Raw genomic sequence first — 114,470 nt, 5'->3', positions numbered from 1 at the left:
AATCGTCCCAACCATCGAGCTTCGGACCGATCTCGGTGCAGACGACATTCAAGGCGTGCGTCATATGCAGCACTGGCCTCGACTGGAGATAGGCGCGGCGGACCAGATCCTTGACCTTTTGCGAGCTGTCGGCCGCCTTTCCGGTCGAGTTCAGCCCGAACCGCTTAGCCCAGCGATCCACATCATTTGTGATAGTCTGACGAGGCGAGCGCGTGTTGCGTGCCCACAATTCCGGACGGCAAGGCTCGAACTTCGCGCCCGGGTGGATGACAAACGCTTCGTCGCGCCGGCCTGCGCGGGTTAGCCGCGCCGAGTCTTCCAGCACCGCGAAGAAGCCATTGATCATCTGCGTACCGATCAAGCTGTACGCCGTGCTCCTTCGTCGCAGCCGCCGCAGCCCCCGATCGAGCGTGCCTTCGAAGTCGCGCTTGGCGGGCGGCTTGAAGTTCGGATCGGCGAATTTCTCGCGAACATAGCGCAGACCGCGGGCCTGGCGCCCGTTCCAGACGACATAGTTCCAAAGTGCCGCCGTGAATGGCGCTCCGAGCCCGACAAGTTGCCCCGCACCGCGCTCGGGATAGGCCATCGCGCCCAAGAACACGCGCGCGGCATCGAACGCATTTTCGGGAAATTGGATCTCGGGTTCGAAGTCGAGGCCGGCAGGTCCCGTCATCTCATTGCTCCGAATTGTGCGGCCCGATGTTTGAATCGAAATAAGTAAGCCGCTGATCAAAGGCGTTGCCGCGCAGTGCGCCGCTTAGGTCGGCCTCCAGGGGCACTTCCAGTGCACGGACGCGTTCATTCGAAGCGGCTGTCGCCCTCGCGGTCGCGTTCGTCCCAATAGATGATGCTCTGCTGAAGTCGCTCCTCGGCTTCCCGCGCCCAGCTGCGAACGCGTCGGTCGAAATGGGTCTTCAACGCTCCCACCATCGGCAGGCGACGGACGAAGCGTGACGAGAAGGACCCTGTACTCACGCCGTTGAAGAAACGGTCCTCGAAAGTTCGCAGGACCGGCACCGGATCGGGCGCGAGATCGATCAGCAGGCGCGCAAGGTCAGACCAGCCGAGTATGCCGTCCGCGGCCTGACTGGTGTAGGGAATCAGGCTAGCGAGCTGAACGCTGCGCGGCTGGGGCTCCTCGGCGACCCAGTTTCGCACGACCTCGGCGTCGAGCACCGGGCGGCCCTGCTCGGGCTGATTGTCGCGATCGCCGAGAATTCCCCCGAACAGCGCATCAACCAGACCGCGCCGACCACGGCGTTTGTCGATGTCGGCGAGGATTTCGTCTAGAACGACGCGCGGATGCTCAGCGAGCAAGGTGCGGCCGAGTTCGGTGAAATCCTCGTCCATCCAGTCGGAACCGCGCAGCTCGCGCAATGCCCGTGCGATTGCAACCGCGGTCGCGGCACCCTGCTCGGTCTTGAAAACGAGTTTTGCGAGCACGGCCAGCTCGCGGTCCCCGCGCCGGCGGGACTGGCGGTAGACGCGCTTGTCGTGGAGCAGCAGACGCGCGACCTCAGTTAGCTCGGGTGCGAGTTCGCGCTTTTTCTGCTTGTCGCCATAGATGCGCATGTGAAGGATCTGGAGCGCGGGCAGTGCCCCTTCGGGATGCGCCATTAACCTGCGCAGGAGCCGCGCCAGATCCTCCCCCGAGATCGTATCGGTGGCGCCCCCGAACATGAGTGCTCCCAAGTGTTCGGGACTAGCGCCACCGTCGAGCGCGCCGATGAAGCGTTCGACGTCGCGTGCATCCAGTGGCCGCGCCGAGTGGAAATAGACGATCTGTGGGCGCAGCTCGGGGTCGATGGCGGCGGCGTCGAGTACGCCATCGCTCCAGGGACGATCGCGCTTGCCGCCGGCGCGCACGATGCCGATCAGCAAACCGGGATCTCGGGTTTTGGCCGGCAGCTCCACATAGAGACGATAGGCCCGGTCCCACAGCGCGCGCAGATCGGGTACCGCGTGCGCAAGCCCCTCGCCGAACGCCATCACGCTGCTCTCGCTGGTGATTGAAAGAGCGCGCGCCAGATAGTCGTCGAGAGGGACGCCGCTGCGCACCAGCGACACGCCGACCCGGCGTGCCAGTCGCTGGACGTTGCGCGTATAATGATTTTCGCGCGCGCGCGGATGCCAATGCCGCCACGGTTCGCCGAGCACGAAGGCGTCGAAGAGTTCATTGATTCCATGTGGGCGGAGCTCGCGCTCGAGCGAGCGCAATCCCTCGTCGTTCACGCCTTCGCCAAAGTGGAGGGTTTCGCTGACCTGACGCCAGCCCGCATCCCAATAACCGGTCGGGCGCACACGCCGCATCGAAGCGACGGCGAGATCTCCCATGCCGGCCGAGACATGCGCACGAAGCTGTTCAGCGACGATCTGGCGCGCGCGCTCCGCGAGGGGATCGTCCGAACTAGCGATGCGCTCGATCCTCGCCGAGGCTTCCTCGTACCAATGGCGATAGTCTTCACCACGCGGTCGCCATTCGTCCTGGCGAGGCTGCGAGCCGAATGACGGATCGAACGACGAGGTGATGTGCCAGGCATCGAGCATGTGATCGAGCGCTTCGAGCGCGAGGGAGCGCTGCTCGGAATCGCCCTCATCGAGCAATTGATCGACGACATCCAATCGTGCGCGCGTGCGAGCATGCGTCCAGGACAACGCTGGCCAGAAGCGCTGAAGAAAATAGTCGCGCAGGTTGCGTTGCTCAGCTCCGTTGGTCTCGCCGAGCACCAGCGGTACGAGGCTACGCATCGCGCGGGGGAATAGTGTTTCGTCGTAGGCGAGATGCACCAGCAGCTCGGCAAAATCGTCTCGGTCGCGGTGAGAAGCCGTAAGAGCCGACCTGTCGTCGCCGGCAAGGGTTCGCTCGATGAGTTCGAGCGCCGCCAGGGGTGCTGCGGGTGCCAGGCCGAAGAAAGCGCGCCGCTGTTCGTCGCGCCATGTACGCGGATCGTCGAGCCATTGGCCCGGCGCGAGCAGCCGGGCGGCGATCGCTTGCGCGCGCGGAACACGATCCAGCCGCCCCAGCCTGCGCGCGAACGACGCGAACAGCCGTTCAGGACCGGACGCGAACGTAACAAGCAGATGATCGGCGTCACTCACGGCCAAGGTCGCAGCGGCTAGCTGGTCGGCGATCAGATCCGGCTTCACCGCTCGCTGGACACCGCGCTGTTGGGCAATGCCCCAGCTAAGCATTGTCTCGACATGGCGATAAAAGGTCTGCGGCGGCATGCCTGCGACCGCGGCGAGCACCGGATGCTCGACGGGCACGTCGGAGGGATCGGCATGAAAGGCGTAGACCAAAGCCGCGGCATCGGCCGCCCGGCGCGCTTCGGGGTCGCCGCCGCGCTCGGCCTGGAACAACCTGTCGAGCAGCTCCGTGTCGCTGATCTTCGACAAGTCGATACCCTTGTCCGCGCCACGCGCGATCGCGAGCGCAACGCGGGCATTGCCTTCGGAGAAGCGCGCAAGGTGCTCGATCTCGGCCTCGCGCAACGAGGGTACGCGCTGCTTCAGCAAGGCTCGCAGAAGATCTTCACTGTTGGCGCCGAGCCGCACGACCAGGCTGTCGCTCGGTTCTTCCTCGCCCACGTCATAATCGATGGTAAGCAGGCTGACCCGACTCTCGCCACGCCGGACGATCTCGGACAGCTGGGCGTGCGCACGCGCAGTGCAATTATCGACGATGAGCACCGCCTGCGTGGCCGCCAGCACCAATTGCTCAGCGACAAGCGGCGCGCCGGTGGCAAGTTCAAGGCCGGCATCAGCATACACCGCGAGCGATGGCGATAGCGCGGGCCCGCCTGGCACACGCGGGTCGAACAAGGCCTCGGCGAGCCTGGTCTTTCCCATCCCCGAGATACCGACAAGGCGCACGCAGCTTCCGCCGGTCGCCAACGCGCCGCGGATCGCACCAATCGCGCTACGGATATCGCCTTCATCTCCGGCAACGGTCGCACGCACGCTCTCGTCAAGCAGGTAAGGCGCACCGGCGCTGGCCTCGGCCGACCAAGCGCCATACGGGCGCCAGCCGCGCAAAGGACGGCCTGCCGATTGGAGCAGCCACAAGGCCACGCCAGGATGTTGGTTGACCCAGCGAGCGATTCGATCGGGACCGATGAAATCGAGCGTCACGCGCTCACCGCCAGGCAGATCGGCGAGGGCATCCTTCATACGTGCAAGGCGCTCAGTCTGGCCTTTGGTGCCGACATCGTCGGTGGTGAAAAGCACATAGGCACCGCGATCGTTCGCGAGTTCGGTGAAGATCGGTCGCAGCACGCCTTTGGGCCGCATTTCGTCGGCCACCTGGGCGGGGCGCAACACCTGCGCCTTGCACTGAAAGACAATGTCGCGCGCCGGCAACCAGCCGCCAGGCTCGGGTCCGTCCCGCCAGCGCAGCAGCGCATCGACGCCGCCATCGGCTGCGGTCTGGTTACCGCCCAGATCGATGCCCGACAGCGCAATGCCACGTGCCGAAGCCTCGGCCTCGAGCAGCTTGCCGAGCAACGTGCGCAGCTGTTCGTCGCCAAGGCCAGCGACGAGCGCTTTGGGAACTTCGAACGGGCCAATACTAACGCCTTCACGACGAGCGGTTTCCCCGATCTGTCCAGCGACCAATTCGCGCGGTAGTGCAAAGCCTTGGAACCGCTCGAATAATGGCGCGAGTGCCGTCGCTACCGCCGAGGGCAGATCGCCTTCGAGCGCCCCCAACGTAAGCTCGACGTCGATCTCGGCGCTGTCGCTTAACGCCAGCGCGTCGGCGGGGACTGCGCCGCGCAAGCGCGGGTCTGCCCACGCGTGAAGCGTCCGGCCGGCAAGCCCGCGCCAAGCACCGCGCAGACGGACCACGGCGTCCCGGTCGGCACCGGCGAAGCGCGCCAGCGAGGCGGCCTGGCGCAGCAGGCTTGTGAGCTGGTGGATCGGCAGACTTAGATCGAAGACCAGTCCGGGGCTAAGCGAGCCGGGAGCATCCTCGCGATAGCCCTGGCGGACAAAGCCGCGCCCAGCGGGGTCGAGCCGCCAAAAGTCGCCGATAGTGACATCGCTTGCGTCACCGGCCCAATATTCGAGTGCGCCCTCGACGACGCGCAGCTTGCCACCGCCGGCCGCGAACGGTTGCCAAACCGTATGACGGGGCTCGGCTTCCAACCAGTCGCGCAGCGCCTTGGCGGGACTTGGTGTGATACCGGGCAGCTCGAAGACGAACTCGAAACTTCCGCGCAGCGCCCGGGCGGGGTGCTCGGGCGGCAGACCGGCAACCAGCGAGTCCCAGCGGCCCCGCGATACGCGGATGAAACCTGACAGAGCGTCGCTCGCATCGGCCTGCGCGAACAGGCCCAATGCCCCGAGAATCGCAACGATACGCTCGAAGCGCAGGCGGATGTCGCCCTGCTCGAAGGCATTGACAGTAGGTACGCTGACCCCCGCGAGCGACGCGAGCGCGCGCTGTGAAAGGCCCTCCGCTTTGCGCCGTCGGATCGCCTCGTCCACGGTCGCGCGCCAATCGATGCTCAGCCCGGTCATGCGAGGATTTTCGTCGCCAGCCGCGTCACAAGATCGCGATAGCGCAAGCGGAAGTCAGTGGGCTCGATCCGCTCGGGAAGCGCCGGCGTCTTCGCTTTGGCGAAGCGCTGGCCCAACTGATCGAGTGCGCGCCGCACAGCTGCTGGCGGCAGGCCGATTTCAGCGCCGAAGGCCTCCACGATGCCGCGATCAAGCGTGTCGATCGGCCGCTTTCGCCCGCCGATTTCAAGACCGGTTTCGGGATCAAAATCGTAAAGCAACGTGCTGACCAAGTCGTAGGCCGGGCTTAGCCGCAGCCCTTCAGGCCGCTCGAGCAAAGAGAAATTCTTCAGATGCGCGTCGGCATTGCCAATCACAAAATTGAACACGACGAGACGAAAGAAGCGATCGAGGTCAATTCGGGCGCGCGCCGAATGCGCAGCCACGACGCCGGCAGCCTCTTCGTAGCTGCCATTGTACTTGCCATTGAAATCGCGGCCGTGCGGTCGGCCGAGGATTTGCGCAAAATCCTCGAGCCTGAGCTGGTTTTCGCCGACGCGGTCGAAACGCTCGACGAGCAACGCGATGCCATCGATGCCGGCGACAGCCCCGATCGACGCTTCCGTGATTTCTGCTGACCCGAGCACCTCCCGCGCGAGGCCGAGCGATAGGGCCTCGTTCTGAACGAGAGTCGGCCGGTCGATCGCGTTGAGTTTGGCGATGTGCGTCGCAGGGTCAGCCAATTGATGCGACGGCACGAAACCGCCGCTATCAGCGCGATGCGCGAGCAGCTTTCTCTGTACGCCAGACAGTGTGCGGCCGGGAGTGGTAACTGCCGCCTCGAGGGCATCTCCATCGGTGCCAGGCTCGGGCAATCCGCCTGGCGGTCGGACCCCAACCGCACCGATGCAGTCGGCGCCGAAGCGTAGCAGCAGACCCAAGTCATCCTGGTCGGACGCGCGCGCGGCGCGTGCCTGACGCGCACGTAGCCAGCCCTCGGGAGCCAGATGCTCAAAAAATGGGAATAGCCCGGTTGGCCAGTAGTGATCACGTTTGCTGACAGGCAGACTGCACGCGATGGTCTCGTTCCAGCCGTCATGATATTCAAAGCGCGTGCCAGCCCCCACTTCGCGGAGCGTCCCCGCGAACTGGCGCTTGTAGGTCACATGGGCTACGCGCTCGGCGATCTCACACCTCGTTCAATATAATCGTCAACCTGAAGATAGTATCGCCCTTTTGTTAAAGCAACATTGAACACCGATCCGGTTTTCTCGCCCCATACGCCGTACATTTGTGGCAATTCCGCGGTATCCCGGCCGTCGCCGGCGAAAAAGTGAGAGGGTGGCGCGCCCTGGCGCGGCGAAAGTTGGAGTTCGGGAGAGAAGCTCCCGGCGCTTCGCCGCGGAGCCGGTCCATGCCCATCACCTCCAAGACGCGCCGTCCGAAACCCGAGCGCCCGTGCATCTACGATGAAATCACCCAAGCGATTATCGCCGACCTCGAGGCCGGCCGTTTCCCATGGGCGCAGCCCTGGGGATCCTCGGGCGTCGCAGCGCGACTCGGGCTGCCGCGCAACGCCGCGAGCGCGCGCGCCTATTCCGGGATCAACATCCTCATCCTCTGGGGCGCGGCGGTCGCCCGCGGCTTCTCGTGCCAGAGCTGGCTCACCTTCCGCCAGGCGCTCGCCCTTGGCGGTAACGTCCGCAAGGGCGAGCGCGGCACGACGGTGGTCTATGCAGATCGCTTCGAGCCGAAGCATGACGCAGTGTCGACGCCCAACGGCGAGCCCCAGACAATCCATTTCCTCAAGCGCTTCACCGTCTTCTCGACCGATCAGTGCGAGGGCCTGCCCGAGCGCCCGGCGACCGTGCCTTCGCCGCTGCCCGAAGGATTGATCGCGCCGACGGTGCAGGCGCTGATCTCAGCCAGCGGCGCCGACCTCCGGATGGGGGGCGACCAGGCCTTTTACTCCCCCACCATCGATTTTGTGCAGGTGCCGCGGCCCGAGGCCTTCTTCCATCCGATCGACTGGCACCGAACCGCGCTCCACGAGCTCGGGCACTGGACCGGCCATAGATCGCGCCTCAATCGGGATCAGCAAGGCCGGTTCGGCACATCCGGCTACGCGCGCGAGGAACTCGTCGCCGAACTCTGCGCGGCCTTCTGCTGCGCGACGCTCGGCATCCGACCGACCGTCCGTCACGCTGATTATCTCGGCGGATGGCTCGACGTGTTGCGCGAAGACTCGCGCGCCATCGTCCGTGCGGCGTCGGCGGCCTCGAAGGCAGCCGATATCCTCCTCGGCTTCGTCCCCGACGCGATGGCGTTCGTGGCACCGGCGGGACTCCCGGCGAGAGCGCGATATGCGTCGGCGCTTGGAGAGGAAGAGGAAGGCGAGATTTTCGTGACGGGTTGAGGGTCGGGAGAGTGGCTCCCGGCACCCGTCACGAAAGGCAATGCTCGTGACCAAGACTCAAATGAAGGTTGTCCTCGGAAGCGTTCGGGACATCCCGTTCGACAAACTGGTTCCCTCCAAATCGAACGTCCGGCGCGTCAAGCCAGGCGTCTCGATCGAGGACCTTGCCGAGGACATCGCCCGCCGCGGCCTCGTGTCGGCGCTCGCGGTTCGTGCGCTGCGCGACGACGCCGGCGTCGACACCGGCAGTTTCGAGGTTCCGGCCGGCGGGCGCCGCTTCCAGGCACTGCAGCGGCTGGTCAAAGCGAAGCGCTTGGCCAGGACCGCGCCGGTGCCGTGCATCGTCAAGGACGGGGATAGCGGCATCTCGGCCGAAGATGACAGCCTTGCCGAGAACGTCCACCGCGTCGCGCTCCACCCGCTCGACCAGTTCCGCGCGTTCAAAGTGCTGGCCGACCAGGGCCAGGGCGACGAGGAGATCGCCGCCAATTGGTTCGTGACCCCGGCGGTGGTCCGCCAGCGGCTGCGCCTCGCCGCCGTCAGTCCGACGCTGCTCGACGGTTATGCCGAGGATATGCTTACCCTCGACCAGCTGATGGCGTTCACCGTGACGACCGATCACGATCGCCAACTGCAGGTGTTCGAGCGGATCCAGTCGGGCTGGAACAAGGAGCCCTATTACATCCGCAGCCTGCTGACCCAGGGCGCGATCGACGCGCGCGACCGGCGCGTTCGCTATCTCGGCATCGCCGCCTATGAGGCCGCCGGCGGAACCGTCCTGCGCGACCTCTTCACCGAAGACGGTGACGGCTGGCTCGACGACGCGCTGCTGCTCGACCGGCTCGCGCTCGAAAAACTGCAGGGCGAGGCAGCGCCGGTCGCTGCCGAGGGATGGCGCTGGGTCGAGATCGCGCTCGACTTCCCTTACGGCCACCAGACCGGACTGCGGCGGCTGATTGCGCTTGGCTCAGGCCTCGCCACCGACGAGGAAGCGCAGCGCGAAGCGTTGCAGGCCGAACTCGAGCAGCTCGAAGCGGACTATGCCGACGATCCCGACGACCTGCCCGAGGCGGTCGATCGGCGGCTGAGCGAAATCGAAGCCGCGCTCGACCGGCTCGATTCCATCCCCGCCCGCTTCGACGACGACGATCGCGCGCGCGCCGGTGTCTTCGTCAGTCTCGGCGGCGACGGACGGATGCGCGTGGAGCGCGGCTTCGTCCGACCCGAGGACGAGGAGGCAGCAGGCCCGCCCTTGGAAGCCGGTGACGGTGGCGGCGACGGCGCGGGCCGCAGCGAAGGCCAGGAGTCGCGCGGCGATCCGGGAGAAGACGACAGTTCCGAGGATGATGCGCCCAAGCCGCTTCCCGAACGACTGGTCGCCGAGCTGACCGCGCACCGGACCCTGGCGCTCCGCGATGCCGTCGCGCAGGTCCCCGAGGTCGCGCTCACCCTGCTCCTGCACAAACTCGTCCGCGACCTGTTCGGATCGGGCGTCGGTGTCGGCGGCTGCCTCGACGTTGCGGCGCGGCCCACTTACTTGCCGGTCCAGGCAGCCGACCTCAATGACAGCGCGTCGGCGCAGGCGATCGCGGCGCGGCACGCGCATTGGGGCGATCGGCTTCCGGTCGATGACGACGATGCGCTTTGGACACTGCTCGCGACGATGGCCGACGAGGAGCGCGCGGCGCTGCTCGCGCATTGCGTCGGCAGTGCGGTCAATGCGCGGTGGGAGAAGGTCGACCGCTATGGCGGCGGCAGCCTGTCGTCGCTGGGACTGGCCAACCGGATCGCACAAGCTGATCGCCTGGCGCAGGCGGTGGCGCTCGACTTGGCCGAAACTGGATGGCGTCCCACGGTCGCAAACTACCTTTCGCAAGTCACCAAGCCGCAGATCATCGCCGCGGTGCGCGAGGGCGTCGGCGAGATGGCGGCTCAGCTCATCGACCACCTTAAGAAGCCCGATATGGCCCGCGAGGCCGAACGGCTGCTGGCCGAGAGCAACTGGGTGCCCGGACCGCTCCGGACGCCCGACGCATCACCCGCCGAACCGCCACTGCCAGACTTCCTCGTCGATGCCGACGAGGATGGCTCCGCGCCGCTTGCGATCGCCGCCGAGTAAATGGGGGGCGGCGCCCGTGGTCGGGCGCCGCATCCTCCTCGAAACTGTCGAAAGGAGCCGGATCATGGCGATCCCGGACCACGCTCGCACCAATTTCGCTACCCTGCTGCGCGCCGCCGCGGCCGGCGATCTCGCACTCGTTGAGTGCCTCGACGCCGGCACGCGCGAACTGCGGTATGTGATCGCGGCGATCGGGCGCGACGACGAGGACTTTGTGATGACCCCGTTCGGTCATCTCGCCCCGGCCAACCCGTTCGGGACCTATCTCCCGCCGGCGCCCGACGGCGGCTTCGTCGAACCAGAGTGAGGGGGAGGCCGTGAGGAGTCGGCCGCGGCGGGTCGAGAGAGAGCGCCCCGGCGGCCGACCCGCTCTGCTCTCGTTCGAAAGGTCGTCCCATGTCATCGAACCACTCGGCGTGCCCAACCGCCGCCACCACGAGCGCGCGCGCCGCCGCCGTTGTCGCAGCGGCCGAACGCCTGCTCGTGCCGCTCGCCCAGGGCGTCGCGATCGAGCGCGCCGTCTTGCGCGACGCGATGACTGAAGCGTTCGGCGCCTCCGATGCCGAAGGGGCGTGGGACTGGAAACTGGCCTATGATGCCTGCGAAGTCGCGCAGGTGCTGTTTCTGCGCCGGCATGGCGCGGCGATCGCCAGGCGCGCACCCGCCATGCAGCTTGCGATGCTGAGCAAGGTCGCCAGTCTGATTCCCACCCACACGCGGCGCTCCGAGGAGAGCCAGGCGTTCCAGCAATTCTCGACCCCTCTGCCGCTCGCCTTCGTCGCCGCGCGCGCGGCGAGCCTGGGCTCGAGCGACGTCGTGCTCGAGCCGTCCGCCGGCACCGGTCTGCTGGCGATCTTCGCCGAGACCGCCGGGGCGGCGCTCGCGCTGAACGAGCTCGCTGACGGTCGCGCCGACCTGCTCGGCCTTCTGTTCGACGACACCTGCGTCACGCAACTCGACGCAGCACACATCCACGACCGTCTCGACGAACAGCTGCGCCCGAGTGTCGTCCTGATGAACCCACCCTTTTCGGTGGCGGCGCACGTCGATGGCACGATGCGCGACGCGGCCAATCGGCATATCGCCTCGGCGCTGGCGCGGCTCGCCGAGGGCGGGCGCCTCGTCGCGATCACCGGCGCCGGGTTTGCGGCCGACGACCCGGCCTGGGCCAACGCCTTCGCGCAACTGGCCGAACGCGGGCGCGTCGTCTTCTCGGCTGCGCTCCATGGGTCAGCCTATGCGCGCCACGGAACGACGGTGGCGACGCGCCTCACCGTCATCGATCGCGCAACCCCCGGCGCGGACATCTCGCCGGCGGCTCATCTGACGATGGCCGCCGATGCTGCCGCCCTGCTGGCGCTCGTCGAGGCGCATGTCCCGCCCCGCGCGGCATGCATTCCCCGGCGGTCCGGCTCATCGCGGGCAGTGGTCCGATCGACCGCGCGAAGTGGCAGCGCGCCGATCAGGCCGTTCGCACTCGCGCCGGTCGCAGCGGACGCGATTGAGCTCGAGTACGAGATCATCGAAGCCGAGCCCGACGCTGCAACCAGGATCAGCGACGCGCTCTACGAACCGTTCACGCTCCAGACCGTGCGTCTGTCAGGTGCCGCGCCACACCCGACCCCGCTCGTACAATCGGCGGCGATGGCCAGCGTGCGCGCGCCCAGGCCGTCCTACCGTCCTCACCTCCCCGCCGGTCTCGTCGTCGCCGGGCTCCTGTCAGACGCCCAGCTCGAGACGCTCGTTCTCGCCGGCGAGGCGCATTCCGCCGAACTCGCTGGCGCGTGGCAGGTCGACGAGACTTTCGCCACGATCGCGGCAGCAGCCGAGGACGCCGATGGTGCCGTCCGCTTCCGCCGCGGTTTCATGCTCGGCGACGGCACCGGCGCGGGAAAGGGTCGTCAGGTCGCCGCCGTGATCCTCGACAACTGGCTCAAGGGGCGCCGGCGCGCGCTCTGGATCTCGAAGTCTGACACACTCATCGAAGACGCCCAGCGTGATTGGGCGGCACTCGGGCAGGAGCGCCTGCTGATCCAGCCACTGTCGCGATTCCGCCAGGGCAAGCCGATCACGCTTCCGGAAGGCATCCTATTTGCGACCTATGCCACGCTACGCTCCGACGCGCGTGACGAGAAGGTTTCGCGTGTCACGCAGATCGTCGACTGGTTGGGCAGCGGTTTCGACGGAGTGATCGTGTTCGACGAGAGCCACGCCATGCAGAACGCCGCCGGTGTCCGGAGCGAGCGCGGCGATACCAAGCCGTCGCAGCAGGGCCGCGCGGGCCTCTCACTGCAGCACGCGCTGCCGCAGGCGCGGGTGCTGTACGTCTCGGCGACCGGCGCCACGACCGTTCACAACCTTGCCTATGCCCAGCGTCTCGGCCTGTGGGGCGGCGAGGACTTTCCTTTCGTCACCCGCGCCGAGTTCGTGGCCGCGATCGAAACCGGCGGCGTGGCGGCGATGGAAGTGCTGGCGCGCGACCTGCGCGCCCTCGGCCTCTATACCGCACGGTCGCTGTCCTACGACGGTATCGAATATGAAATCGTCGAGCACGCGCTGACGCCCGAGCAGACGCGCATCTACGACGCGTATGCCGGTGCGTTCCAGATCATCCATCACAACCTCGACGCCGCACTGGAAGCCGCAGGCGTCACCTCGGCAAGCGCCGAAGGATCGGCGACGCTCAACGCTCAGGCCAAGTCGGCGGCTCGCTCGGCGTTCGAAAGCTCCAAGCAGCGCTTCTTCGGCCATCTGCTGACCTCGATGAAGACGCCTACGCTGATCGCGCGGATCGACGAGGACCTGGCCGCGGGACATGCGTGCGTCGTTCAGATTGTCTCGACCGGCGAGGCGCTGATGACGCGCCGCATCGCCGCGATCCCGGCCGAAGATTGGTGCGACGTCCAGATCGACATCACCCCGCGCGAATATGTCCTCGACTATCTCGCGCACGCGTTTCCCGTGCAGCTCTACGAGCCGTTCACCGATGGCGACGGCAACCTCGCCTCGCGACCCGTCTATCAGGACGGCCATCCGCTGCTCTGCCGGGACGCGGTCGACCGTCGCGACCGGCTGATCGAACGCCTCGCCGCGCTCCCGCCGGTCGCCGGCGCGCTCGACCAGATCGTCCAGCGCTTCGGGACCGACGAGGTCGCCGAGGTGACCGGGCGAACCCGCCGCATCGTCCGCAGACGCGGCAGCACCGACATCGATCGGCTCGCGGTCGAGACCCGCCCGGCTGGCTCCAACCTGGCCGAGACCGCCGCTTTCCAGGACGACGCCAAGCGCATCCTGATCTTCTCCGAGGCAGGCGGGACTGGCCGCAGTTACCACGCCGACTTGAGCGCCAGGAACACGCGGCTGCGTGTCCATTATCTGCTCGAAGCGGGCTGGAAGGCCGATGCGGCGATCCAGGGCCTCGGGCGCACCAACCGCACACACCAGGCGCAGCCGCCGGTGTTCCGGCCGATCGCCACCAACGTGCGCGGCGAAAAGCGCTTCCTGTCGACCATCGCCAGGCGGCTCGACACGCTGGGTGCAATTACCCGCGGCCAGCGGCAGACCGGCGGGCAGGGCCTGTTCCGCGCTTCGGACAATCTCGAAAGCGATTATGCCCGCGCAGCTCTCCGCCAGCTCTACATGTTGCTGATCGCCGGCAAGGTCGAGAGTTGCTCGCTCGGGCGGTTCGAGGACGCGACCGGGCTGGCGCTCCTGACCCGCGACGGCGCGGTAAAGGAAGACCTGCCACCGATTACCCAGTTCCTGAACCGGGTCCTGGCGCTCCCGATCGCTTTGCAGAACCTGTTGTTCGACGTGTTCGACGGACTCCTGAACGCGCGGGTCGAAAACGCTGTCGCCGCTGGCACCTACGATATCGGCCTCGAGACGCTGCGCGCGGAATCGATGACGATCATCGACCGGCGCGCGGTCTACACCCATCCCGGCACAGGTGCAGAGACGTTCGCGCTCGAGATCAACCGACTCGATCGGATCGAGCCATATCCGCTTGACGACGCGCTCGATCTCGCCGGTGCGAAGAACGGACGCCTGCTGGTCAACGCCCAATCGGGGCACGCGGCCGTCCAGGTCGGTGCGGCGAGCGTGACGTTGGACGACGGAACGGTCGAGAAGCGCGTGCGGCTCGTACGGCCGACCGATCGCCGGAACATGGCGGCAAGCGCGCTAGACGGTTCGCTTTGGCAAGACGTGGATGGCGCCGCCTTCGCCGCCGCCTGGACTACCGAGGTCGCGGCCTTGCCGCCGTTCGTCGAGAGCCGCTTCTGGATCGTGACCGGGCTCTTGCTGCCGATCTGGCGGCGCCTCCCGCAGGACGGTTGCCGCGTCTATCGGCTGCAGACCGACGATGGCGCGCGCATCATCGGGCGGCGCGTCAGTGCCGACTGGGTGGCGCAGGCGCTCGGCGAGCCCGCGCCCGCAATCGCGACCGCCGATGCCTGGGAAACGGTATTCGACCGCAACGGGGTGCTGCAGCTCGAACAGGGAATGACCATCCGGCGGTCGCTCGTGATGGGCAGCCAGCGCGTCGAACTGACGGGCTTCGGCGACGCGATGGTCGAGCGGCTGAAGGCCGACGGTCTCATCACCGAAATCATCGCGTGGAAACTTCGCGCGTTCGTGCCGGTCGGGGCAGACGGCCCAGCGACGCTTGCGCGCGTCCTTGCGCACTACCCGATCGTCCGTGTAGTCGACCGTGTCGCGGCCTGACGTCATGCGGAGCGCCGCCGCCGAGCTCGCCCACCGTCTCGCGCGCAACGCCGAGGCGGCGTGCCGCCATTATCTCCCGAGCGGGCGCCGCGAAGGCCGATATTGGCTCGTGGGCGACGTCGCGGATTCGCCTGGGCGCTCGCTGTTCGTCCGGCTATCGGGTGCCGATCACGGCAAGGGCGCCGCCGGCAAATGGTCGGACGCCGCGACCGGCGAGCATGGTGACCTGCTCGATCTGATCGCTGCAAGCCGCCGCTGTACAAGCCTGCGCGAGACCCTCGCCGAAGCCCGCACGTTCCTGTCGTTGCCGCAGCCCGAGCCGGGCGACCTGACGTTGCGTGATCCCGCGCCACGGGGTTCACCCGAAGCCGCCCGACGGCTCTGGGCAATCGCAAAGCCGATCCGCGGCACCCTCGCCGAGGCGTACCTCCATGATCGGGGACTGGCCGACGTGGCCAATTACGGATCGCTGCGCTTCCATCCCCGCTGCTGGTATCGACCGAACCAGGACGACGCCCCGGGCACGCGCGAAGCATGGCCGGCGCTGGTCGCCGCGACCCGGGATCATGCCGGCACCTTGACCGGCATCCAGCGCACCTGGCTCGACCCAGCCGGCTCCGGCAAGGCGCCGATCGCCACGCCACGCCGTGCGATGGGCGACCTGCTCGGCAACGGCGTATGGTTTGGACGCCCCGATGCGGTGATGATCGCAGGCGAGGGCATCGAAACGATCCTCTCGCTCCGCCAGATCCTCCCGACGATGCCGATGGTCGCTGCCCTTTCGGCCAACCACCTCGCCGCGCTCGCGCTGTTCGCAGGGTTGCGTCGACTCTATCTGGCGCGTGACGACGATCAGGCCGGGCACGCGGCGGTGGCGACCCTGAGGTCACGAGCACACGCGATCGGGATCGAGGCGCCGACCATCGTGGCCGTCCTCGGCGACTTCAACGACGATCTGCGCCAGCTTGGCCGTGACGCACTCGCCGAGGGTGTGCGGGGCCAGCTCGCACCGGAGGACACAGCGCGTTTTCTCTGCGTGAAGGGTCGCGACCCGGGCTGACCGTCCACGACCGGCTGGAGATGATCATCGCCGTCATGCCGCCTGCCCTGGCGCGGCGCCTTCGGCCTTCCCAAGAGGGCGATCGAACCGGAACCGGTTCGGGCCAACAACGGCTGCGGCCGACTCTTTTCCGCCGTCGGCTGACGCCGCCTTTGCATCGCGAAGCAAAAGAGCCGGCCTTCGCCGTCCTCCGCTGCCGCTCCGGCCGCGCTCGAATAGCGGCGCGGTGCAAGCCCGACCCGGTCCCGCTCGTCGTCGCCCGTGAAGGCCGCGAGAGGCGCGGCCCCAGTCAGGAGGCGACGATGACGACTGATCCTACCGAACCGGCCGAGACCAGCGCGACCGGCGAACTGCTCCACGAGCTTCAGCTCTATGGCTACCGCCCCTTCCAGGACGAGCCCGATCCCCGCCCGCTCCCCGAGAGCCGTCTCGTCACCGGCGGCCTAGCCGACCTGTTCGATGCGCTGGTCGTGATGCTTCAGGACACCCGACTCGAACCCGATCTCGAAGCTGTGCTCTGGGGCCAGGTCAATCTCTTCCAGCGCGCCGCCGACCGCATCGAACGCGAACTCGACGACAACGAGCAGGCGCAACAGCGCATGCAGCGCGAGCAGGACGGTTCGGAGGTCCGCTCGGTTGAACTCGAACGCGCCATCGCCGAGGGCATCCATTGCCTGGAGCGCCGCGACGCCTTCGAGCTGATGCGCGACACAGCGAGCGATCTCTATCGCACCCATGTCGGCTCGCCATGGTTCGCCCGCCACGGGTCGCAGGTCAGCCGACGCACGATGACCGCGGCCATGATCGACAGCCGCGACTTTCTCGCCGCGCGACGCAGGGCCGAGACCGAAACCTTGCTCCCGCCTGGGCCCAAGGTGGCCTTCACCGGCGGTCTCGAGTGCAACGATGTCGATGGCATCTGGTCGGCGCTCGACCGGGTGAACGCCAAGCATCCCGGCATGGTGCTGCTCCACGGCGGATCGACCCGGGGCGCCGAGCGCATTGCCAGCTGCTGGGCCGACAATCGCAAGGTGATCCAGATCGCATTCAAGCCGGACTGGACGAAGCACCGCAAAGCCGCGCCCTTCAAGCGCAACGACGCGATGCTCGACATACTGCCGATCGGGGTCATCGTGTTTCCGGGCACCGGCATCCAGGACAATCTCGCCGACAAATCCCGCAAGCTCGGCATTCCGCTATTCGACTTCCGCAAGGGCGGCGCGTGAGCGCCGCCCCACCTGCCGACCGAGTGCCTGTGCTCCAAGCGTGCTCGTCTAGCGAAACCAGGCCCGGTCCAGCGGGTTGCGCAGTCGCGCGCGCGCCGCGCGGACCAGCCGCTGGACCCTGAGCCGATAGCTCTCGCCTTCCGTGCGCCACCCGGAAGCCGGTACGGACGCCTCGAACAACGCGCGGGCGATTTCGTGCTGAGTGGCGCCGTCATCGAGCGCATCGGCCGTCCGCAGTTCATCGATCCACCGGGCTGCACGCCCTTCACGCGGTGGTGTCGGTCGCGGTCGCAACCCCAATGCGCCGCGCACCAGCAGATCGAGCGGGGGGAGCTTCGGCCGCACCGCGGCCAGTCCTTGCAGCTCGAACCGCAGCAGGGTCGGGCCACCCAGCAATGTGCCGTCGTGGACGTCGATCCGGATCGCGTGGCCGGCGACGACGAGGCGCCAATGCTCGGCATCATCCTCATCGAACCCGATTGCGGCACTGACGGCGAGCCGTCGTATATCGAGCAGTTCCTGTGCGACGGCTGCTTCGCTCAACACGTGCGCCCGCAACACCTGGGGATCGTGTCGCGCCAGCCATATCGGCCTCGCCTCGGTGGCAGCCAGCGTCGGCGGCGCAAGTGCGACGAGTCCGAACGCGTGCGCGGCACGAGCCTGCGCGACCAACCCACTGCCGCGGGTTCTCGCCCAGCTGTGCCGATATGCCGGAGTCCGCCGCAGCCACTCCCATGCGAACATCGGCCGCTCGGCCGCCAGCAAAAATCATAATGCGCGCCGCGCCGCCAGGCAGCGTGCGGCGCGCTGGCCCTCACCATGCCGCGCCCCCCTAAACTGCTGGGCTGGAAGGTAGCGCACGGCGACCGGCGCTGCGATCTACCCTTAAGGGGCTAGTCGAGCGCCAGATCCTCGTAGCCGATCACGCCATCGCGCAGCGCCGCTGCAACCAGCTGCGTCCGTCGCGCGAGCCCATAACGGCGCCGTGCGGCGTTCAAATATTTCGTCACCGTCTCCTCGCTGAGCGAGAGCCGGCGCGCGATGCCGCGATCGGTCAGTCCGGCCGCCATCAGTGCGACACAGGCGCGCTGCCGCGGCGACAGCCGCGTCGGCCTCGTCGGTGTCGCTGCCGCGCGCAAGTGGTCGAAGATCATCCGGGCGACGAGATCCGCCGCCCACAAACTTTCCCGCGGAAGGACGGCGCCCGCACGGACCGCGAAGGAGCAGGAGGCGGCCCGGGCGCCGGGCAAGTGAAGCGGCACGGTGAAGCCTGCTCCCAGCCCATAGTGCCGGCTTTCGCTCAGCAACGCCGACTGTTCTGGTCGCAGCGCAATAAGCGTGTTCAGCGCCGACCAGCAGAAACCCGAAACTTGGGTCTGGCAGGCTTGCTGGACAGGATCGATGCGGTCGAGCCGGCGCGTAACGAACACCTTCTGCCAGCTCGCCGGATAATTGGATATCAATGCAAGCGAGCGCTGCGTGTCGGAAAGATCGCCGTGTTCTGCGAGCGCGAGATAGTCGAAGCCGAGCGCCGCGGCGGCAGCGATCAGCAGGCGTCCAGCATCGTCGGTTCCGCCGATCCCGGCCAGGCTTTGCCGTAAGCCGGCGACGACATCCGGCACCGCCGTTGACTGGCTGATTTTCGATGGAACGTCGACGGACTCACGCCGCTGCAAATGGTCGATCCAATCTCGCGCAAACTCTTCGCGAGATTTTCTGAATATATTTTGTTTATTTCCAATGAAGTGGCTATAATTTCCGCATGAAGCGGACATTGATCGTCCGTCAGGTCCATCGTCTGGGGGTGCCGCCGTGAGAAGCTGTCGCTCCCTGGCTTGAACGCAAGGGCGACAGGCGCGGCCGTCTTGATACGCGGTGGCGATCCCTGTTCGCGACGAAGACATGACGACGCTCGCCGCCGTCCCGGGAATCCTGTGCGCCTTCCAAAGCGCCGCCACGCTTGCCGAGCTTGCGCTGGTGCTGACCGATGTGTCGGCGCGGTTGCGTTTTCGCTATTTCGCGATGGTCCAGCATGTCGATTTCGGCGGGAAGGCCGCGCGCGGGTTCCGCCTGCATAACTACCCCGACCAATGGCAGGAGTTCTTCGATCGCCGCGGTTTGGGTCCGACCGATCCGGTGCATCGCGCCAGCCACACGACGCTGACCGCCTTTCGCTGGCACGATGTCGGCGCCATGATTCCGCTGAACGCGCAGGACCGCGAAGTGCTGGCGCTGGCGACCGCCCAGGGTCTGGGCGACGGAATCACCGTGCCCGCGCATGTGCCGGGGGAGCTGCTCGGCTCGACCAGCTTTGCATCGGCGGCGAACGACGACATCGACCCGCAGGCCATTCCGGTCGCCCAGCTTGCCGGCCAGTTCGCCTTTGAGTCCAGCCGGCGATTGATGGCGGTCCGCCCGTGCCACGCTAGCCAGAAGCTGACGACGCGCCAGCTCGAATGCATCATGTATGTCGGCCGCGGCAAGACCGACGGCGAGATCGCGCAGATCCTGGGCCTCAGCCACAACACCGTCGTCGAGCACCTGCGCAACGCCCGCGAGCGCTATAATGCGGCGGCCCGCTCCGTCCTGCCGGTGCGCGCGCTTTACGATGGCGCGCTCAGTTTCGCCGACGTGCTGGTGAGCTGACACCCCCATTTCTTGTTATGGGCGTGAGCGCGAACGCCTGACACATGGACGGCCTCTCTTTTTTCGGAGGCTTTTCATGATGTTGATTGTCGATGACCGAAATCGCGCCGCTGAACGCGCCGTGATCCGGTCGATGTTCGAGGCGCGGAAGCAAGTCTTTGTCGATCTGTTGCGCTGGGACGTGCCGGTCCTCGCCGGGCGCTTCGAGGTCGACCAGTTCGACGACGGCCATGCGACGTATCTCATCCTGACCGATACCGAGCGCCGCCATCTGGCATCGACTCGGCTGCTGCCGACTGAGCGGCCTGGTATTCTCAACACGCTCTATCCGCAGCTCTGCGATGAGCCGCCTCCCGAAGGCCCCGACGTATTCGAGATCACGCGCTTTTGCCTGTCGCGCGGGCAGCGCGCCGTCGATCGTCGCCTCGCACGCGATCGGCTCGTCACCGGACTCGTCCGGTTCGCGCGCGACCACGGCATCCGCACCTACACCGGCGTCGCCGAGATCGGGTGGCTGCAACAAATCCTCGCCTTCGGCTGGGAGTGCAGGCCGCTCGGGCTGCCTCTGGTGATTGACGGACGCATGCTCGGCGCGCTGCAAATCGACATCGATGCCGACAGCCTCACCAAGCTCGCTGCCGCCGGCATCCATGCCGACGTCGCTCCCGCAATCGCTGCCTGAGAGGAAACACCATGGCGACCCAATGTGCATCTGCCGCCGCGCAGCCGAACTACATGCTCACCGACGATCTGATGGCGCACGGCTACACGATCCTCCGCAACGCCCTTTCGCGGGGGGATATTGCGGCAGTGGAGGGCGACCTCGAGCCACACTTCGCCGCCACGCCGTTCTGTTCCGGCGATTTCTATGGCGCGAGGACCAAGCGTTTCGGCCGCTTGCTCGCCCGCTCGAGTCACATGGCCGCGCTCGTTCAGCACCCCGCCGTACTCGCGGCGGCGGACGAGGCGCTCGGCCCGTGGTGCGACTGCCTCCAGCTCAACCTTGCGCAGGCAACCGAAATTCATCCCGGTGCGCTCGCTCAATTTCCGCACCGTGACCAGGATATGTGGCGCGGCGTCACCGGCGAGGTTGAATATTTGCTCAACGTGATGTGGCCGCTGACCCCGTTCCGGCGCGACAATGGAGCAACCTTGATCTGGCCCGACAGCCACGGCGTGGCCGCGTTGGCGCCCGAGACCGAAGGCACGCCGATTGTCGCGGAGTGCGATCCCGGTGATGCGATCCTGTTCCTTGGTTCGACCCTGCACGGCGCGGGCGCCAACAACAGCGATGCGCCGCGACGAGGCCTGATCGTCAGCTACTGCCTGGGCTGGCTCAAACCCTATGAGAACCAGTGGCTCGCCTATCCGCCTCCCGTCGCCCGTCGCTTTTCGCCCGAGCTGGCCGCGCTCGTCGGCTATCGTCAGCACCGTCCCAACCTCGGCAACTACGAAGGCCGGTGCCCGTCAGTGCTTCTTGAGGACGCGGTGCCCGATCGGTTCGGCGCGGTGGACGCGCTCAGGCCCGACCAGGCCGAACAGCTGGAAGCCTTCGTCCACGACCAACGACACGGCGCTTACAGGCCATGAGTACGGCCGGCACCATGGCGCGTGTCTATCAAGCGCTGAAAGCGCGCGTCATGGCCGGCGAGTTCGCGCCTGGCGAACGCATCGATCCGGCGCGGCTGTCGATTGACCTGGCGGCGAGCGCGACACCGATCCGGGATGCGCTTTATCGGCTCGCCGGCGAGCGACTGGTGGAAAGCTGGCAGCATGAGGGCTTTCGCCAGCCCTTTGTGTCCGAAGCTACGCTGCGCGACCTTTATGGCTGGAGCGAGGACTTGCTGCGGATAATTCTGCGCTTCGCAGAGCGCAGCGCGATGGCGCCGGCCGAGCGGCCGGTGATAGAGGGCGGCCTGCCGGATGCAATCAGCGGCGCCTTCGCATGGCTGGCGCAATTGTCCGCAAATCATGAGCATGCCGCCGCGATCGCATCGCTCAACGATCGCCTGCATCATGTGCGGATCATCGAACAGCGCATTTTGGCGGAAGCCGAGGACGAGATCGAGCTGCTCTGGCCGCTCGTCGACCGTCGCCAATGGGCCGACGTCCGGCGCTGGAGCGCAAGCTTCCATGTCGTGCGCCAACGGCACGTTCCCGAGATCGCCGCAGCATTTCGGCGACGCGAAACCTAGCGCCAACAATCGCTCGATCGTGGCCGTATAAAGTGGCGATAGCGATCACCCGGCTTAGCCTTGGTCCGCCGCCCATTTCCGGGCGGCTACAGGAGACAGGCCATGGAACGCGATGACAATGACACGGTCGATCTGGGTGCGGCGAGCGAGCTCACGCGCGGCGGCGACTATCAGGCGACCGAGTCGGGCGGCAAGCTGCCCTTCCTGAGCGGTATCGCCGACGACGACTGAGACCGGGTGAAGGGACGCGCGGCGTTGCCGCGCGTCCTCATCCTGCGCAATGACATCGCTTGATCCAACCCTCTATTTCGCCCGGCTTACGAGCGGAACGATCGCGCTCGATGTGCGGCGCGACCGTTATCTCCGCCTGAGCGCGCCAATCGCCGAAGCGGTCGAGCAAGCCCTGTCTGGCCAGGAATCTGCCGAGACGCGTGCGCGGCTTGCCGGGGCGGGTCTGCTTGGCGTCGGCGCGTCGCCCGTGCAATTTTCCAGAATCCTTCCGTGCCGTGCGACCCATGCCGCTCTCAGCGAGCTCGGCAACGACGAGCCCTCGCTCCGCGTTCGGATCGCTTGCGTCGCGGCGCTGGCGCGCATGCGCACGCTCCTGCGCATCGCCGGCTTTGCATCGGCGCTGGCGCGCGCCCAGCGCGCCGTGAACGCGCCCCTCCAGCATGATCTAATGCGTGCCATTGCACTAGCGCGCGCGTTTGAGCACGCCCGGGCCTGGCTGCCATTCGAGCGCCGCTGTCTGCCCGATGGCCTTGCCTTGCACGCACTGCTGGCGCGCTCAGGGCTTCGCGCGACGCTGGCGCTCGGGGTGCGCGATAAGCCGTTTGCCGCGCATTGCTGGGTGCAGGCGGGCGACTGGCTGCTCACTGACACAATCGACGAAGTCGATGAACTGACCCCGATTCTGGTCATTTGACATGCGCTTTCTCGTCTTGGACCGGCCAAACGATGACACGCTGCCAGCGGGACTGGAACGAGCCTTCGCCCTAGATGGCGCGATCGGCTACGCGGACGCTGACACGCCTGTCCTGCATGCGCCCGCCGCGCCGTTGATAATCTTCGGCCAGCTGTTTCGCGCCAATGAGCGCAAGCACGAATTCACGTCGGGGGAAGCCGATGCGATCGTGACCTCGCGCGGTGCATGGCTGATGAGGCACTGTTGGGGCCGCTATGTTGCTGTTTGGCGCGAGCCGGCAACCGGCCGCCTCTGCGCAGCCCGCGATCCCAGCGGTGCGATCCTGGCACTGTACCGTTCCGAGAGCAGCGGTACCGCAATCGCCTCTGAGCCCAGCACGCTCGCTGACGCAGGCATGCCGATGCGCATCGACACGACCGGTCTTGCGCATCGCCTCTGGTACCCCGGCATCGCCAGCCACCAGACCGCACTCGATGGCCTTGTCGAGATTTTGCCCGGCGAAACGGCCGTCTTTGGACCTGCGCCGGTGCATCACTCCATCTGGACACCGGCCGCGGCAATCGCAAGCGCCGGGCTTCCAACGCACGACAACCTTCGCGAGACCGTTTTTCAGACGACCAATTTGCTGGTCGACAACCGCCCCGTGCTCGTCGAACTGTCTGGCGGACTCGATTCGAGCATCCTAGCTGCAGCGCTCACGGAGAGCCGCGCCGATTGGCGTGCCGCGACGATTGTGACGCCCGGCAAGGACGGTGACGAACGGCACTATGCCCGGCTTGTCGCTACAGCCCATGCTGCGCGGCTTGAGGAGCGGCACGTCGCGCCGGACGCCGTCGATCTGCTCATGCCGCCGGCCCGCTTGACGCTGCGTCCGACCGGCTACGGCATGCTGGCCGCCCTTGACCGCACCATGCTGACGGAAGCCGAGCGCGATGACCGGATTCTTTTGAGCGGCACGGGCGGCGACAATGTCTTTGGTTCGCTGCGATCCGCTGCGCCTGTGGTCGATGCAGCAATAGCAAGCGGCGCGAGCTGTTGGCATACCCTGCGCGACGTCAGCCGTCTGACCGGGGCGTCGCTTTCAAAGGTCGCGCTCAGCGCCGCGCGCTATGCACTGCGGCATCGCCTGCACCCTATCCGCTGGCGCGCGGACGGCAGCCTGCTCATGCCCGGCACGCGGCCGCCGCTTGCGCCGCATCCTTGGCTCACGAAGGCACGTTTGCAGCCCGGGCAACGAGCGCACATTGCCCTTCTCCTGCGCGGACATGATGTGATCGCCGATATCGAGCGGGCGCGACGCCGGACGATGATTTTTCCGTTTCTCGCGCAACCAGTGATCGAGCTCTGCCTGCGCATACCGAGCTGGGAATGGGTCGCCGGCGGTCGCGACCGCGCCTTTGCCCGCGACGCGTTTCGGGGTCATCTGCCAGCGCCGGTCTATAGCCGCAGAACCAAGGGGCGGCTGGCATCGCTGCTGGCTCCGGCATTTGACGACCAACGCGCCCAATTGCGCGCCCTGCTATGCGAGGGCGTGCTCGCCGAGCTAGGGCTACTCGATCGACCTGCCTTGGAAGCTGCGTGCCGGTACGAGGCCGGCTCGGACGGGCGCATCTACACCCGAATTCTCGAGCTTGCCGACGCCGAGCTCTGGGCGCGCGCAGTCCGGAGCGCCCCTTGAAACCTCCTCGTGGGCGCGCCACGCCGCGAGCGCTTCATGATCTTTGCGCGGGGTTGCCGGTTCGCTGATGAGCCAGAATGAAAACCAGTTGAGCGTTCGGCACATCGCCGCGGCACGCTGCCGCGGCAGGAACTTGACATGGCCTGCGTCCGGAAACACGAAAGTGTCGACGGTAACGGCGCTGCGCGACAGCCGCGCGATCAGCTCGATCGACCAACGCGCCTCGGATTCGGGCAACTGAAGAAGCAGCGGCGTTCGCGTCGCGCCAAATGACCGGGCGGGTGACATGTGGCGCCAGGCGCGGTGATCATCCGGGGCGGTGATATCCCAGCGTGCACGCAACTGAGCAGCCGTGTCGCGGCCGCTCAGTCCGCCAAACCAGAACAGTGCAGGCTCGATCTGTCCGGACGCGATCGCCGCCGCGCGCAGGAATCCCGGGCGACGCCACATCCACATCGTCACCTCGCTGCCGAAACTCAATCCCTGCATGCCGATCCGCTGACGATCGACAAGGTTCTCCGCCACCAAACGGGCGACGATCGCGTCGATGCCGGCCTGGGCGTCGCGGTAATCGTCCGCCGCTTTGCCACTTTTTGCCGATTGCTTGACGATGCACAGCGACGCGATGCCCCGCGCGGCCAGCAGCTGAAAGGCAAGCTCATCGCCTACTCCGCCGCGCAGAAATCCTTCGCACACATAGTAATTCACAACGAGCGGCCACGGCTGTCTTGGCCGCTTGTCGGTGGGACGGAACAGAACGCCCGAGAAGCGGTCCCCCCCTCGCGCCGTCCACTTCAATCGTTCGACGCTTGCAGGGAGTAACCCGGCCAGGCGTGCGTTAGGGTCAAACAATGTGATGACCGCACCGGTCGCGAGATCGATCCGCACCAAGTGTGGCGGATCCGCCGCATCGGCGGAGACGCAAATCGCGGCGCTCGCGACGACCGCGCACGGCGTACGGGGGTGCCGGCTCCCGCTCATCTGTCCGGCGGTCTCAAGGATCAGCTGCCGATGATTGTCTTCGAGCCGGTAGAGCTTCTGCTCGCCTATGCCGGCACGAACCATCACCAGCTGGTCACGCGTGCCCGGGATTGGCGCTGTCCAGATCGGCCGCAGCATCGTACAGTCGATCCGCCCACACAAGGCCGCAGCGCGCGCATCGTCGATCTGCTGCGACCCTGACTCAGAGCCGACCTCTGCCGGGCGGCCCAGTGTGCCGGTGGCGGGGTCAAGCACATAGTCGGTCTGGCCAAACGCCGAGGCCGCGCGGTCGAACCAGTCGCCTGTCATTCTTACGCTTTCCGGACCCGCGCCTCGATCGAAACCACCGATCGCCCCGACGCTCAGATCGATCGCCGACGTGAGCCGCACCCCCGTGTCGCGCAGCTGCGCTTCGGCAGTCGCGGTGCTCCTCGCTGTCGGCGCGACCGTGACCCTTATCGCGTTGCCCGGCGCGCCTTCGACGCGCATGACGTCGCCGGGGAGGTCGGTGAGCTTCGTGATCGCCCCGGACAGCGCTGCCTGCCAGAGCTGCGAGCGGCTGGCGATGCGAGCCCGGAAGTAAAACGCCTGGCTGTCGCGCTGCCAGACCGGTTTTTCGTTCTCAAGCACGCCGGCGCCGTTCGACGTTGCCGTCCCGCCATCGGCGAGCCGCTGCGGCGGCGCGCTGCCGTCCGCCGCAACGACCATCCAGTCCAGCGACACCCGATTACGCGCGATCGATGGCCGCTCGATGCGGAACGCGATCCACTTTCCATCAGGCGACGCCGAGACGCCCGACAAGTCGACTGTTTCGACGAGATCGGCCACCGAGAGCGGCGCGGTGGCGGCAAGCAAGGCGGCCGCGAGCGCGCTCACCAGCCGATCGTCAGCTGAACTGCGAGCAGGCGCCCCACGGCGCTCGCTTGTTCGGGATCATAGCCGAGCGTCGAATCGAACGAGCGATTGGTGACGTAGGGCGGGTCGGCATCGAACAGGTTGAGCGCGCTCAGCGCCAGCCGCGCAGCGTGCAGCGGCCCGGGCGTTGGAAAGCGATAGCCGATCGAGGCATCGACGGTCGTCCAGGAGCGCACCGTCTCGACCGGCGTAACGGTCTGGTTGCGATAGCCGCCGACGCGGTTGACGAACAGCGTCGCATCAACAGTGGACGAGCTCCAGCCGGTGCGGGCGCGCCAGCGCGACCGCACGGGATTGCCGATCGTCGACACGATGTTGGCCGCGGGCGATGTCGCGGTGATCTGCTGGTCGATCGCGAACAGCCGCGTCCCGGAAAGGCCGAGCATCGCCGTTCCAGTCCCTAACGGTCGCGACAGTTCGACATCGACATCCAGCCCCCGCACCGTCGTCGACGAAAGGTTGCGAAGCAGTGCGTCGATGATGACCGTGACCTGGCCGGGCGTGACGCCGAGCGGGTTGAAGAACAACGGATCCGCGAAATAGCCCGCAACGGCCGAAGGCGCGGGATTCTCGTCGATCAACGCCCCATAAACGTCGCGCCGGGTGAGATAGTTGGCGAAGTCTGCCGTCGCCGACGCGATCCGGTCCCGATAGCCGATGTTGAAATAGGTGACATTGGCCTTGAGGCCGTCGATCGGCCAATCGGCGAGGTCGGCGCCGGTCGTCCAAGTGGTGGCCTTCTCTGGGCCGATGCCGGTGGAATAGCCGAACAATCCCAGCGCGATCGACTTGCCCGTTGGCGACTGTGGATCGTCCAGCTCGAGCGTTTGATAAAGATTGCCCGAGGGCCCGACGAGATCGCCGAATCCAGGCGCACGGAACGATCGGCCGAATGAGCCCCGTAGCGTCATGCCCTTGAGCGGCCGCCAGGCGATCCCGACCTTGGGATTGGTGGTCGCCCCGAAATCACTATATCGCTCGTGGCGCGCCGCGATCGTGACGTCGAGCGACCCGGGAAACGCCGGTGCTGCCGCCAGCAGCGGAACCAGCAACTCGCCATAGACGGCGTCGATGCCGCGCGACGCCGGCAATCCCATCAGATTGGCGGTCGTCGGACCCGGACCGCGGAAATCGGTGGTAGTGACCGTGCTGAGCCGTTCGTCGCGGTGTTCGGCGCCCACCGCCAGCCTGATGCTTCCGGCGGGAAGCGCGAATAGCGGACCGTCGGCGCGGAGCGCTCCCGACCACACCACGGATCGCGTGCGCGTCAGCCGGCTTCCGCGGATGCGATCGATCGTCGCCGGATTGGTGTCGCTGCCGTCGCCAAAGACATTGTACGCCGTCGCAGGGTCGGGATCGGCCAGCGCTGCCGTCAAGCGGAAGCTGTTGACGAGATTGAGCGCGTCCTGATGCTCGACCTGCCGGCCATAGCTGCCCGACAGATCCACCCGCCATGGCCCGAACCGCGCGGCCAGACCGGCGGTGCCGGTGGCACCGTCGACACTGCCGATCCGCCGCTCGAGCCCGAAATCGGCCTTGAAGTCATAGCGCACGGTGACGGGCTCGCGCGTGCCGATAGGGTCGACATAAAAGGCGTTGGTAACCGGCACGCGGACCGGCACTTCGGGTGCCAGCGACCGCGTGAAGTCGAACTCGCGCCGCGCATAGAATCCACGAACATAGCCGCTCAACCAGTCGGTTACCTTCTGATCGGCCGCGACATAGACGGCATGGCTGCGCTGCGCCGCGAGCAGATCGGTCTCCTTGCGCACGTCGCGCCGGCTGATCTGGCCGGGTATCAGCTGCCCTCGCGTCAGCGAGCGTCCGTCCTGCCCCGCCGGAATGCCGAAGATTGCCCCATTGGCGGCGATCAGCGTGCCGGGCGTCGTAAAGAGTGAACGGAAATCGCCGCCGCCAAATGGCCGAAGGTCGTCGGTCGCATAGCGGCGCTGCGCGCCCGGCAGACTGCCGCGCTCGCTATACTGATAAGCAGCCGTCGCGCTGCCGCCGCCCCAGGTGACGCCCGCGAGCTGGCCAAGCTGATACTCGCCAAAGTCCCCATCGGCCGTTCCCGCTCGCGCCAAGCTTTCAAATCCAGAGAAGTTCTTGCGAAAGCGGAAATTGACCACGCCGGCGACCGCGTCGCTTCCGTAAAGCGCCGACGATCCGTCGGTCAGTATCTCGATGCGCTCGATCGCGAGCTGCGGGATTAGCGAGATGTCGGCGAACGTACCGTTGACGCCGCCAAGTGCAGGTCGATTGCCATCGAACAGCACCAGGGTCGACGAGGCGCCGAGACCGCGCAAATTGATGCTCGATCCAAGCGCGGCATTTTCGCCTGCTGCGTTTCGCGAAGTCGTCCCGGCGACGCTCTCGTTGAATCCGCCCCCGAAATTGCTGGGGATCGTCTCGAAGAGACTCTGCACCGTCCCGCGACCACTGCGCTCGATCGCCGTGCGGTCAACGACGGTGACCGGAGAACCCACCGGGGCGGCGCCGCGGATGCGCGTGCCGGTCACGACGATCTCTGTCGCGTTTCCCTCCTCGCCCGCGCCGGACGCTAGCTGAATGACGAAGCCGCCATCGACGAGCTCGGCTCGAAGTCCCGAACTCCTCAGCAACCGGGTCAGTGCGGCGCGGGCATCAAGCTCGCCGGCGACGCGCTTCGAGCGCTTGCCGGCGATGATCGCATCGTCGGCCAGGACATCCCGGCCCGATGCGCGAGAAAATGCCCGGAGCGCTGCGCCAAGCTCCTGCGCTTCGATTTCGTAGCGCTGTCGCTCGGCGGGCGCCTGCGCCGCTGCCGGAGCGGCGATCAGCGCCACCGCCGCGGTACACGCCAGATAATATGGATAGCCCTTCATCGCCGCCCCTCTCCCCGGCCGTCGTCATGACGGTCCGCGGGCCCCCATGACGGCGGCGTCGGGAGGGGCCGGAAATAGTTACGGCGGCGCGAGCAGGAGGCGGCCGCCCTCGTCGTTGCTCCCTAGGCCAAGGGCCGCAGCGAGGCGGCGGGCCAGGACGCGGTGGTCGCTCAGGTCGAAGCGACCGGTGACGCGCCGCGCGCCAAGCGCCTGCGACGCAACCGCCAGCGGAACGCCGCCGCCGTCGTTCGCAATGCGGATCACGTCGTCGAGCGCCAGTCCATCCGCCTCGATGACCGTCACGCGTTCGCGCTGGGGGGCAGGCGAGACGGTCATGGTCGCGACGTCGATGCTCTGCAGTGCCGCGACAGTCTGTGTGGGTGAGGTCTGTCCGCCGTCGCGGGGTTCGACCGCGACTGATCCGCGTCGCGCGGTGACCCGTCCGCCAGCCGCGACCGCATCGACATCGAATACGCCCTCCGTGGCCGTCGCGCGCACCTTGCCGGCCACGACCACGAGCGGCCGGGCCGGATCGCGGGCGACCAGGAACCGTGCCGAGCCGTCCCGTAGCGTCACCTGCCGCCGCTCGGTCGAGAAGCGTGGCTCCGCCCTAGCCTGGGCGCTGAGGATCACCAGCGTGCCATCCTCAAGCCGGATCGGTCGCGTCAGCTGCGCCTCCGCCGAAGAGGTCAGCGACGGGCCGCCGAGCCGATTGGAGAACGGCGACCCGACCAGTGCGACGACGGCGACCGCGCCGACCGCCGCGGCGGTCGCCAGCGCGGGCCACAGCCGCCGGGATTCGCGCGGCGCCGGTCGGGTTGAGCGGAACTTTCCCTCCGCCATCAGCGTGTCGAGCGCACTGATCTGCGCATACTCCGCGCGATTGGCTGCATCGGCTGCGAGCCACGCCTCGAACTCGGCACGCGTTTCGGGCGAGCGATCGCGCTTGAGCCGGTCGTCCCAGTCGAGCGCTTGCCGACGCGCGCGCGGGATCATCAAAGGTCGCCGACCCGGCGCCGCACATGGTGCATCGCGGTGGCGACCTGCTTTTTCACACCTTCTTCGCTCATGCCGTAAGCTTCCGCTATCTCGGCATACGTCATGCCTTCGATCCGGCTCATGAGGAAGATGTTGCGCGTCTTGGGCTTCAATTGATTGAGCGCCGCGTGCAGGTGGGCGAGCGTATCACGCGCCTCCAGGTGCGGCAGCGGATCGACCGACGGGGAATGATGCTCCTCGTAACTCTCGTGCGCTCGCGCCTGGCGACGCGCCGCGACGCGGCGGAATTCGAGCACGAGATTGGCCGCGGTACGGCCGAGAAACGATCCCGGATGCTCCGGGCGATGACCGAGGATGCGACGGAAGCTTTCCTGCACGAGATCGAGCACGTCGTCGCGCGCTACGCGCCGCTCGAAGTAGCGCGCCAAGTGCGGCGCCTCGTCGCGGTAGAGCGCCTCGACCGTCCGCCACTGTTCGCGCATCGCCGCGCGATCGGCGTCGGTCAGCACCGTCTCGTCGCCGATCGCGCCGAACGGCTCGGTTGCCGCTCGCACCGCGCGCTGCGCCGTCACGGCTCCGTCCTCACGCCACGCACCACCGCGCATCTCCCTCATCCAGCACCGCTGACGGCGGGTGCCGGGCGTTGAGAACATGCTTGACCATGCGCCGCCGCCTTTAGCTCGCTAGGAGCCTGGACATATGCGTCGGCCGCCCGGACGCGGCGATGTGCCGGCGGGAAGAACGAATGCAAGCAGGGTTCTCACGCCCTGGCCCCGCGGCCCCAAGCCCGGTGCAGGCACGAGTCTAACGCTTTCGAGTCGCGCCGCAAGACCTTGTCCGGCGCGACTTTTACAGGTGCGGCCGGTGTGATATCAAAGCAACGAGCGTCATGGTGGTGGTGGCGACGCTCCGGCTTTTTCTTGTCCGGAGCTCAACATGATCCTCGCTTTGTGTCTCGCGCTCGTCGCCCTGGTCGGCCTCCTCTGGCTGCTCATCACGTGCTCCACTTACGCGCTGCCACTTGGCCTCGGCCTTTTCGGCGCTGTCCTCGCCTATCGGACCGGTGCCGGGTGGCTCGGCGCCGCAATTGTCGCGACGATTACGGCGGTCTTCGCAGTGAATGCGGGCCGTATGCTGCTCTGTTCGCGCTCGCTATCGGTCCGGATCGTCACGGTCGCGCTGTTCAGTATTCCGGCTGGCGTCGCTGGCTATCACGCGATCTTCGGCGTGACCGCAGTTGGCGCCATGACCGACGGATGGCGGACGGCGCTCTCGAGCATCGCGTCCGTCGTGATCGCGTGTACAACGGCTGCGCGACTGGCTACCACGGCGCGATCCGCGCGGGGCTGACGCGGTACCGGGCCCCGGCGGTTGATGGGCGCGCGCTCGACGAGCGGTGGTTTGCCCGTCTGCGTCGGAGACTGGTCGAGCGGCTAGCCCGATTGGCAATGCCTGTGGCGCTGTAGCGATTGGTGACGAAGCGGCGCGGCAAGGCGCGCCGACTCACTTTGCGGCCGAGGCTGGGACACGGGCGTTGGCCTTTGGTGCGGCACTCCTCCGGCGCTCGCGGCCGTCCCTTGGTTGCGCCGAGGCTTCTCATTCTGCGCCGCCCGTCCCCGTCCTCTTGCCGCCATCCTTGGGCCACGCCGAGGATCTTTCCTTGGGGCATTGTCCGCTCCGCGCCCGACGCGATCCCTCCATGGGCTGGTGTCTGGCCGGGTCCGGGCTACGCCCTCGATCGGCTGGCCGCAACGGTGCGCTTCCAGACTTTCTTCCGCCGGCGCTCTGGCGAGCGCCTTTGCATCGCGAGGCAAGAAAGTCCCCGCTTACCGTCTTCCGCTGCGCTTCAGCCTTGTCAGGTGCGGCGCCGCTCGCCCCGGCCGGTCGACAAGCCATCGGGACCGCGATGGGCGCGGAACCGAGCAATTGAGGAAAGGTACTTCGACATGGCCAACATCGGCACCTTCAAGCAGACCGGCAACGAATTCGCCGGCGAGATCGTCACCCTCTCGGTGCAGGCAAAGAACGTCCGCATCGTCCCCCAGGACAAGAGCGGCAACGACAAGGCCCCCACCCACCGCGTCTTCGTCGGCCGCGCCGAGATCGGCGCCGCCTGGTCCGAAACCGCGCAGTCCACCGGTCGCGACTACCTCGCCGTCAAGCTCGACGATCCGAGCTTCACCGCGCCGATCTACGCCAACCTCTTCGAGGACGACGAAGGCGGCACCTACAGCCTGATCTGGTCGCGCCCCAACGGCCGCCGGGACTGAGCCCGCCGATCGACGCCCCGCCCGGCTCGCGCCGGGCGGGGCTCATCACGATGAGGAGACCGATGATGTCCCGCTGTCCTTACGTCCCGATCTTCGTCTTCGGATCCAATCTCGCCGGTCGCCACGGCAAGGGCGCGGCGCTGTGGGCGCGCCGGCATCGTGGAGCAAACTACGGCCAGGGGATCGGTCGCCAGGGCAACCCCTACGCGATTCCCACCAAGGACCACGACCTGCACGTGCTGCCGCTGCAGGTTATCCAGGTCCATGTCGCGGCGTTCCTGGATTACGCGCACCAGCATCCCGACCTTGCGTTCGAACTGACGCCCATCGGCTGCGGCAAGGCCGGATACCGCCCGGACCAGATCGCGCCGATGTTCGCCGATGCTCCCGTCAACGTCGATTTGCCGGTCGCCTTTTCGGCGCATCCAAGACGGCCGGCGTAGCGCTTCGAGGCAGTTTGACAGACGCCGCGGGTGATCGCGATCGGATCGGCCCGGCTATGTCAGGACGGTCGTGATCGCCCGCAGCGTATCGACGAAGCTGCGTAGCAGCTGTCGCCCCTGCATCGCCGCAGGGTCACCATCGACCACCTCCGCACGCGCCTTGCCGCTTGCAACTTTTCCCGAGCCGAGATGGGCGTCGGCCAAGCGCAGGTCGTAAATGCCAAACAGCGGTGCCATCGTCGTGCTCGCCTCGGCTGCGGTCCGATGGTGTTCGATCAGCTTTTCCAGCACCTTCATCGATCCCGGCTTCTTGTCGGACTTGGGAAGCCCGATCGCGCTCATCACGGCGTCGACGTCGATGCGTTCCGCAAACAGCCGGGTCAGTTCCTTGGCAAGGTCAAGCAAGCCGTCCGGTTCCGCCGCCACGAACCGGTGCGCCCGCTTGAGGAGCGCCGGGACGGTGTCGTGATCGCGCAGCAGCGGCGCCCCGTGCCGCGCCGCGAATGCCACATTGAGCTTTGTCAGGGCGTCCGGAAGTTCCTGCTCGGGCGCGACCGTCGCAGCCGGGTTGACCTCCATTTGCGCAGCGAACAACTCCTTCGAAACGCCGCCGTCGGGGGTCACGTTTTGGGCGCTCCACAGGCGCTGTTCCCACGGCGCGAGACCACCGATGTCCTTGGCGAAGACGGTGATCAGACCAAGGTCGTTTACACCAAAATGAACCCCGAAGTTCGTCGCGCCCAGCGATCCCGTCTCCTGCGAGAACCAGTGCAGTCTGGCGCTTCGGTGGCGCAGCAGCGTCGCGACGACGGCCGGCTCGAAATAAAGCCAGCTCATGGCGCCTGAGAGTTGCGCTGCGGTGGCGCGCGTCCCGTCGTTCTTCAGCGCGAAAGTCGTCGTGTACGGATCGTCGTCGCCGCGTACGCGCGTACTGAGCGTACCGGCCTCGACCCATTCGGTCCGCCACAGCGCGCCGCGCGTCCAAAAATGCTCGTCGGGATCGGGATAGTCCGCTTCGGTGATAATCCCTTCGCGCCGATCGCGTCCGCTCGCTTGCTGGTAGTGATCCTTCGACCAGGTGAACTTGGGCTTCGTCGCCGTGACCTGCACGCGTTCGTGATAGCTCGAGCAGTAGAGCGCCATGTCGCGGGCGGCGAGGTAATCGCCGAGGAACTCGGGTCTTATCTCGACAAGCCGCGGCTTGCCGGTCTCGTCATGCTTCAAGCGGACGACCTCGACCCAGCCTTCCTCGGGCCGAAACCAGCTATCGCCTTCGCGGACCAATCCGAGCGCCGTCACCAGATCAGGATGGAGGTGCCAGATCGAGCGGTCGTCCTGTTCGACGTGCTGGTCAATCACTAGGTTGACGCCGAGCGGCTTGCTCCAATCGCGAAACACATCGGACGATTTGTAACCCCAGCTCTCGACGCCGGCGCGGTGGGCGTCGACGCCCAGACCGTTCGACCAGCCCATCGCCTCGGCCGCCGTCCGGTGCCCACGCTCGACCGCCGCCGTCGCGATGCCGGACCATGTTTCGAGCCGGACGATATTGGTCTCCGGCGGCTCGAGCGTCGTCTCGGTGATCTCACGCAGCGGAATCCAAGCGCGCTGCTTCAGCGGCTGGATGTCGCCCAGTTCGAAATAGGCTTGGGATATCGGCATCTACGCGCATTCGCACAGGGTCGCGGGTTCGCGCCAGACCAGTAGCGATTGCCGGTCCCCTTATTGGGGGTGGGGAGCATCCACACTTGGCTGAGCGCCGAACGATCCTGCGGCTTCCGCCCGGAGACAAACCGCACCCCGCTCTCTCGAAGGCTGCCCTGGCCGAGTCCGCGCCGCTTTCCGTCAACCCGTAAAGGGTTCGCTTACGCTGGCGCGTGCGACCGCTGCGCGGTGACGTGCAGCGCGGCCCCGGCCTGCCGGGCGCCTGTCGAGCGGGGATGCGCCTCGCTCCGAAGACAGGAGCCAACGAGATGTCGCTTCAACAGGCCCAACGCCGCGCGTGGAACCTCGCCCGGACCCTCATGGTCGAAATCCTGATCATCCAGTTCGACGATCGTCGCTTCGGGGTGCTCGAAGCCGCCGAATTCGACGGCGATCCGCAGGCCATCATCACCACCTACGATCCATTCGCGGCCTGAGCGCACAGGATCCACCGGCGGTGCCACTACCCGCCGCCGGCTGGGACCGTTCGCGCCAGGGCCCGGATGGCACGCCCACGGGGATCGATTTTCGCGCGCGCTGTTTTCGAGCCGCCCCACGCCACGCCTGCTTTGCCAATCAAGCCAGCGCTGCGGCGGCGCGCGCCAGCGCCGCCGCCCAAACGCTGGAGACCGCTCATGCCCGATGCCACACTGTCCCTGCCACCGCGCTACCTGCGAACCCCCGAGGCGGCGCGCTTCCTGAGCCTTTCCGGTCGCACGCTCGAGAAGCACCGCTGCTACGGCACGGGCCCCCGTTATTCGAAGATCGGCGGGCGCGTCGTCTACCGGGTCGAAGACCTTCAGGCGTGGGCCGAACGCGGCGCCAAGCGTTCGACGAGCGAAGAGACCGGCGATGTCGTGCTGCCAGCCAAACGGCATGCCGCCATCGCGCCCTATTACCAGGATCGGTCGCGGTGACCGCGGTTGCGCCCGCTGGCGCGCCGCTGGCGCCGTCCAACATCGATGGTCAGACGCGCGTCGACCTGATCCATCGGCCCGGCGAGATCGAGCATTGGGTTCGCTTCGGCAACGCGGTCGCCGAGACAATCATCGATCGCCGCCGCCGCGCGCTCTGGTTCAGCCCCGGCACCATTCTCGCGTTCGTGCGCTGGCGGTCGAACACGTTCGGCACGGTCCTCTCCCGCATCGACATCCTGACGGCGGCGATGCCGGGCCAACCCTTGTCGACAGTGCCGGGCGTGACCCCCGGCGGCATCCCGCTGCTGCGCCTCGCCGGCTGGCCGTCGGTCGCCGAGACGCTCGCGGCGATCGACGCGATCGACACCATCGGCCTCGACCCCGCCGACATCTGCCCGGACCACTGGCGGCAGGTTCATCACCATCTCACCGCACGCTCGACGCCGCGCACCTATACACTCGCGCGGCATCGCGCCTGGCGCCTTCGGCAAGCGACGGCGTCATGCTGAGCCGGACGGTCGTAGCGCTCGCCGGCATCGCCTTGCTTGCCGGGCCCGCGCTCGCGCCACCGCTGCCGCGTCTCGTATGGAACGCGACGCCCAGCGCACCGGTCGGACTTTACCGGGTCGAACCAACCACGCTGCCGCGTCGCGGTGCGTTGGTCCTGGTGCTGCCGCCACCGCGGCTGGCACGGCTGTTCGCCGCCCGCGGCTATTTGCCCGAGCACGTACCGCTGCTGAAGCGGATCGCTGCGCAGCCTGGGCAGCGGCTCTGCCGGTTCGGTAACCGCGTCACGGTCGACGGCCGCGTCGTTGCCCTCGCGCTCGCGCACGACCGGCGCGGCCGTCCGCTGCCGTGCTGGCACGGCTGCCGGTCGCTCGGGTCCGATGAGTTGTTCGTACTCAGCCCCGGCGTCCGCGACGCCCTCGACGGACGTTATTTCGGGCCGCTGCCGCGCGCTGCGATGATCGGCGTCGCGACGCCGCTCTGGACCCGGAACGACCGGTGAAGCGCGTTCCGTCACGTCGTCAGTGCGTACTGGTCGTCGCGCTCATCCTACTCTCCGCTCGTCCCCTCGCTGCCGCCGCGACCGCGCCGGACGAGCAGTCCGACCGGCTTCGCACCGTCGCCGCCGCGGTCGACGAGGCGTCACGCCACTTCGGCATACCCGTCGAGTGGATTTGGGCGATCGTGCGCGCGGAGAGCGGGGGCGATGCCCGCGCGGTGTCGTCGGCGGGCGCGATGGGGCTGATGCAGATCATGCCCGCGACCTACGCCGACCTCCGGCGGCGTCACGGCCTCGGTGCCGATCCGTTCGCAGTGCGTGACAATGTCCTCGCCGGCACTGCTTATCTGCGCGCGTTGCACGACCGTTTCGGCGCCTACGGCATGCTTGCCGCCTACAACGCCGGCCCCGGCCGATGGGAAGACCATCTGGCAACCGGTCGGCCGCTGCCTGGCGAGACCCAGCGCTATCTCGCTCGCCTGTCGCCCGTGATCGCGCCCGGCGCGGCTGGGGTGCCGGTGCAACCGCTCGGGACCCCGCGACTGTCCCCGTTCGCCGCACCGATCTTCGTCGCGCGGACTACGGTCGCGCTGCCGATCATCGCTTCGACAACGCGCGCTCGGACGACGGCCGAAGCGCAGCCGACGGTCGGCGCAGCTGCACCGCCGGACGTAAACGCATCGCCGAATCCCAGCGGCAAGACTGCGCCGCGGGTCGACCTCATCCGGTCCGTTTCACCACGTTCCGATACGCTTTTCGTCGAGTCATCGTCGGGAGGGGCGTCGCGATGATCGGGCCTGCTCGCTCGGACCGGTGCGACCGCGACATCGCCTGTTGCCGTCGGGAGGATGGCGGCAATTTGGAACCGACCGTGGAGGGCAGGATAAAGGCCGCAAGGTGCGGACGGTCGGGTCGGAGGAAAAAGAACGCTGGTACAAGTGCTTGGAGCAAGGTGCCGCTCAGCGCCGCAACGTGCGCCTCCCGCAGGAGTGGCGGCTTTCCTGGGGTTTCAGCACCTTTTTGGCGTCGATGAGCGACGATCGCCGTTTCCAGGTCCGCCCGGGTCGCATCCGATCAGCCAAGGCAAAAGGCGCGAAAACCTTCCTCGCGACCGCGCTCAAGTCGGCGCAGAAGGCGGGCGGCCTGGAAGCAGGCGGACGCAGCGCTCGCTCGACCTTCGGCCGTGGACGCGCATCGAGCGTTGCGGCGCACCGTCTGCTCGGCGATCGCTCGCGCGGCGCGATCGTCAAGGCGCGGGTGGTCCGCATGCGCGGGAGCGTGGGAGCATTGCGCGCCCATGTCGCCTATCTGCAGCGCGACGGGGTCACGCGCGACGGCGAGCCCGGGCGATTGTTCGGGGCTACCGATGAGGTTGTCGACGGGCGCGCCTTCGCCGAGCGCTGCGCGGAGGACCGACACCATTTCCGGTTCATCGTTTCGCCCGATGACGCGGCCGAACTCGACAGCCTGAAGGACTTCACCCGCACGCTGTTGGACGATGCGGCGCGCGACCTTGGTACGCGGCTCGACTGGGTGGCGGTCGATCACTGGAACACGGCCCATCCGCACGTCCACATCCTGGTTCGCGGCCGGGACGAGGATGGCGAGAATCTGGTGATCGGTCGTGACTATATTTCACGCGGCTTGCGCGCGCGAGCCGGCGCGCTCGTAACGCAGGAGCTGGGGCCGAAGTCCGAGCTCGAGATACGCCGCGCTCTCGACGCCGAGGTTGGCGCCGAGCGGTGGACGCGGCTCGACCGGCTGCTCGGCCGCGAGGCGGCGCGCGCCGACGGGATCATCGACCTGCGGCCCGGCGGCTCGCCCGACCCCTTACGCTTCCACCGCATCGGTCGGATGCACACGCTCGAACGGCTCGGGTTGGCGGCATCCGTCGGCGCGGGTCGCTGGGCGCTCGCTGCCGAGGCAGAGGCGCGGCTGCGCGACCTCTCGATCCGCGGCGACGTCATCAGACGCATGCACCGGGCGATGGGCGAGGGCAGCGCACCGGCCGACTGGGTGCTCGACGCGAGCGCTGCAGGCCAGCCGGTGATCGGGCGCCTCGCTGCGCACGGCCTCGACAACGAACTGGCTGGGACGGCGTTCGCGATCATCGACGGTGCCGACGGCCGCGTGCACCACGTGGCCTTGCCTTCGGTCGCCGCGCTCGGCGAGCCCGTCGATGGCGCGATCGTCGAGCTGCGCCAGTTCGCCGATGCCCGCAGCGCTCAGCGGACCGCGCTGGCGGTGCGCTCCGACTGGACGCTCGACCAGCAGGTCACGGCCGAAGGCGCCACCTGGCTGGACCGACAACTCGTCGCGCGAACCCCGGTCGCCTTGGCCGATCGCGGGTTCGGCGCCGAGGTGAACACAGCGCTCGCCGAGCGCGCCGACCAGCTCTCGAAACTCGGTCTTGCCCGTCGCAACGGCAGCAGCTGGTCGTTCGCGCCCGGGATGCTCGACGACCTCAGGCGGCGCGACCTGGCGCGCGAGGGGCGACGGCTCGCCGGTCAGACCGGGCTTGCCTTCGAAACCGTCGAGGCTGGTGATGCGGTCAGTGGCGTGTTTCGCCGACGTCTCAACCTGGCCTCGGGCCGCTTCGCGATGATCGACAATGGTCTGGGGTTTCAGCTCGTCCCCTGGTCACCGGGCCTTGAGCGGCACCGGGGCGGGCAGGTCGACGGCATCGCCGGCCCCGGCGGGATCGACTGGTCGCGCAGCCGTGACCGCGGCATTTCGATCTGATCCCGTCCGATTTGCGCGCCGCGCTGCGATTGCGCTCGTGCGTCCCTTGAATATCGGCCGCCCCCGCCACCGATAGTTGCTTTCGGCAAGGAGGCCGTAGGTGTCTGGAACGAAGATCTTCTGGGGGCAGGTCACGCTCGTGCTGCTGGTCGCGCTCGCCTTTCTATGGGGTGCGACGGAGTGGACCGCATGGCGGCTCGGGTTCCAGTCGCAGCTCGGACCGCCCTTATGGATCTGGCATGGTGTCCCGGTCTACGCGCCATTCGCGCTCTTCGTCTGGTGGTTCCAGTACGAGGCCTATGCCCCGCACGTCTTTGCGGAAGGCGGCGCGATCGCGGCGGCCGGCGGGATCGTCTCGGTCGGCGTGGCGATCTTCCTGTCGATCCTGCGCGCGCGCGAGGCGCGCCACGTCACGACCTATGGATCGGCGGAATGGGCCGAACGCCGCGACGTGCGGGGCGCCGGGCTGCTCGACGGCAAGGGGGTCGTGCTCGGGCGCTTTGGACAGGACTATCTGCGCCACGATGGCCCCGAGCATGTGTTGTGCTTTGCGCCGACCCGCTCGGGCAAGGGCGTCGGTCTGGTCATCCCGACGTTGCTGACCTGGCCGGGCTCCACCGTCGTCCACGACATCAAGGGCGAGAACTGGACGCTCACCGCGGGCTATCGCGCGCGCTTCGGACGCGTGCTGCGATTCGACCCGACCGATCGCGCGAGTGCGGCCTACAATCCGCTACTCGAGGTCCGGCGCGGCGACCTCGAAGTCCGTGACGTCCAGAACATCGCCGACATCCTGGTCGATCCCGAAGGCGGGCTCGAGAAGCGCAACCATTGGGAAAAGACCAGCCACTCGTTGCTGGTGGGCGCGATCCTCCATGTCCTGTACGCCGAGCACGACAAGACGCTCGCCGGGGTCGCGACTTTTCTCTCCGACCCGTCGCGGTCGATCGCCCGCACGCTCGATGCGATGCTCAGCACCCCGCACCTGGGCGAGCGGGCGCATCCGGTCGTGGCCGCCGCTGCGCGCGAGTTGCTCAACAAAAGCGAGAACGAGCGCTCGGGCGTGCTCTCGACCGCGATGAGCTTCCTCTCGCTCTACCGCGATCCGGTGGTCGCCGCGGTGACCGGCCATTGCGACTGGCGCATCGCCGATCTCATCGAGCATCCGGTGCCGGTCTCGCTCTACCTGGCCGTGCCCCCTTCCGATATTCAGCGCACCAAGCCGCTGGTCCGGTTGATCCTCAACCAGATCGGCCGACGACTGACCGAGCGTCTCGGCGGTGCACAGCGTCAACGACTGCTGCTGATGCTCGACGAGTTTCCAGCGCTTGGCCGCCTCGACTTCTTCGAAAGCCAGCTGGCTTTCATGGCCGGCTACGGCATCCGCGCTTTCCTCATCGCTCAGTCGCTCAACCAGATCGAAAAGGCGTACGGACCTAATAACGCCATCCTCGACAATTGCCACGTCCGGGTCGCGTTCGCGACCAACGACGAGCGCACGGCGCGACGGATCTCCGACGCACTCGGCACCGCGACCGAGCTGCGCGCGATGAAGAACTATGCCGGCCACCGCCTTTCGCCCTGGCTCGGTCATCTCATGGTCTCGCGCCAGGAAACCGCGCGACCGCTCCTGACGCCCGGTGAAGTCATGCAGCTGCCGGTCGACGACGCGATCGTGATGGTCGCCGGCGCCAAGCCGGTACGCGCGACCAAAGCGCGCTACTTCACCGACCCCGCGCTTGCCGGCCGGGTGGCAGCGCCGCCCGCGCCGGTGCGCGGAGCTGCAGTGGCGGATGACTGGTCGGGATGCGCGGCCATCGCGCCGTCGACCGCCTTGCGCGAACGGACCTCATCGCCCGATGCAGCCAACGGCGGTATCCGCCGCGAACCCGAACTCGGCGATCACGAGGAGGTCGCGCAGCCGCCGCCGGTCGTCGCGAACGAGTTTGATCCCGGTGCCGACGACGCCGACGACGAGGCGGCACAGGCCCAGCGCTTCAACCAACTCGCACAGACCGTCGCGCGAACCGCGAGCCTCGACCCCGACGATGGCGTGGAGCTCTACTGATGCCCGCGCGCAAGGCCCAGCTCACCATCTACCTCGAACCGGCGACGCTGGGCGCGCTCGAGGCATTCGCCAGAAAGAGCGGCAGTCCCAAATCTTTGGTCGCCGAAGCAGCGGTGGCGTCGTTCCTGACCGGCGACGACGCCGATCGTCGCGATGCGGCCACGATCAAACGGCTCGACCGGATCATTCGCTTGCTCGACCGGCTCGAGCGCAACGACACAATCGCGCTCGAGACCCACGCACTGTTCATCCGCTTCTGGCTGACCGCAACGCCCGCGCTTCCCGAGCAGGGCACGCCCGCCGCCCGTGCCAAGGGGCAGGAGCGCTACGAGCGCTTCATCGAGGCGCTCGGGCGCAGGGTCGCGAGCGGGACACGGGTCGGCGACGAGATCGCGCTCGACCTCGGCTTGTCCGACGCGGCCGACGATCTCCGCCCGCACGACTGATCGGGTCGACCGAGCGGGCACACGCCAGGGGCCGACTCGAAAAGGCCCGTTGACGAGCTGATCAGCGGACAAAACCTGCGACACGCACGATCGGCTTACGAGTGCTCCCGCCCTTCTTTCTGCCGTTGCACGCTACCACCCTACTACGCCCGTGAAACGGTTGCGGGCCTCGCAAATCCCGGTTCATGGGTTCGCCTGTCATCGAGCGGCTCGCTTCGAGCAACGCCTGAAAAGACGAGGTTCCAATGCCCGCAAACCCTGCGATTCTGCGATCGGAGACGCACGCCCGCGCCACACGCATGCTGCGCACGGCGCTCGGGCCGGCGATCGCCGGTTTCCTCGACGATCCCGCGGTCGTCGAGGTCATGCTCAATCCGGACGGGCGGCTGTGGGTCGATCGGCTGACCGACGGGGTTGCCGACACCGGCGCGTGCCTGTCGCCGGCCGATGGCGAGCGGATCGTCCGCCTCGTTGCGCATCACGTCGGCGCCGAGGTCCATGCCGGCGCCCCGCGCGTCTCGGCCGAACTTCCCGAAACCGGCGAACGCTTCGAAGGCCTGCTCCCACCGATCGTCGCCGCGCCATCCTTCGCTATCCGCAAGCCAGCGGTCGCGGTCTTCAGCCTCGCCGACTATGTCGCCGCCGGGATCATGACCGGCGTCCAGTCCGACATGCTGGCTTGTGCTGTCCGCGAGCGCCGCAACATCCTCGTCGCCGGCGGCACATCGACCGGCAAGACGACACTGGTCAACGCGCTCCTGGCCGAGGTTGCCTTGAGCGGCGACCGGGTGGTGCTGATCGAGGACACCCGCGAACTGCAATGCGCCGCGCCCAACCTCGTGTCGCTCCGCACCCGCGACGGCGCGGCAAGCCTCGCCGACCTCGTCCGCTCGGCGCTGCGCCTGCGTCCCGACCGCATTCCGATCGGCGAGGTGCGCGGCGCCGAGGCGCTCGATCTGATTAAGGCCTGGGGCACCGGCCATCCCGGCGGCATCGGCACGCTCCATGCCGGCAGCGCGCTCGGCGCGATGCGCCGTCTCGAGCAGCTCATCCAGGAAGCCGTGGTCACCGTGCCGCGCGCGCTCATCGCCGAGACCATCGACCTCGTCGCCGTCCTTTCCGGCCGCGGGCCCGCCCGCCGGCTGTCGGCGCTCGCCCGCGTCGCCGGGCTCGGCGCCGACGGCGACTACCTGCTCATCCCCGAAGGAGAATGATCATGACCACAAGGTTGACCCGTCTGGCGGCATCGGCATCGGCGCTCGCCCTGACGCTCGCCGCGTCGCCGGCCTGGGCCGGTGGCTCGAACATGCCATGGGAGCAGCCGCTCCAGCAGATCCTGGAGTCGATCCAGGGGCCGGTTGCCAAGATTGTCGCGGTGATCATCATCATCGCGACCGGCCTGACGCTCGCATTCGGCGACACCTCTGGCGGCTTCCGGCGGTTGATCCAGATCGTGTTCGGCCTCTCGATCGCCTTCGCCGCATCGAGCTTCTTCCTCTCCTTTTTCTCGTTCGGCGGCGGAGCCCTCGTCTGATGGGCGCCGACGAGCCAGCGATCGGCTTCTACGCGCCGGTGCGCCGGTCACTGGCCGAGCCCATCCTGCTGGGCGGCGCGCCGCGCACGCTCGCGATCGTCAACGGCACGCTCGCCGCCGCTTTGGGGCTCGGTCTCAGGCTGTGGCTGGTCGGCATGTTGTTTTGGCTTCTCGGTCACCTGCTCGCCGTGCTCGCCGCGCGCCACGACCCGGCCTTCGTCGACGTCGTGCGCCGTCACCTTCGCTACCCCGCGCTGATGGACGTCTGACGATGCTCAATCTCACCGAATACCGCCGACGCGCCTCCCGCCTCGCCGACCTCCTCCCCTGGGTCGCGATGGTGGCGCCGGGGGTCGTGCTGAACAAGGACGGCGCGTTCCAGCGCACCGCATCCTTCCGAGGTCCGGACCTCGACAGCGCGACCCCCGCAGAATTGGTCGCGATCACCGCGCGGCTGAACGGAGCGCTCCGGCGCTTGGGCTCGGGCTGGGCGATCTTCGTCGAAGCGCAGCGGCTTGCCGCCGCTGCCTATCCGCCCGGCGTCTTTCCCGATGCGGTGTCGGACATCGTCGATGCCGAACGCCGCGCGCAGTTCGAGGAAGCCGGCAGCCATTTCGAAAGCGCGTATTTCCTTACTTTGTTGTGGTTGCCGCCCGCCGACGAGGCGGGCCGCGCCACCGGCTTCCTCTATGAACGTCGCGCAGCGGACGCAGGCGACGGCCGCGCAGCGCTCGCCGGGTTCGTCGATCGGTCCGACCGTCTGTTGCGGCTGATCGAAGGTTTTATGCCCGAGGCGCGCTGGCTCGACGACGCGGAAACCCTGTCGTATCTCCATTCCACAGTCTCGACCCGCCGCCAGCGTGTCCGCGTCCCCGAGACGCCGATGTATCTCGACGCGATCCTTGCCGACGAACCGCTGGTCGGCGGCTTCGAACCGCGGCTGGGAAACGTACACCTGCGGACGTTGTCGGTACTGGGCTTCCCTTCGCAAACCTGGCCTGGCCTGCTCGACGACCTGAACGCGCTCGCCTTTCCCTATCGCTGGGCGACGCGGGCCATTCTGCTCGACAAGACCGATGCCGCCAAGGTGCTCACCCGCATCCGCCGGCAATGGTTCGCCAAGCGCAAGTCGGTCGCCGCGATCCTTAAAGAAGTGATGACCAACGAGGCCTCGGTGCTGCTCGATTCCGATGCCGCCAACAAGGCCGCCGACGCTGACTTGGCGCTTCAGGAACTGGGCTCCGATCTGGTCGGCACCGCCTTCGTGACCGCGACCGTTACCGTTTGGGATGCCGACCCCCGTGTCGCCGACGAGCGACTGCGGCAGGTCGAAAAGGTCATTCAGGGCCGCGATTTCACCTGCATCGCCGAGCGCGCCAACGCTGTCGAGGCCTGGCTCGGCTCGCTCCCCGGCCAGGTTTACGCCAACGTCCGTCAGCCGCCGATCTCGACGCTGAACCTGGCGCACATGATGCCCTTCTCGGCGGTCTGGGCGGGCCCGCGCCAGGATGAGCATTTCGGCGCGCCGCCTTTGTTCATGGCCAAGACCGAAGGGTCGACGCCGTTCCGCTTCGCGCTCCACGTCGGCGATGTTGGGCATTGCCTCGTCGTTGGACCGACCGGCGCGGGTAAGTCGGTGCTGCTCGCGCTGATGGCGCTGCAATTCCGGCGCTACGAGAATACGCAGGTCTTTGCGTTCGATTTTGGCGGCTCGATCCGCGCTGCGACGCTTGGCTGCGGTGGCGACTGGCACGATCTCGGCGGCGGCATTGCGGAAGCCGCAGATGCGGTTGCGCTTCAGCCGCTCGCGGGAATCAACAGTGCCGCCGAACGCGCCTGGGCGGTCGATTGGCTGGCCGCGTTGCTGGCGCACGAAGGCGTCGTGGTCGATCCGCAGGTCAAGGATCATCTGTGGACCGCACTGCTGAGTCTCGGGTCGGCGCCAGTCGCCGAACGCACCCTGACCGGTCTGGCGGTCCTCCTGCAGAGCCAGGCGCTCAAACAGGCGCTTGCACCCTTCACCGTCGGCGGGCCCTGGGGCCGCCTGCTCGACGCGGAGGCGGAGCGGATCGGCGTGGCCGACTGGCTCGCGTTCGAAACCGAGGGACTGATCGGCACGCCGGCCGCGCCCGCGGTGCTGGCCTACCTCTTCCACCGCATCGAAGCGCGCCTCGATGGCCGGCCGACCCTGATCATCATCGACGAGGGCTGGCTCGCGCTCGACGACGAAGGATTCGCCGGACAGCTGCGCGAATGGTTGAAGACGCTGCGCAAGAAGAACGCGAGCGTGATCTTCGCAACCCAGAGCCTTGCCGACATCGATGGCTCGGCGATCGCGCCCGCCATTATTGAAAGCTGCCCGACGAGGCTGTTCCTGCCCAACGAGCGTGCGCTCGAACCCCAAATTTCGGCGATCTACCGCCGCTTTGGCCTGAACGATCGCCAGATCGAGATCCTGAGCCGCGCGACCCCGAAGCGCGACTATTACTGCCAGTCGCGGCGCGGAAACCGGCTGTTCGAACTGGGTCTCGGCGATGTCGCCCTGGCCTTCACCGCCGCCTCGTCGCGCACCGACCAGACGCTGATCTCGAATCTCGTCGATACCTACGGCCGCGACAGTTTCGCTGCAGCCTGGCTCGAGGCGCGTGGCCTTGGCTGGGCCGTCTCTCTCATCGATTGAAGAAAGGAGTTTTCGTCATGAAGAATGCTGTTGCTCGTCTGCTCGTGTCCGGTGCTGCGCTCTGCTCGCTGGCAATCGCATCGACCCCTGCGTCTGCTCAAGGCCTCACCGTCTTCGATCCGACCAATTATGCGCAGAACATCCTGCAGGCGTCGCGCGCGCTCACGCAAATCAACCAGCAGATCCAGTCGCTCCAGAACGAGGCGCTGGGGTTGGTCAACCAAGCGAAGAACCTGGCGTCCTTGCCCTATTCGTCGTTGCAGCGGCTCCAAGACTCGGTTCGCCAGACGCAAGCCCTGCTCGAGCAGGCGCGCGGGATCGCGCACCGCGTCGGCGACATCGATCAGGCTTTCCGCACGACCTATGCGCCGGCGTCGGCCAGCACGAGCAAGACCGAGCTCGTCGACGGTGCCCGCGCCCGCTGGCGTCAATCGGTCGATGCGCTCCAGGACGCCCTGCGCGTGCAGGCCGGTGTCGTCGGCAACATCGAGACCAACCGCCAGGAGATGGCCGCCTTGGTCGGGTCGAGCCAGTCGGCGCAGGGTGCGCTCCAGGCAGCGCAGGCCGGCAACCAGATCCTCGCGCTTCAGGCGCAGCAGCTCTCGGACCTGACCGCGGCGGTGGCTGCCCAAGGCCGCGCCCAGGCGTTCGATGCAGCGCAGCGCATGGCTGCGCAGGATCTCGGTCGCGAGAACCTGCGGCGGTTCCTGGGGTCGGGGCACGGCTACCAGCCGACCGCGATCACCATGTTCCGGCGCTGAGCGCGACATCATGCCCGACGTCGCTCCACTGTCCGATCAAGCCCGCCGCGCCCGCTATGTGCTGATCGCGCTCGGTCTCGGCACGCTCGGTGCCCTCGCGGCGGCGGTCGCAACCCAGTCGCCGGACGATCGCAGGTCGCCATCGATGGCGTCGCGCAGTGCCTATCCGATCGCAGCAACGCTGCTGCGCTGTCAGGCGCTCGGCGACGCAGCGCTTGCCGATTCCGGTTGTCGTGCGGCGTGGGCCGAGCATCGCCGGCGCTTTCTGGCGCGGGAGGGCCGGCCATGACCGACATGGGCGTGATCGACCGCTTTCTCGACGTGTTCACCCGCTACATCGACAGCGGATTCGGGCTGTTGGGTGGCGAGGTCGCTTGGCTCGCATCGACGCTGGTCGTCATCGACGTGACGATCGCCGCCCTGTTCTGGGCGTGGGGCGCCGACGAGGATGTACTTGCACGGCTGGTGAAGAAGACGCTGTTCGTCGGCGCCTTCGCCTTCATTCTCGGCAACTGGAACAACCTGGCGCGCATCGTTTTCGAGAGCTTCGCCGGTCTCGGCCTCAAGGCCTCGGGCACGTCGCTGACGATGGCCGATTTCCTGCGACCGGGAAGGATCGCGCAGACAGGTCTCGACGCCGGTCAGCCGATCCTCGACGCGATCTCGGGGCTGATGGGGTTTGTCAGCTTCTTCGAGAATTTCATCCAGATTGCGATCCTGCTGTTCGCCTGGGCGACGGTCCTGCTGTCCTTCTTCATCCTCGCGATCCAGCTCTTCATTGCGCTGATCGAGTTCAAGCTCGCGACGCTGTGCGGCTTCGTGCTCGTGCCGTTCGGCCTGTGGGGCAAGACCGCCTTCATGGCCGAGCGCGTGCTGGGTCTGGTGGTGTCGTCGGGCGTCAAGGTGCTGGTGCTTGCGGTCGTGGTCGGGATCGGCTCCACGCTGTTCCAGGAGTTCACGCAAGGCTTTCAGGCGGAACCGACGATCGAGGACGCAGCCGCGCTCATGCTCGGCGCGCTGTCACTCCTTGGCCTCGGCATGTTCGCCCCGGGCATCGCCAACGGCATCGTGTCGGGAGGACCGCAGATGGGCGCCGGCGCGGCGGTCGGCACCGCGCTGCTCGCCGGTGGCGCCGCGGTCGGTGCCGGTGCTGCCGCCAAGCTCGGCGTCGGTGCGGTGGCAGGAGGCGCCGCGCGGGCGGCCGGCGGGGCGGCGAGCGTCGCTGGCGGGGCCGCCACCGCCTACAAGCTCGGCTCGGAGGCCGCTGGCGGCTCGGTGCGGGGTGGCCTGGAAGGAGTGGCGCGTGCCGGCGCTGAGGCGCTCGGCACCCCCATGAAGCGTGCGGGGCAGGGTCTGAAGGACCGCTTCGCCACCGGCGGCGAAGCGGTGCGGACCGAGGGCGGTACCGCGTTCGGTGCCGCCGCCGGTGGAACTGTCGAACCGGCCTGGGCGCGCGCGATACGCGATCGCCGCGCCGCCGCGCGCGGTGCCGAGACCGCGGCCCACACCCTCAAATCCAGCGACCGCGGCGGCGCGGGCGCGTCCGTCGATATCAAGGAGACTGAATGATGCGCTTCAAGCGAGCGAGCGTGCGCTACGGCCGCACCCCCGATCCCGACACACCCTATGCGCGGGCGGCTCAAGTCTGGGACAACCGCATCGGCTCGGCCCGCGTCCAAGCCCGCAACTGGCGGCTGATGGCGTTCGGTTCGTTGCTCCTCTCTTCCGGACTCGCCACGACCGTCGTCTGGCAAGCCCGCAGCGGCAGCGTCACGCCGTGGATCGTGCAAGTCGATCGCCTCGGACAGGCGCAGGCGGTCGCGCCCGCCGACGCCGGCTATAGTCCAAGCGATCCGCAAATCGCCTGGCACCTCGCGCGCTTCATCGAGCAGGTCCGCTCGATCCCCGCCGATCCGGTGGTGCTGCGCGCCAACTGGCTCGCAGCCTATCAGTTCACCACGGACAAGGGAGCGGCCGCGCTCAACGAGTTCGCGCGAGCCAACGACCCCTTCGCCCTCATCGGCAAGGAACAGCGGGCGGTCGACGTATCGTCGGTCATTCGCGCCTCGCCATCGAGCTTCCGGGTTGCCTGGGTCGAACGCCGCTACGTCGATGGTCAGCTCGCCGCGACCGAGCGCTGGTCGGCGATCCTCACCGTCACGCTTCAACCCCCGCGCGACGTCGAGCGGCTGAAGCAGAACCCGCTCGGCGTCTACGTCCACGCGCTCAACTGGTCGAAGGAGCTCTCCCAATGAACCACTCGTCCGCCCTCGTCGCGCTCGCCGTCCTTGCCGGCTGCACCGCGCAGGCCGCGCCGCCACAAACCCCACCGCCACCGCCCGCCGCGGTCGATGCCCCGTCACCGGCGCCGCCGATTGAATATGTCGCGGTGCCGACGCCGCTGCCGCTTCCCGGCCAGCTGAAGCCCGCGCCCACCGTACCTACCGAGCTCCGAGACCCCCGCGCGCGTGTTGCCGCAGCCAATGGTGCCGCCCGCGTCGAGCCGAGCAAATCGGGTTGGATCAATGCCGTCCAGGTCTATCCATTCAGCGACGGCGCGCTCTACCAGGTCTATGCGGCGCCCGGACAGGTCACCGATCTGGCGCTCGAACCGGGCGAGCAGTTGATCGGCACGGGGCCAGTCGCGGCCGGCGATACCGTGCGTTGGGTCATCGGCGACACGGTGAGCGGAAGCGGTCCCGCGGCGCGCGTGCATATCTTGCTGAAGCCTGTCCGGGTCGGCCTGGCGACCAACCTCGTGATCAACACCGACAGGCGGACCTATCATGTCGAGCTAAGTTCCGCCGAGCGCACCTACATGGCGTCGGTCTCCTGGATCTATCCGCAGGACCAGCTGATCGCGCTGAAGCGGCAGAGCGCGAGCCTTGCCGCCGCCGCGCCGGCCACGACGTCGCCGCTCGCCGCGCTCGATCAACTTCACTTCGGCTACCGGATCGAAGGCGATCGTCCCCCCTGGCGCCCGCTGCGCGCGTTCGACGACGGCCGGCAGGTGATGATCGAATTTTCGCCCGCCGTCGCCAGCGCCGAGTTGCCGCCGCTCTGGGTACTCGGTCAGAAAGACGAGGCCCAGCTGGTCAATTACCGGGTGCGCGGCCGCTACATGGTCGTCGACCGCCTGTTCGATGCCGCCGAACTCCGGTTCGGCGCCAAGCGCCAGCAGCGCGTCCGCATCGTGCGGGAGGGGACGCGATGACCGACGAAACGCTCAGCTCCCCGGCGCGCAGCGAAGCCGAGATCGCGCGCGACATGCAACTGCGCAGCCCGCCACCCCGTGTCGTGCGGCTGTCGCGCAAGGCGTTGGTGGTAACCGGCGGTATCGCCGCCGCCGCGCTGAGCGCGGCGCTCTTTTACGCACTGCAAACCGATCGACACGACGCGCCGACCGAGCTCATCAACACCGACAGTCGCCAGCCGACCGAGGCGCTTGCCAAGCTCCCCAAGGATTATGCCGGCGTGCCACGGTTGGGGCCGCCGCTACCTGGTGATCTTGGTCGACCGATGCTGGCAGCCGGCGTTCCCCCGGAGCCGATCGCTGCGTCGACGCCCGCGCCATCCGACCCAGCCGCACAGGCGCGCGCGGCAGCACTCCAACGCATGGCGCAGGAACGTGACGCGGCGCGGACCAGCCGGCTGTTCAGCACCGACGCGCAAGCACCGGCTGCCGGTGCGCCGGCAACCCCGCCACCCGTCGAGGTCGCAGCTACCGCGGCGACGCAAACCCCGGCCAGCGACGCCCGCACGGCGTTCCTGACGCGGCCGACGGACACCGACACGATCGCCAGCGGCCGACTCGCAGCCCCGGCCAGCCCCTATATTCTCCAGGCGGGCGCGGTCATTCCTGCTGCGCTGATCACCGGGCTGCGCTCCGATCTTCCCGGACAAGTCACCGCGCAGGTGACCGAGAATGTGTTCGACGGGCCGAGCGGTCGGTTTTTGCTCGTCCCGCAAGGATCGCGGCTGATCGGTCAATATGATGCCGAAACCCGCTTCGGGCAGCGTCGTGCCCTGCTTGTATGGAATCGGTTAATCCTACCCGATGGACGCTCGCTCATGCTCGATCGCCAGCCGGGGGCGGACGCGCAGGGCTTCGCGGGCCTCGAGGACAAGGTGGACAATCACTGGGGGCAGATCTTTCGCGCGGCGCTGATATCGACCTTGCTCAGTGTTGGCACCGAAGCGGGCAGCGCTACCGAAGAGGACGGGCTGGTCCGCGCTTTACGCAGCGGATCTTCAGATGCGATCGCCCAGGCCGGGAGTCAGATTGTCGGCCGCTCGCTCGACATACAGCCGACGCTCACTATCCGACCGGGCTATCCCGTTCGCGTGATCGTAACGCGCGACCTAATCCTTGAACCGTGGATCGGAGGCGCCTGATGGCGACACTCAAGCTATCAGCCATCGACGACGACAAGCCAGTCCGAATTACCGTCGATCTACCAGCCGGCCTTCATCGCGACCTGGTCGCTTATGGGGAGGCGATGGGCAGGGCCGCAGAAGGCGGCTCGGTTGCCCCGCAGAAGCTCATCGTTCCCATGCTCCAGCGGTTCATTGCCTCGGATCGCGGCTTTGCCAGCGCTCGGCGCGACCGCCGGTGACGAAGCAATCCAACTAGAGACGAACTTTGGGCTCAATCGGATCAGTTGAAGGCGCGAAGGCACATTGCCGTTCATCGACATGACTGTGCCTCACGTCGGCACAGCACTTCATATTTCTTGCCCGTACGGCCGTACGGCAGTGTCGATACTGTCGCGCCCGCAATGGACGTCAATCAACCGATCAGTTCCTCGATCAACAGCAGCGCCAGGAAACCGACGAAGAACATGGCGCTGATGAGCGGCGTGTCGGGTTTTTCGTGCGCCTCGACCAGCAGTTCCTCGGTCACAAGGTATAGCAGCGCGATTAGGCCGAAACTGAGGAAGCCCGCAACGATCGTCGGCGGCAGCGTCGCGATCGGAAGCGCGATCAGCGTGCCGAGCGGCGTCAACAGTGCAAGCGCAGCGGAAATCGCCACTATCCGGACCTTGGACGTGATCGTCTCGCCAAGTTCTTCGGTCACGGTGACGCCGAGGAACAGCACCTCAAGCGTCAGCGCGATCGTCAGGAGGATGCCCGCTTCCGCGCCGGCGATGAAGGCGAGGCCGAGCACCAGCCCGTCGATCAGCAAGTCGGTCCCGATCGCACCGATCAGCGCCACCGGGCCGCGCACCCGGCTCTCCAAAGTCTTCAGGCCGAGCATCACGGCTACGCCCGCCGCACCGCCGATCAGTGTCGCGAGCGGTGCGGCATCGTGCATCACCTGCGGCAGGATTTCAGTGGCGGCCGCCGCAAATACCACACCGGCCGCGAGGTGCTGGATGGCGCTGGTCAGCGCCGGCCCCGGACGGCGCAGCGCGGTGAGGATCGCGCCGATCACGATCGCGACGACCGGAATGAAGGTATAGCCGAGCGCGGTCATGTTTCATCCCTTGGCCTGTGCGGTACCCAGATTCGCCACGGCCGCGTCGGCGACGGCAGCGTGAGGCCGAGCACCGCCGCTCGGCCGCGGATCGCATCCTGCGTCCTTCCGATCGCCTTGGCGATCACCGAAGCCGTCTGCCGCGCGTCGATGCGGCGCCGCAGGTCGTCATCGTCCTGCGCCGTCCACGAACGGCCGCGATTTGGGGGAACGCTCATGCCCCGCAATTCGGACGCACCAACGTCTTCACACCACGTTGTCGGGTTCGAGTGCGCACGGCGCATCCGCATCGGTTTCGATCTGGATCGTCGCATGACCAATCTCGAAGCGCTCTTTCAGCGCCGCGGCGATCGTCGCGGTAAAGCTGTCGCCCGGATAGCCCTCGGGCACCAGCAAATGCGCCGTCAGGGCGGTCTCGGTCGTGCTGATCGGCCAGATGTGGAGATCGTGAACACCCTTAACCCCGCGCTGCTTGCGAAGGAATGCGGCGATGCGGTCAGGATCGATGTTCGCGGGCGCCGCCTGCAAGCTCATGTTGACCGAATCGCGAAGCAATCCCCAGGTGCCGATCGCGACGACCGCGACGATCGCGAGGCTGATCACCGGATCGATCCAACTCTGCCCGGTCAGGACGATCGCGAGCCCGGCCACCACCACCGCCGCCGACACCCCGGCGTCGGCGGCCATGTGCAGGTAGGCCCCGCGGATATTGAGGTCGCCTTTCCGACCGCTCATGAAGAGGAGCGCCGTCGCGCTGTTGATGACGATACCGATCCCGGCGACGATCATCACCGTCGTGCCCGCGACCGGCGCGGGTTCGGCGAAGCGCCGGATCGCCTCGATCGCGATCACGCTGATGGCGACGAGTAGCAACACTGCGTTGAACAGCGCGGCAAGGATCGACGAGCTGCGCAGTCCATAGGTATAACGGCCGCTCGGACGCCGCTTGGCAAGCGTCGCTGCGCCCCAGGCGATCAGCAATCCGAGCACGTCGCTTAGATTGTGGCCCGCGTCGGCAAGCAGCGCCATCGACCCGGCGATCAGCCCGTACACCGCCTCGACGATGACGAAGCCGAGATTGAGCGCGGTGCCAATCGCGAAGGCGCGACCGAAATCCTTCGGCGCGTGGCTATGCCCATGTGCGCCATGATCGTGTCCGGCATGATCATTGTCGCTATGATCGTCCGCAGCGGAATGCCCGCTTTCGGCCGCGCTCATCGTGCCGGTCTCGCGTTCTCGCCGCCGAGCACCTCGACCGCTTCGAGAGTGATCAGCCCGATCCCCGATATATCGGCGAGCGTCGCAACGAAGTCGCGAAGCCGGGCCTCATCGTCGATGATTTCGATGACCAGGGACTGGTCGTCCTCCAGGAAGTGGCGCCGGTGCTCGTGCGCGGTCTGGCCGAAGCCGAACAGCGCCTGGAGCACGGTCGCCCCTGCCATCTTGGCGTCGCGCGCGCGCGACGCGACTTCCTCGAACACCTTGCGGTCGCCGAAATAGGCCGCCTCGTCGGTGTAGATGCGCAGCAGTTTCATGCTGTCTCCCATCATTTCTCTCCTGTTATCATGCTGTTGCCGCCACGTCGTGCGGTTGGTCCTTGCCGCGACTGCGCCACCGTTCACCAAGGCCGAGGATGACCTTGGCGAGCGCGGGCAGCACGAGCAGGGTCAGGATCGTCGCCGCGATCAACCCGCCGATCACCACCGTCGCCAGCGGCTTCTGCACCTCGGCGCCGGTGCCGTGCGCCAGCGCCATCGGCACGAAGCCGATCGCCGGCACGAACCCGGTCATGATGACCGGCCGCACTTTCTCGAACGTGCCCTCGACGATCGCGCGGCTGAGCTCGACGCCCGCTTCCAGTCGTTCGCGGATCGCGGTCATCACGACCAGGCCGTTGAGCACCGCGACCCCTGCAAGGCAGATGAACCCAACCGCCGCCGACACCGAAAATGCGATACCGGTCAGCAGCAGCGTGAACACGCCGCCGGCGAGTCCGAGCGGCACCGCGGCGAACACCGCCGTCGCGCGGCCAACCCCGCCAAGCGCCATGTAGAGCAGCGCGAAGATGGCGGCGAAGCAGATCGGAACGACGATCGCCAGCCGGTCGGACGCGGCCTGGAGGTTCTGGAACTGCCCGCCCCATTCGAGATAGGAGCCGGTCGGCAGCGCCACCTTCTCCACCTTGGGCAAGGCTTCGGCAACGAACGATCCGACGTCGCGGCCGCGCACATTTGCCTGGATGACGACTCGGCGCTTGCCGTTCTCGCGGCTGATCTGGTTCAGGCCTTCGCTGAACCGGAACTGCGCGACCTGCGCGAGCGGGATCGATCCGCGAGTTTCGCCAGCTTCCTGGGGAAGAAGGACCGGCAGGCTGCGCAGCGCGTCGAGACTGTCACGTGTTGCGGTCGGCACGCGGACCTGCACCGCAAACCGGCGGTCGCCCTCGAAAACCAGGCCCGCCTCGCGACCGCCCATCGCCGCCGACACGGTGTCGGCGACCTCCTCGATCGTCAGACCATAGCGCGCGATCGCGGCACGATCGAACCGGACGTCGAGCGTGGGCGAGCCATCGGTCTGCTCGGCCTTCACGTCCGCCGCACCGGGTATCGTCTGGAGAGTCTGGACGATGCGCGCGGCCGACGCGCTCATCTTGTCGAGATCGTCGCCGTAGAGCTTGATCGCGACATCGCCGCGCACGCCCGCGATCAGCTCGTTGAAGCGCAATTGGATCGGCTGGCTGACCTCGAAAGCATTGCCGATCTTCGCGCCGGATTTCTTTTCAATCCTCTCGAGCACGTCGGCCTTGGTCTCGACACCTGCGGGCCATTCATCCTGCGGTTTGAGGATCACGAAGCCGTCCGAGATGTTGGGCGGCATCGGATCGGTCGCGACCTCGGCGGTGCCGGTCTTGCTGAACATCAGCGCGACCTCGGGCAGGCTCGTGACCGCGCGTTCGACGTCACGCTGCATCGCCAACGATTTTTCGAGACTGACCGAGGGCACGCGGCTCGACGCCAGCGCCACGTTCTTCTCGTCGAGCTGGGGGATGAACTCCTGCCCCAGGAACCCGAACGCGAAGACCGCTGCGGCGAAGAAGCCGAAACCGCCGAGAATGAACGGCCAAGGCTTGGCGACCGCGCGATCGAGGATCGGTGCGTAGCGATCCTTGACCTTGGCGATCAGCCAGACCTCCTTTTCCGCCACTTTGCCGCGAATGAGCAGCGCGACCATCGCGGGGACGAAAGTCAGCGCGAGGATGAAGGCCGCTGCCAGCGCCAGCATGATCGTGATCGCCATCGGCGAGAAGGTCTTGCCCTCGACCCCGGTGAACATCAGCAGGGGGGCGAACGCGAGGAAGATGATCGCCTGCCCATAGACGGTCGGCTTGATCATCTCTTGGCTGGCGCGCATCGTCTCCTCCAGCCGTTCGCGCAGCGTCAACAGCCGCCCTTCATGTTCCTGACGATGCGCCAGCCGGCTGAGACAATTCTCGATGATAATCACCGCGCCATCGACGATAAGCCCGAAGTCGAGCGCGCCGAGGCTCATCAGGTTTCCAGGCACGTTGAAGGCGTTCATTCCGATCGCCATCATCAGGAACGAGAACGGGATGATGAGCACCGCGATGATCGCCGCGCGAATGTTGCCGAGCAGCAGGAACAGCGCCGCCGCGACCAGCACCGCGCCTTCGAGCAGGTTCTTCTGAACCGTCTCGACCGTTGCGTTGACCAACTTCGACCGGTCGAGCGTCGGGGTAACCTTGATGCCGGGAGGCAGCGATTTCGTAATCGCGTCGACCTTCTCGCCGACGTTGCGCGCGACGACGCGGCTGTTCTCGCCGATCAGCATCAGCGCGGTGCCGACCACGACCTCATGGCCGTTCATGCTGGCGGCACCGGTGCGCAGGTCGCCGCCGATGCGGACCGTGGCCACGTTCTTGATCGCAACCGGAACGCCGCCGCGCGTCGCGATGATCGCGTCGGCGATCTCATCGAGGTCGCGGATGCGCGCGTCGCCACGGACGAGGAACGCCTCGCCGCCGCGGTTGAAATAATTGGCACCGACCGAAAGGTTCGCCGCCTCCAGCGCTTTGGCCAGTTCGGAATAGGAGACGCCGTAGGCGCTCAGCTTCACCGGATCGGGTTCGACGACATAGGTCTTCTCGAACCCGCCGATCGAATCGATCCCGGCAACGCCCTGGACGGTGCGAAGCTGCGGCCGGATGATCCAGTCCTGCACGGTGCGCAGATACGCCGAGCGTGCGACGTCGTCGGTCAGCCGGTCGCCCTCGGGGGTGAGGAAACTACCGTCGGACTGCCAACCGGGCTTACCGTTGACGATCTTCGCGCCCTTGCCGCCGGGATTGGTGAAATCGACCGCGTACATGAACACTTCGCCCAAGCCGGTCGTGACCGGCCCGATCTGCGGCTGGACGCCGTCGGGCAGGCTGTCGCGCGCCTGCGCGATCCGTTCGCTGACCTGTTGGCGTGCGAAATAGAGGTCCGTCTTGTCGGTGAATATCGCGCTGACCTGGCTGAAGCCGTTGCGCGACAACGAGCGGGTGGTTTCGAGGCCAGGGATGCCGGCGAGCGCGGTCTCGATCGGGAAGGTGACGCGCTTCTCGATCTCGATCGGCGATAGACCGCGTTCGACCGTGTTGATCTGGACCTGGTTGTTGGTGATGTCGGGAACCGCGTCGATCGGCAGGTTGGTCAGCTGCCAGAGACCGATTCCGGCGATGACGAGGAACAGGGCGACGACGCCCCAGCGCGCCCGGACGGACAGCGCCATCAGATTGGCGATCATCTTTTATTCCTCCTCACCGGCGGACTTGCCGAGCTCGGCCTTGAGCAGGAAGGCGTTGGTCGTCGCGATCGTCTGGCCCGCCGTGAGGCCGGAGACGATCTCGATCCGTCCCGCGCTGCGGTCACCGGTCGTGACCGGGGCTGCACGGAACCCCTTCGCCGTGCGGACGAAGACAACATCGCTGCCGCCGACCGACTGAACGGCCTCCTCGGGCACGACCAACGCGGTCGTCGATCCGCCACGGCTGGGGAGCAGGCGCACCCGGACGGCGAGGCCCGGTTGCAACCCGCCACCGGGCACGTCGAGCACCGCGGTCGCCGAGCGGGTTTCGCCGCTCAGCGTCGGCGTCACGGCACGTACGCGCGCGTCAATGGTCCGCCCATCGGGGAGCTCGATGACCGCGCGATCGCCGGGCGCGAGCCTGCCCGCGTCGGCCGGGCCGACCGCCGCCTCGATCTGAATCTGCCGCGGGTCGGAGACGCGGAACAGTTCGGCCTCGGGCTGGACGAAGGCGCCGAGGCGAATGGTCGTCGCGGTTACCCGTCCAGATATCGGGCTGGCGACGATGACCCCGCGCCCGTCGCGGGTGACGTTGGCAGCCCCGGCGGCGACTTGCGCGCGGCGCGCTTCGGCGGCGGCGGACGCGGCCTCGGCCTGCGCCTGTTCGAGATCGACCCGCGCCGAGACCTTCTGATTGTAGAGATAGCGCTCGCGCGCCAACGATTTCTGCGCGAGCGTCGCCTTCGCGCCCGCCGCGGTGCGGTCGGCTGCGATCTGTGCGGCATCGCGGCTCTCGACGATGGCTAGCGCCTCGCCAGCGCGGACAGGATCGCCCAGCCGCTTGAGTACCCGCGTCACCGCGCCGCCGGCGCGGGCGGTGACGATCGCCTCGCCGGTCGGCGATGCCGAGACGACTGCCTGGCTGACGATCTCGGCGGCTAGACCACCCGCGCTGATCGCTTCGGTCGCGATCCCCGCATCCTTGATCCCCGCGGCGGTCATCGTCAGCGTCGTCGTCGGCGCTTCGCCCTCGGGTGCTACGGGTTCAGTCGCGGCAGGGACAGGCGTGTCGGTGGTGCAGCGCGAGACGGCAAATCCACCCATCCCAGCCACGAGCGCAATGGCGGCCGCGCCGCCGAGCAGGCGCTTGTTGGTATCGATCATCGATTGTCTCCGGGAATCTGAAGGTCGGCGGGCGCGAGGCTGGTCAGCCTGAGCAGGCGCGCCTGAGCGTCGTGGTATGCGGCGAGCGCGTCGGTTGAGGCGGCGCGCGTTTCCGACAGCGTTCGTTCGGCATCGAGCAGTTCGAGCTGGCCGAACTTGCCTTGGCCGTAGCCGATCCGCGCGATCCGGGCGCTTTCCTGCGCCGCGGCCAGCGCAGGTCCGCCCGCTGCCCGCGCGGTGGCAGCGGCGTTGGCGACCTCGGCCTCCGCCGCGGCGATCGCCTGTTCCGCCTCGAACCGGGCGAGGCGTCGTTGTGCGGCGAACTGATCGCGTTCGGCGCTCGCCTGCGCGATAGCGGCGCGGCCGTTATTGAACACTGGTAGCGGGATCGAGACGCCGAACACGGCGGCGACATCGTTGGTCGCCTCTAGCCGGCGCGCGCTCGCGCTGACAGTAACATCGGGGATGCGCTGCGATCGGGCGAGCCGAACCTGCGCATCGGCGGTTGCGACGTCGGCAGTCGCTGCCGCCAGCGCCAGCGTACCGTCGGACCTCGCAGGGACCGCCGGACCGAACCCGCCGACGCGATCGAACCATGCGAGATCGAGCGGGCCGGTTATTGGACGCCCGATGAGCCGACCGAGGTTGCCGCGCGAAAGCTGGACGTTGCGCTCGGCGCGGTCCGCAGCGGTGCGGGCGTTGATCGCCAGCACCTCGGAGCGTTGCTGATCGATCGGAAAGGTCGCACCGACCATCACGCGCTCGGTCGCGACGCGCAACGCCTCGCCGGCGATTGCCGCCTGCTCGCGCGCGACGACCAGCCGCCGTTCGGCGGCGGCTGCTTCGATATAGGTCTGGGTGACTTGCAACTCGAGATCGGCCAGCGCGGTTGCGGCCTGGATCCGCGCGCGGGCGCTGCGCGCATCGGCAACCCCTATCCGCGCCGAGCGCTTGCCGCCGAGTTCGATCGGGAGAGCGACGCCGACCGTCGTCTCCGCGCTCGACAGACCGCGATAGGCGCCCGTTCCGGCGACATTTTCGGTCTCCGCTTGGATGGATGGATTCGGACGCAGCCCGGCGATGACACGCGCGGCGGAGGTGGCGCGGATCCCCGCGTCGGCGGCTTCGATGCCGGGTGATCGCGCGCGCGCGGCGGCGAGCGCGTCCTCAAGGGTCAGCGGAGCCTCGGCCGAGACCGATGAAGGTGCGGACACGGATTGAGGTGGCTGGGCGGCGGCAACGCCTGCACAGCCGGTCGCGGCGAGCAGCGCCGCGATAAAACGGGACATGGATCGGTTTCTCCTGACGTTCGCTTACGAACCCCGCGCAACCCGAGGGCGCGCGGAGCGGTGGCGGACGTCAGGCGATCGGCGGTCTCAGATCGCGGCGCGGCGCGATCGAAGCTGGTGGCGTACCGGAAGCGAAACCGCTCGGCACGGCGGAGGCATGGTCGCCGATGGCGGACCATGCCCGTGCGGGAACGCCCAAGTCATGATTGTGACCCGCACCGTGATGATGCGGCGTGGCCTTGTCGCTGTCGCCGGGAACTTCATCGCTGTCGCCCGGCGCATGACCGGCGGTCGTTCCATCGACCACCGTAGCGCAGACACCGACATCCGCCGCATAGGCGACCGACGACTGGACGCCGACCCAAAGGGTCAGCACCAGCATCAGACGTGCGACGATGGCGAGCAGCTTGCGCATAGGGCGAGGCACCTAAACGAAAACACCGGATGGGCAAAGGATCATTGCAATCCGTTACCCGTCAACGACCAGTTAGGCGTAAATGAACTGGCCCCGAGATATTTGGCGGCCATGTTATTTCATTACCGCAGGCAAGACTTGCGCCCGGTCCGGTTCGGCGTGGGCAGTGTTGCCGCGCAGCTCATCTGTCGCTTGTCGCAAAATCTGGAGGCCGCCCGATATCCCCAGCGCCGCCATGATCGCAGCGACGATCAGGTCGGGCCACTGCGTGCCGGTGCCCAGCACGCCGACTGCCGCCGCGAGTACCGCCAGATTGCCAATCGCGTCATTGCGCGAGCAAATCCACACCGAGCGCATGTTGGCGTCGCCCGACCGGTAGCGATACAACATCAGCGCGACCGCGCCGTTGGCGACCAGCGCGAGCGTGCCGACGATCCCCATCGTCTCGGCGCGGGGAACGCCGTCGCCGAATGCCGCCACGATCGTCGTCACCAGCACATAGAGGCCGAAAGCGAATATGGTAGCGCCCTTGAGCAACGCCGCGCGCGAACGCCAGCGCAACGCCATCCCGGCGACCCCGAGGCTGATCGCATAATTGGCGGCATCGCCCAGAAAGTCGAGCGCATCGGCCTGGAGCGCGCGCGACCCTGACGCCAGCCCGGCGACGATCTCGCCCGCAAACATCGCCGCGTTGATCGCAAGTGCGACCCACAGCACCCGTCGCCAGCGCTTGTCGGCTGTCGGATCGCGCGCGTCGGACGCGCAGCTGCTGCATACCATGTCATCCACCTCGACGGAGCGGGTCCGGCAACCCATATGCACCCTGAAGCCACTATAGGGTCAAGCGATGAAGATCGGTGAGATGGCGCGGGTTACCTCGACCAAGGTCGAGACGGTGCGCTATTATGAGCAGATCGGCCTGCTGCCTCCGCCGGCGCGTACCGCGGGGAATTATCGTGCGTATGACCGGACGCATCTTGCCCGGCTCTCGTTCATCCGCCGCGCGCGCGATTTGGGCTTCTCGCTCGATGCCGTGCGGGAGTTGCTCGACCTCGCCAACGACCGGATCGCCGACTGTGCCGCCGTCGATGCTCTTGCGAGCCAGCATCTTGCCGACGTCGATCGCAAGATGACCGATCTCGCGCGATTGCGCGAGCGATTGGCCGCACTGATAACGTCGTGCGCTGGCGGGGCGGTCACCGATTGCCGAATTCTTGAGGCTCTTAGCCCTGACCCTGGCGGTACGCCGAGCGCCGCCGCATCAACAAATAGGCCGCGGGAATAACAAGCATCGACAGCAGAGGCGCGGTCAGCATCCCGCCGATCATCGGTGCGGCGATCCGGCTCATCACTTCGGAGCCTGTGCCGGTGCCGAGCAGGATCGGCAGGAGTCCCGCCAGGATCACCGCGACCGTCATCGCCTTGGGGCGCACCCGCAGCAGCGCCCCTTCACGCACTGCTGTTTCGATCTGTTCGCCGCTAGGCGTCGGGCCGCGATCGGCGAGCGCGTGCTTGAGGTAGATCAGCATCACCACGCCGAACTCCGCCGATACGCCTGCCAGCGCGATGAACCCGACCCCGGTCGCGACAGACTGGTTGTAGCCGAGCAGGTAGAGCAGCCAGACCCCGCCGGTCAGCGCGAACGGCAGCGTGCCCATCACCAGCGCCGCCTCGTCGAGCCGCCGGAACGTCGCGTAGAGCAGCAGAAAGATGATCAGCAGCGTCGCCGGCACGACGATCTTCAGACGCTCGACCGCGCGCTGGAGGAACTCGAACTGGCCGGTGTAGCTGACGCTGATGCCGGGCGGCAGCTTCACCTTGGCGGCGATCGCTTGCTGGAGATTTCCGACTATGGTGGTGAGCGGCGCGCCGCGCCCGTCGACATAGATCCACGTCACCGGCCGACCGTTCTCGGTACGCAGCATCGGCGGGCCTTCGCTGATGGCGATGTCGGCGACCGTTCCGAGTGTGACCTGTTGCAGCGACGGAGTCAGGACCGGCAGGTTACGCAGGCCATCGATGCTGTCGCGCAGTTCGCGCGGATAGCGCACGCTGATCGGATAGCGCGCGAGCCCCTCGACCGTTTGGCCGACCGTCTCGCCGCCGATCGCGCTTGAGACGACCGACTGAACGTCGGCGACGTTCAGTCCATAGCGCGACGCCGCAGCACGATTGATGGTCACGTCGATGTAGCGCCCGCCGGTGAGGCGTTCGGCCAGCGCCGAACTCACCCCCGGCACGGTCTTCGCGACCTGTTCGATCTTCCGCGCGGTCGCGTCGATCTCGGCGAGGTTCGAGCCCGCCACCTTGATCCCAATCGGGCTCTTGATCCCCGTCGACAGCATGTCGATCCGGTTTCGGATCGGCGGGATCCAGAAATTGGCGAGGCCCGGCACCTTCACTGCTTGGTCGAGCTCGTCGATCAGCTTTTCCTGCGTCATGCCGTCCCGCCACTGGTCTCTCGGCTTGAACCGGATCGTCGTCTCGAACATCTCAAGCGGCGCGGGATCGGTCGCCGTGTCGGCACGGCCGGCCTTGCCGAACACGCTTTCCACTTCGGGCACGGTCTTGATCATGCGGTCGGTGAGCTGGAGCAGTTGCCCGGCCTTGGCAGTCGAGATGCCCGGGAGCGCCGAGGGCATATACAGCAGGTCGCCTTCGTTCATCTGCGGGATGAACTCGCCGCCGGATTGGCTGATCGGCCACAGGCTTGTCGCAAACACCAGCACCGCGATGACCAACGCCTGCTTCGGCCGCGCCAGCACCCAGTCAAGCGCAGGGCGATATGCGTGGGTGAGCACGCGGTTGATCGGGTTGGCGGATTCCGACGGAATGCGGCCGCGGATCAGATAGCCCATCAGCACCGGGATCAGCGTGATCGACAGGATTGCCGCACCCGCCATCGCATAGGTCTTGGTGAACGCCAGCGGCGCGAACAGCCGACCTTCCTGACCCTGGAGCGAGAAGATCGGCACGAACGAGAAGGTGATGATCAGCAGCGACAGGAATAGCGCCGGGCCAACCTCGACCGCCGCCGCCGTGATCACGCGCCAGCGATTCTCGCCCGTCAGCGTCTCGCCCGGATGATCGCGGTCCCAGTGTTCGAGATGCTTGTGCGCATTCTCGATCATCACCACCGCCGCGTCGACCATCGCGCCGATCGCGATCGCGATGCCGCCGAGCGACAGGATGTTGGCGTTCAGCCCCTGGACGCGCATCGCGATGAACGCGGCGAGAATGCCGAGCGGCAGCGTCAGGATGGCGACCAGCGCCGATCGCGCGTGCCACAGGAACAGCGCGCAGACGATCGCGACGACGATGAACTCCTCGATCAGCTTGCCGGTGAGGTTGTCGACCGCGCGGTCGATCAGCCCCGAGCGGTCGTACGTCGTGACGACCTCCACGCCGGGCGGCAGGCTGCGCTTCAACTCGTCGAGCTTGCTGCGAACCCCGTCGATAACCGCGCGCGCATTCTGGCCCTGGCGCATGACGATGACGCCGCCGGCGACTTCGCCTTGGCCGTTCAGTTCGGCGACACCGCGCCGCATATCCGGGCCGACCTGGACCGTCGCCACATCGCCGAGCGTTACCGGCGTGCCGCCCACGCTTTTCAACGGAATTGCGCGGAAATCGTCGAGCGAGGCGAGGTAGCCGGTCGAGCGGACGATATATTCGGCTTCGGCCATTTCGAGCACCGACCCGCCGCTCTCCTGATTGCCGCGCTTGAGCGCCTCGATCACCGATTCATGCGTGATGCCGTAGGAAGCAAGTTTCTGCGGATCGAGGATCACCTGATATTGGCGGACCATGCCGCCGATGCTCGCGACCTCGGCGACGCCCGGCACGGCCTTCAGTTCGTAGCGCAGGAACCAGTCCTGGATGCTGCGCAACTGGGCGAGATCATGCCGCCCGGTCCGGTCGACCAGCGCATATTCATAGATCCAGCCGACCCCGGTCGCGTCGGGGCCGAGCGATGCATTGGCGCCGTCGGGCAACCGGCCCTGCACCTGGCTCAGATACTCGAGCACGCGGCTGCGCGCCCAGTAAAGGTCGGTGCGATCCTCGAACAGCACATAGACGAAGCTGTCGCCGACGAACGAATAGCCGCGCACGACGCGCGCGCCGGGCACCGACAGCATCGTCGTGGCAATCGGATAGGTGACCTGATCCTCGACGATGCGCGGCGCCTGGCCCGGATAGGTGGTACGGATGATGACCTGCACGTCGGACAGATCGGGGAGCGCATCGACCGGGGTCGAGCGGAGCGCACCGATGCCGATCGCGACGAGCGCGAGCGCTGCCAGCAGTACGAGGATACGCGCCTTGACGGATGCCTCGATGATTCGCGCGATCACTTGCCTTCGCCCGCGATCGGCCGCGCCGCGATGCCGGTCAGGCTCGCCTCGCTGTCGAGCAGGAACTGGCCTGAAGCCACCACCTTCTCGCCAGCGGCGAGGCCGGCGACGATCTCGGTCTGGCCGCCGGCCTCGCGCCCGATGCGCACCTCGGCCGGTCGGAACCGGCCCTTGCCGTCAGCAAGCATCACCAGCGTGCGCTTGCCGGTGCGGATCACCGCCTCGCTCGGCACGAGCAGCGCGGTTCGCGACGTGTCGCCGAGATGGACCGTCGCAAACATACCGGGACGCAGACGCCCGTCGCGGTTGGACAGTTCGATGCGAACGGTCAGCGTGCGGCTGTCGGCCTGCGCGGTGGGGAGCACCGCAATCACACGGCCGTTGAAGCGTTCGCCGGGAAAGCCCGCCAGTTCGGCGGTCGCAGTCTGTCCTGGCCTGACGTCGGCGGCGCGCACCTCGGGAACGGCGGCGTTGAGCCATACGGTGCCGAGCCCGTTGACCTGGGCAAGCGTCTGCCCCGCGGCGAGCGTCACCCCGGCGCGCGCGTCGAGCGTCTGGATCACGCCGCCGATCGGGCTGCGGATCGTCGTCATGCCGCGGCCGCGCGCCGCGCCGCCCGGGATGCCGATCAGGCGCAGGCGCTGCGCGGCGGCGGCGATCAGCGCCCGGTCGCCGGTCTTGCGTACCGCATCATACTCGGCCTGTGCGCCGCCCCATTCGGGGACCAGCACGTCGGCAATTGGCGCGCCCGCGCGGATCACGTCGCCGGGCGCGCGACCATAGACGCGCTGCACGAAGCCGGCGGCGCGCGCCTGGATAATCGCCACGTCGCGCTGGTTGAAGTCGATCGCGCCGGTGACATCAAGCGAACCGGCGAGCGTCCCAGTGGTCGCGGTCACCAGCCGGATACCGAGATTTTGTATCGCAGCGGGATCGATCCTGACGCCGGGGGCGGCGCCTGGACCGCCGCTTTCATCGGCATATTTGGGAATGGTTTTCATGCCCATCGACGACAGCGAGTCCGCGTTGTCGTAATGTTCGGTCGGCACCATCGGATCGTAATAGTAGAGCGGCTTGCGTACTGCGTCGGTCGAAGCCGCGGCCGGCACACGCGATCCGGCGAGGTAGTAGCCACCTACACCGGCGGCGAGCGCGACAGCAGCGAGTGCGGCGGCCAGTTGCGAACGCTGGAGCGACGTCAGAGTCATCGGTCGACACTCCCGAATAGCAGGTTCAGCCGCGCACCGTCCGCGGCGACGGTGGCTTCGCGATCGAGCGTGGTGAGGATCGCATCAGCGAGCGTGGCGTGGGCATCGACGAGATCGACCAGCCCGGCGCGCCCCGCGGCATAGCTGCCTGTCTCCAGCGTGACGCGCTCCTGCGCGAGCGGTTGGAGCACGTCTCGCGCGCGCAGCCATTGATCGTGATGCATCACATGGTCGGCGAGCCCCGCCTCGAGATCGGCGGTCAGCGCGCGGCGCGTCGCGTCGGTCTCGGCGCGGGCGCTGCCCGCTTCGGCGGCACGTGCGGCGATGAGCGGATCCTGACGGTGCTTTTTGAACAGTGGGAGTCCGATCGTCACCCCGGCCGAGACATAGTCGCCGAAGCGCGGATCGCGGCGCTGATAGGAAAGGTCGACCCCGAAATCCGGGCGGCGTTCGGCTTGGGCGAGCCGCAGGTCGGCGTCGGCGCGGCCGACTTGGGCGGCTTGCAGGATGAGCGAGGGATGACGTTCGAGGATAGCCCGAAGCCGCGCCGGATCGACCGCGAGGTTCGGCATGGCGCCCGCAATTTCGGGCGCGGCCTCGCTGGTCCAGCGAGTTAGCTCCGCCTTGGCGCGCGCTACCGCCGACACCAGTTCGTCGCGTCGGTCCTGCAACCGCGCCATCGCCTCGCGGCCCGCCAGCGTCTGCGCCGGCCGCGCGCTCCCCGACGCGACGGCGCTGGGCGACGTGCGCACGAAGCGGCCAAGCCGCGCCAACACATCATCAAGTGCAGCCAGCCGCCGCTCAGCATAGGCGAGAGTGATCCAAGCGACCGCAGTCTGCACGGCGACGACACGGACTTCGGCCAGCGTCCCTGCCTCCGCCACGGCAATTTCGGCATCAGCGCGCCCGCGCTGTGCATGGCGTTTGGCCAGATTGGGAATGTCCTGCGAGACGCCGACCCTCGCCCAAGTGAAATTGTCGCGCGACGGCTCGAACGCCAGCGGCCCCGAGATCGGGAAGCTGTCGATGCCGAGCGCCAGCTTGGGATCGGGCAGTTGTCCCGCCCCGGCGCGCGACGCGCGCGAAGCATCCGTGCCGAGCACCTTGGCCTTCACAGAAGGGGCGCTGGCCTGCGCCTTGGCCAGCGCGGCTTCGAAGGTCAGCGGCCCGGCCACGGCGGGCTGGCCGCCGATCATGGCTGCCAGGCAGCCGAACGCGCACGCGGCGCGCCTTTGGGTGGTTCCCATCGTGTCATTTCCCGAATCCGAGGTCATGCGGCGCTGGACCCGGCGCGTAAGCGCCGGATCGCGTGCGAAACACGCGCGCCTGTCGAAGTCAGATCAGGATTGAGGGTGGTTCGGGCTCTGGCGGGGTCGATCGACCGCGCAGTGTCGCAACGACAGCCAGTCCATTCTGGCGCTCGCTGGCCAGAGGGGCCGAAAACGCGGACGAACTGTCCCCCAACATGAAGGGCGCACCGGCCGCCATCATTGCGACGCATCCAGCCATCCCGCACTTGCAGGGTTTGGGTGTCGCATCCCTGCTCATCGCCTCGGTGCAGTCTGGCATCGTCGCCATCGCTGCCTGTGACATCTGCGCCATGCTCATGGTCGCCATCGCCGGCGTGAGCGCCTGCGCAGGCTGGACGGCGATGCCGATCACCACACCGATCAAAAGCAGGAAGGTCGCAAATCGTTTCACCGGTTCATCCTGCGGTCGCTCCGACGGAGTGTCAATCGAGCCGCACTGTTAGTCATTCGCTGCGCACGCGCATTGGTTACGTGATCATCGGATGCCGTCAGGCGGCCAACCTCATGAGTTTGCCCACCGACGTGGTCGTAATGCTTGTCACATTATCCACCGTGGCGCGCGAATACGCGGCGTCCGACTGAGCCGAATGCGATGACATCGTAGCGCTGGACATGCATGCCGGGCATCTCCATTCCCGGCGAGCCGAGCGGCATGCCGGCCACCGCGAGCCCGCTGACGCCCTTGGGGCGGGTAGCGAGGGCCCGTTTCATGTCGGCGATCGGGACGTGACCCTCAAACGTCATCCCGTCGATCACCGCCGTATGACAGGAGGCGAGGTCCGCCGGCACGCCCCGCGCCTTCTGGAACGCGGCGCGGTTGCCATCATCGACTATCTTTACCGCCCGGCCGAACTGCGCCTTCACCTGCGCGGCCCATTTCCCACAGCAGCCGCAGCCCGGATCGCGGTGCACCAACACCGGTCCGGCGGCGACGGCAGCCGCGGACGCCAGAGCGAACGCTGCGGCGAGGAGGCGGAGCTTCATCATCTAATCATCCTAATGCGGCTGCCCTCCGCCGTCCACGCGGCGGAGAGAAGCATGGTCACTGAGCCCGCTTGCCGTTTGTGCGGAGCCAAGCGGTGAGCTCGCCGATCTCGCGGGTCTGCTCGGCGATGGACTTGGTCGCCATCATTCGCACCTTTGGGTCCTTGGTTTCGCTGAGGACGATGCGCGACATCGCGACGGCGCCGCGATGGTGCTCGATCATTTTGCGCACCCACGTTTCGGTAGCGTCCACGCCGGTCGCGCCCATCATCTTGTGATGCATGTCCATCTCGGCGGGCGGGTACGGGTTGGCGGGTGTCGGCTTCATCATCTGGCCCATGTCCATCTTCGAATGGTCCATGCCCTGCATCTGCGCGGCGACGGGTGTCGCGACGATGGCGGCTGCAAGCGCCAACACGGTGGTCATCTTCATCATTTCGCTCCTGCGTCTCCCCGCTCGAGGGCAATACGCAGTGGGAGCCCGCCCCCCTCGTCCCAATACACTGCGTGTTGACGTTAATCCGGCTTGAGCGATCACCTCCGCTGGAGGATCACCTCCATCTGGTCGATCTCCTCGCGCTGCGACTTGATGATGGCACCGCAGAGCGCCTGCACCTCCGGATCCTTCAGCGAGGCTTCGCGGCACATCAGGATTGCCCCCGAGTGATGCGGAATCATCGATCGCAGGAACGCGGTGTCGCCAATCGTGGTCTGGGTGCGGATCAGCGCGAACGAGCCGAGGAAAGCGGCGACGGAGATGGCGAGGACGGCGGCGTTCACCGTCTTGTTGGGAAACATATGGCCCATGGCCAGGATCATGAGGATCACCATCGGGGCGACCATCATGAGCGTCATGTAGACCATGTTGAGGTTGTTGTAGAAGCTGCTGAGCCCGTCGATCATGACGAACATCACCAGATACATGATGACGCCGCTGATCGCGGTCTGGACGGCGAGGCTGACGTAGGCGTTCTTCATTTCCTTGGCTTCCATGTCGACTCTCCTGCTCCACTTCGTTGGATCGCCAAGTGTTGCTGCGTCCCGATGCCTCATTGCGATGGCGGACGCCTCGCACTGTTGTGCATCGACACGATCCGCCAGTCGCCGCCGACCTTGCGCAGCACGCTCGTGGCGACGCCGAGACGGTCGGCTGCCTCGCCCGTGTTGGGCACGATGCGGTAGCGGTATGTTTCAGTCGCGAGCGCGACCGCACCGACGAAGCGAACGTCGATCTTGTAATCGGAGAAGACGAACGATCGGAAAGCCTTCAGTTCGGGGCCGAGATGATGCGCGAGGTAGTTCGTATAGGTCCCCTCCGCGCCGCCCGTCTCGAAGATCTGCGAGTCCTGCGTAAACAGCCGCTCGGTGCCATTCGGATCGAGCCGTTCGATGGCCGCCTTATACTGCGCGAGCACGGTGACGACCGCACGCGTGTCGGCAGCGCGGCCCGCCGGTTGCGCCGTCGAGGAAGCCGGCAGCACGACGGCGATAGCGGCGAATGTCATCATCGAATTGCGCATGCTGAACTCTCCTGATCGATGTCCTCAGTCGGCGGCGTTTCGTCACGTCGCGCGCTTCCCGCACGCGGCGTGTTCCGTGATTGGAGACGCGTCAGAACCACAGCCGGATACCTGCGACCAGGCTGGTCACGGTGGGATCCTCGCCGTCGGCCCGGGCGTAGCGCGCTGTCCGACCCGTCTTCGCTTCGTAGGACACGCCGACGTAAGGCGCGAACTTGCGGCTGATGTCGTAGCGCAGCCGGAGGCCCAATTCCGCGCTCGACAGTCCCGCGCCGGTCCGGGTCTCCGGCACGTCCTGCGCGGCGAGGTTGAACTCGACGCGCGGCTGGAGGACGAACCGCTGCGTGAGGCGCTGGTCGTAGTAGCCCTCCAGCCGTCCAAGCAGGTCGCCCTTGTCCGACAGGAACGCCGCGCCCTCGACCTCGAACCAGTATGGCGCCAGCCCTTCGAACCCGACCGTCGCGTATGTCGTCGGTCGACCCGGCTCGAAGTCGTGGCGGACGCCGGCCTGCAGATTGAAGTATGGCCCGATCGCGCGGCTGTAGAGCGCCTGGATCTCGGCGCTCTCGACCCCCTCTCGGAACGCGCCCTCTCCTTCCGACTTGAGCGTCAGCCGGTTGATGTCGCCGCCAAACCACGCCTCGCCGTCCCAGCGATAGCCGTCGCGGCCCTTGCGCGCCTGGTATTCCGCCAGGTTGAACATGACCTGATAGAACGATTGGCCGCCGCTCTCGTGCATCATCACGTCGCGCGACCGTTCCATCTCACCGGCCGGAAACTGCCGGTCGGCGTAGTGATCCATCGGCGGCTGTGGCGCGGGCGCGTTGCCGGCTGGCAGCGCGGTGCCGATCGGCTGCATCTGCATGCCCGGCATCGCCCCGTGGTCCATGCCCTGCATTTGTCCGCCGTCAGTCTTCATGCCCGGCATCGCGCCATGGTCCATCTGTCCGGCGGGTGCGGCTGGCGCAGGCTGCCCGTGTGACGAATGATCCATTGCCTGTCCCGCAGGCGGCGCGGTGGTCGGTGCCGCGCCGTGAGCGGAATGGTCCATGCCCGGCATGTCATCGGCCGGCGGCGTAGCGGTCGCCCTGCGGGGCGGAACAGGCTTGCGCGCGGCGGGCGTGGCCGGCGTGGCCTTCCTCGTCGTCGCCTTCCTGGGCACCGCTTTCGTCTGCGGCGCCTTCTTGGCCGGCGCGGGCATCGTCATCCCGGGCATGTTGTGCATCGAATGGTCCTGCGCGATTGCCGGGGCGGCGATCACGATTGCGGTGCTGGCCGCGAACGCGGCGGCAAGCCGGATCATGCCGCCTCTCCCTTTGGCCGGACGCTGACGATGCGCATCATCCCGGCGTGCATGTGGTAGAGCAGGTGGCAGTGGAACGCCCAGTCGCCGACCGCGTCGGCGGTGAAGTCCCACGTCACCTTCCCGCCCGGCTGGACGATCACGGTGTGCTTGCGGGGGCCATGGTCGCCATGCCCGGTTACCAGCTCGAAGAAGTGGCCGTGGATGTGGATCGGGTGGCCCATCATGCTGTCGTTGATCAGGTTCACGCGCACGCGCTCGCCCTCGACGAACGGGATCGGCATGTGCACGTCGGACATCTTCTCCCCGTCGAACGACCACATGAAGCGCTCCATGTTGCCGGTCAGGTGGATGTCGATGCTGCGCGACGGCGCGCGAACGTCCGGATTGCGCTCGAGCGACATCAGGTCGCGGTAGGTCAGCACCTTGTGGCCCACGTCCTCGAGCCCCTGGCCGGGCTCGCCGGTGCGATCCATCGGCATCGGCGAGATGGTCTGGACGCCGGGCGTCCGCTTCACCTGCGGCGCATTGGCAAAGTCGCGCATCTTCATCGCGCCCATGTCCATCGATCCATGGTCCCTGCCGGCCATGCCGCCCGACTGCGCCGGCATCGCGCCGTGATCCATTCCGGCCATACCACCCGAGGATGCAGCCGCGGCACCATGATCCATTCCGGCCATGGTCGAGTGGTCCATCGGCATCGCGCCATGATCCATCCCGCTCATCGCCGCGGCGCCTGCCGCCAGTGCGCGGGTCGCCAGCTTCGCCGACGGATTCTTTTCCGCCGTCGGATCGACGCCGCGCATCGCACCGCCGGACATATCCATCCCGCCCATGCTGCCGCTCGACATGTCCATGCCCGGCATCTCGCCGTGCCCCATCGACATGTCGCCCATGCCCATGTCCTTCATGGTCGCGAGCGGCCGCTTGCGCAGCGGTGGCACCTCGGCCGCCATCCCGGGGCGTGGCGCCAATGTGGCGCGCGCCATGCCCGAGCGGTCGATCGACTCGCCGACCAGCGTGAACGCCCTGTCCTCTGTCGGCGTGACGATGACGTCATAGGTCTCGGCCACACCGATCTGGAACTCGTCGACCTCGACCGGCATCACGTTCTGCCCGTCGGCCTGGACGACGGTCAGCCGCAGCCCCGGGATGCGGACGTTGAAGGTCGTCATCGCCGAGGCGTTGATGACGCGCAGGCGCACGCGCTGGCCCGGTGTGAACAGCGCCGTCCAGTTGTCGAAGGGGCCGTGTCCGTTGACGAGGTAGGTGTAGGCAGGGCCGGTCGCGTCGGAGATGTCGGTCGGATCCATCCGCATCCTGCCCCAGTCGACGCGTTCCTTGAGCGGCTGGTCGCGGCCCGCCAGCAGGCCGGCGAGCGTCTGCCGCTGGAAGTTGAAATGGCCCGGATCGACCTTCATCCGCCGGAAGATGGATTCGGGCGAGAGTTGGCTGTGGTCGGACAGCACGACGACGTGCTCGCGGTCGGACTTCACCGGATCCTCACCCGCCGGGTCGATCACGATCGGCCCATAGTGACCGAGCTGTTCCTGCAGGCCCGAATGGCTGTGATACCAGTAGGTGCCGTTCTGCCGAATCGGGAACTCGTAGAGATAGCTCGACCGCGGCCGGATGCCGGGAAAGGAGACCCCCGGCACGCCGTCGTGCTGCGGCGGGACCAGCAGCCCGTGCCAGTGGATCGAGCTGTCCTCGTCGAGGTCGTTGACGACGTTCAGGCGGACGGTCTGCCCCTCGCGCAGCCGGATCAGCGGCGCGGGCACGGTCCCGTTGATGCCGATCGCCTTCGACGTGCGGCCGTCGATGGTCATCGTCTGCCGCGCGATCCTGAGGGTGATGTCGTTGCCCGACACCACCGGCAACGGCGACGTCAGCCCGGGCGACACGGTCTGCGCCCATGCCGGCAGGTAGGCTCCGAGCGCGAGGCCCGCGCCGCCGAAGCCTGCGCCCTTGATGAGCGCGCGTCGATCGATCGTCTGGTTCATTCGGGATTCCGGCGTTGGCGAGGTTGGTGTTCATTCGGTGCTACGCAGCGGAGCGCGTCGCCCCTCAAACGATTGACCTCTCTGCGATATCGGGTCTGACATCGTGACAGGGTCAACCCCACTGAACGACGAGCGGGATTCGGAGCGCCAGTGAGCAGAGTTTCCATCCGACGTAGCGCTGCAGTAGTGTTGCAATCGTTGAATTGCTTGAATAATTTTATCCCGACTCAAGCCAGGAGGACGACATGCGCGATGACGACATCAGCTATTATAGTGTACGCCTCGAGCAAGAGCGCGAGCGGGCCAAGGCTTGCGAAGACCCCACCGTCGCCCATGCTCATCTGAGAATGGCCGAGGAATATGCCAGGATGCTAGACCACCGGCTTCCCCTAGCCACTGCGCGAGATCAGCTGCAGCCCGCGTAGTTGCGCAGAACTCATGTTGGCCGATTTTCTAAGCTGACCAAGCGTTGGGGCGGTTATTCGCGACGTCTGACACGGTCGAGGCAGTTCAATGTCCGGCAGGCGGATGGCGCGCGAGAATCTCTGCAAGCCGGATGCGGGCGCGCCTTAGGCGTGTCTCCACGGCCTTCTCCGTAATCGCCAGCACCGACGCCGTGTCGGCCTGGCTCATGCCCTCGACCGAATGCAGGACGAGCGGTTCGCGCAGGGCGGTCGGCAGCTCGGTGATCGCCTGCCGAAGCCGTTCGAGCTCCTGCCGGTCGGCAGCCGCCACGTCGATGCCGGGTGCGTCGGACGCGAGTTCGCCGGCGACCTCGTCGATCGGCCGTGCGAATGCGAAGAACCTTCGCACGGTCCGGCGCCGCGCCCAGTCCCGGCACTTGTTCAGCGCGATCACCGACAGCCATGCAGCCATCGGGCGCGACGGGTCGAAGCGGCGCAGCGCGCCGTGGGCGGAGATGAAGGTCTCCTGCACCAGGTCCAGCGCCTCGTCGGGGTCCGATACGTTGCCGACGATCAGGCGGTAGACCTGGCTGCTGTGGCGGCGGACGATCTCGCGGAAGGCCGCTTCCCCGCCAACCGCCGCGAGGGCCGCGAGCTCCCCGTCCGAGAGCGCGCCATAGTCGGACTTCACCGCGCGTCGGCGGTGAGCGACCTGACCACCGCGCGGTCGAAGGTGGCGGCCTGGTCGGGACGCAGGACCTGACGCATCGCGAAGATGTGCGCGAGCGTCTCCTTCTGGAGTTCGCCCATCGTGCGGTGCGAGGCGTCGATTGCCGCCACGACCCTTGGACCGTTGCCGTGCTCCGCTGCGATCGCCTCGGCGAGCCGCGCGTTGTGCGCGCGCATTTCCAGTTCGAGGGCACGACGCCGCACGGCGAATTGCTGCTCAAGGAGTTCGATGCGGGCTTCCTGGCTACCGTCCAGCTTCAGCTCATGATGCAGTACCTCGTGCAGCTCGGAACCACGCGCCTGATGCGCCGGGATGAACGTCCGGCCGATCCAGACGCCCGCGACCGCCGCCAGGAAGGCGACGACAACGACGATGGCGAGCCGCCAGGTCCTCACTGGTCGGTCATCAGCAGCGTGGAGGGTGCGAGCGGCGCGGCGGCGCCGAATGGCGCGAGCGGCGCGGCGGATGCGGGCGGCGTTCCGGGGCCTGCGGCCAGCGCGCCGAGGGCGATCGCGCCGACGCCGGCGATTCCGGCCATCCGGATGCCGGCGCGCGAATCCCGGCGAGCCCGGATGCCGCTCAGAATCGCGCCGTCGATCCCGTCGAGCCCGGGATGGTCGGCGGCGCTCAGCCGTCGCAGCGCGCCGTCCAGATCTGTCGTCATCATCCTCTCTCCGTGTCCTTCACCGGTGGATTACGCATGCGTTGGCGTTCGCCCTCACCATTAGACGAGATAAGGGCTTAAAGTCCCGTCCGCGTTCGATAGTCGAACACATTTTCGAGGGCCGGGATCATCCGGCGCGTATCGAACGTGCCGGCGGTTGGCCGGAGCCAAGGAGTTGCAACATGCGTATCGGCATTCTCGCGGCGGTGGCCGCGCTCGCCACGGCGAGCCCCGCCCTCGCCCATCCCAAGCTGGTGTCGGCGACGCCTGCGCCCAACGCGTCGGTCGCCGCGACAGGCAGGCTACAGCTGACTTTCTCGGAACCGCTGGTCGCCAAGTTTTCCGGCGTGGAGCTCGTCATGACCGACATGCCGGGCATGAAGATGTCGACGCCGATGAAGATGACGGCGAGTACCGCAGTGGGTCCGGACGGGAAGACCGTGGTCGTCACGCTCGCCAAGCCGCTGCCGCGCGGCACCTACAGGCTCGATTGGCACGTCGTGTCGTCCGACACCCACCGTGTAAAGGGCAGCTACGGCTTCATGGTTCGGTGACGATGGAATTGCTGAACGTCGCCGTCCGGTTCGGACTCTATTTCGTCCTGGCGGCGGCGTTTGGCATCCCCCTCTTCGCGCTATACTCGCCGGGCGTGCGCGACGCGCTGCCACTGCGCGTGGTCTTGGCGATGTCGGGCGCGGCGGGATTGATCCTCTCCGCCATCGGCCTTCTCGTCGTGGTGGCGTCGATGGGCGGCACCGGCATCGCCGGAGTCGACGTCGATGGCATCGCGGCCGTTCTGACGGGAATGTCGCTCGGAATGGCGTGGTTCGCCCGCGTGGCGGGTCTCCTGGCGGTCGTCGCTGCGGCGGCGGCCTGGCGCCGCAGCGCGCCCGCGATGCTGGCGCTGGCGTCGCTGGGCGGCGGCGTCGCCATCGCGAGTCTGGCATGGTCTGGACACGGGGTAATGGACCAGGGACCGCTGGGCTGGTTCCATCTCGTCGCAGACATAGGGCATCTGCTTGCCGCCGGTGCATGGGCGGGCGCGCTGATGTCGCTGCTCTTCCTCGTTACCCGTTTGCAGATCCGCATCAGCGCGGGTGATGTCTCCGCCACGCACCGGGCGCTCGACGGCTTCTCACGCGTCGGCACGTCGGTCGTCGGCGTTATCGTGGTGACTGGCATCGCCAACTCCTGGCTTCTCGTCGGCCCGGCGAACGTCGCGGCGCTGCCGGCGACCACTTATGGACAGTTGCTGATTGCCAAGATCGCCGTGTTCGCCGCCATGCTCGGCCTGGCTGCTGCTAACCGGTTCAGGCTAACTCCCTGGCTCGCCGGAAGCGGTGTCGCCGACGATTGGTCGGGAGCGGTCACCGCGTTGCGGGCAAGTCTCGCGGCCGAGACGGCGTGCCTGGTCGCGGTGCTGGCACTGGTCTCATGGCTGGGAACGATCGAACCCTCGTCAATGCCCGTTTGAGTTCCTCGCCCGGCGGGACGGCTGCGTTGCGAACCCACTCGTTCGCCAAGCGGAAGCGCTGCGAATTCGAGCTTGGTGAAACCAGCGACTCGAAACCCGACTCGAGTTGGAATCGGCCAGCTGGATACACCGCCGACGACGTCTTTACCCGAAAGGGCCCTGATCGCTCGCTGTGGTTAAATTGCGTCTGATCGCGCCCGGACGAAAAAAAGTAATCGTTCGGCTTGAACCGCGAGGGGTGTCGCAATCGCGTGCGTATAGCAACGAGACTTCGCCCACGGCGTAAGCGCCTAAGCAATTGATTTTCAAGACAATTTATTCTTGACCTGTATATACAGATGATGTTCTTTCTCCGCATCGGGCTAGGATGCCGGGGGACAATCAATGAAGCTAGCGACCGCACTTCTCGCCGCCACGATGCTGGGCGGCATCGCACCCGCCTATGGGCAGACCACCAAATCGACCGACGCCGCGCAGCCGAGTGCGGAAGGTCAGGAGGCCGCGCCGGGTGGCGACATCCTGGTGACCGGCAGCCGCATCCGCCGTCAGGACATCGCTGGCGTCGGACCCGCGACGGTGGTTTCAGCCGAGCAGATCGAAAGCACCGGCATCGTCAACGTCGAGACGCTGCTGCAGCGGCTTCCCGCCAACGCCGGCTTTGCGGGTAACCAGACGTCGGCCTATTGGACGGGGAACGGCTACGGCACCGCGCAGGTCAACCTTCGCGGTCTGGGTATCAAGCGCACGCTCGTCCTGCTCAACAACCGCCGTCTCGTGGCCGGCGGAACCGGCGCGAACTCGTCACCCGACCTGAACATGATACCGGTGGTCGCGCTGGCGCGGACCGACGTCCTGAAGGACGGCGCCTCGGCGATCTACGGTGCCGATGCGATGGCCGGCGTAGTGAATCTGATCACACGCACCGACTACAACGGCCTCGGAATCAGCGGCCGCAGCGGCATCACCGAGCGCGGCGACGGCGGCGACTACACGATCGACCTGCTGTGGGGCATGCGCGGCGATCGTGGCGGCATCCTTGCGGCGGCGACCTATCAGAAGACCGAACCGGTCAACATGGCCACGCGTGCGCCGTGCTCGCTCGCGGAGACGACGCCGGGCTCGCTCAGCTGCGTCAACAGCGCATCGACGATCGGTGGACGCGCGGTGCTCCCCAATGGACAGCAGATCAACTTCAACCAGGTGCCCGGCGGCAACGGCAATTTCTTCGAGCCCTACAGCGCGGCCAAGCATAACTTCAACTCGAACCCGTTCCTTTATGCGGTGAGTCCGATCGAGCGCATCACGACGGCCGTGTTCGGCGACTACGAACTCACCGACGGCCTGCAGGCGTTCGGCGAGTTCCTCTACACGCACCGCAAGTCGGACCAGATCGCGACGCCCGGCACGCTGCGGAACCTCGCGATCTCGGCCACGAATCCGACTAACCCGACGGGCCAGAACATCGTGCTCGTTCAGCGCCGACTGGCAGAGCCAGGGCCGCGCCAGTTCTTCCAGCGGACCGACACCTATCAGGGCACGCTCGGCTTCCGGGGCAAGTTCGCCAATGACTGGGCGTGGGAGGTGGCGGGTGCGTATGGCCGCAACACCGGGATCGACGGTTCGACCAACATCGCGAACCTTCAGCGCGTCGGCAACACTATCGACACGTCGAAGTGCAGCCTTGCGCCCGGCGCCGCGATCCCATGCGGGGACTATCTCGGCTTCGGCGACCTGACGCCCCAAGTGCTGAACTACATCCTCTTCACCTCGCGCGACACCGGCGGCAATTCGCTGCTGTCGGTGACGGCCGACCTGAACGGAGACCTGTTCCGGCTGCCTGCCGGCGCGGTGTCGTTCGCGACGGGCGTGACGTATCGGCAGGAGAAGGGTTGGCGCAATCCCGATCCGCTGACGGTCGCGGGCATCGCCAACACCAACCAGCAGTCGCCGATCTCGGGTTCGACCAAGGCCAAGGAGGCGTATCTCGAAGTCTCGGTGCCGGTGCTGGCGAACACGCCGTTCTTCCGCGCGCTGACCCTCGACGGCGCAGTGCGCTATTCGGACTACGACCTTTTCGGCAGCGACTGGAACTACAAGTTCAGCGCCGACTGGATGATCACCGAGGGCGTCCGCGTGCGCGGCACTTACGGAACTGGCTTCCGCGTGCCCAATGTCCCGGAGCTGTTCGGCGGCGTCTCCGAGGGCAACCTCACGACCTCCGATCCCTGCAGCCGCTACGGCACGAGCACCAACGCGACCCTCGTCGCCAACTGCCGCGCGTCGGGCGTGCCCGCGAACTACGTCCAGCTCGGCACCACGATCCTCACGACCGTCGGCGGCAACCAGAACCTCCGGCCCGAGACGTCGAAGAGCTGGACGGTCGGAACCGTCATCCAGCCGCGCGGGATCATTCCCGGCCTGTCGCTGACCGCCGACTGGTTCGACATCGACATCACCGGCGCGATCCGCGCGATCCCGGGATCGACGAAGCTCGCGGTCTGCTACGCCAGCGCCAATCTCTCCAGCCCGTTCTGCAAGGACTTCGTCCGCAGCCCGCTCACCGGCGAGGTCACCGCACTTTCGGCGCAGCCGATCAACACCGGCCTCGAGCGCATGAGCGGTCTCGATCTCGGCCTCGTCTACGGGCATACGCTCGGCCGCCTTGAATTGCAGATCGATCTCAACGCGACCTATCTCAACGAATATGTCGTCGAGCCATTCCCCGGCGGCGCGCCGATCATCTTCGACGGGCGCATCGGCGGCGGCAATGGCGGCTATCCGAAGTGGCGCGGCTACGGCGTCGCCACGGCAAAGCAGGACGGCGTCGCGTTGACCTGGTCCACGCAGTGGATCGGCAAGGCGCAAGACTTCAACGCCGCGCCCACCGCGATCGGGTATCGTACGCCCGACATCTTCTACCACAATGCGCAGATCGCGTTCGAGGTGGACGCCAAGACGCGGTTCCAGATCGGCGTCGACAACCTCTTCGACACCATGGCGCCGTATATCCCGAGCTTCACCGACGGCAATACCGACACGATGACCTACGACCTTCTCCGCCGACGCTTCTACGTCGGCTTCCGCACGGCCTTCTGACCGTCATGGGCGCGGTAAGATGGCCGCTGGTCGTCCGCCGGACGCACAAGTGGATCGCGTTGTTCGTCGGCATCCAGGTCGTGCTGTGGACGGCGACCGGCTTCTACATGGTGGTCGTCCACATCGACACGATCCACGGCGATCACCTAGTCAAGTCGGCGCCGGCGTCACGGTTCGCGACTGTCGGCGTCGTCCCGCCGGCAAGCGTGGCCGCAGCATTGCCCGGTGCGACCGAGGTGCGGCTGCAGCAGCGGCTCGGCCGTCCGATCTGGCGCGTCCAGTCGCCGGAAGGGGCCGTCTCGTTCGACGCCGCGTCCGGCGCGCGCCTCGGTGAACTGACTGAGGCGGACGTCCGACAGGCTGCGCGGTCTTTCTACGCGGGCGACGGCGCCATCGTTCGAGCCACGCGGCTCACTGCGGCGCAGCAGGAGATGGGCAATCGCAAGCCGCCCTACTGGCAGGTCGAGTTCGCTGGCTGGAACCGCCCCACGCTCTATATCGCGCCAGTGACCGGCGAATTGCTGGCCAAGCGGCACCTGCTGTGGCGGGTGTTCGACTTCGCCTGGATGCTCCACATCATGGATTACCAGGCGCGCACCGACGTCAACAATCCGCTGCTCCGCGTGGCGACCTGGAGCGCCTTCGCCATGGCGTTGAGCGGCGCATGGCTGCTGGTCTGGTCGTTCCCGCGTCGCAGGAAGAAGGCCAAGCGATGAAACGCCTGCGACTATCCCCGCTGCTGTTCCGACGCATCCACAAATGGGTCGGGCTGATCATCGGCCTGCAGTTCGTGCTGTGGTCGCTCAGCGGCTCGATGATGGCGCTGCTGGACGCCGACGCCGTGGGCGGGCACGACGGACCGGCCGTCCACGCGATGCCGGTCGCGACCGGCGGCTTGCGCGATCCGGCGCTGGTCACCGGCGGCCGACCCGTGTCGGCGTTCGTCCTGCGCGCGGTCGCCGGGCGGCCGGTGTACGAGATCACCGACGCGGCCGGCACACGCCTTGTCGATGCCGTCGCCGGAACGCCGGTCAGCGTCGATCGGCTGCTGGCCCGCAAAATCGCGGCCGCCGGCATGTCCACCCCTGTCACGCGCGTCTCGCTTCTCGCCAAGGCGAACCTGGAGGCGCGTGAGCACGCCGGGCCGATGTGGCGTGTCGATTTCGCCGACCCGGAGAATTCCAGCGCCTACGTCTCCGCCACCGACGGGCGCCATCTGGTGACCCGGGGCGACACATGGCGGACGTGGGACTTCTTCTGGATGCTCCACAACATGGACTATGCGAACCGCACCAGCTTCAACCATCCGCTGATCATCGTCGTCGCGTTCTGCGTGCTGTGGCTGTCGGGCACCGGCTTCTACCTATTGTTCAAGAGCTTCCGGAAATCCGACTTCCGGTGGCTCAGGCGGCAGAGGCCCGTCCAGACGCCGGTACGCGCGACCGACTGGGTCTAGCCGGCGCCGACCTCGAATGCGGCGGTCAGTTCGTAGCGGTCCGCCGGGTGCGTCAGGATCGCGTGCGACACGAGCTTCGACCGGCTCCAGGTGCGTCGCGTCATGACCAGCACCGGCTCGTCGTCCTCCATGCCCAGCAGCGTCCGCGTCGCCTCGTCGGGCATGCGCGCGGTGACCCGGTGCTCGACCCGTTCGAGCGGCGCGACGCGCGTGAGATATTCGTTCGGCGTGATCGCATGGAAGTCCATCTGGCCGTAGAGCGGCGCGGCAGATGCGAGGACGAAGCGCTCCTCGAGCTGGATCGGGAACTCTGCTTCGTGATGCACGATGAGGCTGTGGAACACCGCCGTGCCCGGCCGCACGCCCAGCAGCGCGGCGATCTTGGCTTCGGCGCCTAGCGCGTCGTTGCCGAGGACGCGGGAGCGGTATGCGTGACCTCGCGACCTGACCTCGTCCGCGATGTTGCGAATCTCGATCATGTGCCCGATCGGCTTCGGGTCGGCGATGTAGGTCCCTGCACCGGCCCGACGAACGAGTAGGCCGGCGGCGGTCAGTTCGCGCAGCGCGCGATTGGCGGTCATGCGCGACACGCCGAACTGCGCGACGATCTCGGCTTCGGACAACACTCTGTCGCCTGGCTGAAGATTGCCCGCCTTCAGTCCGTCGACGATGAAGCGCTTGATCTGCTGGTACCGCGGCGATGCCTTCTCTCCGGCGGCTGCCAGGACCATCGATTCGTCGTCGATCACACCCGCAACCTCATGATTCCCGCCCGCAACCTGTGTGTACAGCTTGTGCTCGGGCCCGCCATCTTCAAATCGCACGCGATTGAGGCGCTTGAGAGCGGCGCCAACGCAAGGGGGGCGCGGGCATCCTAGAAGACGTGTCGCGCGATCGTCGTCACCTGCGCTACCAACGGCACTGCGCTTGACCACAACGAGGACGCTCCACCTTGCCCATCCACGTCGAACCGAACACGCGGCTCGCCTTCTCCATCGCCGAGAATCCGGGGGTTTACGCCCTGCTGCTCGGCTCCGGCGTGTCTCGATCGGCCGAGATACCGACCGGCTGGGACGTCGTCGTCGACCTGATCCGGCGCATCGCCGCCGCAGAGGGCGTGACCGAGGTCGCCGATTGGGGTCAGTGGCACCGCGACCGGTTCGGGACGGAGCCGAGCTATTCGGACCTGCTCGACGCGCTCTCGCTCACGCCGGCCGAGCGCCGCTCCGTGTTGCATCGCTACATCGAGCCATCGGCGGAGGACCTCGAGGCAGGACGTCGCGTGCCGACGCCCGCGCACCACGCGGTCGCGAGGCTGGTGCGCGACGGATTCGTTCGTGTCATCGTTACGACGAACTTCGATCGGCTGCTCGAGACCGCCCTGTCCGCAGTCGGTGTCGAGGCGGCGGTGATCAAGTCCGTCGACGACCTCGCGGGGGCGAGTCCGCTCGTGCATGGCAGATGCACAATCGTGAAGATCCACGGCGACTATCTCGACAACCGTATCCTCAATACCGATGGCGAGCTCGCTGCCTATCCGGGTGAATACGATCGGCTTTTGGATCGCATCCTCGACGACTATGGTCTCGTCGTGGCGGGCTGGTCAGGTGACTGGGATCCCGGCCTGCGCGCCGCGATCGCGCGGGCGCCGAACCGGCGGTATCCGACCTACTGGGCGTCGCGCGGCGGGCTCGGCGGGCCGGCAGCAGAACTGCTCGCTGCTCGCGCCGGCGTCGCAATCACCGTGACCGATGCCGACACGTTCTTCGTCCGGCTCGCGGACGACGTCGAGACGCTCGACAAGGCGCGCCGGCCGGCGCCCGAGACGATCGAACTCCTCCTCGCCTCGACGAAGCGCGCGCTGAGCCGGCCCGACATGCGCATCGAACTGGGCGACCTCGTCGCGGGCCAGGCGGAGAAGCTGGCGGCCAGGCTCGTCGGCGACGAGTTTCCAGTCGTCATTCCGCCGGTCGACAACGCGGGCCTCATCGAACGATGGGAGGGGCTGGAGCGCGCGGCCGAACCGCTCGCGCGGATGTTCGGCCTCATGGGACGTTGGGGCGACGGCACCGAATTCGGCCACGCCGTGGACGCGCTGCGCGCGTTGACGCGGGCGCGGCCCGTGCAGGGCAACGGCGTGCTGATCGCGCTGACCGGCTACCCGGCCTATGTCGCGTTCCTTACCTACGCTCTGGGACTCGCCAAGGCCGAGCGATGGCGCGACCTGTTGCGTTGGATGTCGACCGAGATCCCGCGCCCACATCGCCAGCTCGGCCGTGCCGTCGACACCCTGTTCATGAGCTTCTGGTCTGATGGCGAGACCGATTGGTGGAAGCGCTGGCCGGGTCTCGAGAACCGCAAGTCGCCCTGGGCGGATCACATGGTCGACCATGTAGTCCCATGGTCCCGAGACTACGGCCTGACCGGTGACGCGCAGCTCGAGAACTACGATCTCGTCGAGCTGCTCGGCGGGTTCGCCGGGCTCGCCACCACGCGCGAGGAGACGCTGGAGCAGGCGCAGGAATGGACGTGGATGCCCTGGGGTCAGCTGATGTGGTCGTCGGATCGCCGGGAGCGGGCGGTGGCGCGGATCAACGAGCCCGCGCTGAAGGCCGAGTTGCTCGCAGCAGGCTTCAGCGGCGGGTCGAACGGTCACTGGGACGGCGTGCTGAAGAACGTCGAACTCCTCGCCCGCAAGGTCGGCTGGTAGCGCCAGCGATCAGCGTGGACCGGGATGATGGTCCACCGCTCGGTTCCCCGTCGCCGACCGGCGAAAGCCCTTGACCCTGACATCGTGTCAAGCCCCACATGTGCTGTCGGAGAACCGAAATGAACGATGCACATGGCGACGAAAACCACGCGACCCGCAGCTGCTGCGGCGATCGCGGGGGTGGCGAGCAAGACGGTATGCCGCCGGTCGAGACCGTCAGGGATCCGGTCTGCGGCATGACCGTCGATCCTGCCGCAACGTCGCATCATGCCACGCACGAGGGGCGTGAGTATCATTTCTGCTCGGCAGCCTGCCGGACGAAGTTCGTCGCCGACCCCGACGCCTATGTCGGCGACGCGCCCCGCCCGGCCTCCGAGCCGGTTCCGGGAGCGATGTGGACCTGCCCGATGCACCCGCAGATCCGTCAGGAGGGACCCGGAACGTGTCCGATCTGCGGCATGGCGCTCGAACCCGAGGATCCGACGCTTGACGACGGGCCGAACCCGGAGCTGGTCGACTTCACTCGCAGGACCTGGGTCGCCGGTGCGCTGACCGTGCCGCTGCTCGCAGTCTCGATGGTGGCGGAGATGCTCGGTGTGCACTTCGTGCCGCCCGCGTGGAATCCCTGGGTGCAGCTGGCTCTGGCAGCGCCGATCGTCCTGTGGGCGGGACTGCCGTTCTTCCAGCGGGGCTGGACGTCGCTGGTCACCCGTCACCTGAATATGTTCACGCTCGTCTCAATCGGCGTCGGCGCGGCCTTCGCCTACAGCGTCGTCGCGACCGTCGCGCCGGGCCTATTCCCGCAGTCGTTCCGGATGCACGGAATGGTGCCCGTCTACTACGAGGCCGCAGGCGTGGTCGTCACCCTCGTCCTGCTCGGCCAGGTGCTGGAGCTCCGCGCCCGTGCCGCGACCGGCAAGGCGATCCGCGCGCTGATGGACCTCGCCCCCAAGACGGCGCGACGGATCGGTTCAGATGGCGGCGAGGAGGAGATCGACCTCTCGGCGGTGGTCGCGGGCGATCGGCTCAGGGTCCGTCCTGGCGAAGCGGTTCCGGTCGATGGTGCCGTGGTCGAGGGCCGATCGTCGGTGGACGAGTCGATGCTCACCGGCGAGCCCGCCCCTGTCTTGAAGGACGAGGGCGCCACCGTGATCGGCGGCACCGTGAACGGCACCGGCTCGCTCGTGATCGAAGCGAAGGCGGTCGGGTCAGACACCGTGCTGGCGCGCATCGTGAAGATGGTCGCCGAGGCGCAGCGCAGCCGCGCGCCGATCCAGGGGGTCGCCGATCGGGTGTCGGGCTGGTTCGTGCCGCTCGTGGTCGCCGTGGCCGTGGTGACCTTCGTGGTCTGGAACGTCGTCGGACCCGAACCGCGGTTCGGCCACGCATTGCTCAACGCGATCGCGGTGCTGATCATCGCCTGCCCATGCGCATTGGGCCTCGCGACGCCGATGTCGATCATGGTCGGCACGGGGCGCGGCGCCCATGCCGGCGTGTTGATCAAGGATGCAGAGGCGCTGCAACTGATGGAGAAGGTCGATACGCTCGTGATCGACAAGACGGGCACGCTGACCGAGGGACGACCGGCGCTGATCGCTGTCGAGACCGCCGACGGGTTCGATCGCGACGATGTGCTGGGCGCCGCCGCTTCAGTGGAGGCGCGTTCCGAACATCCGCTCGCTCACGCGATCGTCACCGCCGCCCGCGACGCCGCGCTGGACGTGGGTGCGGTCGACGACTTTGACTCGCAGACCGGTCTGGGGGTCAGCGGCCGCGTCGGTGGCAGGGAGATCGTCGTCGGCAACGCCGCCCAGATCGAGCGGATCGGCGGGGACGTCGCGCCACTGCAACAGGTCGCCAACCGTCACCTGGGCGATGGCGCCGGCGTGATGTTCGTCGCGATCGATGGGCGTCTCGCCGGATTGCTGGCGGTCGCCGATCCGATCAAGGCCTCGGCACGCGACGCGATTGCGGCTTTGCGCTCGGAAGGGCTGCGGATCGTGATGCTGACCGGGGATGCACAAGGGACGGCGGACGCTGTCGCCAAGGCGATTGGCGGCATCGACGAGGTCCACGCCGGTCTGAAGCCCGAGGATAAGGCGCGCATCGTCGGCGAACTGAAGGCAAAGGGCGCGAAGGTGGCAATGGCCGGTGACGGCATAAACGACGCACCGGCCCTCGCTGCTGCCGACGTCGGCGTCGCCATGGGCACCGGAACCGACGTGGCCATCGAAAGCGCCGGGATGACGCTCACGAAGGGCGACCTCGCGGCGATGGTCCGCGCGCGCCGCCTGGCGAAGGCGACGATGCGCAACATCCGCCAGAACCTGTTCTTCTCGTTCCTGTTCAACGGCATCGGCGTGCCGGTCGCGGCGGGTATCCTCTATCCCGTCGCCGGCATCCTGATGTCGCCGATGATCGCCGGTGCCGCGATGGCGCTGTCGAGCTTTACGGTCGTGACGAACGCGCTTCGGCTCAATACGGTGAAGCTGTGAAGATCGGACCCACCTCGGCCGCCAGCGGCGTCTCGCAGCGAATGATCCGTCATTATGAGAAGATCGGCCTAATTCCGTCGGCGCCGCGGCGCGACAGCGGCTACCGGGATTATTCCGGCGCCGACGTTCAGCGTTTGCGGTTTATCGCCAACGCGCGCGACCTCGGTTTTCCAATCGAGGAGATTAGGACGCTGCTTGGACTGTGGAGCAACGCCGAGCGATCGAGCGCCGACGTGAAGTTGCTAGCGACCGCGCGTGCCGACGAACTCGGCCGCAAGGCCGCGGCGCTCGAAGAGATGCGCCATGCGTTGCTCGACCTCGCAGCGCGCTGCCAGGGCAACGATCGCCCAGACTGTCCAATCATCGACGACCTAGTGGGAGAGGTCTCGACCGCATAGGCGGAGCGCAATTGCCCCGGCGACCAGGGAAAGCAGGAAGTTTGCAGTCTTTGCTTTTAACGCAATCTTCCATCGGCGCTGTCGAGTGTCTGTTGATCGCCCCGCGATCCAAGCTCCGCATTATCCGTGTCGGCTCAGGAGCGCCCATGGTCGGGCAAGGTCGCGCCCGCACCCGTTCGACGAAGAAATCACTCAGCTTGCCGCAAACTTTTCGGCTTCAAGTGCTTCCTATGTGCTTCCAACGCGACAGCGCCATACCCAACTAGCACACTAGAACACCAGTTTTCTGCAATTAGTGCAGACAGTTAATGGTGCTGCCGGTGAGGATTGAACTCACGACCTCAGCCTTACCAAGGATGCGCTCTACCACTGAGCTACGGCAGCACTCGCCCCGAACGGGGAGGCGGCTCAAGAGCGGATCGGGTGGCGGTTGTCAAGGCAAGCAGTGACAGTTTATTGCGCGGGCATGATCCCGACCGACGACAGGAAGGCCCGGCTGGCCGAGGCGCTGCGCGAGAACCTGCGCCGCCGCAAGGGGCGCGCGCGGGCAGAGGCGGATGCCGCCCGTCCCGCGAATGATGCCGCCGATCAGCCGGTGAAGTAGCGCGCGGCGGCGACCGCGCCGTCGCCGACCACGCCGCCAAGCAGATAGACGATCACGACCGCCGCCATCGCCACCCCGCAGTGGAGCAGCGATTCGGTCAGCCGATGGGTGCGCACTTTCGTGTCAGCCATGCCCGGTCCTCTCCGTCGCACGCCGGGCCGATCTTTGCGACGACCTCGGCGTGGTACGCATTGAGCCACTCAAGTTCGTGCGGCGTCAAGAGCGACGGTTCGATCAGGTCGCGCTCTATCGGTGCGAAGGTCAGCGTCTCGAACCCCAGCATCGCCTCCGTCCCGCCGGGAATCGTGCGCTCGACGACCAAGATCAAATTCTCGATGCGGATGCCGTATTCGCCCGCCTTGTAATAGCCGGGCTCGTTCGACAGCAGCATGCCCGCGCGCAAGGGCTCGGACGGGCCGCCGCCGGGATAGTTGGGCTTGGCGATGCGTTGCGGCCCCTCATGCACCGAGAGATACGCGCCGACGCCGTGGCCGGTGCCGTGCGCGAAATCGAGCCCCGCCTCCCACAGTGGCCGCCGCGCGAAGCTGTCGAGCTGGCCGCCGACGGTGCCTTCGGGAAAGACCGCGGTGGCGATGGCGATATGGCCCTTCAGCACGCGGGTGAAGCGGTCGCGCATCTCCGCGGTTGGCGCGCCGACGGGCACGACGCGGGTGATGTCGGTGGTGCCGTCCTGCCACTGGCCGCCCGAATCGATCAGGTAGAGCTGGCCGGGCTCGATGCGCGCATTCGATTCGGCGTGGGCCTTGTAATGCGGGCTCGCGCCGTGGGCGCCGGTGGCGGAGATGGTGTCGAACGACAGGTCGACCGCGCCCGCCGCCGCGCGCAGGTGCTGGAGGTGGTCGGACGCGGCGATTTCGGTCAGTTCGCCCTTGGGTGCCTCCGCCTCGATCCAGCGCAGGAATTTGGTCATCACCACGCCGTCGCGGGCCTGGGCGGCGCTGTGACCGGCGATTTCGGCGAGGTTCTTCTGCGCGCGCGGCAGCACGGTCGGGTCGCGCAGCGCGAGCACCGTCGCCCCGCCGCCGTCGAGCGCGTCGAACACCGCCGCGACCGAGCGTTCGGGATCGACCGCGACGCGCTTGCCGTCGAAGCGCCCGAGTGCCGGCGCGAAGTCGCGGCGGTCGTGGACGCGCACCGCGTTGCCGAGGTGCTGGGCGACTGCGTCGGTCATCTTTTCAGGCGCCACGAACAGGTCGGCGGTGCCGTCGGCGTTGACGATGACGTAGCTGAGCGCGACCGGCGTGTGCGCGACGTCGCCGCCGCGAATGTTGAGAGTCCACGCGATCGAATCGAGCGCCGACAGGACGGCGGCGTCGGCGTTCTGTTCGCCGAGCCAGTCGGCGACGTCGGCGCGCTTCGCGGCGGAGGACTTGCCCGCGACGGCATCGGGCTGGACGACCAGCTTCGCGGGCGAGGGCGCGGGCCGGTCGGGCCAGACCGCATCGACCGGGTTGGTGTCGACCGCGACGAGTTCCGCCCCCTGCCCGGCCAGCGCCTTCCGTGCTTCATCCACCCAGGCGCGGGTGTGGAGCCACGGGTCGTAGCCGATCCGCGCCCGCTGCGGTGCGTTGGCGCGCAGCCACTCGGCGACCGACGTGCCGGGGACATCGACATAGGACCAGTCGTCGCCTGATACCTGCTGACGCACCTGAAGCGTGTAGCGCCCGTCGGTGAAGATCGCCGCGGCCTCCGGCAGCACGGCGGCGGTGCCGGCCGACCCCTGGAAGCCCGTCAGCCATTCGAGCCGCCGCGCGTAGCTGCCGACATATTCGCTCATGTGCTCGTCGGTCAGCGGCACGACGAAACCATCGAGCGAGGTGCGCTTCAGCTGCTCACGCAGGGCGGCAAGGCGATCGGCATGGGAGGACATGGGCTTACCCCGGACTGAAGGTTTCAAAAGTTCCGCGGAACGGCCCCGTTTCGGAACTTTCACCCCCTGCGCGCACGGGCGAGGCGGAAAGCGACCGGGGGCCGCACCGGTTCGTGGACGCGGGTTGTGGCAGATCGGGGGCGTGTAGGAAAGCGGGCCACGGGCGGAGCCCCGCTTAGCGAGGCTTCCTCCGCGTGCGCCGCCGGACGCGCTTTTCGATCTTCATGCCATAGAACAGGGCCGCGGCGAAAAGGGTCATCGGGACGCCGATCACGACAGGTGTCGGCAATTCCGCGCCCCAGACCTTCGGCAGGAAGAGCAGGATCATCGTCAGGGCGATCGCCGGTAGCGTGATACCGGCGGCGCGGTAGGTGCCGATCGACCACACCACGTAGCGATCGAATGTACCGCGCAAACCCGACATGTTCACGGGGCCGCTCCCTCATTCCCTGAGCCGTTGATACAGCAGCCGGCGCGGCCCGCAACGCCGTCATGCGCCGCGCGGTCGCGTGCGCGTGGCGCCACTCCCTCGACGGATCGCCCGCGCTGCGGCTAGAGCGGGCAGCATGACCCAAACGCCCCCCGTCGCCGCCCGCCGCCCCTCCATCACCACGCATCACGGGATCGAGATATCGGACGACTGGGCGTGGCTGCGCGATCAGGGCTATCCCAAGGTCACCGATACCGAGGTGCTCGATTACCTGAAGGCCGAGAACGCCTATTTCGAGAGCGTGATGGCGCCGCACCAGCCGCTGATCGACACGCTGTTCACCGAGATGCGCGGGCGGATCAAGGAAGACGAGGCATCGGTGCCGCAGAAGGACGGCGACTGGCTGTACTGGACCGATTTCGAGACCGGCGGCGAGTATCGGCGGTGGTGGCGGAGGCCCGTCGCGGGGGGTGACGACCAGCTGATCCTCGACGAGCCGACACTCGCCAAGGGCAAGGAATATTTCCGGCTGGGCGGCCTGTCGGTCAGCAACGACGGACGGCTGATGGCCTATGCCATCGACGACAACGGCTCCGAACGCTTCGAGCTGCGGGTGAAGAACCTGGAGACGGGCGAGATGCTGCCCGACGTCATCCCCGGCATCCTTTCCGACATCGTGTGGACCGCGGACGACGCGGGGTTCCTCTACGGCCTCGCCAACGACCAGTGGCGCACCGACAATGCGCGCTATCACAAGCTCGGCACCGACCCCGCCGACGACGTCGAACTCTACCACGAGGATGACGAGGGCTACCGCGTCGGCGTGGGCGAGACGCAGTCGCGCAAGTGGATCATCATCTCCACCGGCGACCATGTGACGAGCGAGGTACGGCTGCTGCCCGCTAGCGCTCCCTTTGCCGAGCCGATCCTGGTCGCGCCGCGCTTGTCCGGCCGTGAATACGACGTCGACGAGCATGACGGCACGCTGTTCATCCACACCAACGACACCGACCCGATGTGGCGGCTGGTGACCGCGCCGATCACCGACCCGTCGACCTGGACCGAGCTTATCGCGCCCTCGAAGCATTTCTACATGACCGGCGTCGTCACCTTCGCCGAATTCTTCGTGGTGGAGGGGCGCGAGGACGGGCTCGATCAGATCGAGGTGCATTATTACGACGGGCGCTCGCCCCGGCGGATCGCGTTTACGGAGGCGAGCTATGTCGCCGACGTCGGCGATAATCCCGAATATGCGATCGACACGCTGCGGCTGAGCTATCAGTCGATGGTCACGCCGGGAACAGTGTACGATTACGACCTGGCCAGCGGCGGGCTGACCTTGCGCAAGGTGCAGACGATCCCGAGCGGCTACGACGCCGCCAAATACGCGACCGAGCGGGTGAAGATCACCGCCCGCGACGGGACGGAAGTGCCGTGTTCGGTGGTGTTCCCGAAGGATTTCCCGCGCGACGGGTCGGGCAAGCTGTATCTCTACGCCTATGGCGCCTATGGCCATGCGATCCCGCCGGGCTTCTCGACCACGCGGATGTCGTACCTTGACCGCGGCATGGCCTTTGCCATCGCGCATGTCCGTGGCGGCGACGACCTGGGCCAGCAATGGTATCACGACGGCAAGCTCGAGAAGCGCACGAACACCTTCAACGACTTCGTCGACGTGGCGAAGGGGCTGATCGAACGCGGCTTTACGCACAACGGCGGCATCGCGATCTCGGGCGGGTCGGCAGGCGGCGAGCTGATGGGGGCGGTCGTCAATTCGGACCCCGAGCTGTGGGGCGCGGTGGTTGCCGACGTGCCGTTCGTCGACGTGCTCAACACGATGCTCGACGCCACGCTGCCGCTGACGCCGGGGGAATGGCCCGAATGGGGCAACCCGATCGAGGACAAGGCCGCGTTCGAGCTGATCCGCAGCTATTCGCCCTACGACAATGTCCGCGCGCAGGCCTATCCGCCGATGTTCATCTCGGGCGGCTTGAACGACCCGCGGGTGACCTATTGGGAGCCGGCCAAATGGGCGGCGAAGTTGCGCGCGACCAAGACCGACGACAATATCCTGCTGCTGAAGACCAACATGGGCGCCGGGCACGGCGGCAAGTCCGGGCGGTGGGAAAGCCTGAAGGAAGCCGCCGAGGACATGGCATTCGTGCTGTGGCAATTGGGAGTGGCCGAATGATCGTACTGGCGATGCTGTTGCAGGCGGCGGCGCCTGCCCCCGCCCCGGCACAGAGGCCCGCGCCGACCGCGGAGATGGCACGGCTGGGGACCGAGGTCGCGCGCAGCGGCACCTTCGCCAAGCTCGCGCCGCTGATGGTCGAGCAGCAGACCGGCGAGTTGCTGCGCGACACCCCCGGCCTGACGCCCGCCGACCAGGCCGAACTGCGCGCCATCGCCAAGACGACCGGCGCCGCGGGGATCGAGCGGATCACCGGGATGATGGGGGTCAGCTACGCAGGCGCGCTGTCGGCGGACGACATGCGCGCGATCATCGCCTTCAACGCCACCGACGCCGCCCGCCGCTACCGCGCGGCGGAGCCCAATGCGATGGCGATCGCGGTGCAGAGCATGGGCAAGCTGGACTTCAAGGGCGACGTGCGACGCGCGCTGTGCACGAAGACCGGCAAGGGATGTGCGGCGGGCGGGAAGTAGGCGAGACTGCTACCCACCCCGTTCGTGCTGAGCGAAGTCGAAGCACATGCCACGAGCGACGCGCTTTGGGCATGTGCTTCGACTTCGCTTAGCACGAACGCAATAGCTGACGCGGGTAGTTTAGGCCCGCTCGCGATCCAGCAAATCCGCGGTGTCTAGGCCCAGCAGCGCGATGTGGTCCTTCACCCGCGGCCACATGCCCGTCAGGAAGCGTTCGCGCTCAGCGACGCGCAGCGCCTCGACCGCACCCGGCAGCACGAACATGCCGACACCGCGGCGAACCTCGACATAGCCGTCGTCCTGGAAGCTCTGATACGCCTTGGCGACGGTCAGCGGGTTCGCGCCCTGCTCGGCGGCATAGGCGCGCACCGATGGCAGCTGGTCGCCCGCGCCATATTCGCCGCGCAGGATCGCCGCGGCGATGCCGGCGCGCAGCTTCAGATAGACCGGGCTGTCGTCATGCTCCAAGGCTGTCATGGTGCCGTAATACACCGTTTCGCCGAGTCGTCAAACCTGCCAGCGGGTGACGGTACGCTGCAGGTCCGGACGCGGGCGTTCCTCGAGCGGACGCGCCGGCGTGCCCAGGAAGATGAAGCCGGCGATCCGCTCGGGCGCGGCGCCGAACGCGTCGCGGACGCGCGGGCTGTAGGCGGCCCAGCCGGTCAGCCACCCGCCGGCATAGCCGTGCGCGGTGGCGGCGTTCAGCAATTGCATGCAGGCCGCACCCGCCGACAATTCCTGCTCCCACTGCGGTATCTTGTGACCCGGAATCGGCGCCGACAGCACGACGACGAGCGCCGGCGCCTGGTTCGCGAACTGCTCCGCCGCCTCGATATCGCGCGGGCCGGCGTCGGGCTTCTCGGCCAGCAGCGCATCGGTCAGCACGCGGGCAAAGGCTTCGCGCTGGTCGGCGCCGACGACCACGAAGCGCCACGGCCCGAGCTTGCCGTGGTCGGGCACGCGCGCGGCGATCGCCAGGATCGCGTCGAGCTCGGCGTCGTTCGGCCCCGGCGCGATCATGTCGCGCGGCTTGCCCGAACGGCGGGTGGCGAGGAGGGTGAGCGGGGTAGCGAGATCGTTGAACATCGCCGCGGTGTAGCCCCGCGCCCCCGCCGATCAACCCGCCCGGCTTTACACCGCGACTTTTGCCCCTAGTCTCCGCGCGCATCACAGGGGCTGCATCCGACGGCCCCGAGTTTCAGGGAGTTATCATGGTCGACAGCCCGACGGCAGACAGCCGCCAAGAGCCCGACATCACCCACGTCAACCCGGCCGATCAGAAGACGTGGTTCGGCCACCCGCACCAGCTGGCGCGGCTGTTCACCACCGAGATGTGGGAACGCTTCGGCTATTACGGCATGCGCGCGCTGCTGACGCTGTATCTGACGCAGCATTTCCTGTTCGGCGATCGGTCGGCGACCGGCCTGTACGGCGGCTACACCGCGCTGGTGTATCTGACCCCGCTGATCGGCGGCTATCTGGCCGACCAGTATCTGGGATCGAAGCGCGCGGTGAAGTTCGGCGCGATCCTGATGGCGCTGGGATATTTCACCCTCTGCTTCGGCGGGCAGACGGCGACGCCCTATGCGACGATCGACGGCCAGCGATACGAAGTCACGGTCGAAAAGGCCGCCGACGGGGTCGAGACGCGCTACGTCAACGACGGTGCGGCGAAGCTGGCGATCAAGGGCAACGACGACGGGTCGGTGTCGCTGCTGGCGCCCGACGGCACCGCGACGCGCACCATCGCCAAGGGCGGTTTCGCCTCGGACGGCGAGCGCAGCCCGTTCTTCGTGACGGTCATGCTGATCGCGCTCTGCATGGTCAGCGTCGGCAACGGCTTCTTCAAGCCCAATATCTCGACGATGGTCGGCGAGCTCTATGCGCCGGGTGACCGACGCCGCGATACCGGCTTCACGATCTTCTACATGGGCATCAACCTGGGCTCGCTGGCGTCGCAGATCCTTTGCCCGTTCCTGGCGGTGGCGTTCGGTTGGTGGGCGGGCTTCGGCCTGGCCGCGGCGGGCATGCTGCTCAGCTTCTTCCTCATCACCTTCGATGGCGGCAAGCTGAAAGGATATGGCGAGCCGCCGATCCGTGCGGGCCAGAAGGATCCGGCGCTCGGCATCTTCGCGCTCGCGCTGCTCGGTATTCCGGCGTTCTACCTGCTGTTCGTCAACCTGATGAACATGGCCCCGCCGGAGCCGGGTTCGGGCCTGATCGGCTATGTCGCGTCGCTGTCGCTGATGGGCAAGCTGCTGTTCGGCACCTTCATCATCGCGGTGCCGGGCATCCTGATCTGGTCGTTCCTGAAAGGCAGCCGCACCGAATTCCAGATGATGCTGGCGGCGATGGTTCTGATCGTGTTCAACGTCGTGTTCTGGACGCTGTTCGAACAGGCCGGATCGTCGCTGACGCTGTTCGCGGACCGCAATACCGACCTGTCGGTATTCGGGCTGTTCAGCATCTCGGCGGGACAGACGCAATTCTTCAACGCGTTCTTCATCGTGGTGTTCGCGCCGATCCTGGCGATCATGTGGACCAAGCTGGCCGAGGCGGGGCGTGAGCCGTCGATCCCGGTCAAGTTCGGCATCGCGCTGATCGGCGTCGGCCTGGGCTTCCTGTTCCTCGTCTGGGGGTCGCAGTTCGTCGGGCCGGATTACAAGGTCGGCATCTGGTGGCTGGCGGGGCTGTACCTGATCCATTCGCTGGCCGAGCTGTGCATCTCGCCGGTCGGCCTCAGCATGATTACTAAGCTGTCGATCGCGCGCATCGTCGGGCTGATGATGGGCGTGTGGTTCCTGTCGATCTCCGTCGCGCAGTATTTCGCCGGCATGATCGCGCAGATCGCCAGCGTCGAGACGGTCGGCGGACAGGTCACCAACCTGAAGGTCAGCCTGGATACGTACAACGGCGTGTTCACGCTGATCTCCGAATGGGCGATCGGGCTCGGCCTGCTGCTGCTGCTGCTCGCCTGGCCGCTCAAGAAGTGGATGCACGGCGTCAAGTGATCGGTTAGCCTCCCCGGCACACGTCGGGGAGGCTGCCAATGTCGCCGTTCGCCTGGGAAATCATCGCCGCGACCGCCTTCGTCGGCAGCCATTTCATCCTCTCGCATCCGCTACGCGCGCCGATCGTCGCGCGGGTCGGAGAGCGGGGGTTCCTGGGCCTCTACAGCCTCGTCGCCGCGGTCACGCTCGTCTGGCTGGTGCTCGCCTATCGTGCGACGGCGGCGGATGCGCCGCTGTGGGCGGTTGGCGACGGGCTGTGGGCGATCGGCACGGTGCTGATGCTGGTCGGCAGCATCCTGTTCGTCGGCTCGTTGATCGGCAATCCCGCCCTGCCCGACCCGAGTGGACGACCGAAGCCCGCCCCCGTCCCGCGCGGTGTCTTCACCATCACGCGCCACCCGATGATGTGGGGGTTCGCGATCTGGGGGATCGTCCATATCCTGATCTTCCCGACGCCTGCCAACATCGTGCTGTGCAAGGCCATCATCATCCTCGCGCTGGTCGGCGCGTGGCTGCAGGACCGCAAGAAGGCGCGGCTCCAGCCCGATACATGGCCGCAGTGGCAGGCGCAGACGAGCTACTGGCCCTTCGCCGGGCGGGCGCGCATCGGCGGTTTCCGCGGGCACGACATCGCCGGCGGGGTCGTGGTGTGGCTGGCCGCGACCTGGGCGCACATTCCGCTCGCCGCCTGGGCGGCGGGCATCTGGCGGTGGATCGTCTGATTGCGCTTGGCGCGCGGCTGGCCCACATAGGCGGCTAACACACCGACAAACGGGGAAGACGTGGCCGATCCTTACAAGACGCTTGGCGTCGCGCGCGGCGCGAGCGAGGACGAGATCAAGAAGGCGTACCGCAAGCTCGCAAAGGAGCTGCATCCCGACCGCAACAAGGACAATCCGAAAGCGTCCGAACGCTTCAGCCAGGTGACGCAGGCGTACGACCTGCTGACCGACAAGGACAAGCGCGCGCGCTTCGACCGCGGCGAGATCGACGGCGAGGGGAACCCGACCGCGCCGTTCGGATACGGCCAGCGCCCCGGCGGCGGCGCGCGGCCCGGCGGCGGCGGATTTTCCGCCGATTTCGGCAGCGGCGACGCGGGCGACTTCGGCGACATCTTCGAAAGCATCTTCGGCGGTGCCGGGCAGCAGCGCGGCGGCGGCGGATTTTCGGGGGGCTTCGGCCGGCGTCCCGCGCCCAAGGGAGCGAACGTCCCCTACCGGCTGGTCGTCGGCTTCGAGGATGCGGCCAGCCTAGCGACGCAACGCGTGACGCTGCGCGACGGCAAGACCATCGATTTGAAACTGCCCGCCGGGGTCGAGAGCGGCACCCAGATGCGCCTGTCGGGCAAGGGCGAGGAAGGCCCGGGCGGCTTCGGCGACGCGATCGTGTCGATCGAAGTGGGCGGCCACCGGTTCTTCACGCGCGAGGGCGACAATGTGCGCGTCGACGTGCCGATCACGCTCGCCGAAGCCGTGCAGGGCGCGAGCATCCGCGTGCCGACAGTCGAGGGGCCGGTGAACGTGAAGGTGCCGGCGGGGTCGTCGTCGGGCAAGACGCTGCGCCTGAAGGGTCGCGGTTTCCATGCCAAGGGCGGCACGCGCGGCGACCAGCTGGTGACGCTGATGATCGAGATTCCCGCGCAAGATCCGGAGCTTGCCACGTTCGTCGAGGGCTGGGCGGGCAAGGCGGAGGGGAACCCGCGGGCGCGGCTGGGCGTCTAGCCGCGCATGGACGATATCGCCCCTCAGACGCCCGAAGCCCGCGCCCACAAACACGGGCGCGCGCGTGCCCGCATCGACCGTGGCCTGGCGAAGGTGCGTCCCGGCAGCGCCGCCTGGGAAGTGATGAAGCGCGTGCTGGTCGGCGTGTACAACGACGGCTTCATCCACGCCGGCAACCTGGCCTATCTGGCGTTGATGACGGTGTTTCCGTTCTTCATCGTCGCCGCCGCGATCGCGTCGATCTTCGGCCAGAGCGCGGAGGTGCAGCACGCGGTCGCATCCTTCCTGAACGTGCTGCCCCCCGACGTCGCCGAAATCCTACGGAAACCGATCGCCGACGTGCTGGCGGCGCGCACCGGATCGCTGCTGTGGCTGGGCGGGCTGGTCGGCCTGTGGACCGTCGGCAGCTTCATCGAGACGATCCGCGACATCTTCCGTCGCGCTTACGGCACGACCTTCGCCAACCCGTTCTGGCGCTATCGCCTGAGTTCCGTCGCGGTGATCGTCGGGTCGGTGATCCTGGCGCTGCTGTCGTTCCTTGTGCAGGGCGTGCTGACCGCGGCCGAGCAGTTCGTGTACCGGCTGGTGCCCTTTGCCGAAGATGCGGCGGGCTGGATCGGGCTCAGCCGCATCGTGCCCGGCGCGGTGATGTTCGGCGCGCTGTACATGCTGTTCTATTCGGTGACGCCGTCCAAATACCGCTATTCGAAATGCCCGAAATGGCCGGGCGCGCTGTTCACCGCGGTCTGGTGGGTCAGCATGACCGCGCTGCTGCCGCAGATCCTGGCGTCGTTCGGCGGATACGGCATGACCTATGGCAGCCTGGCCGGGGTGGTCGTCGCGCTGCTGTTCTTCTTCCTCATCGGCCTCGGCATCGTATTCGGCGCGCACCTGAACGCGGCACTGGCGGAACCGCCCGAACCGGCGCTAGAGGGTGCAACGGTTAGCAAGGCAGCGGAGGCCGCGACGGCGTGAACGGATTGATGCAGGGCAAGCGCGGGCTCATCATGGGCCTTGCCAACGACAAGTCGCTGGCGTGGGGCATCGCCCGGAAGCTGAGCGAGGCCGGCGCCGAAATGGCGTTCAGCTATCAGGGAGAGGCACTGGAGAAGCGCGTCCGCCCGCTCGCCGCGCAACTGGGCCAGGACTTCCTGATCCCGTGCGACGTCAGCGACATGGCCGACCTCGACCGCTGCTTCGCCACGCTGGCCGAACGCTGGCCGACGATCGACTTCGTCGTCCATGCGATCGGTTTTTCGGACAAGACCGAACTGCGCGGCGGCTATGTCGACACCAGCCTCGACAATTTCCTGATGACGATGAACATCAGCGTCTATTCGTTCGTCGCGGTCGCCCAGCGCGCGGCGAAGATGATGGCGCCGTTAGATGCCGAGACGGGCACGGGCGGCGGGTCGCTGCTGACGCTGAGCTATTATGGCGCGGAAAAGGTCATCCCCCACTACAACGTGATGGGCGTGGCGAAGGCCGCGCTGGAGACGAGCGTTCAGTATCTGGCGGTCGACCTGGGCCGCGACAACATCCGCGTCAACGCGATCTCCGCCGGACCGATCAAGACGCTGGCGGCATCGGGCATCGGAGATTTCCGCCTGATCCTCAAATGGAACGAACTGAACTCGCCGCTGAAGCGCAACGTCACGATCGAGGACGTCGGCGGATCGGCACTGTACCTGCTGAGCGATCTTGCGAGCGGCGTGACCGGCGAGACGCACCACGTCGACGCCGGCTACAACGTGATCGGCATGAAGGCAGAGGACGCACCGGACATCGCGCTGGCGTGATGCCGGCCCGCGCTGGGGGGCGCTGACGCATGAGCCATAACAGCTTCGGTCATCTGTTCCGCTTCACCACGTGGGGCGAGTCGCATGGGCCTGCGCTTGGCGCGGTGGTCGACGGGTGTCCGCCGGGGCTGGCGCTGAGCGAGGACGTCATCCAGCCGTTCCTCGACAAGCGGCGGCCGGGGACGTCGCGCTTCACGACGCAACGGCAGGAGGCCGACCGGGTCCGCATCCTGTCGGGGGTGTTCGAGGGGCGGACGACGGGGACGCCGATCAGCCTGATGATCGAGAACACCGACCAGCGATCGAAGGATTATTCGGAAGTCGCCGCCGCCTATCGCCCCGGCCACGCCGACTATGCCTATGACGCCAAATACGGTTTCCGCGACTATCGCGGCGGCGGGCGGTCGTCGGCGCGGGAGACGGCGGCGCGTGTCGCGGCGGGGGCGGTGGCGCGGCTGGTAATCCCGGAAGTGCGTATCCGCGCCTGGGTCGAGGCGATCGGCGGGGATGCGATCGACCCGGCCAATTTCGACGATTCGCAGATCGACGCCAACCCGTTCTTCTGCCCCGATGCGGCAGCGGCGGTGCGGTGGGAGGCGATGATCGATGCCGCGCGCAAGGCGGGATCGTCGCTGGGCGCGGTGATCGCGTGCGAGGCGACCGGCGTTCCCGCCGGCTGGGGCGCGCCGCTCTATGCCAAGCTGGATGCCGAACTCGCCGCCGCGGCGATGTCGATCAATGCGGTGAAGGGTGTCGAGATCGGCGACGGGTTTGCCGCGGCGACGCTGTCGGGCGAGGCCAATGCCGATGCGATGCGGCCCGGTGAGGACGGCCCGGAATTCCTCGCCAATCATGCCGGCGGGATCGCCGGGGGCATCTCGACCGGCCAGCCGGTGCGGCTGCGCGTCGCGTTCAAGCCGACCAGTTCGATCCTGACTCCGGTGCCGACGATTACCCGCGACGGCGACGCGACCGATATCCGCACGAAAGGCCGGCACGACCCCTGTGTCGGGATTCGCGGCGCGCCGGTGGTCGAGGCGATGATGGCGCTGGTGCTGGCCGACCAGAAGCTGCGCCACCGCGCGCAATGCGGGTGAGGCGTGGCGCCGCAGGGGCGGCCTGAGCCCCGTTCGCCCGCAGACCCGCTATAAGCGGCGGCACAGGGGCGAATTGGAGATTATGATGACCAAGACACTGATCGCCGGACTTCTGCTGGCCGGAACCGCGTTTGCCGCAAACGCGCAGGACGTGCCGGCGCCGGCGCCGCAGACCGCTCCATCGGGCACGATGCAGACGACCCCGGTGCCGCCGTCGAACCCGGTTCCCGATGCGCAGCCGGCGCCCACGACCGATCCGACGACGGTCCCGGTGACCGAGGCCACGCCGACGCCGACCACCGAGGCGACGCCGGCTGCGACCGACGACACCGCGACGACGGGCAAGAAATCCAAGAAGAAGAAGCCGCGCTGATCGCCGCGACCATCGAATGAAGAAAGCGGCCCCGCCCCATCGGCGGGGCCGCTTTTTTTCGCGCGTCAGTCGGCGAAGGGATCGCGGACCAGGATCGTGTCGTCGCGTTCCGGGCTGGTCGATACCAGCGTCACCGGGCACTGGATCAGCTCCTCGATCCGGCGGATGTACTTGATCGCCTGCGCCGGCAGATCGGCCCAGCTGCGCGCGCCGGCGGTCGATTCGGACCAGCCCGGCATCGCCTCCCACACCGGCTCGACCCGCGCCTGATCGGCGGCGTGGGCGGGGAAATGATCGGTCAGCGTGTCGCCCAGTCGATAACCGGTGCAGATCCGCACCTCTTCGAAGCCGTCGAGCACATCGAGCTTGGTCAGCGCAATGCCGGTGATGCCCGACACCGCGACCGATTGCCGCACCAGCACCGCGTCGAACCAGCCGCAGCGGCGCTTGCGCCCCGTGACCGTGCCGAATTCGCGCCCGCGCGTGCCCAGCCGCTCGCCGACGTCGTCGTCCAGCTCGGTCGGGAACGGGCCGGAACCGACGCGGGTCGTGTAGGCCTTGGCGATGCCGAGCACGAAGCCGACTGCGCCCGGCCCCATGCCCGATCCCGCTGCGGCGGTGCCGGCGACGGTGTTCGACGAGGTGACGAAGGGATAGGTGCCGTGGTCGATGTCGAGCAGCACGCCCTGCGCACCCTCGAACAGCATCCGCCGCCCGCGCGCCTTTGCCTCGGCGAGCAGCTTCCACGCGGGCTTCGCATAGGGCAGCACGAACCCGGCGATCGCCTCAAGCTCGGCGACCAGTGCCGCGCGGTCGATCGGCGGCTGGCCGAAACCGGCGCGCAGCGCATCGTGGTGCGCGGTGAGGCGGTCGAGCTGTGGCCCGAGCGTGTCGAGGTGCGCGAGGTCGCACACGCGGATCGCGCGGCGACCGACCTTGTCCTCGTACGCCGGGCCGATGCCGCGACGGGTGGTGCCGATCTTGCCCGCACCGCTCGCATCCTCTCGCAAAGCGTCGAGATCGCGGTGGAACGGCAGGATGAGCGGACAGGTTTCGGCAAGCGTCAGCACGTCGGGCGAGACGGTCACGCCTTGCTCGGCCAGCCGTGCAATCTCGTCCTTCAGCGCCCACGGATCGAGCACGACCCCGTTGCCGATTACGCTGGGCGTGCCGCGGACGATGCCCGACGGAAGCAGCGACAGCTTGTACACCTTGTCGCCCACCACCAGCGTGTGGCCGGCGTTGTGGCCGCCCTGAAACCGCACGACCATGTCGGCGCGCTCCGCCAGCCAGTCGACGATCTTGCCCTTGCCCTCGTCGCCCCATTGGGCGCCGATCACTGCGACGTTGGCCACTTGTCCGTCCTTTTCACGGGGAAAGTCGGGGCGCCTCTAGCGGCGATGGCGTCAGACGTCGAGCGCGGAGCGTATCCGTGCAGCCAGCGTCCGCACGTCGAAGGGCTTGCGCACCAGGTCGAGCCCGTCGGCCCCGCCGCGTTCCACCGCATCGCGGGTGTAGCCGCTGGTGTAGAGGACGCGCAGCCCCGGCACGCGTTCGCGCGCGGCGTCGGCCAGCTCGCGCCCGGTCATCCCCGGCATGACGACGTCGGTGAACAGCAGGCTGATCCGCTGGCCCGCGTCGATCATGGCCAGCGCGTCGGGCCCGTCGTTGGCGTGGATGACGCCGTAGCCAAGCTCGCGCAGCGCCTCGACCGAGAAATTGCGGACACGGTCCTCGTCCTCAACGACCAGCACGACTTCATCGGGTCGGCCGCGATGCTCGATGCTGGCGACCACCGGGCTGGGCGACGGGGCGTGGCCGCTGCTGTCGCGCGGCAGCAGCATGGTGACCGTCGTCCCCTCCCCCGGCGCGGTCTCGATCGTGACGTGCCCGCCCGACTGGCGCACGAACCCGAACACCTGGCTGAGGCCGAGGCCGGTGCCCTTGCCGACGTCCTTGGTCGTGAAGAACGGGTCGAACGCCTTTTCCGCGACCTCTGCCACCATCCCAGACCCGGTATCGGCGACCGCGAGCGAGACATAGTCGCCGGGCGCGACGCCGCGGGGGCGGGCATCCTCCTGCGCCAGCGAGCAGTTGCTGGTCGTCACGGTCAGGCGGCCACCGCGCGGCATCGCGTCGCGCGCGTTGACCGCCAGGTTGACGATCGCATTCTCCAGCTGGCTGCGGTCGACGATCGCCAGCCACAGCGCAGGCTCGAGTTGCGTCTCGATCGCGATCGATTCGCCGATGGTGCGACCGAGCAGGTCGGTCATCCCGCACACCATTTCGTTCGCGTCGATGACCGCGGGGGCAAGGGCAGTCTGGCGCGAGAAGCCGAGCAGGCGCTGGGTCAGCTGCGCGGCGCGGTTGGCACCGTCCTTCGCCGCCTCGACATAGCGGGCGACGTCGGTGCGACCGGCGGCGATGCGGCGCTCCAGCAGGTCGAGCGCGCCGATGACGACTGCCAGCATGTTGTTGAAATCATGCGCGATGCCGCCGGTCAGCTGGCCCAGCGCCTCCATCTTCTGCGCCTGGCGCAGCTGTTCCTCGGCGACCATCAGCTGCTGCGTGCGTTCGTCGATCGCGGCCTCCAGCTCGGCCCGTGACCGGGTGAGCACGTCGCGCGCCTCGACGATTTCCTGGATGTCGGTGCAGGTGCCGAACCACCGCGTGATCCGCCCCTGGTCGTCGCGCACCGGCTGCGCGCTGCCCAACACCCAGCGATACTGGCCGCTGTTGTGGCGCAGGCGATATTCGATGCGGTACGGCTCACCCGTGTCGAGGCACTGGCGCCACAGCGCCCATGCGCGTTCCTGGTCGTCGGGATGGAACATGTCGTTCCACCCGGTGCCGTCGGTCGATCCGTGGGGGACGCCGGTATATTCGTACCAGCGTTCGTTGTAATAGTCGTGGAAGCCGTCGGGCTGGGTCGACCACACCATCTGGTCGATCGAGTTGGCGATGGCGCGGAATTTTTCCTCGCTTTCGCGCAGCGCGGTGACCGCATTGGCGCGCTCGACGGCGTCCCACGTCACTTCCGCCACCGCCTCGATCAACGCGATCTCGTCGGCGCTCCACGGACGCGGCGTGGCGTTGTTGACGAACAGGCACGCCGCCCAATGCCCGCCGCGGTGTAGCGGCACGCCGACCCCGGCGCCCGACAATTGCCCGATGCGGGTACCGCGCAACGTGGCGTCGCGGCTGTAGTCGGGAAAGGCCAAAGTCTCGCCCGCGTGATAGCGCGTCAGGTTCGCCGGGCCGAATTCGGCGAGCGGCAACGTCCCCGTGAGCGGCGGCAGGCGGTCGCTGTGCCAGCAGTACAGGAACTGCGCGATGTCGTCCGACAGCAGGCGGTAGAAGCCGACCCGGTCGCAGGCCAGCCGCCGCCCGAGCGTGCTGGTCGTCAGCCGCAGGATCGCCGCCGGCGAATCGAGGGAGCGCATGCGTTCGGCCAAGCGGAAGATGAACGACTGGGTCTCGGTCGCGATCTGCAGGTCGGTGGCGGCGACGCGCGCGGCTTCCTCCGCCTCGTGGCGCTTGGTAATGTCGAAGGTGATGCCGGGGAAGCGCACGGCCACGCCGGTTTCGTCGAAGCGGGCGCGGCCCTGCGCGGTCACCCAGATCGGCGGCTTGCCCGGGCGGACCAGGCGATATTCCTCCGCGAAGGGCACGCCCGTCGCCAGCGTCGCGTCGATCGCGGCGCGCACCCGCGGATGGTCGTCGGGATGGATGCCCGCGAAGAAGGTCGCGACCGGCGCCCCCGCCGCGGCGATCGCGGGATCAACGCGGTACAGCGCGGCGAAGCGCGCGTCGGCGGTGACGCGGTCGTGCGTCACGTCCCAGTCCCATGTGCCGATGCCGAGCGAGGAATCGAGCGCGAGCGACAGCCGCTCCTCGCTTTCGCGCAGTGCGCGTTCGGCCTGCGCGCGGTCGGTCACATCGCGGATCAGCGCCAGGATCGCGGTGACCGCGCCACCCGCATCGCGGATCGGTTGATAGACGAAATCGAGGTAGCGGGTGTCGCTGGCGCCGTCGTCCAGCCGGTTCAACGTAATTTCGGCACCATCGGCACGGTAGGCCCTGCCGGTGTCGTACACGGTACGGAGCAGGTCGATGAAGCCCTGTTTCTCGACCTCGGGCAGCGCATCGACGACGCGGCGCCCAATGATGTCACGCGCGCCTACCAGATCGCGGTACAGGTCGTTCGCCTGTCCGATCACGAAATCCGGCCCCTGCAGCAGCGCGAAAGCGAAGGGCGCCTGATCGAACATGTCGCGCAGCCGGTCGATCTCGGCTGCCTGCGCGCGCTCCGCCATCACGACGCGGGTGGTTTCGTTGCCCTGGTTGAAGACGCCGACGGCATCGCCCGATTCGTCGCGGATCGGCGTGAAGCTGTAGTTCCAGTAGGATTCGGTGGTGACGCCGCCCCGCACGAACGCCATGCGCTGGTCGTAGCTGGCGTGGCCGTCGCCGCTCGCCAGCACGTCGGCGAACTGCGGGCCGACGACGTCCCAGATATCGTACCAGACCTCCGCCGCAGGCTGACCCAGGCAGGCGGGATGCCGCTCGCCCGGGATCGGCGCCCAGGCGTCGTTGTAGAGGAGCCGCAGCTCGGGCCCCCAATAGATGCACGTCGGCAGGCTGGAGGCGAGACACACGCCCAGCATCGTGCGCAGCGTCGCCGGCCATCCCTCGATCGGCCCGAGCGGGGTCGCCGACCAGTCGTGGTCGCGGATCATCCGCCCCATTGCGCCGCCGTGGTCGAGGAATCTCAATGCCATGCCGCTCAGGTCCAACACGTGCTTGCCCAAGTCAATAACGGGCGGCATGGAACGCATGACCCTGGGGAGAAGATGCAGATGAAATTGGCGAGCCTGAAGCATGGCCGCGATGGCAAACTCGTCGTCGTCTCGACCGATCTGGCCTGGTATGCCGATGCCAGCCACATCGCCCCGACGTTGCAGGCGGCGCTGGACGACTGGGACCGGCTGCTGCCCGATCTTCGGAACCTCCAGACCGACCTCGACCACGAGGTGATCCCGCGCGAGCGGTTCCACGAGCACGACGCCGCTGCCCCGCTGCCGCGCGCATACCAGTGGGCGGACGGATCGGCCTATGTGAACCACGTCGCCCTCGTCCGTCAGGCGCGCAGCGCCGAGATGCCCGAGACGTTCTGGCACGACCCGCTGATGTATCAGGGCGGGTCGGACGGCTTCCTGGGTGCGCGCGATCCGATCCCGCTTGCCGACGAGGCGTGGGGCTGCGACCTGGAGGCCGAGGTGGTGGTGGTGACCGGCGACGTGCCGCTGGGCGCGACGCGCGAGCAGGCGCTGGAGGCGATCCTGCTGGTCGGGCTGACCAACGACGTGAGCTTGCGCAACCTGATCCCGGGCGAGCTGGCCAAGGGCTTCGGCTTCTTCCAGTCGAAGCCGGCGAGCGCCTTTTCCCCTGTGTTCGTTACCCCCGACGCGCTCGGCGACTGGTGGCGGGACGGCAAGCTCAACCGCAAGCTGATGGTCGACCTGAACGGCCAGCCGTTCGGTCGGGCCGAGGCTGGCGAGGACATGACCTTCGACTTCGGCACGCTGATCGCCCACGCCGCCAAGACCCGCGCGCTGGGTGCTGGCACGATCATCGGGTCAGGTACGGTATCGAACCGTGACGCCGGCGGCGGTCCCGGCAAGCCGATCGCCGACGGCGGTGTCGGCTATTCGTGCCTGGCCGAGTTGCGCACCGTCGAAACGATCACCGGCGGCGCGGCGACGACACCGTTCCTGAAGGCGGGCGACACGGTGCGAATCTGGGCAGAGGACGACCGGCACCACCCGATCTTCGGCGTGATCGAGCAGGTCGTCGGCGGCTAATGCGGGCGCCGGGGTGCGCCGGTCGACGCACCCCGTGCGCGGGCGCTCAGCGCACCTTCTGCATATCGGAATAGGCGACGGTCGTGCGCATGTGGCCGTCCTTGCCCATCATCGATCCGGTGAGCTCGCTCGCCGAGCCCTCCGGCACGAACTGGCCGTCGGCGATCGCGCGGTAGCGGGCGGTGACGGTCATCGCCTTGACCGCGGCGACCAGCATCATGCGGAAGCCCTTGGTCGAGGTGAAGCGGATGCGTTCGACGAACGGCGCCTTGCCCTGCACGTTCACCAGCACCTCCGCGCGCGTGTCGGCTGAGGCATCGTGCGAGCCGAGCTTGATCGTCCCCTTGGGCAGGCTGGCGTAGCGATAGGCGACATAGCCGGCGCCCGCGTCGCTGCGGGTCGCGGGCGCGCCGATCCATTTGGCGAGTTCGCCGTAGGAGGGCGTGGACCCGCGCTTCGCCTTGGCGGCGTCGGCGGCTTCCTTCGCGGTCGGCGCGCGTCCGTCGATGCTGGCGAGCAGCCATTGCCGGCCGGCGGGACGGCGCGGGTCGTAGCTTTCGACGATGGTCTTGCGCGCGGCGCCGGTGCGCTCGATCGTCAGCGTGCGCCGGAAGGCATAGGCGTCGGCGCGCGTGGCGCGAGCGCCGGCGACGATTTGCGCCTGCAACTCATCGGCGTGGGCGGGGGCCGCAGCGGCGAGGGTCAGGATCGTGGCAAGCGCGATGCCCGGGTAGCGTGAACGCAAGCGAAACCCCCTTCGAAAACCGGTCGAAGTCGCTGGTCTGACGGCCAATCATGGCGGCGCTGTGGCGCGGGGTCAGGCCGCGAGCGGAAACCGCAACAGCCGATCGTCGAGCGCGATCAGCGCTTCTGCGGCACCCTGCCCGCCGACCGCCCGAACGATTTCCGGATGGCCGGCGTCGAGCCCACCGGTCAGCGAGCCGAAGGCGGGCAGGATCAGCTTGGTCGCCGTGGCGACGAAGCAGCGGCGCGCGACCTGCTTGCCGCGCACGCGCACGCGCAGCTTCGGGTGGAAGTGGCCGGACAGCTCGGGCCGCGGATCTTGGCGGTCGGCTTCGTGGCGCAGCACCAGGCCGTCGACCACCACTTCGTCGACGATCGTGCCGCCGCAATGATCGACGAAATGCGCGTCGTGGTTGCCGGTGATCCACGTCCAGCGCGTCGCCGACGTCAGCGCGCGCAGCATCGCCTGCGCACGGTCGGGCAAGCGTTCGCAGCCCTTCGAATCGTGGAAACTGTCCCCCAGGCACCAGATTTCCTCGGGTGCGCAGCGGTGGACGAGGGCGGTGAGCGCATCAAGGGTCGCTATCGAATCATAGGGCGGCAAATGCTGGCCGAGCCGCGCGAACCAGCTCGCTTTCTCGAAATGCAGGTCCGCCACCAGCAACGCGCGCCGCGCCGGCCAGTACAGCGCCCCTTCACGGAGCGCGGCGAGGTCGTGGCCTGCGAACGAAAACGGAACCATGGCCGCGCTATGACGCGACAGAGTCCGCAGATCAACGGGTTATGGCGTAGGGATGCTGCGGAGGTGGATTCGCTCGGCGTCCGCGCCGCGTGCTCTGTGCTCGGGCTCAGGTGAACGCACGAATTCGACCTGGAGCGCTTTTCAACAAGCATCCTCCCCGCCGAAGGCCGGGGTCCAGTTAAGCGGAAGGGTAATCGGGCGCGCCGCACGTCGCCGCTGTCCCGCACCTGGGCCCCGGCCTTCGCCGGGGCGGTACTAGCTGATCCTAATCGCACCGGTCCTCCCGCGCAGGCGGGAGTCCAGGGCGGCGGGCGTCGCACTTCGTAACCCTGGACTCCCGCCTGCGCGGGAGCACGACGCGCGCGCTACTTCGCGGTGGCGAACAGCTTCACCAGGTCAAACAGATAGTCGCGGCTGTCGTACAGCGACTTCACCAGGATGCGCTCGTTCAGGCCGTGGACGCCGCTCATGTTCGGGTCGACGAAGGTGCCGGGCACGCCGTACACCGGGATGCCGATCGCCTCGAGGAAGATGCCGTCGGTGGCGCCGGTCGACATCGTCGGGAGGACGGGGATGCCCGGGAAATGCTTGGCGGCCAGCGTCTCGATCGGCTTCACGATCTTCGGGTCGAGCGGCACCGGCAGTCCGGTCGGGCGGACCGGCTGGTTGGCGGTCACCTTCACCTTGGGCCCGGCGAGTTCCTGAAGCTTGGCGAGTGTCTGGTCGACGCTTTCGCCGGGGAAGATGCGGCAGTTGACGTTGGCGGTGGCGCGCTGAGGCAGTGCGTTTTCGGCATGGCCCGCCGCCAGCAGCGTGGCGACGCAGGTGGTGCGCAGCGTCGAGTTCGCCGCCTTGTCCCGGCTGACGATCGCTGCGGCGGCGGCGTCGGTCGGGTCGGCGAGCAGGCGCCGCATCGCGTCGCCGGTTGCCGCGGGCACCGTCCCCGCCATCTTCGTGAAGAACACGCGCGTGGTATCGTTGAACTTCACCGGGAAGCTGTAGCCACGCACCTTCTCGACCGCGTCCATCAGCTCGTAGATGGCATTGTCGGGCACCGGTTGCGAGCTGTGGCCGCCGGGGTTGGTCGCGACGAAGGTATAGTTCTGCGCGGCCTTTTCACCGACCTGGAGCGACAGGATCTGGCGCTTTCCGCTCTCGTCCAGCCGCCCGCCGCCGCCCTCGTTGAAGGCGAATTCGGCGGCGATCAGGTCGGGCTTGTTTTTCGCCAGCCACTCGGCGCCGTTGAAGGCGAAGGTGGTTTCCTCACCACAGGTCAGCGCCAGCTTGATCGTGCGCCGGGGCTTGAAGCCCGACTGGCGCAGCCGGATCAGCGTATCAGCCCAGATCGCCGACTGCGCCTTGTCGTCGATAGTGCCGCGGCCATAATAATAGCCGCCCTCCTCGACCAGCTTGAACGGATCGCGCGCCCAGTCCTCGCGCTTGGCGGCGACGACGTCGATGTGGCCGAGCAGCAGCATCGGCTTCGCGCGCGCGTCGCTGCCGGCCATGACGACGACCAGGCCGCCGTCCTCGGGGTGTTCGGGCACGGCGAAGGACGTCAGCTCGGCATCGGCGAAGCCGGCCGCCTTCATCCGCGTCGCGATCTGTGCCGCGGCCTTCGTACAACTGCCGACGTTCACGACGGTGTTGGTCTCGACCAGTTCCTTGTACAGGCCAAAGAACGCCTTCTGGTCGGGCCGGTCCTGCGCCGCCGCGGGAGACACCGACACCGCAAGCGCCGCAACCGCGCCCAGCACACCCATCTTCATCGCCAGTTCCCCCTATCGTCGCGCCCACGCTAGCCGCGATCGTGCGGGCGGGGAAGCCAGTCGCCCCGTGCGCCGCGTCAGCCCATGCACGCGCCGTTGATGCTGGTCTGGCAGGCGCGGCTGCGATCGACGTTGCGCGGCAGGAGGAAGCGGACTTCGCGGTTGGGGAAATCGATCTGGACGCGGCGGAACATCTTCAGCGCGTTCATGCCGAGCAGCATCGCCGGCCGCTTCTCCAGCCCGAAGCGATGGAAGGGCGGTACGTCGGCAAAGGCGATCGGCATGTCCTGGAACGCGATGCCGCCGACGCGCAGGCGCCCGGCGTGGGCATATTGGGTCTGGACGATGCCGCCGGTCGCGCTGGTCATCGTCAGCGGTTCGAACCGGCTGGTATAGCGGCGCATCAGCTTCTGCAGCGCGACGTTGCCGACGCTGATCGGCGACCCGGTATCGAGCACGACGCGCACGGCGCGGCCATCGACGTCGGCGTCGGTGACGATCAGCTGGCCGAACAGGCTCTTCGCGCGCACCACGACCTCGTCGCCGCGGTTGGGCTCGGTCTGCCGGCGCTTGACCGACGGCGCGACCGCCATCGTGCCGGTATCGAAATCGATCGTGATCCGGTGGGCCTGCAGCGTGTCGATGCCGAGCAGCCCCATGCCGCCCAGATGCCCGGCATCCAGCGCCGGCGCCTGGATGACGCCGATGCTGGGCACGCTCGACAGGCGCAGCGACGGGATCATCACGGTCGCCTCCCGCGTCGATCCGCTCATCGCCACCACCGTCACGTCGCGCCCCGCGGGCAGGCCGAGCCGGTGGGCGAGCTGGCGCGAGATCACGGTGCGTTCCGATCCGGTGTCGATGACGAACCGATACGGACCGGCATCGGCGATGCGCACCGGCACGGTCATGCGTTCGGCGACCTCGGTCATCGCCACGCTGGCTTCGTCGGCGGGGGGCGCGGGCGGTGCAGGCGGTGCGTCCTGCGGCACGGCGGCAGCCCCCGGGATCATCAGGGCCAAAGCGAGCAGGGACGGATACACCCCCGACATCATGGCATGGAGGCTATGCCTCTACCGCCCGTCGCGCAAGCGCGATCAATCGGGCTGCATCGCCTCTGCCGCCAGCAGCTCGGCCTCGGCCAGCAGCACGTCGTCCGCGCCCGACTGCGCGACGCTTTCGCGCCCGATCAAGACCAGCACCGGCACGGCGAGCGGGCTGATCCGGTCGAGGCGTGCGTGCACCATCGTATCCTGCGCCCGGTCGAGCAGGTCGGCGAGCCGCCCGACGTCGGTCATTCGCGCGCGGGCGTCATCCCACGCAGCTTGGAGCAGCAGATGGCCGGGTTCGTAGCGGCGCAGCACGTCATAGATCAGGTCGGTGGAAAAGGTGACCTGCCGTCCGGTCTTGCGCTTGCCGGGATGCTGGCGCTCGACCAGGCCGCCGATCACCGCGACCTCGCGGAACGCGCGCTTCAGGAGCGCCGAGCCCTGCACCCACTCGACGAATTCATGTTCGAGGATGTCGGGCGAGAACAACGCCTGCGGGTCGTCGATCGGCTCCAGGCCATAGACCGCGAGCGCATAGTCGTTCGACACGAAGCCGATCGGCTTCAGCCCCAGCGCTTCCATCCGCCGGGTGATGAGCATACCGAGCGACTGGTGCGCGTTCCACCCCTCGAAACTATAGGCGACCATGTAATGCCGCCCCTCGCGCTCGAACGTCTCGACCAGCAACTGGTCGGGCGCGGGGAGCACGGAGCGGCGATCCTGAACCTCCAGCCATTCGCGAACGTCCGCCGGGAAGCGCCGCCACTGGCTGCGATCGAACAGGAAGCTGCGGACGCGGTGGGCGAGGTTGGTGGACAGCGCCATTCGCGTGCCGACATAGGTAGGAATGCGCGCGGGCCGCGTGGTGGCGCGGACGATCAGGTCGGACGTGTCCATCCGCTCGACCTCAAGGCTCAACCCCGAGAAGAAGAAGGTATCGCCGGGGGTGAGGGTGGACGCAAACCCCTCTTCGACCGTGCCGAGCTTGCGCCCGTTCTTGAAGCGCACGTCAAGCGTAATGGCATCGACGATGATCCCGGCGTTCAGGCGGTGCTGGCCGATGAATTTCGGGTGGCTGACCCGCCAGAGGCCGTCGCCCCCTTGCGTCAGCCGCTTGAACTTGTCGTAGGCGCGCAGAGCATAGCCGCCGTCGGCGATGAAGTTCAGGACGCGGTCGAACGTCTCCGCGGTCAGCGCCGAATAGGGGAGCGCGGCGCGCACTTCGTCCAGCAGCGCCTCGGCGGTGAACGGCGCCGCGCAGGCGAGCGCCATGATGTGCTGCGCCAGCACGTCGAGGCTGCCGGGGCGGAAGATGTCGGGGTCGAGTTCCCCCGCTTCGACCGCATCGAGCGCCGCCTGCGCCTCCAGATATTCGAAGCGGTTGCCGGGGACGATCACCGCTTCCGACGCCTCGTCCAGCCGGTGGTTCGCGCGGCCGATGCGCTGGAGCATGCGGCTCGATCCCTTGGGTGCGCCCATCTGGATCACGCAGTCGACGTCGCCCCAGTCGACGCCCAGATCGAGGCTGGCGGTGGCGACCAACGCGCGCAGCTTGCCGTCGGCCATGGCTTGCTCGACCTTGCGCCGTGCCTCCTTCGACAGGCTGCCGTGGTGGATACCGATCGGCAGCGCGAGGCGGTTCTCCTTCCACAGATCCTGGAAGATAAGTTCGGCGAGGCTGCGGGTGTTGCAGAATACGAGCGTGGTGCGGTGCGTCTCGATCTCCGCCATCACCTGCGGCGCGGCGTAGCGTCCGGAATGGCCCGACCACGGCACCCGCCCCTGCGGCAACAGGATCGCGACGTCGGGGTCGGCACCCTTCTCGCCGCGCACCAGCCGCACCGCGTCGATGTCACCAAAGGGCGACAGCCACGCGCGGTAGCCGTCGGGATCGGCGACCGTCGCCGACAGCGCGACGCGGCGCAGGTCCGGGTTGATCCGCTGCAACCGCGCGAGCGCCAGCGCGAGCAGATCGCCGCGCTTGCCGGTGGCAAAGGCGTGGACCTCGTCGATGACGATCGTCTTCAGCCCCGCGAACAGCGTTTCGCTTTCCGGGTAGCTCAACAACAAGCTGAGCGATTCGGGCGTGGTCAGCAGGATATTGGGCGGCCGCGCGCGCTGGCGTGCCTTGCGGTCGGAGGGCGTGTCGCCGCTCCGCGCCTCGACGGTGATCGACAGGCCCATCTGCTCGATCGGGGTCATCAGGTTGCGCTGCACATCGACCGCCAGCGCCTTCAGCGGCGAGACGTAGAGCGTGTGGAGCCCGGCGTGCGGTCGCGCGATCAGGTCGACCAGCGTCGGCAGGAACCCCGACAGCGTCTTGCCCGCGCCTGTCGGGGCGACGAGCAGCGCGTGCTCGCCCGCCAGCCCGGCATCGAGCATCTCCAGCTGATGCCGCCGCGGCGACCAGCCACGCGTGGCGAACCAGTCGGTGAGGACATCTGGAAGGGCGGGCGCGTCGGTCAATGTGCCGGGATATGGTGACTAGCGACGCAGCAATCCAGCGATAGTAGAGCTTTCCCAGCGTTCATTGCCACTGTCAGACTGCTGACTGGCCGCTGCTCAATCCGCAGGCTCTGCTGTGATGGCGGTTATTGGGTGGAAAGCGCATGTCGTTCCGGCGCACGCGCACTACAAAGCCGACGCTAGCCAGAACGCGTATCGGATAGCCCAGATTGCAATATCAGTCACAAATCCAAAAAGGGACCCTGCGATCGTGACAGCCAGCACCCACCAGTAAAGGCTGAGAACACCATATCTTGCAGTCAGGACAGGCCATCGGAACAAGGTGAGAAAAAGGCAGTAAGCTATTCCCGCCAAACCGCCGAGTTGCGACAACATCAGCGTTCCCCCGCTTTGAGACTGCCCCCTACTGATCGAATAGCAGCAGGTATTGGACGTCCGCAATTGGGGCGCTTCCCGTCAGTCGACGTTTGAAACGATACCGTCACCCCCGTGGCCCGCTTGGCCGCGCGATGAGCCCGTGGAACCTTCGCGCATCCCGCCCATATAGGGTGGATGCCACGCCTCGGCGACTGGGTGGAGCCGCACCCGCACGGTATCTATCTGCCCGCAGTCGATGCGTGGATCGACCCGTCGCGCCCGGTGTCGCGTGCGCTGGTGACGCATGGTCATGCCGACCACGCGCGCGGCGGCCATGACAAGGTGTGGGCGACGCCCGAGACGCTCGCGATCATGGACGTGCGCTATGGCACGCAGAACGGGCGGCCCGTGGCGTATGGCGAATCGCTGACGCTGGAGGGCCCGGGCGGAGAAATCGAGGTCAGCTTCGTGCCGGCCGGCCATGTGCTTGGATCGGCGCAGATCGTGCTCGACCATCGCGGCGAACGGATCGTCGTGTCGGGCGACTATAAGCGCCGCGAGGATCCCACGTGCGCGCGGTTCGAGCCGGTGAAGTGCGACGTATTCGTGACCGAGGCGACGTTTGGCCTACCCGTGTTTCGCCATCCCGAGACGCATGACGAGATGGACAAGCTGCTCGCCGCGCTGCGCGCCAATCCGACGCGGTGCGTGCTGGTCGGCGCCTATGCGCTAGGCAAGGCGCAGCGGGTGATCCGCGAGCTGCGCGTGATGGGGTTCGACGATCCGATCTATCTGCACGGCGCATTGCAGCGGCTGTGCGACCTGTACGTCGATCACGGCGTCGATCTGGGCGAACTGCGCCCCGCGACCGAGGCGAGCAAGGCCGAGATGCAGGGCCGCGTCGTGATCGCCCCGCCCGGCGCGCTCGCCGATCGCTGGTCACGCCGCTTGCCCGACCCGATCACGGCGATGGCCAGCGGGTGGATGACGGTGCGCCAGCGCGCGGTGCAGCGCGGGGTCGAACTGCCGATCATCCTGTCGGACCACGCCGACTGGGACGAGCTGACGACCACGATCCGCGAACTATCCCCGCGCGAGGTCTGGGTGACGCACGGGCGCGAGGACGCGCTGGTCCACTGGTGCGCGATGCGCCAGATCAAGGCGCGGGCGCTCGATCTCGTCGGATTCGAGGACGAGGACGATTAGGCGGCGAGTGCCGCGTCATCCGAAAGCAGCCACCGGCGCGCGTCCGCCACGGTATCGAACATGCGGACGCCGCGCTGGGCGATCGCGCGCTGGAGCTGCTGGCGGACCAGCCCCGGCGCGGTGACGAACGCCAGCCGGGGGGCGCGGAACGGCGGATGACGCAGGCGCGCGGCAAAGGCATCGACCATCGCCTGCGACTGGATCGACAGGCCCGACAGGTCGGCGAGCGTGCGGTGCGGGACGGTGCCGATCGCGCGCTGGGCGACGGCGCGCAGGCGGCGGAACTCGTCGAAGTCGGCGGGCTGGAGGAAACCCGCGAGCGTGATCTCGACCAGCGCGGTGACAGGATCGGCGGTGATGCGGACCAGTGCGCTCACGCTGCGGCGGCGTCGCCGACGGTCGCGGCCAGCACCCACGCCTCTGCATCGGCGTGGTTGTCGAACACGCGCGCCCCGCGCGACCCGATCGCGCGCAGCAGCTGCGGACGGGCCAGCGTCGGCGCGGTGACGAACGCCAGCTTGCGCGAGCGATAGGCGGGATCGGCCAGCATGTCCTGGAACATGGCGACGATGTCCTGCGACTGGATCTTCATCTCGCGCGTGTC

General features: G+C 67.5%; 102 protein-coding genes, 1 tRNA gene and 2 pseudogenes (2 of these 105 cut by a window edge). 57 read left to right on the top strand and 48 right to left on the bottom strand.

Features of this window, described 5'->3' with window-relative positions:
• From M9980_RS01335 to M9980_RS01325, 3 genes and pseudogenes are all read right to left on the bottom strand, one after another.
• Window positions 1-673: the 5' portion of a hypothetical protein gene (locus M9980_RS01335; RefSeq protein WP_250752565.1), read on the bottom strand. The gene continues 341 nt to the left of window position 1, outside the view; only the first 673 of its 1,014 coding nucleotides appear in the window; its start codon is at window positions 671-673; its stop codon lies off the left edge, out of view.
• Between the two features lie 4,715 nt (window positions 674-5,388).
• A pseudogene (locus M9980_RS14305) lies at window positions 5,389-5,520 on the bottom strand (helix-turn-helix domain-containing protein); the annotation flags it as partial.
• Window positions 5,517-6,665 (bottom strand): type II toxin-antitoxin system HipA family toxin, encoded by a 1,149-nt coding sequence (locus M9980_RS01325; RefSeq protein WP_250752561.1) that lies wholly within the window; start codon window positions 6,663-6,665, stop codon window positions 5,517-5,519. The gene M9980_RS01325 and the pseudogene M9980_RS14305, both read right to left, overlap by 4 nt.
• A 248-nt stretch (window positions 6,666-6,913) precedes the next feature.
• On the opposite strand from M9980_RS01325, the gene M9980_RS01320 reads away from it, so the two are divergent.
• The 6 genes from M9980_RS01320 to M9980_RS01295 all read left to right on the top strand — a co-directional run bounded on the left by M9980_RS01320 (window position 6,914) and on the right by M9980_RS01295 (window position 17,045).
• Window positions 6,914-7,915, top strand: coding sequence for an ArdC family protein (locus tag M9980_RS01320; protein ID WP_250752559.1), 1,002 nt, complete (start codon window positions 6,914-6,916; stop codon window positions 7,913-7,915).
• A gap of 46 nt (window positions 7,916-7,961) precedes the next feature.
• Window positions 7,962-10,034: a ParB/RepB/Spo0J family partition protein gene (locus M9980_RS01315; RefSeq protein ID WP_422921375.1), complete on the top strand. Its 2,073-nt coding sequence runs from the start codon at window positions 7,962-7,964 to the stop codon at window positions 10,032-10,034.
• Between the two features lie 64 nt (window positions 10,035-10,098).
• On the top strand, window positions 10,099-10,341 hold the full coding sequence (locus tag M9980_RS01310; protein ID WP_250752555.1) for a DUF6117 family protein: 243 nt from the start codon (window positions 10,099-10,101) through the stop codon (window positions 10,339-10,341).
• An 89-nt stretch (window positions 10,342-10,430) separates the two neighbouring features.
• On the top strand, window positions 10,431-14,759 hold the full coding sequence (locus M9980_RS01305; RefSeq protein ID WP_250752553.1) for a strawberry notch family protein: 4,329 nt from the start codon (window positions 10,431-10,433) through the stop codon (window positions 14,757-14,759).
• Between the two features lie 4 nt (window positions 14,760-14,763).
• Window positions 14,764-15,819 (top strand): DUF7146 domain-containing protein, encoded by a 1,056-nt coding sequence (locus M9980_RS01300; RefSeq protein ID WP_250752550.1) that lies wholly within the window; start codon window positions 14,764-14,766, stop codon window positions 15,817-15,819.
• 302 nt (window positions 15,820-16,121) lie between these two features.
• Window positions 16,122-17,045, top strand: a complete 924-nt coding sequence (locus tag M9980_RS01295) for a DUF2493 domain-containing protein (RefSeq protein ID WP_250755018.1) — start codon at window positions 16,122-16,124, stop codon at window positions 17,043-17,045.
• A 48-nt stretch (window positions 17,046-17,093) separates the two neighbouring features.
• Here M9980_RS01295 and M9980_RS01290 read toward each other — a convergent pair whose 3' ends face one another.
• Together M9980_RS01290 and M9980_RS01285 are read right to left on the bottom strand one after the other, a co-directional pair.
• Window positions 17,094-17,789: a DNA -binding domain-containing protein gene (locus tag M9980_RS01290; protein WP_250752547.1), complete on the bottom strand. Its 696-nt coding sequence runs from the start codon at window positions 17,787-17,789 to the stop codon at window positions 17,094-17,096.
• 149 nt (window positions 17,790-17,938) lie between these two features.
• Window positions 17,939-18,820 carry a helix-turn-helix transcriptional regulator gene (locus M9980_RS01285; protein WP_250752544.1) on the bottom strand — a complete coding sequence of 294 codons (882 nt, stop codon included), beginning with the start codon at window positions 18,818-18,820 and terminating at the stop codon, window positions 17,939-17,941.
• Between the two features lie 127 nt (window positions 18,821-18,947).
• On the opposite strand from M9980_RS01285, the gene M9980_RS01280 reads away from it, so the two are divergent.
• The 7 genes from M9980_RS01280 to M9980_RS01250 all read left to right on the top strand — a co-directional run bounded on the left by M9980_RS01280 (window position 18,948) and on the right by M9980_RS01250 (window position 24,489).
• A complete protein-coding gene (locus M9980_RS01280; protein ID WP_250752541.1) occupies window positions 18,948-19,691 on the top strand; it encodes a LuxR family transcriptional regulator in 744 nt (247 codons plus the stop codon).
• A 79-nt stretch (window positions 19,692-19,770) separates the two neighbouring features.
• Window positions 19,771-20,373, top strand: a complete 603-nt coding sequence (locus M9980_RS01275; protein WP_250755017.1) for an acyl-homoserine-lactone synthase — start codon at window positions 19,771-19,773, stop codon at window positions 20,371-20,373.
• Between the two features lie 11 nt (window positions 20,374-20,384).
• Window positions 20,385-21,281, top strand: a complete 897-nt coding sequence (locus M9980_RS01270; protein ID WP_250752538.1) for a phytanoyl-CoA dioxygenase family protein — start codon at window positions 20,385-20,387, stop codon at window positions 21,279-21,281.
• Window positions 21,278-21,886, top strand: a complete 609-nt coding sequence (locus M9980_RS01265; protein WP_250752535.1) for a GntR family transcriptional regulator — start codon at window positions 21,278-21,280, stop codon at window positions 21,884-21,886. The genes M9980_RS01270 and M9980_RS01265 overlap by 4 nt, the downstream gene beginning before the upstream one ends.
• Window positions 21,887-21,988: 102 nt before the next feature.
• Window positions 21,989-22,117, top strand: coding sequence for a benenodin family lasso peptide (locus M9980_RS01260; RefSeq protein ID WP_250752532.1), 129 nt, complete (start codon window positions 21,989-21,991; stop codon window positions 22,115-22,117).
• Window positions 22,118-22,166: 49 nt separating this feature from the next.
• Entirely contained in the window at window positions 22,167-22,811 is a 645-nt protein-coding gene (locus M9980_RS01255; RefSeq protein WP_250752530.1) for a lasso peptide biosynthesis B2 protein, read from the top strand.
• A 1-nt stretch (window position 22,812) separates the two neighbouring features.
• On the top strand, window positions 22,813-24,489 hold the full coding sequence (locus tag M9980_RS01250) for an asparagine synthase-related protein (protein WP_250752528.1): 1,677 nt from the start codon (window positions 22,813-22,815) through the stop codon (window positions 24,487-24,489).
• Between the two features lie 129 nt (window positions 24,490-24,618).
• Here the strand turns inward: M9980_RS01250 and M9980_RS01245 are convergent.
• The 4 genes and pseudogenes from M9980_RS01245 to M9980_RS01230 all read right to left on the bottom strand — a co-directional run.
• Window positions 24,619-26,298, bottom strand: a pseudogene (locus tag M9980_RS01245) (Atxe2 family lasso peptide isopeptidase); the annotation flags it as partial.
• Between the two features lie 44 nt (window positions 26,299-26,342).
• Complete coding sequence (locus tag M9980_RS01240) at window positions 26,343-29,249, bottom strand: TonB-dependent receptor (RefSeq protein WP_250752526.1); 2,907 nt, start codon at window positions 29,247-29,249, stop codon at window positions 26,343-26,345.
• A 78-nt stretch (window positions 29,250-29,327) separates the two neighbouring features.
• Window positions 29,328-30,245, bottom strand: coding sequence for a FecR domain-containing protein (locus M9980_RS01235; RefSeq protein ID WP_250752524.1), 918 nt, complete (start codon window positions 30,243-30,245; stop codon window positions 29,328-29,330).
• A complete protein-coding gene (locus M9980_RS01230; protein WP_250752523.1) occupies window positions 30,245-30,757 on the bottom strand; it encodes an RNA polymerase sigma factor in 513 nt (170 codons plus the stop codon). Before M9980_RS01230 ends, M9980_RS01235 begins: the two co-directional genes overlap by 1 nt.
• Before the next feature lie 427 nt (window positions 30,758-31,184).
• On the opposite strand from M9980_RS01230, the gene M9980_RS01225 reads away from it, so the two are divergent.
• From M9980_RS01225 to M9980_RS01215, 3 genes are all read left to right on the top strand, one after another.
• A complete protein-coding gene (locus M9980_RS01225; protein WP_250752522.1) occupies window positions 31,185-31,598 on the top strand; it encodes a hypothetical protein in 414 nt (137 codons plus the stop codon).
• Between the two features lie 596 nt (window positions 31,599-32,194).
• Entirely contained in the window at window positions 32,195-32,518 is a 324-nt protein-coding gene (locus tag M9980_RS01220) for a DUF736 domain-containing protein (protein WP_250752521.1), read from the top strand.
• Window positions 32,519-32,580: 62 nt separating this feature from the next.
• Window positions 32,581-32,961, top strand: coding sequence for an A1S_2505 family phage non-structural protein (locus tag M9980_RS01215; protein WP_250752520.1), 381 nt, complete (start codon window positions 32,581-32,583; stop codon window positions 32,959-32,961).
• Between the two features lie 54 nt (window positions 32,962-33,015).
• Here M9980_RS01215 and M9980_RS01210 read toward each other — a convergent pair whose 3' ends face one another.
• Complete coding sequence (locus M9980_RS01210; RefSeq protein ID WP_250752519.1) at window positions 33,016-34,623, bottom strand: hypothetical protein; 1,608 nt, start codon at window positions 34,621-34,623, stop codon at window positions 33,016-33,018.
• Window positions 34,624-34,838: 215 nt separating this feature from the next.
• On the opposite strand from M9980_RS01210, the gene M9980_RS01205 reads away from it, so the two are divergent.
• The 19 genes from M9980_RS01205 (at window position 34,839) to M9980_RS01115 (ending at window position 51,435) form a co-directional block, all read left to right on the top strand.
• The gene (locus tag M9980_RS01205) at window positions 34,839-35,102 is read left to right on the top strand and encodes a hypothetical protein (RefSeq protein WP_250752517.1); all 264 of its coding nucleotides are present in this window, start codon (window positions 34,839-34,841) and stop codon (window positions 35,100-35,102) included.
• 198 nt (window positions 35,103-35,300) lie between these two features.
• The gene (locus M9980_RS01200) at window positions 35,301-35,582 is read left to right on the top strand and encodes a helix-turn-helix transcriptional regulator (protein WP_250752515.1); all 282 of its coding nucleotides are present in this window, start codon (window positions 35,301-35,303) and stop codon (window positions 35,580-35,582) included.
• Window positions 35,579-36,091: a DUF2840 domain-containing protein gene (locus M9980_RS01195; protein ID WP_250752512.1), complete on the top strand. Its 513-nt coding sequence runs from the start codon at window positions 35,579-35,581 to the stop codon at window positions 36,089-36,091. Before M9980_RS01200 ends, M9980_RS01195 begins: the two co-directional genes overlap by 4 nt.
• On the top strand, window positions 36,085-36,591 hold the full coding sequence (locus tag M9980_RS01190) for a S26 family signal peptidase (RefSeq protein ID WP_250752510.1): 507 nt from the start codon (window positions 36,085-36,087) through the stop codon (window positions 36,589-36,591). The genes M9980_RS01195 and M9980_RS01190 overlap by 7 nt, the downstream gene beginning before the upstream one ends.
• On the top strand, window positions 36,588-37,379 hold the full coding sequence (locus tag M9980_RS01185) for a transglycosylase SLT domain-containing protein (RefSeq protein ID WP_250752508.1): 792 nt from the start codon (window positions 36,588-36,590) through the stop codon (window positions 37,377-37,379). The genes M9980_RS01190 and M9980_RS01185 overlap by 4 nt, the downstream gene beginning before the upstream one ends.
• Before the next feature lie 238 nt (window positions 37,380-37,617).
• Window positions 37,618-39,330 carry a relaxase/mobilization nuclease domain-containing protein gene (locus M9980_RS01180; RefSeq protein WP_250755016.1) on the top strand — a complete coding sequence of 571 codons (1,713 nt, stop codon included), beginning with the start codon at window positions 37,618-37,620 and terminating at the stop codon, window positions 39,328-39,330.
• Between the two features lie 100 nt (window positions 39,331-39,430).
• Window positions 39,431-41,398, top strand: a complete 1,968-nt coding sequence (locus M9980_RS01175; RefSeq protein WP_250752507.1) for a conjugal transfer protein TraG — start codon at window positions 39,431-39,433, stop codon at window positions 41,396-41,398.
• Complete coding sequence (locus M9980_RS01170; protein ID WP_250752505.1) at window positions 41,398-41,844, top strand: CopG family transcriptional regulator; 447 nt, start codon at window positions 41,398-41,400, stop codon at window positions 41,842-41,844. Before M9980_RS01175 ends, M9980_RS01170 begins: the two co-directional genes overlap by 1 nt.
• A gap of 299 nt (window positions 41,845-42,143) precedes the next feature.
• Window positions 42,144-43,058: a P-type conjugative transfer ATPase TrbB gene (gene trbB, locus M9980_RS01165; protein ID WP_250752503.1), complete on the top strand. Its 915-nt coding sequence runs from the start codon at window positions 42,144-42,146 to the stop codon at window positions 43,056-43,058.
• 2 nt (window positions 43,059-43,060) lie between these two features.
• Window positions 43,061-43,378 (top strand): TrbC/VirB2 family type IV secretion system protein, encoded by a 318-nt coding sequence (locus M9980_RS01160; RefSeq protein ID WP_250752501.1) that lies wholly within the window; start codon window positions 43,061-43,063, stop codon window positions 43,376-43,378.
• Complete coding sequence (locus M9980_RS01155; protein WP_250752499.1) at window positions 43,378-43,647, top strand: VirB3 family type IV secretion system protein; 270 nt, start codon at window positions 43,378-43,380, stop codon at window positions 43,645-43,647. Before M9980_RS01160 ends, M9980_RS01155 begins: the two co-directional genes overlap by 1 nt.
• A 2-nt stretch (window positions 43,648-43,649) precedes the next feature.
• Entirely contained in the window at window positions 43,650-46,058 is a 2,409-nt protein-coding gene (gene trbE, locus M9980_RS01150; RefSeq protein ID WP_250752497.1) for a conjugal transfer protein TrbE, read from the top strand.
• A gap of 17 nt (window positions 46,059-46,075) precedes the next feature.
• Window positions 46,076-46,819: a P-type conjugative transfer protein TrbJ gene (gene trbJ / locus M9980_RS01145; protein ID WP_250752494.1), complete on the top strand. Its 744-nt coding sequence runs from the start codon at window positions 46,076-46,078 to the stop codon at window positions 46,817-46,819.
• Window positions 46,820-46,829: 10 nt separating this feature from the next.
• Entirely contained in the window at window positions 46,830-47,108 is a 279-nt protein-coding gene (gene trbK-alt, locus M9980_RS01140; RefSeq protein ID WP_250752491.1) for a putative entry exclusion protein TrbK-alt, read from the top strand.
• Window positions 47,105-48,388 (top strand): P-type conjugative transfer protein TrbL, encoded by a 1,284-nt coding sequence (gene trbL, locus M9980_RS01135; protein ID WP_250752488.1) that lies wholly within the window; start codon window positions 47,105-47,107, stop codon window positions 48,386-48,388. Before trbK-alt ends, trbL begins: the two co-directional genes overlap by 4 nt.
• Window positions 48,388-49,074 (top strand): conjugal transfer protein TrbF, encoded by a 687-nt coding sequence (gene trbF, locus M9980_RS01130; protein ID WP_479725559.1) that lies wholly within the window; start codon window positions 48,388-48,390, stop codon window positions 49,072-49,074. The genes trbL and trbF overlap by 1 nt, the downstream gene beginning before the upstream one ends.
• A complete protein-coding gene (gene trbG, locus M9980_RS01125) occupies window positions 49,071-50,033 on the top strand; it encodes a P-type conjugative transfer protein TrbG (RefSeq protein ID WP_250752482.1) in 963 nt (320 codons plus the stop codon). Before trbF ends, trbG begins: the two co-directional genes overlap by 4 nt.
• On the top strand, window positions 50,030-51,214 hold the full coding sequence (locus M9980_RS01120) for a TraB/TrbI/VirB10 family type IV secretion system protein (RefSeq protein ID WP_250752479.1): 1,185 nt from the start codon (window positions 50,030-50,032) through the stop codon (window positions 51,212-51,214). Before trbG ends, M9980_RS01120 begins: the two co-directional genes overlap by 4 nt.
• Window positions 51,214-51,435 (top strand): DUF2274 domain-containing protein, encoded by a 222-nt coding sequence (locus tag M9980_RS01115; RefSeq protein ID WP_250752476.1) that lies wholly within the window; start codon window positions 51,214-51,216, stop codon window positions 51,433-51,435. The genes M9980_RS01120 and M9980_RS01115 overlap by 1 nt, the downstream gene beginning before the upstream one ends.
• 173 nt (window positions 51,436-51,608) lie before the next feature.
• On the opposite strand, the gene M9980_RS01110 is transcribed toward M9980_RS01115, so the two are convergent.
• From M9980_RS01110 to M9980_RS01070, 9 genes are all read right to left on the bottom strand, one after another.
• Window positions 51,609-52,295 (bottom strand): ZIP family metal transporter, encoded by a 687-nt coding sequence (locus M9980_RS01110; RefSeq protein ID WP_250752473.1) that lies wholly within the window; start codon window positions 52,293-52,295, stop codon window positions 51,609-51,611.
• Window positions 52,292-52,513 (bottom strand): hypothetical protein, encoded by a 222-nt coding sequence (locus M9980_RS01105; RefSeq protein WP_250752471.1) that lies wholly within the window; start codon window positions 52,511-52,513, stop codon window positions 52,292-52,294. The genes M9980_RS01110 and M9980_RS01105 overlap by 4 nt, the downstream gene beginning before the upstream one ends.
• Window positions 52,514-52,541: 28 nt before the next feature.
• On the bottom strand, window positions 52,542-53,513 hold the full coding sequence (locus tag M9980_RS01100; protein ID WP_250752468.1) for a cation diffusion facilitator family transporter: 972 nt from the start codon (window positions 53,511-53,513) through the stop codon (window positions 52,542-52,544).
• A complete protein-coding gene (locus M9980_RS01095; protein ID WP_250752466.1) occupies window positions 53,510-53,830 on the bottom strand; it encodes a DUF190 domain-containing protein in 321 nt (106 codons plus the stop codon). The genes M9980_RS01100 and M9980_RS01095 overlap by 4 nt, the downstream gene beginning before the upstream one ends.
• Before the next feature lie 28 nt (window positions 53,831-53,858).
• The gene (locus tag M9980_RS01090; RefSeq protein WP_250752464.1) at window positions 53,859-57,101 is read right to left on the bottom strand and encodes an efflux RND transporter permease subunit; all 3,243 of its coding nucleotides are present in this window, start codon (window positions 57,099-57,101) and stop codon (window positions 53,859-53,861) included.
• A gap of 3 nt (window positions 57,102-57,104) precedes the next feature.
• Complete coding sequence (locus M9980_RS01085) at window positions 57,105-58,265, bottom strand: efflux RND transporter periplasmic adaptor subunit (protein WP_250752461.1); 1,161 nt, start codon at window positions 58,263-58,265, stop codon at window positions 57,105-57,107.
• Window positions 58,262-59,554: a TolC family protein gene (locus tag M9980_RS01080; RefSeq protein WP_250752460.1), complete on the bottom strand. Its 1,293-nt coding sequence runs from the start codon at window positions 59,552-59,554 to the stop codon at window positions 58,262-58,264. Before M9980_RS01080 ends, M9980_RS01085 begins: the two co-directional genes overlap by 4 nt.
• Before the next feature lie 70 nt (window positions 59,555-59,624).
• Window positions 59,625-59,969, bottom strand: a complete 345-nt coding sequence (locus M9980_RS01075) for a hypothetical protein (RefSeq protein WP_250752458.1) — start codon at window positions 59,967-59,969, stop codon at window positions 59,625-59,627.
• A 114-nt stretch (window positions 59,970-60,083) separates the two neighbouring features.
• The gene (locus M9980_RS01070; protein WP_250755015.1) at window positions 60,084-60,749 is read right to left on the bottom strand and encodes a cation efflux transmembrane domain-containing protein; all 666 of its coding nucleotides are present in this window, start codon (window positions 60,747-60,749) and stop codon (window positions 60,084-60,086) included.
• 67 nt (window positions 60,750-60,816) lie between these two features.
• Between M9980_RS01070 and M9980_RS01065 the strand changes: the two genes are divergently transcribed.
• On the top strand, window positions 60,817-61,254 hold the full coding sequence (locus tag M9980_RS01065) for a MerR family transcriptional regulator (RefSeq protein ID WP_250752456.1): 438 nt from the start codon (window positions 60,817-60,819) through the stop codon (window positions 61,252-61,254).
• On the opposite strand, the gene M9980_RS01060 is transcribed toward M9980_RS01065, so the two are convergent.
• The 9 genes from M9980_RS01060 to M9980_RS01020 form a co-directional block, all read right to left on the bottom strand.
• Window positions 61,193-64,324: an efflux RND transporter permease subunit gene (locus tag M9980_RS01060; protein WP_250752454.1), complete on the bottom strand. Its 3,132-nt coding sequence runs from the start codon at window positions 64,322-64,324 to the stop codon at window positions 61,193-61,195. The genes M9980_RS01065 and M9980_RS01060 overlap by 62 nt on opposite strands.
• Window positions 64,321-65,532 (bottom strand): efflux RND transporter periplasmic adaptor subunit, encoded by a 1,212-nt coding sequence (locus tag M9980_RS01055; protein WP_250752452.1) that lies wholly within the window; start codon window positions 65,530-65,532, stop codon window positions 64,321-64,323. The genes M9980_RS01060 and M9980_RS01055 overlap by 4 nt, the downstream gene beginning before the upstream one ends.
• The gene (locus M9980_RS01050; protein WP_250752449.1) at window positions 65,529-66,779 is read right to left on the bottom strand and encodes a TolC family protein; all 1,251 of its coding nucleotides are present in this window, start codon (window positions 66,777-66,779) and stop codon (window positions 65,529-65,531) included. The genes M9980_RS01055 and M9980_RS01050 overlap by 4 nt, the downstream gene beginning before the upstream one ends.
• 88 nt (window positions 66,780-66,867) lie before the next feature.
• Window positions 66,868-67,233 (bottom strand): hypothetical protein, encoded by a 366-nt coding sequence (locus tag M9980_RS01045; protein ID WP_250752447.1) that lies wholly within the window; start codon window positions 67,231-67,233, stop codon window positions 66,868-66,870.
• A 152-nt stretch (window positions 67,234-67,385) separates the two neighbouring features.
• Window positions 67,386-67,826: a DUF411 domain-containing protein gene (locus tag M9980_RS01040; RefSeq protein ID WP_250755014.1), complete on the bottom strand. Its 441-nt coding sequence runs from the start codon at window positions 67,824-67,826 to the stop codon at window positions 67,386-67,388.
• 58 nt (window positions 67,827-67,884) lie between these two features.
• A complete protein-coding gene (locus M9980_RS01035; RefSeq protein ID WP_250752445.1) occupies window positions 67,885-68,262 on the bottom strand; it encodes a DUF305 domain-containing protein in 378 nt (125 codons plus the stop codon).
• Window positions 68,263-68,360: 98 nt separating this feature from the next.
• Window positions 68,361-68,819: a DUF305 domain-containing protein gene (locus M9980_RS01030; protein ID WP_250752442.1), complete on the bottom strand. Its 459-nt coding sequence runs from the start codon at window positions 68,817-68,819 to the stop codon at window positions 68,361-68,363.
• A gap of 56 nt (window positions 68,820-68,875) precedes the next feature.
• Window positions 68,876-69,346 (bottom strand): YybH family protein, encoded by a 471-nt coding sequence (locus M9980_RS01025; protein ID WP_250752441.1) that lies wholly within the window; start codon window positions 69,344-69,346, stop codon window positions 68,876-68,878.
• Between the two features lie 91 nt (window positions 69,347-69,437).
• Window positions 69,438-70,406, bottom strand: coding sequence for a copper resistance protein B (locus M9980_RS01020; RefSeq protein WP_422921403.1), 969 nt, complete (start codon window positions 70,404-70,406; stop codon window positions 69,438-69,440).
• Here M9980_RS01020 and M9980_RS01015 point away from each other — a divergent pair.
• Window positions 70,396-70,677 carry a hypothetical protein gene (locus tag M9980_RS01015; protein ID WP_250752437.1) on the top strand — a complete coding sequence of 94 codons (282 nt, stop codon included), beginning with the start codon at window positions 70,396-70,398 and terminating at the stop codon, window positions 70,675-70,677. The genes M9980_RS01020 and M9980_RS01015 overlap by 11 nt on opposite strands.
• Here the strand turns inward: M9980_RS01015 and M9980_RS01010 are convergent.
• The 4 genes from M9980_RS01010 to M9980_RS00995 all read right to left on the bottom strand — a co-directional run bounded on the left by M9980_RS01010 (window position 70,646) and on the right by M9980_RS00995 (window position 74,453).
• On the bottom strand, window positions 70,646-72,652 hold the full coding sequence (locus M9980_RS01010) for a copper resistance system multicopper oxidase (RefSeq protein WP_250752435.1): 2,007 nt from the start codon (window positions 72,650-72,652) through the stop codon (window positions 70,646-70,648). The genes M9980_RS01015 and M9980_RS01010 overlap by 32 nt on opposite strands.
• Before the next feature lie 510 nt (window positions 72,653-73,162).
• The gene (locus M9980_RS01005; protein ID WP_250752434.1) at window positions 73,163-73,747 is read right to left on the bottom strand and encodes an RNA polymerase sigma factor; all 585 of its coding nucleotides are present in this window, start codon (window positions 73,745-73,747) and stop codon (window positions 73,163-73,165) included.
• On the bottom strand, window positions 73,744-74,181 hold the full coding sequence (locus M9980_RS01000; protein ID WP_250752433.1) for a periplasmic heavy metal sensor: 438 nt from the start codon (window positions 74,179-74,181) through the stop codon (window positions 73,744-73,746). The genes M9980_RS01005 and M9980_RS01000 overlap by 4 nt, the downstream gene beginning before the upstream one ends.
• Window positions 74,178-74,453, bottom strand: a complete 276-nt coding sequence (locus M9980_RS00995) for a hypothetical protein (protein ID WP_250752432.1) — start codon at window positions 74,451-74,453, stop codon at window positions 74,178-74,180. The genes M9980_RS01000 and M9980_RS00995 overlap by 4 nt, the downstream gene beginning before the upstream one ends.
• 179 nt (window positions 74,454-74,632) lie before the next feature.
• Here M9980_RS00995 and copC point away from each other — a divergent pair, with 179 nt between their 5' ends.
• The 5 genes from copC to M9980_RS00970 all read left to right on the top strand — a co-directional run bounded on the left by copC (window position 74,633) and on the right by M9980_RS00970 (window position 80,476).
• Window positions 74,633-75,004, top strand: coding sequence for a copper homeostasis periplasmic binding protein CopC (copC, locus tag M9980_RS00990; RefSeq protein ID WP_250752431.1), 372 nt, complete (start codon window positions 74,633-74,635; stop codon window positions 75,002-75,004).
• Window positions 75,005-75,006: 2 nt separating this feature from the next.
• Window positions 75,007-75,924: a copper homeostasis membrane protein CopD gene (gene copD, locus M9980_RS00985; RefSeq protein WP_250752429.1), complete on the top strand. Its 918-nt coding sequence runs from the start codon at window positions 75,007-75,009 to the stop codon at window positions 75,922-75,924.
• A 384-nt stretch (window positions 75,925-76,308) separates the two neighbouring features.
• The gene (locus tag M9980_RS00980; RefSeq protein WP_250752428.1) at window positions 76,309-79,020 is read left to right on the top strand and encodes a TonB-dependent receptor domain-containing protein; all 2,712 of its coding nucleotides are present in this window, start codon (window positions 76,309-76,311) and stop codon (window positions 79,018-79,020) included.
• 5 nt (window positions 79,021-79,025) lie between these two features.
• Window positions 79,026-79,736, top strand: coding sequence for a hypothetical protein (locus M9980_RS00975; protein ID WP_250752427.1), 711 nt, complete (start codon window positions 79,026-79,028; stop codon window positions 79,734-79,736).
• Entirely contained in the window at window positions 79,733-80,476 is a 744-nt protein-coding gene (locus tag M9980_RS00970) for a PepSY domain-containing protein (protein WP_250752425.1), read from the top strand. The genes M9980_RS00975 and M9980_RS00970 overlap by 4 nt, the downstream gene beginning before the upstream one ends.
• On the opposite strand, the gene hutC is transcribed toward M9980_RS00970, so the two are convergent.
• On the bottom strand, window positions 80,473-81,411 hold the full coding sequence (gene hutC / locus M9980_RS00965) for a histidine utilization repressor (protein ID WP_250752423.1): 939 nt from the start codon (window positions 81,409-81,411) through the stop codon (window positions 80,473-80,475). The two genes, M9980_RS00970 and hutC, sit on opposite strands and share 4 nt — an antisense overlap.
• Before the next feature lie 17 nt (window positions 81,412-81,428).
• On the opposite strand from hutC, the gene M9980_RS00960 reads away from it, so the two are divergent.
• From M9980_RS00960 to M9980_RS00950, 3 genes are all read left to right on the top strand, one after another.
• Window positions 81,429-83,186, top strand: a complete 1,758-nt coding sequence (locus M9980_RS00960; RefSeq protein ID WP_250752422.1) for an SIR2 family protein — start codon at window positions 81,429-81,431, stop codon at window positions 83,184-83,186.
• 119 nt (window positions 83,187-83,305) lie between these two features.
• Window positions 83,306-85,681, top strand: a complete 2,376-nt coding sequence (locus tag M9980_RS00955) for a heavy metal translocating P-type ATPase (RefSeq protein WP_422921374.1) — start codon at window positions 83,306-83,308, stop codon at window positions 85,679-85,681.
• Window positions 85,678-86,079 (top strand): MerR family DNA-binding protein, encoded by a 402-nt coding sequence (locus tag M9980_RS00950; protein ID WP_250752421.1) that lies wholly within the window; start codon window positions 85,678-85,680, stop codon window positions 86,077-86,079. The genes M9980_RS00955 and M9980_RS00950 overlap by 4 nt, the downstream gene beginning before the upstream one ends.
• A gap of 309 nt (window positions 86,080-86,388) precedes the next feature.
• Here M9980_RS00950 and M9980_RS00945 read toward each other — a convergent pair.
• Window positions 86,389-86,463: transfer RNA gene (locus M9980_RS00945), tRNA-Thr, on the bottom strand.
• Between the two features lie 82 nt (window positions 86,464-86,545).
• Here M9980_RS00945 and M9980_RS00940 point away from each other — a divergent pair.
• Window positions 86,546-86,683: a hypothetical protein gene (locus M9980_RS00940; RefSeq protein ID WP_250752420.1), complete on the top strand. Its 138-nt coding sequence runs from the start codon at window positions 86,546-86,548 to the stop codon at window positions 86,681-86,683.
• On the opposite strand, the gene M9980_RS00935 is transcribed toward M9980_RS00940, so the two are convergent.
• From M9980_RS00935 to M9980_RS00925, 3 genes are all read right to left on the bottom strand, one after another.
• Entirely contained in the window at window positions 86,668-86,814 is a 147-nt protein-coding gene (locus M9980_RS00935; protein ID WP_250752419.1) for a hypothetical protein, read from the bottom strand. The genes M9980_RS00940 and M9980_RS00935 overlap by 16 nt on opposite strands.
• Window positions 86,781-88,574 (bottom strand): aminopeptidase P family protein, encoded by a 1,794-nt coding sequence (locus M9980_RS00930; protein WP_250752417.1) that lies wholly within the window; start codon window positions 88,572-88,574, stop codon window positions 86,781-86,783. The genes M9980_RS00935 and M9980_RS00930 overlap by 34 nt, the downstream gene beginning before the upstream one ends.
• 175 nt (window positions 88,575-88,749) lie before the next feature.
• Window positions 88,750-89,004, bottom strand: coding sequence for a hypothetical protein (locus M9980_RS00925; RefSeq protein ID WP_250752416.1), 255 nt, complete (start codon window positions 89,002-89,004; stop codon window positions 88,750-88,752).
• A 136-nt stretch (window positions 89,005-89,140) separates the two neighbouring features.
• Here M9980_RS00925 and M9980_RS00920 point away from each other — a divergent pair, with 136 nt between their 5' ends.
• Window positions 89,141-91,195 carry a S9 family peptidase gene (locus M9980_RS00920; RefSeq protein WP_250752414.1) on the top strand — a complete coding sequence of 685 codons (2,055 nt, stop codon included), beginning with the start codon at window positions 89,141-89,143 and terminating at the stop codon, window positions 91,193-91,195.
• Window positions 91,192-91,668 (top strand): DUF2059 domain-containing protein, encoded by a 477-nt coding sequence (locus tag M9980_RS00915; RefSeq protein ID WP_250752413.1) that lies wholly within the window; start codon window positions 91,192-91,194, stop codon window positions 91,666-91,668. Before M9980_RS00920 ends, M9980_RS00915 begins: the two co-directional genes overlap by 4 nt.
• Before the next feature lie 120 nt (window positions 91,669-91,788).
• Here M9980_RS00915 and M9980_RS00910 read toward each other — a convergent pair whose 3' ends face one another.
• Window positions 91,789-92,145 carry a GntR family transcriptional regulator gene (locus M9980_RS00910; RefSeq protein WP_250752410.1) on the bottom strand — a complete coding sequence of 119 codons (357 nt, stop codon included), beginning with the start codon at window positions 92,143-92,145 and terminating at the stop codon, window positions 91,789-91,791.
• A gap of 30 nt (window positions 92,146-92,175) precedes the next feature.
• Window positions 92,176-92,754, bottom strand: coding sequence for a nitroreductase family protein (locus tag M9980_RS00905; protein WP_250752407.1), 579 nt, complete (start codon window positions 92,752-92,754; stop codon window positions 92,176-92,178).
• A gap of 125 nt (window positions 92,755-92,879) precedes the next feature.
• Here M9980_RS00905 and M9980_RS00900 point away from each other — a divergent pair, with 125 nt between their 5' ends.
• The 7 genes from M9980_RS00900 to M9980_RS00870 all read left to right on the top strand — a co-directional run bounded on the left by M9980_RS00900 (window position 92,880) and on the right by M9980_RS00870 (window position 99,669).
• The gene (locus M9980_RS00900) at window positions 92,880-94,679 is read left to right on the top strand and encodes a peptide MFS transporter (RefSeq protein ID WP_250752404.1); all 1,800 of its coding nucleotides are present in this window, start codon (window positions 92,880-92,882) and stop codon (window positions 94,677-94,679) included.
• Window positions 94,680-94,717: 38 nt separating this feature from the next.
• The gene (locus M9980_RS00895; protein ID WP_250752402.1) at window positions 94,718-95,401 is read left to right on the top strand and encodes an NnrU family protein; all 684 of its coding nucleotides are present in this window, start codon (window positions 94,718-94,720) and stop codon (window positions 95,399-95,401) included.
• 60 nt (window positions 95,402-95,461) lie between these two features.
• Window positions 95,462-96,400 (top strand): DnaJ C-terminal domain-containing protein, encoded by a 939-nt coding sequence (locus M9980_RS00890; protein ID WP_250752400.1) that lies wholly within the window; start codon window positions 95,462-95,464, stop codon window positions 96,398-96,400.
• A 6-nt stretch (window positions 96,401-96,406) separates the two neighbouring features.
• The gene (locus M9980_RS00885; RefSeq protein WP_250752398.1) at window positions 96,407-97,375 is read left to right on the top strand and encodes a YihY/virulence factor BrkB family protein; all 969 of its coding nucleotides are present in this window, start codon (window positions 96,407-96,409) and stop codon (window positions 97,373-97,375) included.
• Window positions 97,372-98,199: an enoyl-ACP reductase FabI gene (fabI, locus tag M9980_RS00880; protein ID WP_277998306.1), complete on the top strand. Its 828-nt coding sequence runs from the start codon at window positions 97,372-97,374 to the stop codon at window positions 98,197-98,199. Before M9980_RS00885 ends, fabI begins: the two co-directional genes overlap by 4 nt.
• A gap of 29 nt (window positions 98,200-98,228) precedes the next feature.
• Window positions 98,229-99,296 (top strand): chorismate synthase, encoded by a 1,068-nt coding sequence (gene aroC, locus M9980_RS00875; protein WP_250752397.1) that lies wholly within the window; start codon window positions 98,229-98,231, stop codon window positions 99,294-99,296.
• An 82-nt stretch (window positions 99,297-99,378) separates the two neighbouring features.
• Window positions 99,379-99,669: a hypothetical protein gene (locus M9980_RS00870; protein WP_250752394.1), complete on the top strand. Its 291-nt coding sequence runs from the start codon at window positions 99,379-99,381 to the stop codon at window positions 99,667-99,669.
• A 65-nt stretch (window positions 99,670-99,734) separates the two neighbouring features.
• On the opposite strand, the gene M9980_RS00865 is transcribed toward M9980_RS00870, so the two are convergent.
• Together M9980_RS00865 and M9980_RS00860 are read right to left on the bottom strand one after the other, a co-directional pair.
• The gene (locus M9980_RS00865) at window positions 99,735-101,024 is read right to left on the bottom strand and encodes an adenylosuccinate synthase (RefSeq protein WP_250752393.1); all 1,290 of its coding nucleotides are present in this window, start codon (window positions 101,022-101,024) and stop codon (window positions 99,735-99,737) included.
• Between the two features lie 51 nt (window positions 101,025-101,075).
• On the bottom strand, window positions 101,076-104,450 hold the full coding sequence (locus M9980_RS00860) for a PAS domain-containing protein (RefSeq protein WP_250752392.1): 3,375 nt from the start codon (window positions 104,448-104,450) through the stop codon (window positions 101,076-101,078).
• A 78-nt stretch (window positions 104,451-104,528) separates the two neighbouring features.
• On the opposite strand from M9980_RS00860, the gene M9980_RS00855 reads away from it, so the two are divergent.
• Entirely contained in the window at window positions 104,529-105,533 is a 1,005-nt protein-coding gene (locus tag M9980_RS00855) for a fumarylacetoacetate hydrolase family protein (RefSeq protein WP_250755011.1), read from the top strand.
• Window positions 105,534-105,579: 46 nt separating this feature from the next.
• Here M9980_RS00855 and M9980_RS00850 read toward each other — a convergent pair whose 3' ends face one another.
• The 5 genes from M9980_RS00850 to M9980_RS00830 form a co-directional block, all read right to left on the bottom strand.
• The gene (locus M9980_RS00850; protein ID WP_250752391.1) at window positions 105,580-106,278 is read right to left on the bottom strand and encodes a hypothetical protein; all 699 of its coding nucleotides are present in this window, start codon (window positions 106,276-106,278) and stop codon (window positions 105,580-105,582) included.
• 72 nt (window positions 106,279-106,350) lie between these two features.
• Window positions 106,351-107,019 carry a ligase-associated DNA damage response endonuclease PdeM gene (gene pdeM, locus M9980_RS00845; RefSeq protein ID WP_250752390.1) on the bottom strand — a complete coding sequence of 223 codons (669 nt, stop codon included), beginning with the start codon at window positions 107,017-107,019 and terminating at the stop codon, window positions 106,351-106,353.
• A gap of 365 nt (window positions 107,020-107,384) precedes the next feature.
• Window positions 107,385-108,788, bottom strand: coding sequence for a M20/M25/M40 family metallo-hydrolase (locus tag M9980_RS00840; RefSeq protein ID WP_250752389.1), 1,404 nt, complete (start codon window positions 108,786-108,788; stop codon window positions 107,385-107,387).
• Window positions 108,789-108,865: 77 nt separating this feature from the next.
• Window positions 108,866-109,843: a retropepsin-like aspartic protease gene (locus M9980_RS00835; protein WP_250752388.1), complete on the bottom strand. Its 978-nt coding sequence runs from the start codon at window positions 109,841-109,843 to the stop codon at window positions 108,866-108,868.
• A gap of 42 nt (window positions 109,844-109,885) precedes the next feature.
• Window positions 109,886-112,219, bottom strand: coding sequence for a ligase-associated DNA damage response DEXH box helicase (locus M9980_RS00830; protein ID WP_250755010.1), 2,334 nt, complete (start codon window positions 112,217-112,219; stop codon window positions 109,886-109,888).
• 636 nt (window positions 112,220-112,855) lie between these two features.
• Here M9980_RS00830 and M9980_RS00825 point away from each other — a divergent pair.
• Window positions 112,856-113,866, top strand: coding sequence for a ligase-associated DNA damage response exonuclease (locus tag M9980_RS00825; protein ID WP_250752387.1), 1,011 nt, complete (start codon window positions 112,856-112,858; stop codon window positions 113,864-113,866).
• Here M9980_RS00825 and M9980_RS00820 read toward each other — a convergent pair.
• The gene (locus M9980_RS00820; protein ID WP_250752385.1) at window positions 113,863-114,243 is read right to left on the bottom strand and encodes an STAS/SEC14 domain-containing protein; all 381 of its coding nucleotides are present in this window, start codon (window positions 114,241-114,243) and stop codon (window positions 113,863-113,865) included. The two genes, M9980_RS00825 and M9980_RS00820, sit on opposite strands and share 4 nt — an antisense overlap.
• A protein-coding gene (locus M9980_RS00815) for a hypothetical protein (protein WP_250752384.1) crosses the window boundary here: on the bottom strand, window positions 114,240-114,470 show its 3' portion. Its footprint extends 162 nt past the window's final position; 231 of the gene's 393 nt are visible here — the last part of the coding sequence; its start codon lies off the right edge, out of view; the stop codon is at window positions 114,240-114,242. Before M9980_RS00815 ends, M9980_RS00820 begins: the two co-directional genes overlap by 4 nt.

This window comes from Sphingomonas donggukensis (assembly GCF_023674425.1).
Lineage (GTDB): Bacteria > Pseudomonadota > Alphaproteobacteria > Sphingomonadales > Sphingomonadaceae > Sphingomonas > Sphingomonas donggukensis.
This window is presented reverse-complemented; position numbering and strand designations above follow the sequence as displayed.

What these genes read in the sequence shown, in the direction of transcription:
- M9980_RS01320 (WP_250752559.1), top strand. Translation starts at nt 6,914, where the DNA reads ATGCCCATCACCTCCAAGACGCGCCGTCCGAAACCCGAGCGCCCGTGC.
- M9980_RS01310 (WP_250752555.1), top strand. Translation starts at nt 10,099, where the DNA reads ATGGCGATCCCGGACCACGCTCGCACCAATTTCGCTACCCTGCTGCGC.
- M9980_RS01305 (WP_250752553.1), top strand. Translation starts at nt 10,431, where the DNA reads ATGTCATCGAACCACTCGGCGTGCCCAACCGCCGCCACCACGAGCGCG.
- M9980_RS01300 (WP_250752550.1), top strand. Translation starts at nt 14,764, where the DNA reads ATGCGGAGCGCCGCCGCCGAGCTCGCCCACCGTCTCGCGCGCAACGCC.
- M9980_RS01295 (WP_250755018.1), top strand. Translation starts at nt 16,122, where the DNA reads ATGACGACTGATCCTACCGAACCGGCCGAGACCAGCGCGACCGGCGAA.
- M9980_RS01290 (WP_250752547.1), bottom strand. Translation starts at nt 17,789, where the DNA reads ATGTTCGCATGGGAGTGGCTGCGGCGGACTCCGGCATATCGGCACAGC.
- M9980_RS01285 (WP_250752544.1), bottom strand. Translation starts at nt 18,820, where the DNA reads ATGTCCGCTTCATGCGGAAATTATAGCCACTTCATTGGAAATAAACAA.
- M9980_RS01280 (WP_250752541.1), top strand. Translation starts at nt 18,948, where the DNA reads ATGACGACGCTCGCCGCCGTCCCGGGAATCCTGTGCGCCTTCCAAAGC.
- M9980_RS01275 (WP_250755017.1), top strand. Translation starts at nt 19,771, where the DNA reads ATGTTGATTGTCGATGACCGAAATCGCGCCGCTGAACGCGCCGTGATC.
- M9980_RS01270 (WP_250752538.1), top strand. Translation starts at nt 20,385, where the DNA reads ATGGCGACCCAATGTGCATCTGCCGCCGCGCAGCCGAACTACATGCTC.
- M9980_RS01265 (WP_250752535.1), top strand. Translation starts at nt 21,278, where the DNA reads ATGAGTACGGCCGGCACCATGGCGCGTGTCTATCAAGCGCTGAAAGCG.
- M9980_RS01260 (WP_250752532.1), top strand. Translation starts at nt 21,989, where the DNA reads ATGGAACGCGATGACAATGACACGGTCGATCTGGGTGCGGCGAGCGAG.
- M9980_RS01255 (WP_250752530.1), top strand. Translation starts at nt 22,167, where the DNA reads ATGACATCGCTTGATCCAACCCTCTATTTCGCCCGGCTTACGAGCGGA.
- M9980_RS01250 (WP_250752528.1), top strand. Translation starts at nt 22,813, where the DNA reads ATGCGCTTTCTCGTCTTGGACCGGCCAAACGATGACACGCTGCCAGCG.
- M9980_RS01240 (WP_250752526.1), bottom strand. Translation starts at nt 29,249, where the DNA reads ATGAAGGGCTATCCATATTATCTGGCGTGTACCGCGGCGGTGGCGCTG.
- M9980_RS01235 (WP_250752524.1), bottom strand. Translation starts at nt 30,245, where the DNA reads ATGATCCCGCGCGCGCGTCGGCAAGCGCTCGACTGGGACGACCGGCTC.
- M9980_RS01225 (WP_250752522.1), top strand. Translation starts at nt 31,185, where the DNA reads ATGATCCTCGCTTTGTGTCTCGCGCTCGTCGCCCTGGTCGGCCTCCTC.
- M9980_RS01220 (WP_250752521.1), top strand. Translation starts at nt 32,195, where the DNA reads ATGGCCAACATCGGCACCTTCAAGCAGACCGGCAACGAATTCGCCGGC.
- M9980_RS01215 (WP_250752520.1), top strand. Translation starts at nt 32,581, where the DNA reads ATGATGTCCCGCTGTCCTTACGTCCCGATCTTCGTCTTCGGATCCAAT.
- M9980_RS01210 (WP_250752519.1), bottom strand. Translation starts at nt 34,623, where the DNA reads ATGCCGATATCCCAAGCCTATTTCGAACTGGGCGACATCCAGCCGCTG.
- M9980_RS01200 (WP_250752515.1), top strand. Translation starts at nt 35,301, where the DNA reads ATGCCCGATGCCACACTGTCCCTGCCACCGCGCTACCTGCGAACCCCC.
- M9980_RS01190 (WP_250752510.1), top strand. Translation starts at nt 36,085, where the DNA reads ATGCTGAGCCGGACGGTCGTAGCGCTCGCCGGCATCGCCTTGCTTGCC.
- M9980_RS01180 (WP_250755016.1), top strand. Translation starts at nt 37,618, where the DNA reads ATGAGCGACGATCGCCGTTTCCAGGTCCGCCCGGGTCGCATCCGATCA.
- M9980_RS01170 (WP_250752505.1), top strand. Translation starts at nt 41,398, where the DNA reads ATGCCCGCGCGCAAGGCCCAGCTCACCATCTACCTCGAACCGGCGACG.
- trbB (WP_250752503.1), top strand. Translation starts at nt 42,144, where the DNA reads ATGCTGCGCACGGCGCTCGGGCCGGCGATCGCCGGTTTCCTCGACGAT.
- M9980_RS01160 (WP_250752501.1), top strand. Translation starts at nt 43,061, where the DNA reads ATGACCACAAGGTTGACCCGTCTGGCGGCATCGGCATCGGCGCTCGCC.
- M9980_RS01155 (WP_250752499.1), top strand. Translation starts at nt 43,378, where the DNA reads ATGGGCGCCGACGAGCCAGCGATCGGCTTCTACGCGCCGGTGCGCCGG.
- trbE (WP_250752497.1), top strand. Translation starts at nt 43,650, where the DNA reads ATGCTCAATCTCACCGAATACCGCCGACGCGCCTCCCGCCTCGCCGAC.
- trbJ (WP_250752494.1), top strand. Translation starts at nt 46,076, where the DNA reads ATGAAGAATGCTGTTGCTCGTCTGCTCGTGTCCGGTGCTGCGCTCTGC.
- trbK-alt (WP_250752491.1), top strand. Translation starts at nt 46,830, where the DNA reads ATGCCCGACGTCGCTCCACTGTCCGATCAAGCCCGCCGCGCCCGCTAT.
- trbL (WP_250752488.1), top strand. Translation starts at nt 47,105, where the DNA reads ATGACCGACATGGGCGTGATCGACCGCTTTCTCGACGTGTTCACCCGC.
- trbF (WP_479725559.1), top strand. Translation starts at nt 48,388, where the DNA reads ATGCGCTTCAAGCGAGCGAGCGTGCGCTACGGCCGCACCCCCGATCCC.
- trbG (WP_250752482.1), top strand. Translation starts at nt 49,071, where the DNA reads ATGAACCACTCGTCCGCCCTCGTCGCGCTCGCCGTCCTTGCCGGCTGC.
- M9980_RS01120 (WP_250752479.1), top strand. Translation starts at nt 50,030, where the DNA reads ATGACCGACGAAACGCTCAGCTCCCCGGCGCGCAGCGAAGCCGAGATC.
- M9980_RS01115 (WP_250752476.1), top strand. Translation starts at nt 51,214, where the DNA reads ATGGCGACACTCAAGCTATCAGCCATCGACGACGACAAGCCAGTCCGA.
- M9980_RS01110 (WP_250752473.1), bottom strand. Translation starts at nt 52,295, where the DNA reads ATGACCGCGCTCGGCTATACCTTCATTCCGGTCGTCGCGATCGTGATC.
- M9980_RS01105 (WP_250752471.1), bottom strand. Translation starts at nt 52,513, where the DNA reads ATGAGCGTTCCCCCAAATCGCGGCCGTTCGTGGACGGCGCAGGACGAT.
- M9980_RS01100 (WP_250752468.1), bottom strand. Translation starts at nt 53,513, where the DNA reads ATGAGCGCGGCCGAAAGCGGGCATTCCGCTGCGGACGATCATAGCGAC.
- M9980_RS01095 (WP_250752466.1), bottom strand. Translation starts at nt 53,830, where the DNA reads ATGAAACTGCTGCGCATCTACACCGACGAGGCGGCCTATTTCGGCGAC.
- M9980_RS01090 (WP_250752464.1), bottom strand. Translation starts at nt 57,101, where the DNA reads ATGATCGCCAATCTGATGGCGCTGTCCGTCCGGGCGCGCTGGGGCGTC.
- M9980_RS01085 (WP_250752461.1), bottom strand. Translation starts at nt 58,265, where the DNA reads ATGATCGATACCAACAAGCGCCTGCTCGGCGGCGCGGCCGCCATTGCG.
- M9980_RS01080 (WP_250752460.1), bottom strand. Translation starts at nt 59,554, where the DNA reads ATGTCCCGTTTTATCGCGGCGCTGCTCGCCGCGACCGGCTGTGCAGGC.
- M9980_RS01075 (WP_250752458.1), bottom strand. Translation starts at nt 59,969, where the DNA reads ATGCGCAAGCTGCTCGCCATCGTCGCACGTCTGATGCTGGTGCTGACC.
- M9980_RS01070 (WP_250755015.1), bottom strand. Translation starts at nt 60,749, where the DNA reads ATGGTATGCAGCAGCTGCGCGTCCGACGCGCGCGATCCGACAGCCGAC.
- M9980_RS01065 (WP_250752456.1), top strand. Translation starts at nt 60,817, where the DNA reads ATGAAGATCGGTGAGATGGCGCGGGTTACCTCGACCAAGGTCGAGACG.
- M9980_RS01055 (WP_250752452.1), bottom strand. Translation starts at nt 65,532, where the DNA reads ATGACTCTGACGTCGCTCCAGCGTTCGCAACTGGCCGCCGCACTCGCT.
- M9980_RS01050 (WP_250752449.1), bottom strand. Translation starts at nt 66,779, where the DNA reads ATGGGAACCACCCAAAGGCGCGCCGCGTGCGCGTTCGGCTGCCTGGCA.
- M9980_RS01040 (WP_250755014.1), bottom strand. Translation starts at nt 67,826, where the DNA reads ATGAAGCTCCGCCTCCTCGCCGCAGCGTTCGCTCTGGCGTCCGCGGCT.
- M9980_RS01035 (WP_250752445.1), bottom strand. Translation starts at nt 68,262, where the DNA reads ATGATGAAGATGACCACCGTGTTGGCGCTTGCAGCCGCCATCGTCGCG.
- M9980_RS01030 (WP_250752442.1), bottom strand. Translation starts at nt 68,819, where the DNA reads ATGGAAGCCAAGGAAATGAAGAACGCCTACGTCAGCCTCGCCGTCCAG.
- M9980_RS01025 (WP_250752441.1), bottom strand. Translation starts at nt 69,346, where the DNA reads ATGCGCAATTCGATGATGACATTCGCCGCTATCGCCGTCGTGCTGCCG.
- M9980_RS01015 (WP_250752437.1), top strand. Translation starts at nt 70,396, where the DNA reads ATGCCCGGCATGTCATCGGCCGGCGGCGTAGCGGTCGCCCTGCGGGGC.
- M9980_RS01020 (WP_422921403.1), bottom strand. Translation starts at nt 70,406, where the DNA reads ATGCCGGGCATGGACCATTCCGCTCACGGCGCGGCACCGACCACCGCG.
- M9980_RS01010 (WP_250752435.1), bottom strand. Translation starts at nt 72,652, where the DNA reads ATGAACCAGACGATCGATCGACGCGCGCTCATCAAGGGCGCAGGCTTC.
- M9980_RS00995 (WP_250752432.1), bottom strand. Translation starts at nt 74,453, where the DNA reads ATGATGACGACAGATCTGGACGGCGCGCTGCGACGGCTGAGCGCCGCC.
- copC (WP_250752431.1), top strand. Translation starts at nt 74,633, where the DNA reads ATGCGTATCGGCATTCTCGCGGCGGTGGCCGCGCTCGCCACGGCGAGC.
- copD (WP_250752429.1), top strand. Translation starts at nt 75,007, where the DNA reads ATGGAATTGCTGAACGTCGCCGTCCGGTTCGGACTCTATTTCGTCCTG.
- M9980_RS00980 (WP_250752428.1), top strand. Translation starts at nt 76,309, where the DNA reads ATGAAGCTAGCGACCGCACTTCTCGCCGCCACGATGCTGGGCGGCATC.
- M9980_RS00975 (WP_250752427.1), top strand. Translation starts at nt 79,026, where the DNA reads ATGGGCGCGGTAAGATGGCCGCTGGTCGTCCGCCGGACGCACAAGTGG.
- M9980_RS00970 (WP_250752425.1), top strand. Translation starts at nt 79,733, where the DNA reads ATGAAACGCCTGCGACTATCCCCGCTGCTGTTCCGACGCATCCACAAA.
- M9980_RS00955 (WP_422921374.1), top strand. Translation starts at nt 83,306, where the DNA reads ATGAACGATGCACATGGCGACGAAAACCACGCGACCCGCAGCTGCTGC.
- M9980_RS00940 (WP_250752420.1), top strand. Translation starts at nt 86,546, where the DNA reads ATGATCCCGACCGACGACAGGAAGGCCCGGCTGGCCGAGGCGCTGCGC.
- M9980_RS00935 (WP_250752419.1), bottom strand. Translation starts at nt 86,814, where the DNA reads ATGGCTGACACGAAAGTGCGCACCCATCGGCTGACCGAATCGCTGCTC.
- M9980_RS00930 (WP_250752417.1), bottom strand. Translation starts at nt 88,574, where the DNA reads ATGTCCTCCCATGCCGATCGCCTTGCCGCCCTGCGTGAGCAGCTGAAG.
- M9980_RS00920 (WP_250752414.1), top strand. Translation starts at nt 89,141, where the DNA reads ATGACCCAAACGCCCCCCGTCGCCGCCCGCCGCCCCTCCATCACCACG.
- M9980_RS00915 (WP_250752413.1), top strand. Translation starts at nt 91,192, where the DNA reads ATGATCGTACTGGCGATGCTGTTGCAGGCGGCGGCGCCTGCCCCCGCC.
- M9980_RS00910 (WP_250752410.1), bottom strand. Translation starts at nt 92,145, where the DNA reads ATGACAGCCTTGGAGCATGACGACAGCCCGGTCTATCTGAAGCTGCGC.
- M9980_RS00905 (WP_250752407.1), bottom strand. Translation starts at nt 92,754, where the DNA reads ATGTTCAACGATCTCGCTACCCCGCTCACCCTCCTCGCCACCCGCCGT.
- M9980_RS00900 (WP_250752404.1), top strand. Translation starts at nt 92,880, where the DNA reads ATGGTCGACAGCCCGACGGCAGACAGCCGCCAAGAGCCCGACATCACC.
- M9980_RS00895 (WP_250752402.1), top strand. Translation starts at nt 94,718, where the DNA reads ATGTCGCCGTTCGCCTGGGAAATCATCGCCGCGACCGCCTTCGTCGGC.
- M9980_RS00885 (WP_250752398.1), top strand. Translation starts at nt 96,407, where the DNA reads ATGGACGATATCGCCCCTCAGACGCCCGAAGCCCGCGCCCACAAACAC.
- aroC (WP_250752397.1), top strand. Translation starts at nt 98,229, where the DNA reads ATGAGCCATAACAGCTTCGGTCATCTGTTCCGCTTCACCACGTGGGGC.
- M9980_RS00870 (WP_250752394.1), top strand. Translation starts at nt 99,379, where the DNA reads ATGATGACCAAGACACTGATCGCCGGACTTCTGCTGGCCGGAACCGCG.
- M9980_RS00860 (WP_250752392.1), bottom strand. Translation starts at nt 104,450, where the DNA reads ATGGCATTGAGATTCCTCGACCACGGCGGCGCAATGGGGCGGATGATC.
- M9980_RS00855 (WP_250755011.1), top strand. Translation starts at nt 104,529, where the DNA reads ATGAAATTGGCGAGCCTGAAGCATGGCCGCGATGGCAAACTCGTCGTC.
- pdeM (WP_250752390.1), bottom strand. Translation starts at nt 107,019, where the DNA reads ATGGTTCCGTTTTCGTTCGCAGGCCACGACCTCGCCGCGCTCCGTGAA.
- M9980_RS00840 (WP_250752389.1), bottom strand. Translation starts at nt 108,788, where the DNA reads ATGAAGATGGGTGTGCTGGGCGCGGTTGCGGCGCTTGCGGTGTCGGTG.
- M9980_RS00835 (WP_250752388.1), bottom strand. Translation starts at nt 109,843, where the DNA reads ATGATGTCGGGGGTGTATCCGTCCCTGCTCGCTTTGGCCCTGATGATC.
- M9980_RS00830 (WP_250755010.1), bottom strand. Translation starts at nt 112,219, where the DNA reads ATGCTCGATGCCGGGCTGGCGGGCGAGCACGCGCTGCTCGTCGCCCCG.
- M9980_RS00825 (WP_250752387.1), top strand. Translation starts at nt 112,856, where the DNA reads ATGCCACGCCTCGGCGACTGGGTGGAGCCGCACCCGCACGGTATCTAT.